This window comes from Vibrio sp. 5S239, from assembly GCF_041439575.1.
Taxonomy (GTDB): Bacteria; Pseudomonadota; Gammaproteobacteria; order Enterobacterales; family Vibrionaceae; genus Vibrio; species Vibrio kanaloae.
Genome location: NZ_JBGOOM010000005.1, coordinates 115,500 through 220,226, shown reverse-complemented (window position 1 = coordinate 220,226; position 104,727 = coordinate 115,500). Strand labels below are relative to the sequence as shown.

At 44.1% G+C, this 104,727-nt stretch carries 105 protein-coding genes (1 of these 105 cut by a window edge); 46 read left to right on the top strand and 59 right to left on the bottom strand.

The window, feature by feature from the left end; genetic code table 11:
- Positions 1-272: 272 nt before the first annotated feature.
- The 3 genes from ACED48_RS06575 to ACED48_RS06565 all read right to left on the bottom strand — a co-directional run bounded on the left by ACED48_RS06575 (position 273) and on the right by ACED48_RS06565 (position 2,978).
- Positions 273-1,406 carry a flagellin gene (locus tag ACED48_RS06575; RefSeq protein WP_017056360.1) on the bottom strand — a complete coding sequence of 378 codons (1,134 nt, stop codon included), beginning with the start codon at positions 1,404-1,406 and terminating at the stop codon, positions 273-275.
- A gap of 121 nt (positions 1,407-1,527) precedes the next feature.
- Complete coding sequence (locus tag ACED48_RS06570; protein ID WP_017056359.1) at positions 1,528-2,451, bottom strand: Dyp-type peroxidase; 924 nt, start codon at positions 2,449-2,451, stop codon at positions 1,528-1,530.
- A gap of 65 nt (positions 2,452-2,516) precedes the next feature.
- Complete coding sequence (locus tag ACED48_RS06565) at positions 2,517-2,978, bottom strand: DUF2919 domain-containing protein (RefSeq protein ID WP_017056358.1); 462 nt, start codon at positions 2,976-2,978, stop codon at positions 2,517-2,519.
- A 108-nt stretch (positions 2,979-3,086) separates the two neighbouring features.
- Here ACED48_RS06565 and ACED48_RS06560 point away from each other — a divergent pair, with 108 nt between their 5' ends.
- From ACED48_RS06560 to ACED48_RS06550, 3 genes are all read left to right on the top strand, one after another.
- Positions 3,087-3,431: a DUF2956 domain-containing protein gene (locus ACED48_RS06560; protein ID WP_017056357.1), complete on the top strand. Its 345-nt coding sequence runs from the start codon at positions 3,087-3,089 to the stop codon at positions 3,429-3,431.
- A gap of 12 nt (positions 3,432-3,443) precedes the next feature.
- Positions 3,444-3,776, top strand: a complete 333-nt coding sequence (locus ACED48_RS06555) for a DUF4156 domain-containing protein (RefSeq protein WP_017056356.1) — start codon at positions 3,444-3,446, stop codon at positions 3,774-3,776.
- Positions 3,777-3,916: 140 nt separating this feature from the next.
- Positions 3,917-4,783 carry a universal stress protein gene (locus ACED48_RS06550; RefSeq protein WP_017056355.1) on the top strand — a complete coding sequence of 289 codons (867 nt, stop codon included), beginning with the start codon at positions 3,917-3,919 and terminating at the stop codon, positions 4,781-4,783.
- A gap of 271 nt (positions 4,784-5,054) precedes the next feature.
- Here ACED48_RS06550 and ACED48_RS06545 read toward each other — a convergent pair whose 3' ends face one another.
- The 3 genes from ACED48_RS06545 to ACED48_RS06535 all read right to left on the bottom strand — a co-directional run bounded on the left by ACED48_RS06545 (position 5,055) and on the right by ACED48_RS06535 (position 7,690).
- Positions 5,055-6,038 (bottom strand): succinylglutamate desuccinylase/aspartoacylase family protein, encoded by a 984-nt coding sequence (locus tag ACED48_RS06545; protein WP_235588151.1) that lies wholly within the window; start codon positions 6,036-6,038, stop codon positions 5,055-5,057.
- Positions 6,039-6,091: 53 nt separating this feature from the next.
- Positions 6,092-6,997 carry a 30S ribosomal protein S6--L-glutamate ligase gene (gene rimK, locus ACED48_RS06540; RefSeq protein ID WP_017056353.1) on the bottom strand — a complete coding sequence of 302 codons (906 nt, stop codon included), beginning with the start codon at positions 6,995-6,997 and terminating at the stop codon, positions 6,092-6,094.
- Positions 6,998-7,402: 405 nt separating this feature from the next.
- Positions 7,403-7,690 carry a helix-turn-helix domain-containing protein gene (locus tag ACED48_RS06535; RefSeq protein ID WP_017056352.1) on the bottom strand — a complete coding sequence of 96 codons (288 nt, stop codon included), beginning with the start codon at positions 7,688-7,690 and terminating at the stop codon, positions 7,403-7,405.
- Between the two features lie 205 nt (positions 7,691-7,895).
- Between ACED48_RS06535 and ACED48_RS06530 the strand changes: the two genes are divergently transcribed.
- From ACED48_RS06530 to ACED48_RS06515, 4 genes are all read left to right on the top strand, one after another.
- On the top strand, positions 7,896-8,243 hold the full coding sequence (locus ACED48_RS06530) for an ArsC family reductase (protein WP_017056351.1): 348 nt from the start codon (positions 7,896-7,898) through the stop codon (positions 8,241-8,243).
- Positions 8,244-8,356: 113 nt separating this feature from the next.
- Entirely contained in the window at positions 8,357-9,493 is a 1,137-nt protein-coding gene (dapE, locus tag ACED48_RS06525; RefSeq protein WP_017056350.1) for a succinyl-diaminopimelate desuccinylase, read from the top strand.
- 45 nt (positions 9,494-9,538) lie between these two features.
- Positions 9,539-10,213: a M15 family metallopeptidase gene (locus tag ACED48_RS06520; protein WP_017056349.1), complete on the top strand. Its 675-nt coding sequence runs from the start codon at positions 9,539-9,541 to the stop codon at positions 10,211-10,213.
- Positions 10,214-10,221: 8 nt separating this feature from the next.
- On the top strand, positions 10,222-10,431 hold the full coding sequence (locus ACED48_RS06515; protein WP_017056348.1) for a DUF2897 family protein: 210 nt from the start codon (positions 10,222-10,224) through the stop codon (positions 10,429-10,431).
- Positions 10,432-10,566: 135 nt separating this feature from the next.
- On the opposite strand, the gene bamC is transcribed toward ACED48_RS06515, so the two are convergent.
- Together bamC and dapA are read right to left on the bottom strand one after the other, a co-directional pair.
- Positions 10,567-11,613, bottom strand: a complete 1,047-nt coding sequence (gene bamC / locus ACED48_RS06510) for an outer membrane protein assembly factor BamC (protein WP_017056347.1) — start codon at positions 11,611-11,613, stop codon at positions 10,567-10,569.
- Positions 11,614-11,661: 48 nt separating this feature from the next.
- Positions 11,662-12,540, bottom strand: coding sequence for a 4-hydroxy-tetrahydrodipicolinate synthase (gene dapA / locus ACED48_RS06505; RefSeq protein WP_017056346.1), 879 nt, complete (start codon positions 12,538-12,540; stop codon positions 11,662-11,664).
- A 373-nt stretch (positions 12,541-12,913) separates the two neighbouring features.
- On the opposite strand from dapA, the gene ACED48_RS06500 reads away from it, so the two are divergent.
- Together ACED48_RS06500 and bcp are read left to right on the top strand one after the other, a co-directional pair.
- On the top strand, positions 12,914-13,456 hold the full coding sequence (locus ACED48_RS06500) for a glycine cleavage system protein R (protein WP_017056344.1): 543 nt from the start codon (positions 12,914-12,916) through the stop codon (positions 13,454-13,456).
- A gap of 12 nt (positions 13,457-13,468) precedes the next feature.
- Positions 13,469-13,939: a thioredoxin-dependent thiol peroxidase gene (gene bcp / locus ACED48_RS06495; RefSeq protein ID WP_010436585.1), complete on the top strand. Its 471-nt coding sequence runs from the start codon at positions 13,469-13,471 to the stop codon at positions 13,937-13,939.
- Between the two features lie 146 nt (positions 13,940-14,085).
- On the opposite strand, the gene ACED48_RS06490 is transcribed toward bcp, so the two are convergent.
- Together ACED48_RS06490 and ACED48_RS06485 are read right to left on the bottom strand one after the other, a co-directional pair.
- Positions 14,086-15,162, bottom strand: coding sequence for an AI-2E family transporter (locus ACED48_RS06490; RefSeq protein ID WP_017056343.1), 1,077 nt, complete (start codon positions 15,160-15,162; stop codon positions 14,086-14,088).
- Entirely contained in the window at positions 15,155-15,394 is a 240-nt protein-coding gene (locus tag ACED48_RS06485; RefSeq protein ID WP_017056342.1) for a sulfurtransferase TusA family protein, read from the bottom strand. The genes ACED48_RS06490 and ACED48_RS06485 overlap by 8 nt, the downstream gene beginning before the upstream one ends.
- A gap of 178 nt (positions 15,395-15,572) precedes the next feature.
- Between ACED48_RS06485 and ACED48_RS06480 the strand changes: the two genes are divergently transcribed.
- The 4 genes from ACED48_RS06480 (at position 15,573) to ACED48_RS06465 (ending at position 18,532) form a co-directional block, all read left to right on the top strand.
- Entirely contained in the window at positions 15,573-17,027 is a 1,455-nt protein-coding gene (locus tag ACED48_RS06480; protein ID WP_017056341.1) for a M48 family metallopeptidase, read from the top strand.
- Positions 17,028-17,147: 120 nt separating this feature from the next.
- On the top strand, positions 17,148-17,498 hold the full coding sequence (gene arsC / locus ACED48_RS06475) for an arsenate reductase (glutaredoxin) (RefSeq protein ID WP_017056340.1): 351 nt from the start codon (positions 17,148-17,150) through the stop codon (positions 17,496-17,498).
- Between the two features lie 6 nt (positions 17,499-17,504).
- Positions 17,505-18,098 carry an NAD(P)H:quinone oxidoreductase gene (wrbA, locus tag ACED48_RS06470; protein ID WP_017056339.1) on the top strand — a complete coding sequence of 198 codons (594 nt, stop codon included), beginning with the start codon at positions 17,505-17,507 and terminating at the stop codon, positions 18,096-18,098.
- The gene (locus tag ACED48_RS06465; RefSeq protein ID WP_017056338.1) at positions 18,095-18,532 is read left to right on the top strand and encodes a DUF2069 domain-containing protein; all 438 of its coding nucleotides are present in this window, start codon (positions 18,095-18,097) and stop codon (positions 18,530-18,532) included. The genes wrbA and ACED48_RS06465 overlap by 4 nt, the downstream gene beginning before the upstream one ends.
- Before the next feature lie 110 nt (positions 18,533-18,642).
- Here ACED48_RS06465 and ACED48_RS06460 read toward each other — a convergent pair whose 3' ends face one another.
- On the bottom strand, positions 18,643-19,908 hold the full coding sequence (locus tag ACED48_RS06460; RefSeq protein WP_017056337.1) for a DUF2066 domain-containing protein: 1,266 nt from the start codon (positions 19,906-19,908) through the stop codon (positions 18,643-18,645).
- Positions 19,909-20,185: 277 nt separating this feature from the next.
- On the opposite strand from ACED48_RS06460, the gene ACED48_RS06455 reads away from it, so the two are divergent.
- A complete protein-coding gene (locus ACED48_RS06455) occupies positions 20,186-21,424 on the top strand; it encodes a uracil-xanthine permease family protein (RefSeq protein WP_017056336.1) in 1,239 nt (412 codons plus the stop codon).
- A gap of 141 nt (positions 21,425-21,565) precedes the next feature.
- Here ACED48_RS06455 and upp read toward each other — a convergent pair whose 3' ends face one another.
- Positions 21,566-22,192, bottom strand: a complete 627-nt coding sequence (gene upp / locus ACED48_RS06450; protein ID WP_017056335.1) for a uracil phosphoribosyltransferase — start codon at positions 22,190-22,192, stop codon at positions 21,566-21,568.
- Positions 22,193-22,361: 169 nt separating this feature from the next.
- Here upp and purM point away from each other — a divergent pair, with 169 nt between their 5' ends.
- Positions 22,362-23,402 carry a phosphoribosylformylglycinamidine cyclo-ligase gene (gene purM / locus ACED48_RS06445; protein WP_017056334.1) on the top strand — a complete coding sequence of 347 codons (1,041 nt, stop codon included), beginning with the start codon at positions 22,362-22,364 and terminating at the stop codon, positions 23,400-23,402.
- Between the two features lie 131 nt (positions 23,403-23,533).
- Positions 23,534-24,208 (top strand): phosphoribosylglycinamide formyltransferase, encoded by a 675-nt coding sequence (gene purN / locus ACED48_RS06440; RefSeq protein WP_029626976.1) that lies wholly within the window; start codon positions 23,534-23,536, stop codon positions 24,206-24,208.
- Positions 24,209-24,324: 116 nt separating this feature from the next.
- Here purN and ACED48_RS06435 read toward each other — a convergent pair whose 3' ends face one another.
- Positions 24,325-25,170 carry a class II glutamine amidotransferase gene (locus ACED48_RS06435; RefSeq protein ID WP_017056332.1) on the bottom strand — a complete coding sequence of 282 codons (846 nt, stop codon included), beginning with the start codon at positions 25,168-25,170 and terminating at the stop codon, positions 24,325-24,327.
- 63 nt (positions 25,171-25,233) lie between these two features.
- Positions 25,234-25,809 carry a D-sedoheptulose 7-phosphate isomerase gene (lpcA, locus tag ACED48_RS06430; RefSeq protein WP_017056331.1) on the bottom strand — a complete coding sequence of 192 codons (576 nt, stop codon included), beginning with the start codon at positions 25,807-25,809 and terminating at the stop codon, positions 25,234-25,236.
- Positions 25,810-26,138: 329 nt separating this feature from the next.
- Between lpcA and fadE the strand changes: the two genes are divergently transcribed.
- Positions 26,139-28,604, top strand: a complete 2,466-nt coding sequence (fadE, locus tag ACED48_RS06425) for an acyl-CoA dehydrogenase FadE (RefSeq protein WP_017056329.1) — start codon at positions 26,139-26,141, stop codon at positions 28,602-28,604.
- Positions 28,605-28,733: 129 nt separating this feature from the next.
- Here fadE and ACED48_RS06420 read toward each other — a convergent pair whose 3' ends face one another.
- On the bottom strand, positions 28,734-29,981 hold the full coding sequence (locus ACED48_RS06420) for a TIGR03503 family protein (RefSeq protein WP_017056328.1): 1,248 nt from the start codon (positions 29,979-29,981) through the stop codon (positions 28,734-28,736).
- Between the two features lie 9 nt (positions 29,982-29,990).
- Positions 29,991-30,779: a DNA polymerase III subunit epsilon gene (gene dnaQ / locus ACED48_RS06415; RefSeq protein WP_017056327.1), complete on the bottom strand. Its 789-nt coding sequence runs from the start codon at positions 30,777-30,779 to the stop codon at positions 29,991-29,993.
- A gap of 56 nt (positions 30,780-30,835) precedes the next feature.
- Between dnaQ and rnhA the strand changes: the two genes are divergently transcribed.
- Entirely contained in the window at positions 30,836-31,300 is a 465-nt protein-coding gene (gene rnhA / locus ACED48_RS06410; RefSeq protein ID WP_017056326.1) for a ribonuclease HI, read from the top strand.
- A gap of 71 nt (positions 31,301-31,371) precedes the next feature.
- Here the strand turns inward: rnhA and ACED48_RS06405 are convergent, their stop codons facing one another.
- On the bottom strand, positions 31,372-32,154 hold the full coding sequence (locus ACED48_RS06405) for a class I SAM-dependent methyltransferase (protein WP_017056325.1): 783 nt from the start codon (positions 32,152-32,154) through the stop codon (positions 31,372-31,374).
- A 53-nt stretch (positions 32,155-32,207) separates the two neighbouring features.
- Between ACED48_RS06405 and gloB the strand changes: the two genes are divergently transcribed.
- The 3 genes from gloB to ACED48_RS06390 all read left to right on the top strand — a co-directional run bounded on the left by gloB (position 32,208) and on the right by ACED48_RS06390 (position 35,291).
- Entirely contained in the window at positions 32,208-32,966 is a 759-nt protein-coding gene (gene gloB, locus ACED48_RS06400; protein WP_017056324.1) for a hydroxyacylglutathione hydrolase, read from the top strand.
- A 70-nt stretch (positions 32,967-33,036) separates the two neighbouring features.
- Positions 33,037-34,608 (top strand): LysM peptidoglycan-binding domain-containing protein, encoded by a 1,572-nt coding sequence (locus ACED48_RS06395; protein ID WP_017056323.1) that lies wholly within the window; start codon positions 33,037-33,039, stop codon positions 34,606-34,608.
- Complete coding sequence (locus ACED48_RS06390; RefSeq protein WP_017056322.1) at positions 34,605-35,291, top strand: YIP1 family protein; 687 nt, start codon at positions 34,605-34,607, stop codon at positions 35,289-35,291. Before ACED48_RS06395 ends, ACED48_RS06390 begins: the two co-directional genes overlap by 4 nt.
- Before the next feature lie 52 nt (positions 35,292-35,343).
- Here the strand turns inward: ACED48_RS06390 and ACED48_RS06385 are convergent, their stop codons facing one another.
- The 21 genes from ACED48_RS06385 to rpsB form a co-directional block, all read right to left on the bottom strand.
- On the bottom strand, positions 35,344-36,186 hold the full coding sequence (locus ACED48_RS06385; protein ID WP_017056321.1) for an endonuclease/exonuclease/phosphatase family protein: 843 nt from the start codon (positions 36,184-36,186) through the stop codon (positions 35,344-35,346).
- A gap of 61 nt (positions 36,187-36,247) precedes the next feature.
- On the bottom strand, positions 36,248-36,586 hold the full coding sequence (gene glnB, locus ACED48_RS06380) for a nitrogen regulatory protein P-II (RefSeq protein WP_004738609.1): 339 nt from the start codon (positions 36,584-36,586) through the stop codon (positions 36,248-36,250).
- Between the two features lie 130 nt (positions 36,587-36,716).
- Positions 36,717-37,028 (bottom strand): cytochrome c, encoded by a 312-nt coding sequence (locus ACED48_RS06375; RefSeq protein WP_017056320.1) that lies wholly within the window; start codon positions 37,026-37,028, stop codon positions 36,717-36,719.
- Positions 37,029-37,086: 58 nt separating this feature from the next.
- Entirely contained in the window at positions 37,087-38,421 is a 1,335-nt protein-coding gene (gene tilS / locus ACED48_RS06370) for a tRNA lysidine(34) synthetase TilS (RefSeq protein WP_029626975.1), read from the bottom strand.
- 124 nt (positions 38,422-38,545) lie between these two features.
- On the bottom strand, positions 38,546-39,505 hold the full coding sequence (gene accA, locus ACED48_RS06365; protein WP_017056318.1) for an acetyl-CoA carboxylase carboxyl transferase subunit alpha: 960 nt from the start codon (positions 39,503-39,505) through the stop codon (positions 38,546-38,548).
- Positions 39,506-39,550: 45 nt separating this feature from the next.
- A complete protein-coding gene (gene dnaE / locus ACED48_RS06360) occupies positions 39,551-43,030 on the bottom strand; it encodes a DNA polymerase III subunit alpha (protein ID WP_017056317.1) in 3,480 nt (1,159 codons plus the stop codon).
- A gap of 79 nt (positions 43,031-43,109) precedes the next feature.
- Positions 43,110-43,730: a ribonuclease HII gene (rnhB, locus tag ACED48_RS06355; protein WP_017056316.1), complete on the bottom strand. Its 621-nt coding sequence runs from the start codon at positions 43,728-43,730 to the stop codon at positions 43,110-43,112.
- Positions 43,731-43,784: 54 nt separating this feature from the next.
- Complete coding sequence (lpxB, locus tag ACED48_RS06350; protein ID WP_017056315.1) at positions 43,785-44,975, bottom strand: lipid-A-disaccharide synthase; 1,191 nt, start codon at positions 44,973-44,975, stop codon at positions 43,785-43,787.
- A gap of 82 nt (positions 44,976-45,057) precedes the next feature.
- Positions 45,058-45,846, bottom strand: coding sequence for an acyl-ACP--UDP-N-acetylglucosamine O-acyltransferase (gene lpxA, locus ACED48_RS06345; RefSeq protein WP_017056314.1), 789 nt, complete (start codon positions 45,844-45,846; stop codon positions 45,058-45,060).
- Position 45,847: 1 nt separating this feature from the next.
- Positions 45,848-46,300, bottom strand: a complete 453-nt coding sequence (fabZ, locus tag ACED48_RS06340; RefSeq protein ID WP_029626974.1) for a 3-hydroxyacyl-ACP dehydratase FabZ — start codon at positions 46,298-46,300, stop codon at positions 45,848-45,850.
- 93 nt (positions 46,301-46,393) lie between these two features.
- On the bottom strand, positions 46,394-47,425 hold the full coding sequence (gene lpxD / locus ACED48_RS06335) for a UDP-3-O-(3-hydroxymyristoyl)glucosamine N-acyltransferase (protein WP_017056312.1): 1,032 nt from the start codon (positions 47,423-47,425) through the stop codon (positions 46,394-46,396).
- A gap of 6 nt (positions 47,426-47,431) precedes the next feature.
- A complete protein-coding gene (locus tag ACED48_RS06330) occupies positions 47,432-47,932 on the bottom strand; it encodes an OmpH family outer membrane protein (RefSeq protein WP_017056311.1) in 501 nt (166 codons plus the stop codon).
- Positions 47,933-47,959: 27 nt separating this feature from the next.
- Positions 47,960-50,365, bottom strand: a complete 2,406-nt coding sequence (gene bamA / locus ACED48_RS06325; protein ID WP_017056310.1) for an outer membrane protein assembly factor BamA — start codon at positions 50,363-50,365, stop codon at positions 47,960-47,962.
- A 48-nt stretch (positions 50,366-50,413) separates the two neighbouring features.
- Positions 50,414-51,772 (bottom strand): sigma E protease regulator RseP, encoded by a 1,359-nt coding sequence (gene rseP, locus ACED48_RS06320; protein WP_017056309.1) that lies wholly within the window; start codon positions 51,770-51,772, stop codon positions 50,414-50,416.
- Positions 51,769-52,977, bottom strand: coding sequence for a 1-deoxy-D-xylulose-5-phosphate reductoisomerase (ispC, locus tag ACED48_RS06315; RefSeq protein ID WP_017056308.1), 1,209 nt, complete (start codon positions 52,975-52,977; stop codon positions 51,769-51,771). Before ispC ends, rseP begins: the two co-directional genes overlap by 4 nt.
- Positions 52,978-53,027: 50 nt before the next feature.
- Complete coding sequence (locus tag ACED48_RS06310; RefSeq protein ID WP_017056307.1) at positions 53,028-53,870, bottom strand: phosphatidate cytidylyltransferase; 843 nt, start codon at positions 53,868-53,870, stop codon at positions 53,028-53,030.
- A 15-nt stretch (positions 53,871-53,885) separates the two neighbouring features.
- Entirely contained in the window at positions 53,886-54,638 is a 753-nt protein-coding gene (locus ACED48_RS06305) for an isoprenyl transferase (RefSeq protein WP_017056306.1), read from the bottom strand.
- 98 nt (positions 54,639-54,736) lie between these two features.
- Positions 54,737-55,294 (bottom strand): ribosome recycling factor, encoded by a 558-nt coding sequence (gene frr, locus ACED48_RS06300; RefSeq protein ID WP_017056305.1) that lies wholly within the window; start codon positions 55,292-55,294, stop codon positions 54,737-54,739.
- A 98-nt stretch (positions 55,295-55,392) separates the two neighbouring features.
- The gene (gene pyrH, locus ACED48_RS06295; RefSeq protein ID WP_017056304.1) at positions 55,393-56,124 is read right to left on the bottom strand and encodes a UMP kinase; all 732 of its coding nucleotides are present in this window, start codon (positions 56,122-56,124) and stop codon (positions 55,393-55,395) included.
- Between the two features lie 149 nt (positions 56,125-56,273).
- Complete coding sequence (tsf, locus tag ACED48_RS06290; protein WP_017056303.1) at positions 56,274-57,119, bottom strand: translation elongation factor Ts; 846 nt, start codon at positions 57,117-57,119, stop codon at positions 56,274-56,276.
- A 138-nt stretch (positions 57,120-57,257) separates the two neighbouring features.
- On the bottom strand, positions 57,258-57,989 hold the full coding sequence (gene rpsB, locus ACED48_RS06285) for a 30S ribosomal protein S2 (RefSeq protein WP_032547899.1): 732 nt from the start codon (positions 57,987-57,989) through the stop codon (positions 57,258-57,260).
- Positions 57,990-58,445: 456 nt separating this feature from the next.
- Here rpsB and map point away from each other — a divergent pair, with 456 nt between their 5' ends.
- The 3 genes from map (at position 58,446) to ACED48_RS06270 (ending at position 62,671) form a co-directional block, all read left to right on the top strand.
- A complete protein-coding gene (map, locus tag ACED48_RS06280; RefSeq protein WP_017056301.1) occupies positions 58,446-59,324 on the top strand; it encodes a type I methionyl aminopeptidase in 879 nt (292 codons plus the stop codon).
- Between the two features lie 142 nt (positions 59,325-59,466).
- Positions 59,467-62,088, top strand: a complete 2,622-nt coding sequence (gene glnD / locus ACED48_RS06275) for a bifunctional uridylyltransferase/uridylyl-removing protein GlnD (RefSeq protein WP_017056300.1) — start codon at positions 59,467-59,469, stop codon at positions 62,086-62,088.
- A 199-nt stretch (positions 62,089-62,287) separates the two neighbouring features.
- Positions 62,288-62,671, top strand: coding sequence for a DUF3461 family protein (locus ACED48_RS06270; RefSeq protein WP_017056299.1), 384 nt, complete (start codon positions 62,288-62,290; stop codon positions 62,669-62,671).
- Positions 62,672-62,788: 117 nt separating this feature from the next.
- Here the strand turns inward: ACED48_RS06270 and truC are convergent, their stop codons facing one another.
- A complete protein-coding gene (gene truC / locus ACED48_RS06265; protein ID WP_084026663.1) occupies positions 62,789-63,535 on the bottom strand; it encodes a tRNA pseudouridine(65) synthase TruC in 747 nt (248 codons plus the stop codon).
- Positions 63,526-63,840: a YqcC family protein gene (locus tag ACED48_RS06260; protein ID WP_017056297.1), complete on the bottom strand. Its 315-nt coding sequence runs from the start codon at positions 63,838-63,840 to the stop codon at positions 63,526-63,528. The genes truC and ACED48_RS06260 overlap by 10 nt, the downstream gene beginning before the upstream one ends.
- Positions 63,841-63,927: 87 nt before the next feature.
- On the opposite strand from ACED48_RS06260, the gene ACED48_RS06255 reads away from it, so the two are divergent.
- From ACED48_RS06255 to ACED48_RS06240, 4 genes are all read left to right on the top strand, one after another.
- On the top strand, positions 63,928-64,968 hold the full coding sequence (locus ACED48_RS06255; RefSeq protein WP_017056296.1) for a DUF3549 family protein: 1,041 nt from the start codon (positions 63,928-63,930) through the stop codon (positions 64,966-64,968).
- A gap of 60 nt (positions 64,969-65,028) precedes the next feature.
- Entirely contained in the window at positions 65,029-65,337 is a 309-nt protein-coding gene (locus ACED48_RS06250) for a DUF3301 domain-containing protein (RefSeq protein WP_017056295.1), read from the top strand.
- Positions 65,338-66,032: 695 nt separating this feature from the next.
- On the top strand, positions 66,033-66,320 hold the full coding sequence (locus ACED48_RS06245; RefSeq protein ID WP_017056294.1) for a hypothetical protein: 288 nt from the start codon (positions 66,033-66,035) through the stop codon (positions 66,318-66,320).
- Between the two features lie 36 nt (positions 66,321-66,356).
- Positions 66,357-66,800 carry a YaiI/YqxD family protein gene (locus ACED48_RS06240; protein ID WP_017056293.1) on the top strand — a complete coding sequence of 148 codons (444 nt, stop codon included), beginning with the start codon at positions 66,357-66,359 and terminating at the stop codon, positions 66,798-66,800.
- 113 nt (positions 66,801-66,913) lie between these two features.
- Here the strand turns inward: ACED48_RS06240 and ACED48_RS06235 are convergent, their stop codons facing one another.
- The 3 genes from ACED48_RS06235 to ACED48_RS06225 all read right to left on the bottom strand — a co-directional run bounded on the left by ACED48_RS06235 (position 66,914) and on the right by ACED48_RS06225 (position 69,272).
- Positions 66,914-68,500 (bottom strand): AbgT family transporter, encoded by a 1,587-nt coding sequence (locus tag ACED48_RS06235; protein WP_017056292.1) that lies wholly within the window; start codon positions 68,498-68,500, stop codon positions 66,914-66,916.
- A gap of 385 nt (positions 68,501-68,885) precedes the next feature.
- Positions 68,886-69,011, bottom strand: a complete 126-nt coding sequence (ykgO, locus tag ACED48_RS06230; protein WP_017056291.1) for a type B 50S ribosomal protein L36 — start codon at positions 69,009-69,011, stop codon at positions 68,886-68,888.
- Entirely contained in the window at positions 69,012-69,272 is a 261-nt protein-coding gene (locus ACED48_RS06225; RefSeq protein ID WP_017056290.1) for a type B 50S ribosomal protein L31, read from the bottom strand.
- Positions 69,273-69,397: 125 nt separating this feature from the next.
- On the opposite strand from ACED48_RS06225, the gene tsaA reads away from it, so the two are divergent.
- The 6 genes from tsaA (at position 69,398) to ACED48_RS06195 (ending at position 73,950) form a co-directional block, all read left to right on the top strand.
- The gene (gene tsaA / locus ACED48_RS06220; protein ID WP_017056289.1) at positions 69,398-70,093 is read left to right on the top strand and encodes a tRNA (N6-threonylcarbamoyladenosine(37)-N6)-methyltransferase TrmO; all 696 of its coding nucleotides are present in this window, start codon (positions 69,398-69,400) and stop codon (positions 70,091-70,093) included.
- 101 nt (positions 70,094-70,194) lie between these two features.
- The gene (locus ACED48_RS06215; RefSeq protein WP_017056288.1) at positions 70,195-71,910 is read left to right on the top strand and encodes a proline--tRNA ligase; all 1,716 of its coding nucleotides are present in this window, start codon (positions 70,195-70,197) and stop codon (positions 71,908-71,910) included.
- Between the two features lie 224 nt (positions 71,911-72,134).
- Positions 72,135-72,830, top strand: coding sequence for a tellurite resistance TerB family protein (locus tag ACED48_RS06210; RefSeq protein WP_017056287.1), 696 nt, complete (start codon positions 72,135-72,137; stop codon positions 72,828-72,830).
- Positions 72,831-72,994: 164 nt separating this feature from the next.
- Positions 72,995-73,198: a YaeP family protein gene (locus ACED48_RS06205; RefSeq protein ID WP_017056286.1), complete on the top strand. Its 204-nt coding sequence runs from the start codon at positions 72,995-72,997 to the stop codon at positions 73,196-73,198.
- A gap of 1 nt (position 73,199) precedes the next feature.
- On the top strand, positions 73,200-73,391 hold the full coding sequence (locus ACED48_RS06200; protein WP_017056285.1) for a DUF4250 domain-containing protein: 192 nt from the start codon (positions 73,200-73,202) through the stop codon (positions 73,389-73,391).
- 232 nt (positions 73,392-73,623) lie between these two features.
- Entirely contained in the window at positions 73,624-73,950 is a 327-nt protein-coding gene (locus ACED48_RS06195) for a hypothetical protein (RefSeq protein ID WP_004736794.1), read from the top strand.
- A 241-nt stretch (positions 73,951-74,191) separates the two neighbouring features.
- On the opposite strand, the gene glyA is transcribed toward ACED48_RS06195, so the two are convergent.
- Positions 74,192-75,442: a serine hydroxymethyltransferase gene (glyA, locus tag ACED48_RS06190; protein WP_017056284.1), complete on the bottom strand. Its 1,251-nt coding sequence runs from the start codon at positions 75,440-75,442 to the stop codon at positions 74,192-74,194.
- Positions 75,443-75,789: 347 nt separating this feature from the next.
- On the opposite strand from glyA, the gene ACED48_RS06185 reads away from it, so the two are divergent.
- Positions 75,790-76,392, top strand: a complete 603-nt coding sequence (locus tag ACED48_RS06185; protein WP_017056283.1) for a YitT family protein — start codon at positions 75,790-75,792, stop codon at positions 76,390-76,392.
- 181 nt (positions 76,393-76,573) lie between these two features.
- Here the strand turns inward: ACED48_RS06185 and treC are convergent, their stop codons facing one another.
- From treC to gmhB, 5 genes are all read right to left on the bottom strand, one after another.
- Complete coding sequence (treC, locus tag ACED48_RS06180; RefSeq protein ID WP_029626971.1) at positions 76,574-78,259, bottom strand: alpha,alpha-phosphotrehalase; 1,686 nt, start codon at positions 78,257-78,259, stop codon at positions 76,574-76,576.
- A 141-nt stretch (positions 78,260-78,400) separates the two neighbouring features.
- The gene (gene treB / locus ACED48_RS06175; protein WP_017056281.1) at positions 78,401-79,825 is read right to left on the bottom strand and encodes a PTS trehalose transporter subunit IIBC; all 1,425 of its coding nucleotides are present in this window, start codon (positions 79,823-79,825) and stop codon (positions 78,401-78,403) included.
- Between the two features lie 205 nt (positions 79,826-80,030).
- A complete protein-coding gene (treR, locus tag ACED48_RS06170; RefSeq protein WP_017056280.1) occupies positions 80,031-80,975 on the bottom strand; it encodes a trehalose operon repressor TreR in 945 nt (314 codons plus the stop codon).
- Between the two features lie 91 nt (positions 80,976-81,066).
- Positions 81,067-81,402: an MliC family protein gene (locus ACED48_RS06165; RefSeq protein ID WP_017056279.1), complete on the bottom strand. Its 336-nt coding sequence runs from the start codon at positions 81,400-81,402 to the stop codon at positions 81,067-81,069.
- A 117-nt stretch (positions 81,403-81,519) separates the two neighbouring features.
- A complete protein-coding gene (gene gmhB, locus ACED48_RS06160) occupies positions 81,520-82,071 on the bottom strand; it encodes a D-glycero-beta-D-manno-heptose 1,7-bisphosphate 7-phosphatase (RefSeq protein WP_017056278.1) in 552 nt (183 codons plus the stop codon).
- A gap of 241 nt (positions 82,072-82,312) precedes the next feature.
- Between gmhB and metN the strand changes: the two genes are divergently transcribed.
- The 3 genes from metN (at position 82,313) to metQ (ending at position 84,912) form a co-directional block, all read left to right on the top strand.
- Complete coding sequence (gene metN / locus ACED48_RS06155; RefSeq protein ID WP_017056277.1) at positions 82,313-83,347, top strand: methionine ABC transporter ATP-binding protein MetN; 1,035 nt, start codon at positions 82,313-82,315, stop codon at positions 83,345-83,347.
- Positions 83,337-84,020, top strand: coding sequence for a methionine ABC transporter permease (locus tag ACED48_RS06150; protein WP_017056276.1), 684 nt, complete (start codon positions 83,337-83,339; stop codon positions 84,018-84,020). Before metN ends, ACED48_RS06150 begins: the two co-directional genes overlap by 11 nt.
- Positions 84,021-84,102: 82 nt before the next feature.
- Positions 84,103-84,912 (top strand): methionine ABC transporter substrate-binding lipoprotein MetQ, encoded by an 810-nt coding sequence (gene metQ / locus ACED48_RS06145; protein WP_017056275.1) that lies wholly within the window; start codon positions 84,103-84,105, stop codon positions 84,910-84,912.
- 96 nt (positions 84,913-85,008) lie between these two features.
- Here the strand turns inward: metQ and ACED48_RS06140 are convergent, their stop codons facing one another.
- The 3 genes from ACED48_RS06140 to syd all read right to left on the bottom strand — a co-directional run bounded on the left by ACED48_RS06140 (position 85,009) and on the right by syd (position 87,943).
- A complete protein-coding gene (locus tag ACED48_RS06140; protein ID WP_017056274.1) occupies positions 85,009-86,214 on the bottom strand; it encodes a carbohydrate porin in 1,206 nt (401 codons plus the stop codon).
- Between the two features lie 402 nt (positions 86,215-86,616).
- A complete protein-coding gene (locus ACED48_RS06135; protein WP_017056273.1) occupies positions 86,617-87,393 on the bottom strand; it encodes a Zn-ribbon-containing protein in 777 nt (258 codons plus the stop codon).
- A gap of 4 nt (positions 87,394-87,397) precedes the next feature.
- Positions 87,398-87,943, bottom strand: coding sequence for a SecY-interacting protein (syd, locus tag ACED48_RS06130; RefSeq protein WP_017056272.1), 546 nt, complete (start codon positions 87,941-87,943; stop codon positions 87,398-87,400).
- Between the two features lie 131 nt (positions 87,944-88,074).
- On the opposite strand from syd, the gene queF reads away from it, so the two are divergent.
- The 5 genes from queF to xni all read left to right on the top strand — a co-directional run bounded on the left by queF (position 88,075) and on the right by xni (position 95,466).
- Complete coding sequence (queF, locus tag ACED48_RS06125; RefSeq protein WP_017056271.1) at positions 88,075-88,920, top strand: NADPH-dependent 7-cyano-7-deazaguanine reductase QueF; 846 nt, start codon at positions 88,075-88,077, stop codon at positions 88,918-88,920.
- A gap of 58 nt (positions 88,921-88,978) precedes the next feature.
- Positions 88,979-91,237, top strand: a complete 2,259-nt coding sequence (locus ACED48_RS06120; RefSeq protein WP_017056270.1) for a lipopolysaccharide assembly protein LapB — start codon at positions 88,979-88,981, stop codon at positions 91,235-91,237.
- A gap of 117 nt (positions 91,238-91,354) precedes the next feature.
- Entirely contained in the window at positions 91,355-92,920 is a 1,566-nt protein-coding gene (locus ACED48_RS06115; RefSeq protein WP_017056269.1) for a GGDEF domain-containing protein, read from the top strand.
- Positions 92,921-93,208: 288 nt separating this feature from the next.
- Positions 93,209-94,576, top strand: coding sequence for a nucleotide 5'-monophosphate nucleosidase PpnN (ppnN, locus tag ACED48_RS06110; protein ID WP_017056268.1), 1,368 nt, complete (start codon positions 93,209-93,211; stop codon positions 94,574-94,576).
- A 116-nt stretch (positions 94,577-94,692) separates the two neighbouring features.
- The gene (gene xni / locus ACED48_RS06105; RefSeq protein WP_017056267.1) at positions 94,693-95,466 is read left to right on the top strand and encodes a flap endonuclease Xni; all 774 of its coding nucleotides are present in this window, start codon (positions 94,693-94,695) and stop codon (positions 95,464-95,466) included.
- 80 nt (positions 95,467-95,546) lie between these two features.
- Here xni and rlmM read toward each other — a convergent pair whose 3' ends face one another.
- The 7 genes from rlmM to pomA form a co-directional block, all read right to left on the bottom strand.
- Entirely contained in the window at positions 95,547-96,638 is a 1,092-nt protein-coding gene (gene rlmM / locus ACED48_RS06100) for a 23S rRNA (cytidine(2498)-2'-O)-methyltransferase RlmM (protein WP_017056266.1), read from the bottom strand.
- The gene (locus ACED48_RS06095; RefSeq protein ID WP_017056265.1) at positions 96,635-97,033 is read right to left on the bottom strand and encodes a DUF423 domain-containing protein; all 399 of its coding nucleotides are present in this window, start codon (positions 97,031-97,033) and stop codon (positions 96,635-96,637) included. Before ACED48_RS06095 ends, rlmM begins: the two co-directional genes overlap by 4 nt.
- Entirely contained in the window at positions 97,023-97,646 is a 624-nt protein-coding gene (locus tag ACED48_RS06090) for an alpha/beta fold hydrolase (protein ID WP_017056264.1), read from the bottom strand. Before ACED48_RS06090 ends, ACED48_RS06095 begins: the two co-directional genes overlap by 11 nt.
- Positions 97,639-98,547 (bottom strand): transcriptional regulator GcvA, encoded by a 909-nt coding sequence (locus ACED48_RS06085; protein ID WP_017056263.1) that lies wholly within the window; start codon positions 98,545-98,547, stop codon positions 97,639-97,641. The genes ACED48_RS06090 and ACED48_RS06085 overlap by 8 nt, the downstream gene beginning before the upstream one ends.
- A gap of 644 nt (positions 98,548-99,191) precedes the next feature.
- Positions 99,192-100,640, bottom strand: a complete 1,449-nt coding sequence (gene thiI, locus ACED48_RS06080; RefSeq protein ID WP_017056262.1) for a tRNA uracil 4-sulfurtransferase ThiI — start codon at positions 100,638-100,640, stop codon at positions 99,192-99,194.
- Positions 100,641-100,975: 335 nt separating this feature from the next.
- Complete coding sequence (locus ACED48_RS06075) at positions 100,976-101,923, bottom strand: flagellar motor protein MotB (protein ID WP_017056261.1); 948 nt, start codon at positions 101,921-101,923, stop codon at positions 100,976-100,978.
- 12 nt (positions 101,924-101,935) lie between these two features.
- Positions 101,936-102,700: a flagellar motor protein PomA gene (pomA, locus tag ACED48_RS06070; protein WP_017056260.1), complete on the bottom strand. Its 765-nt coding sequence runs from the start codon at positions 102,698-102,700 to the stop codon at positions 101,936-101,938.
- A 297-nt stretch (positions 102,701-102,997) separates the two neighbouring features.
- Between pomA and xseB the strand changes: the two genes are divergently transcribed.
- The 3 genes in view from xseB to dxs are tightly spaced (at most 21 nt apart) and all read left to right on the top strand, a layout consistent with a single transcriptional unit that may run on beyond the window.
- On the top strand, positions 102,998-103,240 hold the full coding sequence (gene xseB, locus ACED48_RS06065) for an exodeoxyribonuclease VII small subunit (RefSeq protein WP_029626968.1): 243 nt from the start codon (positions 102,998-103,000) through the stop codon (positions 103,238-103,240).
- Between the two features lie 20 nt (positions 103,241-103,260).
- Complete coding sequence (gene ispA, locus ACED48_RS06060) at positions 103,261-104,148, top strand: (2E,6E)-farnesyl diphosphate synthase (RefSeq protein WP_017056258.1); 888 nt, start codon at positions 103,261-103,263, stop codon at positions 104,146-104,148.
- Positions 104,149-104,169: 21 nt separating this feature from the next.
- Positions 104,170-104,727, top strand: the 5' portion of a protein-coding gene (gene dxs / locus ACED48_RS06055) for a 1-deoxy-D-xylulose-5-phosphate synthase (RefSeq protein ID WP_017056257.1). 1,326 nt of this gene lie beyond the right edge of the window; the window shows 558 of its 1,884 coding nt (coding positions 1-558); the start codon lies at positions 104,170-104,172; its stop codon lies off the right edge, out of view.

Here is a 104,727-nt window from a genome sequence, read left to right as displayed (position 1 = left end):
TATAGCGGTTTCCGACGTCTCGGAAAACCAAGTAGTTCTCTCAAAGTTACTTTTAGTAACGGCTCGAATGGTGAAACCTTTAGAAAAAAAACAATAAAATTAAAGAAATAGCATTAAAAGAGAAGAAAGCGTGACTGGTAGTAAAATTATCAAAAAAAGAGAAGGAAAACGCTAAAGTTACGGAAAAGTTGGACGAGTAAAAAGTTGAGCTGCTACTAGCTAAAATGACTGGTGTCCATCCGAAATTTCTTTATAAGATTAGAACGAATTTATTAACCTAATAACGTTAAGGCAAGGTTCGGCGCCTGCTTTGCTTGAGCCAGTATTGTGGTGCTCACCTGCTGCAGTATTTGCTGCTTAAGCATTTGAGTAGTTTCTTTAGCGTAGTCGGTATCTTTAATTCGACTGTTTGATGTCGCCAAGTTCTCATGGACATTTTCAAGGTTATTAATGGCATGATCAAAGCGGTTTTGCATTGCGCCGAGTTCGGAGCGATGACTGTCGACATACTTCATTGCTGTATCTAAGATAGAAACAGCGCGTTGAGCACCACCCACATCTGTTACATTGATGTCATCGACTGATTCATAATAACCCGCCGACATCGAAAGCTCACTTGCGAGCGAACCGGAAAAAGAAATCGTGCCTGCGGTATCTTCACCAGACATATAAATCTGAAGCTGCCCATCATCATTAACCGAAGCTGATACGAGATCCGTTTGACCATTGATGTAAGTAGCCAACTCTTCGATATCATCGCCCGTTTTCGCGTTAATGGTGATCTCCTGAGGCTGACCAAAACGATCGGTAAACGACATCGTCATATCATTCTGATTGGATTTCACTTCCCACGAGTCATTGGCCATGCCATTGGCGACATAACTAAAACCGCCCATGTTGATGTCATCCGTACGCATGCTTTTCAGGCCAATTTGCACTGCTTCACCAGAACTGCCACCAATCTGAAACGAAGAACTACCAAAGCTACCGTTAAGGAGTTTTTTACCACCAAATGAAGTGGTCTCTGCGATACGATTCAGCTCATCGTTTAAGGCAGTAATTTCTTCTTGAATCGCCGTTCTTTCCGATTGGCTATTCGAGCCGTTACTCGCTTGTAATGACAAATCTCGCATGCGTTGCATGATATTGGTGGTTTCATTCATCGCCCCTTCTGCGGTCTGCATAATGGAGATTCCGTCGTTAGCGTTTCGAACCGCGACATCAATACCGCTCATCTGCGCTTCCAATCGATTCGAGATTTGTAAGCCGGCCGCATCGTCTTTTGCGCTATTAATACGGCTCCCTGAAGCTAAGCGCTCCAAAGATTGGTTCAGCATGTTGTTGGCATTAGAGAGGTTTCTCTGGGCCACCAGCGCTGAGACATTTGTATTAACAGTTATAGCCATAGACCTTTACTTACAAAAAGATGAATAAAACTAACGATTGGTATTATATCGACCAGTTCATATAAAGCTTTAATAAAAAAGGAGCCCTGAGGCTCCTTTTGCTGACTATCTTTAAGACGATTTACTTAATCGTTAATGCACTCAACATGTCTGCTGAAGGAGCAAAATAGTAAGCGCCTGTCACTGCTTTAGTAAAGCGAAGTAGTTGGTCTGTTTTACCATCTGTCGCGCCGTACATGCTCTCCAGCATCGCATCAAAATTATGACGGATATTACAGTAAGCAATAAACAGTAAACCGTGGTCGCCCGTTGCTGTGCCGTAAGGCAGGCTATGACGAACAATTTTAAGGCCTTTGCCTTCTTCTTTGATATCCACACGACCAACGTGAGATGCAGCTGGAACATCATCTAACTCTATTGAATCTGGCTTAGTACGACCAATCACTTTCTCTTGTGCCGATACATTCAATCGATTCCAAGCTGGCAGGTTGTGCACAAAACGCTGCACCATCACATAACTACCACCAGCAAATACACCCTCAGGAACAATCGCGACTTCAGCTCGTTGTGCATCTTTCGGGTTTTCAGTGCCATCCACGAAATCAGTCATGTCACGAGAATCAAGGAAGCGGTAACCGTAAGTTTCATCCACAACTTCCACGTCCGCTGCCACTTCAGATAACAATTTACGTAGGATGAAGAAATGCAGATCATGTCGGTTTGAATGACAGTGAATCAGAACATCAGACAATGTGCTCGGAGCCGTGATATCACCCTCACCAAGCGCAGGAAAATCAATTAAGTCAGAAGGCGCTGCTTGCTCGAACTTATCCCAAAAAGCTTTTGAGAACGCAACCGACGCCGTTAGGTTTGCATCAGGTTGAGTTTGGTTTAGCTCATCGATTAGAGTCGGAAGCTTTTGAATTTCTGCTAGTACATTAGCAGTATTAGCGTTCACTTTAAGTTGAACGTAAAGCGCGAAAGGCCCAGCTTCAGGCAAAATAGCACTTTGAACGTTAGGCTGCTCATTTGAAACATTAAGCATAGATTATTCCTTCCAGTTTTAGCTTCTAAGTATAATTGTGAATGGGACAAATGTTTTGATGAGAATCAGTCTTCGAGCTCAACCACTTTAAAGCAATCCCTTGCAGCATGGCTATTGGTTAGATAAAGCGCTAACCACAGCAGCAACAATAGGGTGATGCCATTTGACCAACGGAACCATCCGTTATCCAAATAGATTAAATAAATCGTATGGGAGCCCTGTGCCAAGATAGCTATCATGGTAACCCAACGTCCCCATGACACGACTTTGTTAAGGCGCTTTCTATCTGGCGATCTTAGCCCAAATAACCACATCAGCAGCAAACTAGGCACACTCAACGCGATCCCGACATAAAACATCTGATGGTCTGGGTAGATTATCTCAAGAATATCGGTTCCCGATTCTCGGCTTGCGCCGGCAACGATGAAAACGACCAAAGCTTTCGCCAGAAACAGCCAACCTAACCATAATAGGATTGGGGCTCTTAAAAAGCCGTGCTTATCGTATTGTTCTATGGAGTACCGCACAAATCTCACTTTCACTTATTTTCAAACCAACACTTTAACGCAAATCATTCATACTTAACTAGCTTTGCGTTATCTTAGTAGCCAATCCGTTTAATTATCGAACTCAGTATGAAAAAGAAGACTAATACGCCGTCTGTTGAATCTCAACAAGAGGCCATGAAGATAGCCAAAGCGACTCAAAAGCCAGCTCAAACCAAAGAACAAACCAAGTTGATTGCTCAAGGTATCGAGAAAGGCATCGCACTTTACAAGAAACAGCAGAAAGAGCGCAGTCGCCAAGCCGACAAAGCAAAAAAGCGTGTCCAGAAAGAGAAGCAAACTCAACAGGCGAATCAAGACCAAGCACAGAATGTCGACACGAGTGTTGAAACCACATCAAATCTCGGCAGCAAATTACCGTGGCTACTACTGATCGCTAGCTGGATAGGCTTCGCGATTTATTTGATGAAATAACAAGGTAATCGTATGAAAAAGGAATTAATCGCTTTAGCTATGAGTGGTGCATTGCTAGGTTGCACGACACCAACATCACTACCTCATAGCGACGCTGACAAAGTGCAAATGGATTACCACGGTGTGATTAATATCGAGCAATGCGAGTACAAAGGGGAAGTCACAGGCAGCGAAGGGCATTGGTATAGTTACCTATTCTTCCAAAATGATACTCTGATTCAAGGCGCAATGAATGAGCTCAAGTCTAATGCTATTGAGTTAGGCGCAGACACCATCATATTTACCCTTCCCCAACACTTTAGTACTTCCGTCACTATGCTTGGCACAGCCTATCTGTGTCAGTAAGCAAAAAATCGCATATCGTTATGCTTTGATTTTATGATGCCCAAAAGAAAGCACCCAAACCTTGACTAAATCAATTTAACAGCTTGAATCAATGATATACATGGAGTTATTGGAACTCCTTATTTCAAATGGAAATGAAAATGGGTTCAACCAATCTACTAACTAAAGTTTGTGCTAAACCATCTAGACGAGTTTTGCTGAAGGCGATTCATTTTGCACATGCCTCTACTCAATCCTTAAACATATACGCAGAAGATTATCGTCGTAGTGAAGAGCACACTTTCTTAGAATACCTAATCACACCCAAAGAAAGCGGCGCCCGATACAATGACTTTTTCATGCAATGGTGTCGTTCAATATTAGAAACAATAGAAGAGATTCACTCTGAACTAGAACTACCTATGATAGAAGTTAACTTTAACCTACTAGCGGGCAATAGTTGGGAACATGAATTGACTAAAGAACATCAGAATAACACTGGTTTCTTTCTTATTGATTATTCTAAAGGAATTGTTGCACTCCAACTGCTTAGGGAGTTATCTCGTCAAGGCCGCGATATATTATTACTCACAGATATAAAATGGCCACAACCACTGAAAGTGGCTTCCGCCATCGATCCGCTTCACCGTAGCGATAAAAACGCAGAAATAGATAAGGAAATTATTGTTCGAAGCTTAGAGCTAAGTAAACGATTAAAAGCCAATATGTCACTCGTTTACTGTCAGTACGTTGCCCCATACTTATATCGATACTCTAAGGACATTCTGAAACACCAAAAACAATCGATGACCGTTTTTCTTGAGACTAACAAATTTAATCACCTACCACTTCGATTAATAAAAGCGAACCCAGAAGAAGGTCTGCCAGACATTGTTAAATCAATGGGAGCTTCGATTCTAGTGCTAGGAGCTTGCAAGCGGACGGCTCTATCTCGTTACTGGTCAGGAAGTACCGTAGATGTGCTATTAGCAAACCCACCTTGTGACCTCCTACTGGTTAGTAAGTAAACACACCAAAAATTTCAATACAGTTAACCTCTCGGCGTTAATTGTATTGAAGCTAGCGATGAAAACCTCAAACAACTTCTGGTTTGATCAGAGTTAGGAAGTCGACCAAATAACTCTCATTTTTATATTTATCATTGGCTCTCGTAATGCCCGCTTATTTGATTCGCGTATTATATTTATGGCTCCGCCAAAGTGCATATCAGTAACTCCCTACAAACTTGGACCGCAGAACACACCCAACTGCCATTAACTTTTATCGTCGTCACCACCATCACAAGTCATCTTTAATTTCTCTCGAGGCCACATCCTCAGATAACTTATCCATCTGCTGGGCTATCATTTCTTCATCTTCATCAAAATAAGCGATGTGGTACATAGCTTCGCCCTCCTGAATCAAAGGAATGTTTTGCTTCCCGATAATGACACCGGTACGAGGTGCTATAATCACAGCTAACTCTTCTCCATAAGCACTACTAATGGTGGCCAGTTGATCACCTTTCTTTACATAATCCCCCAGGTGATACTTATGTTTGACAATACCGCTGGCGCTTCCTCGCACCCATTGACTACCGCGGGCGATCACAGGTTCAGGCGCGTCCCGTCTCGGGCGGCGGCCTTTACTAATCATATTAAGATGACGCAAGACACGTATGACTCCTCTCGTGCCCATTCGAATGGATGCCTCATCAAAACGCAGCGCCTCACCTCCCTCGTACACAAGTACTTTCGTATTAGAGCTCGCTGCACAATCACGCAATGATCCATCAATCTCTTTCGAATGCAGTACCAAAGGTGCGCCAAAAGCCTTGGCCAGTTCTGCGGTTGCCTCATCCTCCACATTAGCCCGAATTTGAGGCAAGTTGGTTCGATGAATCGCTCCCGTATGCAAATCAATTCCGTACTGGCACTTTTCGATAATTTCGGTTCTAAAAATGTTAGCGACTCTTGCCGCCAGAGAGCCTTTAGGAGACCCTGGAAAACTGCGATTTAAGTCTCGGCGGTCTGGCAAATATCGACTTTGATGTATAACGCCATGAACGTTTACCATAGGAGCAAAGATAATTGACCCGCGAAGTACTTTAAAACGTTTCATGTTGATGATTCTGTGAACAATTTCGATACCATTCAGTTCATCGCCATGCACCGCGGCACTAATAAATATTGTAGGCCCATCTAGCTTCGCTCTCATAATGTAAACAGGCAGAGAAACCTCTCCATCTGTATATAACTTAGCTACAGGAAGCGCTATTTTCATTCGTTGACCAGGCAGTACACTGTAAGTGCCAATACACAAAGCTGACATCGTCGTTAACCCTTACCGCGCGTTTTATTTGCGTGTAACTTTGCATTTTTTTCAATAAAATCATAAACCTTACCAGCAATATCTAAGTTAGTAGCCATCTCTATACCTTCAAGGCCTGGGGAGGAGTTCACTTCCATCACCATTGGCCCACTGTTGGCTCGAAGTAAATCTACCCCACAGAAGTTTAATCCCATGATTTTTGCGGCACTTACGGCGGTTTCTCTTTCTTCTTTAGTTAAACGAATAATTTCAGCTGAACCTCCACGATGTAAATTAGAACGGAACTCTCCATCTGCCGCTTGTCGCTTCATAGCCGCAACAACTCGACCTCCAATAACAAGGCAACGAATGTCTGCTCCCCCTGATTCTTTTATGTATTCTTGAACCAATATGTTCGCTTGAAGCCCCATGAAAGCTTCAATGATGCTCTCTGCAGCTTTCGAAGTGTCAGCCAAAACAACACCAATACCTTGCGTACCTTCTAACAACTTAATAACGAGAGGAGCTCCCCCTACATTCTTGATTAAATCTTTAATGTTGTCCGGTTTACTTGCGAAGCCTGTTCTCGGTAGACCAATACCTTTGCGAGAAAGAAGCTGCAAAGAACGTAGCTTATCTCGGGATCGGCTAATCGCTACAGACTCATTGACGTTAAAAGTTCCCATCATTTCGAATTGTCTCGCTACTGCCGTACCGTAAAAAGTAATAGAGGAACCAATACGTGGTATCACAGCGTCGTAAAGAGGGAGCTCATTGCCTTTATAACGAACCGTAGGTCGACTACTCGTAATATCCATATAACAATGCAGCGTATCAATCACATCAACTTCATGTCCTCGTTCAACCCCTGCCTCCACTAAGCGAGTGGTTGAGTATAATTTTGAATTTCTCGATAAGATGGCGATTTTCATTCTTATTTACCTTGTAAAAAAAATGTAGTGCTCGTTATATAATAGATAGGATTCATCTTTTTCTTACACTTTGTTCGAGATAATTTGTAAAGCTAATGCATATTCAACTATTCAAAACCTTTGTCGTGTCTACCATATAAACGGCTCTCTGCACGTCGAATCGCCAATACTTGCACCTATCGCGCATGCGATACACTAGAATAGACAGGTAATAACCTCTCAAGTGGTTTCTATTTGAAGTTGAATGACCGAGCCTTACTGGTACACCTGTTCGATTATTTATTAATATTTCTAGCTACAAATACGGACCACTTATGGGGGCCTATCGTTGTTGCTAAGGTAAACCTACAAAGTATCATCCTACCTCGACGTTCCACCCAATAAAAAAAGCCAGCTTTCGCTGGCTTATGCACTAAATCCAAGGCTTATTTCTATATCGCCTTTACGCTCTAAAACCCACTGACTATCAAATGGTCCCCAGTCGGATAACTGGTAATAGCCATCATTATGACGTCGCCCATCTTGAACAAACATAAGTTCGATACCGATCCCCGGTAACGCCTTGAGTACATCTTGAATCGTACGACGAGGCCACCCCGTTTTTTCGATGAGTTTAGGCACATTTGGCCTATCAAGGCTTTCCACTAACAATGCTAAATATAGCCGCCTTGCAAAAACAGGACTCAACTCCATTGACACCTCCTATATATGTGCAACTCAATTATTTCTTTTTTTGCTGACAACATGTTGAGGTTGATCAATAACTCTCCAATAGTGACATTTTCTTACCGTTTTTTTTTACTCTGTGAAATATTCATCACTCTATTTTGTCTGAGTTGTCGCTTCCTGATAGGATTCAATTCATAACAATGAAATAAAATCACCCAAAGGAAGAATAATGACTATCACTATGTTTGGTATCCCAAATTGCGACACCATCAAAAAAGCAAAGAAATGGCTTGAAGCTGAAGGTATCGAGTTCGAATTTCACGATTATCGCAAACAAGGCGTCACCGAAGAGTTAGTAGCAAACTTCTGTTCAGAGCTTGGTTGGGAGCTTGTGCTAAACAAACGTGGTACGACTTATCGCCAACTTTCTCAAGAGCAAAAAGACACATTAACGGAAGAAAAAGCCGTCACTCTGCTTGTTGAACAACCAGCAATGATTAAGCGCCCGATCTTAAAAGTCGATGGCAAGCTTCATATTGCCTTCAAAGCTGACCAATACGCTGCTATTTTTGCGTAATCAGCAATTAGCGTAATAAGCAATTATTAGAACAGATAACAAAGCGTTGAACTTCCCCTGTTCAACGCCCGAAATTAATAACTAGACGTTTTATTTAAACAAGGAATTCAAGGATGACAGATAGCCCAACTTTGGCTCTGGCAAAAGACCTCATTAGCCGTCAATCGGTAACCCCTGAAGACGCAGGCTGCCAAGACTTAATGATTGAACGCTTAAAAGCGCTCGGCTTTGAAATCGAAGTGATGGTATTTGAAGATACGACGAACTTCTGGGCTCGTCGTGGTACCGAAGCGCCTCTGTTTGCCTTTGCTGGCCACACTGATGTGGTTCCTGCTGGCCCAATTGAACAGTGGAGCACTAAGCCATTCGAACCGACTATCGTCGACGGTTTCCTTCACGGCCGTGGCGCAGCAGACATGAAAGGTTCTCTGGCTTCAATGATCGTTGCCGTAGAACAATTCATAGCTAAGCACCCAGATCACACAGGCTCAATCGGGTTCCTGATCACTTCAGATGAAGAAGGTCCGTTCATCAACGGTACGGTACGAGTTGTTGAAGCGCTGATGGCGCGTGGTGAGAACATCGACATGTGTATTGTGGGTGAACCATCGAGCACAGAGTATGTGGGTGATGTTGTGAAGAACGGCCGCCGTGGCTCTATTACAGGCGACCTAACGATTAAAGGGACACAAGGGCATGTTGCCTACCCTCACCTAGCAAACAACCCAGTACACAGCTCTCTGCTTGCTATCAATGAGCTGGCAACAACTGAGTGGGACAAAGGTAACGATTACTTCCCGCCAACCAGTTTCCAAATTCCAAATGTAAGTGCAGGTACTGGCGCGTCAAACGTGATCCCTGGTGAGTTTAATGTTCAGTTTAACCTGCGTTTTAGTACCGAGTTAAGCAACGACATCATCGTTGAACGAATCACAACAACACTCGACAAGTATGATTTCGAATACGACCTTAAGTGGACATTCAATGGCGACCCGTTCTTAACAGACGCAGGTTCACTGCTTGATGCTATTGTCGATGCAGTAGGTCACGTCAATGATGTGAAACCAGCTCTTCTAACGACTGGTGGTACATCTGATGGTCGCTTTATTGCGCGCATGGGTGGACAAGTGGTAGAGCTAGGGCCAGTGAATGCAACGATTCACAAGGTTAATGAATGTGTGAAAGTGGCTGATTTAGAGAAACTAACCGACATGTACGAAAGAACATTAGTGAACCTGTTCGCTAAATAGTCTTTCATCAGCGATTCATAGCATCTAATTATTGAGAGGCACGTTATGACACCAGAGCAGCTTACCGGACAATCAGATTCTCATCTGGAACCCAACCTGATTGGCACCAAGACCTTCTTGGTTCACCGTAAGGTTAAGGATGATCTGAACAATTTGATTGAAGCTGCTCAGCTCGCTGGTTTTAAAATGGAGATTGCCAGTGGCTTTCGCGACTATGAAAGGCAATCTCTGATTTGGAACCGTAAGTTTTCTGGCGAAGCTCCGATATTAGATTCAGAAAGCCAACCTCTTGATGCTTCAACACTGACTGAACATCAAAAACTATCGGCTATCCTGAGGTGGTCTGCACTTCCCGGTGCGAGTCGTCATCATTGGGGTTGTGACTTCGATGTCTTTGCTCGCAACCACTTACCTGAAGACATACAGCTGCAATTAGAACCATGGGAATACCTTACTGGCCACCAGCAAGCGTTTTACCAATGGTTATCTGTTCATGCTGCGCAATTTGGGTTCTTCTTTCCTTACAGTAAAGACCTTGGTGGTGTGGCGATAGAGCCTTGGCATATTAGCCACCGTGAGGTTTCGGAGTCGTGTTTATCACAGTTATCTCCCACTTTACTTGGCAAGCAACTCCAATCTAAGCCAATATTAGGGTATAGGATTATTATGGAGCAGCTAGACGAGATCTACGCACGCTTCGTAACGAACATCAGCCATTAGGAGCGCTTATGTTGGAATGGCTTACAAACCCTTGGGTTATCATCATCATCGTGATTAGCGTCGTGGTGGGTAATATCGCAGCTCTAAAACAGACCGCCAATATGGACCTGACAGGTCGTGGTAAAACAGAGCGAGATTTAGATAAGCTCAATCACTTAGAAAAGCAGAATCAAGAGAAGGATCAAAAAGAAGAGTCATCGGATAACAAAGACGCTTAACCTGTGGCTCTGATGGCTTGATAATTTCGATAGCTTTGTGATTTGGGTGGCTTTGCCTGATTTTAGAATAAGCCGCTGACTTATAAACGAACATAAAAAAAGAGGACACAATGTGTCCTCTTTTTTATTAGCTAATCATTCAGCATTCGTCTCATTGTCATCTTTGGTTTGGTCAGCAACGTGTGCTAGTACCGGTACCATTGATTTAAGTAGCTCTTCTTCTACTGGCTTACCTGATGTATCCGTTACGTTGATCGACGTACGGTTACCAAGATCACCAAATAAGAAGGTGTAAGTACCTGGCGCTAAATCGACAGGTTGTAGGCCAATCTCTTCCCAGAATTCATCATCTGGCGCGGCGTACTTCGCCTTCACCGTACCTTGAGATTGGTTACGCTCTTCAAGCTCAAAGCCCATCGTAGGCAACAAACTAGGCAAACGCTGCCACAATACATTGTATGGTGTACGAGCAATGATCACAGGGAAGCCACTGCGGTCAGCACCCATTGAGATTGGAATACGCTTCACCAACTCTTGTGCTTTCAGCGCTGCTTCTGCACGAAGATTTTCATCGTATTTAGCCATGACCAAGTTGGTCAGGAACGCGTTATAGCGCTCTTTATTGGTTGCTGTTACCGGCTTCTCTTCAGTACCTTCACGCCAATCAATGAGGTTAATCTTGAAGCCATGGCGGTTGTTTGCTTGGAAACGAGAGATAGAGTAACGGCTGCCAATCTCTACTTCTTCATCTTCAGAAACCCAAGTTACCCAATCGGTCTCAATCTCATTCTCTGACTGCTCACGAATGCCAATCCCACGCTGAGCTAGCATGTCTACTGCCGTTTGCCACACTCGGTCTGCTTCTTCAGCACGAAGGAGCCATAGTGTTACTTCACCATTTTGACGCTCAGTACGAGCACCAGGTATCAGCTCAAGTACTTGTTGCGGTGGACGAATATCCACTTCACGACCTGTACCACCACTAAATTCGCCGCTTGGAATGTCAAAATTTGGGTAGAACTGAGGCTGAGCATCTTCTGGCAATTGCCATTGTGAAAACTCAGGTGTTTCTAAGTATTCGAAATCATCTTTGGCCTGCCGACGTTGAGTCGGACTGCCAGAACATGCTGTAAGAACAAAAACAGCCAGTGACCCAATCACTAGCTGGTGAGAATACTTCATTTATACTCCTAAATGCCGAAGGTTCGCTTCGGCATCACTTCATACGTTTTAGTAAATACACGCTTCAGTCATTGCTTGAGCAACAACAGGTTGAGCTGGTTCTGACAGTTCAGTCAGCGGTAGACGTAAGCCACCTTCAGCAATCAGACCCATTTTATGAACCGCCCATTTTACGGGAATAGGGTTAGACTCAACGAACAAATTCTTATGTAGAGGCATCAAACGTTCATTGATCGCTTCTGCTTCTTCAAACTTACCTTGTTTCGCTAGTTTGAACATGGTTGCCATATCAGCGGCTGCAACATTGTTGGTTACAGAGATCACGCCGTCGCCACCACGCTTCACAAATTCTAAACCTGTTAAGTCATCACCACTTAGTAAGATAAAGTCTTCGCCACAAAGTTCACGGTGAATTGCAATTCTGTCGAGATCACCCGTCGCATCTTTAAGTGCAACGATATTTTCGATCTCAGCGAGGCGAGCAACCGTTTCTGGTAACAAGTCAACGGCAGTTCGGCCTGGTACATTGTAAAGAATCTGAGGAACGTCACTGACTTCAGCAATCGCTTTGTAGTGCTGGTACAAACCTTCTTGAGTCGGTTTGTTGTAGTAAGGCGTCACACTCAAACAACCAGCAATGCCAGAACCATTTAATAAACGGCTGAATAGCACTGACTCGTGAGTTGCGTTTGCACCCGTACCAGCAATAACAGGAATACGACCATCAGCAAATTCAACGATCTTATTGACGACTTTGACATGCTCTTCAATTGTGAGTGTTGAAGACTCACCAGTTGTGCCAACCGCAACCAGACCATCACTACCTGCAGCAACATGGTGTTCAACTAACTTTTTAAGGCTGTCGAAATCCACTTCACCATCTGTATTAAATGGCGTAACTAGCGCAACGATACTTCCTGAAAACATGTCTATCTCCCTTAATTTATTCTTTTTGCATGTTACTGTAAGCCAATCAATAAACACAAGACATTAAAGTGGCTTAGCGGCAACATCTGCAGTAAATATTGTCGTATGTTTGAGGTAAAACGACTTCTAACGGCGTTATACCTGAAATTTGGGCAACCTGCGCTCAATCTATCGGAAAGCCTATCGCCGGATGTCAGTAGCAAGTAAGCTGTGCTCTCACTCTGCCATCTCAATTTTAACGCTCTCGATATTCCAATCATTTGTTGCCAGTAAGACACAAGATGCCTCATAAAAAGCCCCGCCCATACGCTTATTCCTCAGGCTAACTGTGCTAACATGCAAACATCAATGGAATATTTAGAGACGTGATTTTATGACTCAACATCTAGTAATCACAGCTGTGGGCACTGATCGCCCAGGTGTATGCAACCAAGTGGTTCATTTAGTCACCCAATCAGGCTGTAACATTATTGATAGCCGTATCGCTATGTTTGGCGAAGAATTTACGCTTATCATGCTACTGTCTGGAAAGGCAAACAACATTACCCGCGTTGAAACGACCCTGCCCTTGCTTGGCCAAGAGCACGACTTAATTACGATTATGAAGCGCACTTCTCCTCATGATATTATTGAGAACTCATACACGCTAGAGGTGTTCGTTGAGTCAGACGACAAGCTTGGACTTACCGAGCAGTTCACTCAATTCTTCGCGGACCGAAACATCGGCCTCGACTCGCTTAGCGCACAAACCATCAATAAATCCAAGGTTCAGTTCGATAGCGACCAGTTCCATATCTCAATTACTGCTTCTGTGCAGTCTGAATGTAATTTGATGCAGCTACAAGAAGAATTCAATTCGCTGTGTCAGAGCCTATCCGTACAAGGCTCGCTCAACTTTATCAAAAACAGTCTTTAAAAAGGAAATATCATGAATACGCTAACGGCTGGTGTTCCAGCACCTGCTTTTTCTCTTCCAGATCAAGATGGCAATATCGTATCTCTTGGTGACTTCAAAGGTAAAAAAGTACTTTTCTACTTTTACCCAAAAGCAATGACTCCAGGTTGTATTGTGCAAGCAGAAGGTCTGCGTGATATCAAAGCACAGCTTGATGACCTCAATGTCGTGGTTTTGGGTGTGAGTGTTGATCCAGTCAAACGCCTACCAAACTTCGTTGAGAAGAAATCTCTGAACTTCACTCTATTATCAGATGAAGACCACAGCGTTGCTGAACAGTTTGGCGTTTGGGGTGAGAAGAAATTCATGGGCAAAGTATACGATGGTCTGCACCGTATTAGCTTCCTAATTGATGAAGAAGGTCAAATTGAACATGTCTTCAACAAGTTCAAAACGAAGACTCACCACGAAGTGGTTTTAGATTACTTCAATCAAGAAGCTTAATGGCTGTTTCGGTTAAAAGCGCTAAGTTCAAATGAGCTTCTTAACCCAATGCACCGTAGCAAAAGAATAGATCAAAAAGGCCAAATCTCATTAAGATTTGGCTTTTTTTGTAATGGGTATTTGTAGTGTTTACACTAAGAACTTAGTTAGTGTGAGTGCTCAGGATCATCGTCCAACGCATGACTCGGTAAGGCATTCCAAACCGCTTTCACTAACGTTGCCAATGGAATAGCAAAGAACACACCCCAGAATCCCCATAAACCACCAAACACCAATACAGCAACAATAATCGCAACAGGGTGTAGGTTCACCGCTTCAGAGAACAGAACGGGTACTAACACGTTGCCATCTAGTGCCTGAATAATGCCGTAAGCCAGCAACAACCAGTAGAATTGAGGCTCAAGCCCCCATTGGAACAGGCCAACAATTGCTACGGGCACGGTTACCGCTGCCGCACCGATATACGGGATCAATACTGATAAGCCAACCGCTACGGCCAGCAGTGTTGAATAACGTAAATCTAGGATCGCAAAGGTGACGTAACTGACACCGCCGACGATTAAAATTTCAACTACTTTGCCACGAATATAGTTCGAAATCTGTTGGTTCATTTCTACCCAAACCTTGGTCGCTAAACGACGGTTTTTAGGTAGTACACCACTCGCCATACTAACCATCTCTTCTTTATCTTTTAGTAAGAAGAAGATAAGCAAAGGCACAAGAATCAAGTAAACCGCAAGCGTGGCTAGACTAACAAGAGAAGCAACAGAACCTTTAACAACGCTTTCCCCAAAGCCTAGTGCTTTATTCTTCGCATTCGACATGACGGATTCAACAATCTGCAAGTTTGCCAACTCAGGGTAACGTTCAGGAATCGTCGAGATGAACTTTTGTAAGCCGCCATACATACTTGGGATATCATTAATAAGGTTACCAACTTGCCCCCAAATGGTTGGCACTAGGCCAAATAGCGCAAGCAACATTAAACTAAAGAACATCAAGATCACCAGCATCACAGAAGGCGTTCGGGGAACCCCTAGTCTCTGAAGCTGAGTTACTGGCCACTCTAACAAGTAAGCCAACACAATCGCGACCAATAACGGAGCGATTAAATGACCAAAGAAGTAGATCGTAATAAAGCCGAATAGAATGATGGCAACCAAACTGACGGCATGGGGATCAGAGAAACGTCGTTTATACCAACGATTAACCATTTCAAGCATTTGATTGCAATTCCTTTTTAGTAACGAGGAGGTGATGGTAGCTAGAGCAAGCCTCAGTAATTACAACGTAGGTGTGCTGAGATAAAAACCTCACAATATCTTTCATCGAGCTGTTATCAGAGACGTAAATTGACAATGATTGTCCTACTTCTAACTTTACACTGTGACGCTTGGCTAATAATAACGCCATTGGACAGCGCTCTTGGCGTAAATCTAGAATATTAGGTGTCATTCTTGGACTCGATGCTTATTATAAGAGGCATATTGTAATCTGTTTTTAAAAACGTGCCATCATTGATTTATCTTCCTTCATGATAGCGCACGCGCTTGGTAAAGGTTAAATCGGATACAGAACCAATTTGCATTGCACTTGTCTTACTGTCAGAAGAAACGGAGTATTACTGACTAATATGTTTAAACGCGCTCGCTCAATTGCTTGCTTATGCATCGCAGCAACATTAGGTACCCCAACGTTGGCAAATACCAATAGTTTAGAGCTACCGGATATCGGCACTGCTGCTGGCGGTACACTCACAATCGATCAAGAACTTATCTATGGTGATGCCTACATGCGCATCATCAGAAGCAGCCAGCCTATCGTCAATGACCCTGTTCTAAACCAATACATTGATACACTGGGCCATCGCCTGGTCGCGAACGCTAATGATGTAAAAACACCTTTTCAATTCTTTATGATCCGTGATCGCAATATCAATGCCTTCGCATTCTTTGGTGGTTACGTTGCATTGCACTCTGGGTTATTCCTGCATGCACAGTCAGAAAGCGAACTTGCTTCGGTATTAGCGCACGAGATCGCACACGTTACCCAGCGCCACTTAGCACGCAGCATGGAAGGCCAAGCTCGTCGTACTCCAGCGACCATCGCAGCACTTGCCGCGTCTGTATTACTGGCTATTGCAGCACCCGAAGCAGGAATTGCTGCGTTAACCGCAACGACTGCGGGCAACATGCAAAGCCAAATCAACTACACCCGTAGCAATGAAAAAGAAGCCGATCGCTTTGGTATCAACACGCTAGCAAAAGCTGGTTTCGATGTGAATGCTATGCCACGTTTCTTTGGCCGTTTGGCTGATGAATACCGCTATGCCAGCACACCACCACCCATGTTGCTGACTCACCCATTACCTCAAGACCGAATTACAGATTCTCGTGCCCGAGCTCGCAGTTATCCACCGCTAAAACTGGCTCCATCATTAGATTACCATCTAGCGAGATCTCGCATTGTCGCGCGTTATGCGGGTATCAATAATGATGCGGCTCTAGATTGGTTTGAGCGCCAACTGAAAAAAGCACCTAAAGCTATAGTGCCGTCACTAGAGTATGGCCAAGCACTGGTTTACCTAGATTCGAAAAAGCTAGATAAAGCCGAGCCTATTCTGACAAAGCTAATGAATAGCGATCCGACTAACCTATTTTATTTAGATGCGATCTCGGATCTGCATATTGAACAGATGCAACCTGAGACTGCGATTAAAGAACTTAAATCTGCACTGGTTCGTCAGCCAAACAACCCAGTTCTAACCATTAACTACGCCAATGCATTGCTCGAGAATGAAGATCTACAAGAAGCTGTTCGTGTATTACAGCGTTACACACACGATAACCCGAACGACGCCAATGGCTGGCATCTGCTTTCAAAAGTAAGTACTAGCCTGGGTAATAGCGACGAAGAGCTCGCCGCTCGTGCAGAGATTTTGGCACTACGAGCCAACTGGAACAAAGCGATTCAGTACTATACGCAAGCAAGCCAAATCGCAGAACTCGGAAGTTTAAAGCAAGCACGTTACGATGCTCGAATTGACCAACTGATGATTCAGCGGGAACGCTTCTTGTCGCTGCAGTAAATTTTGATTTGCTAGCAAAGACTCGCTACCGAAATAAAAAGAAAGCTCAACAAATACAATGAAGCCGCTCGAGTGGCTTGTATCGACGAATTAAATCAAAAATAATAGTGAGGAAGAACAATGTCTGTCGTGATTTATCATAATCCACGTTGCTCAAAGAGCCGTCAAACTCTCGAACTGCTTGAAGCAAAAGGCGTACAGCCAGAGGTTATCAAGTACCTAGACACACCTTTAACTGTCGAGCAACTAAAAGTGCTTTTCACTCAGCTTGGTTTTGACAATGTTCGCGAGATGATGCGCACCAAAGAAGCGGATTACAAAGAAGCAAATCTTGGCGATGCATCGGTTACTGATGAAAACCTTTTCTCAGCAATGGCGACAAATCCAAAGCTATTTGAACGCCCAGTCGTTGTCGCGAACAACAAAGCAAAAATTGGTCGTCCACCAGAGCAAGTGCTAGAGATCCTGTAATCCAATATGAGCATTAATATTCTTGTTCTCTACTACAGTCGCCACGGCAACACACAAGCTCTAGCCAGGCAGATTGCGCGAGGGGTTGAATCTATCCCGAACTGCGAAGCCATGTTAAGAACGGTGAACGACGTGTACACGGTAGAAGAGCAGGCTGATTCGCGTTATCAACCAACCGATCCTATCGCAACGTTGCAAGAACTCCGTTCTTGTAATGGTTTAGCGCTAGGTAGTCCAGTTTGGTTTGGTAATATGGCCGGGCCTATGAAGCACTTTTGGGATAGCACCACATCATTATGGGTCAATGGTGACCTTATCGATAAGCCTGCTTGTGTGTTTACTTCGTCTTCGTCACTGCATGGCGGTCAAGAAACCACACAGCAAAGTATGATGTTGCCACTGCTTCACCATGGCATGCTGGTGGTGGGAATCCCCTACTCTGAACCTGCGCTGCATAACACTCGAACCGGTGGCACACCTTACGGTGCAAGCAGTACAGGAGAAGCGCCATCGTTAAGCAAAGAAGAGATTGAACTGGCTCAAAACCTAGGCAAGCGCTTAGCTCGCATCGCTGAAAACCAAAAGGGAATCTCTCAATGATGTATATGTCAGAGAAAGCTATGTCTCCCAAAACAAAGTTATGTCGTTACCTCGCTTTATCAGGCAACCTATTGCTTCTACTTTGGGTGGTGGCTTGGCAGATGACACTTTCACCTTACCCTCACCTAAGCAATATCACACTGGCTATTGCCTGGGCTATCCCGCTTTTATTACCTTTACCGGGTATTTTAGCAGGCAAACCTTATACGCATGCTTGGGCTAACTTTGTCTTAATGCTCTATTTCCTACATGCGTTAACCATACTGTATGTAGACGGTGGTGAACGCCTGTTAGCCGCGGTAGAACTGCTGCTAACGACGTTAGGTTTCGTGGGGAATATCTTATTTACTCGTTTTCGTGCCAAAGAGTTAGGCATCAAACTTAAGCGTCTTTCGGAAGTAGAAAAGAAAGAAAAAGCTAAGTTCGAGCAGTAATATTGATTGGATTTTATAAAATTGAAAACCCAATAAACAAAAAGCCCTGCGAGATTTCTCTCGCAGGGCTTTTTTCATGTTTTCACTTCAATCTGTCATGCGGTAGATGATTACGAGTGAGTCCATTCGTATACCAAGCTTGGCTTAGTGTGCACTGGAGCCATGATGATGAGTTCTTCTTCACCAGATTCGTCTAGCGTCGCATCAGTCGTGCTTGTTAGCTCAGCATCCGTAGAGAGCTCGCTGCCTTTAATCACTTGAACGCTTGAGTCAATCTCACTTCCCTCGCCTTCAGTATCAACAGCGCTTGCTGAATCATCACCTACAGACATAGAGTTGTCTTGCGTTTCAAATTCAGGGCTCACTTCAGGTTCAATATAAGACTCTTCAACCTTAGCGACTTGGCGAATGCTTTCCACTTCTTGTTCAAACTCTTGTTGAGTTGATAGTAAGTGTATTTGGAAAGTGACTTCATTGTTTTGAATTTTCAGGATATCTAGACTTGCCACTGAGTTTAGACGCTTAAGCGCATTCTCCAAATGGAAAAAATCCTGGGCGTTATTCAGGCTAATAAACTGCGTGAGAATAGACTCTGAAGATTCACTTGCTACGGTAACAGCACTTTTACCTACGTAGTAGTTACTAATTTGATCAACCAGCGTCTTAGAACCCGTAGCACTGTTACCCGATATCGAACCTGTCACAGGTGAAGCTGGCGCACTCGTCAACTGGCTTGGCTTTTGATCATACAAAGTCCAACGTAATCCAGAAGGTTGAGCCTTTACAACAAGCACAGCATCAACAGGGTAACGTTGACTCGCTTTACTGATTGGCGTAACAAAATTTCCCCATAGATCAGAGATCTCAATGCCCGTGATATCGTCAAAATCGCCAACAGGTAGCGTCAGGGGTAATCCACGTTCTTTTGCGTTTACTTGTAAGCCTGCAGCTAACTGTGAATTAGTATGCTCCCATACTATATTCTTGTCGTAGTTATCTTCTTCTATCAACCAAACTAGGATGTTTGAACGAGTATCAGGCCAATACGGCAATTGCGCTTGAGTTAGTAATGAACGGATTTGAGCAGCATTAAAACGCATGCGTAATGTTGATTGACCATTACTTTCGCCAAAACTCATTTGAGACATATACTGCGCACTCTTACGCATCGCCTTTTGAATAGTATCATTCGAAGCGACATCGGTTTGGCCAGTAGCACGTATCAATACCTGCTCCATGCCAGTATTTCTTGCCACTTGCTCTGACTGTTTACCTCTAGCGTCAATCGCAACCTCAACACTAAAGATATCTACTTGAGTTAAGGCATAGCTCGGAGAGGCTAATAATGCCATGAACAACAATGCTATGTAGCGCATACTGATCCTAATATTCAAATCTTGTGCCTTGATGATAAGCAACTATGGATTGAGGGGCAAGGTCGATAACCCCCACTGTGTTTAATAACTATAAAATATCACCTAACCATGATAAATCGTTCACTTGTAAAGCGAATTTTCCTTATTTGGATCGAGGTAAATATCACTAAGGTAAATAAATTTGATCTATCTAGTGTAGCAATCGTTTGCCAAGTGATAGAATCCTGCGAATTTTATTTTTCGACTTTCATATAACGACCATTTTTAAGGATTTAACATGAAAAATGCTTTGCAAGGTGCGCAAATGCTGTTTGTAGCTTTTGGTGCACTTGTATTAGTGCCGCTACTGACAGGGCTTGATCCTAACGTTGCACTTTTTGGCGCGGGTATCGGTACCCTTATATTCCAACTTATTACACGCCGTTCAGTGCCAATCTTCTTAGCGTCTTCTTTCGCCTTCATCGCACCTATCATGTTCGGAATTCAGACTTGGGGTGTAGGAGCAACCATGGGTGGCCTTATGGCGGCAGGAGTTGTGTATGTATTAATGGGAGCTTTGATAAAAGTACGAGGCGTTGCCTTCATTCATAAACTACTTCCACCCGTCGTTGTTGGCCCTGTCATCATGGTTATCGGTTTAGGTCTTGCGCCTGTTGCGGTAAACATGGCGCTAGGTAAAACAGGCGACGGTGCGGTTCAGCTTGTCGATGCAGATGCTGCACTGTGGATCTCTTCGATTTCACTGTTAGTGACGATTATCATCAGTGTGTTTTCAAAAGGCTTCCTTAAACTGCTGCCTATCTTCGGCGGTATTGTTGCGGGTTATATCACCAGCCTGATATATGGTGCAGTAGACTTCACACCCGTGGCTCAAGCGTCTTGGTTGGCACTACCAAACTTTACAACACCTGAGTTCAACATCAACGCTATCTTCTTTATGGTATTTGTCGCCATTGCACCGGCCGTTGAGCACGTTGGCGACATGCTTGCCATCTCTAACGTAACTGGCAAAGACTACCTTAAAAAACCAGGTTTACACCGCACTATCACTGGCGACGGTGTCGCTACGATTGCGGCTTCTATGCTGGGCGCACCACCAAATACAACGTACAGTGAAGTAACTGGTGCGGTAATGCTAACGAAAGCATTTAACCCAGTGATCATGACTTGGGCAGCCGTTACGGCCATTGTTTTAGCCTTGGTTGGTAAGCTAGGCGCACTACTTCAAACGATTCCAGTTCCAGTGATGGGCGGCATCATGATTCTGCTGTTTGGTTCAATCGCAACAGTTGGGCTCAATACCCTCATCAAGAACAATGTAGACCTGCATAAATCACGTAACCTTGTGATTGTGGGTATTACTTTAGTCTTTGGTATTGGCGGCATGGCCTTTGGTATCGGTGACTTCAGCCTACAAGGCGTAAGCTTGTGTGGTATCGTGGCGATTCTACTGAACCTAGTTCTTCCTGAAGAGCTAGGCGACAACACAGTAGTAGACAAAGCTCAAATCGATTAAGCAATCGGTAAAGCTAGATTTAAAAGAATCACAAGCCAACAAGATCAAGAAGGGAGAGCACCGAATGCTCTCCCTTCTTATTAATACGGCTAAATTCAGCGAGTTAAGAAACGGTATAGAGTAACTTAAGCTGAAACCGAATTACTTAGTACCGAAGATCTTATCACCAGCATCGCCAAGACCTGGAACGATGTAGCCCTTGTCGTTTAGCTTCTCATCAATTGCAGCAGTGTAAAGCTCTACGTCTGGGTGCGCTTTTTCTAGAGCTGCAATACCTTCAGGAGCCGCTACAAGTACAAGAATCTTAAAGTGCTTACAACCTTTCTCTTTCATTAAGTCAATCGTTGCGATCATAGAACCACCTGTCGCAAGCATTGGGTCTACCACAAGAGCAATACGCTCCTCGATATTAGATGCAAGCTTATTGAAGTATGGTACTGGTTCAAGTGTTTCTTCGTCACGGTAAACACCAACAACGCTAATACGAGCACTTGGAATGTGCTCTAGAACGCCGTCCATCATGCCTAGACCAGCACGTAGGATTGGCACTACTGTTACTTTTTTACCTTTAACTTGGTCAACTTCAACTGGACCGTTCCAACCATTAATAGTTACACGCTCAGTCTCAAAGTCTGATGTCGCTTCGTATGTTAGAAGGCTACCCACTTCTGTCGCTAGCTCACGAAAACGCTTAGTGCTAATCTCACCTTCACGCATCAGGCCAATTTTATGTTTTACTAGCGGGTGTTTCACTTCAACAACTTTCATTTCCAACTCCGGCAATATTTAAACAAACCTGTAGATTGTACACGAACTTTGTGGTTATTTCAGAATCTTTATTCTAATAAAAAAAACCGCGCAAACGTTTGCTCTTCATAAACAAGCCCTGTTAGAATAACGCCGTTTTCACATCCAACTTAAGTTCGAGGACTATCCCGTGAGTGGTAATACTTCTTCTCTAAGCTACAAAGACGCAGGCGTTGATATCGACGCAGGTAATGCACTAGTAGACCGTATTAAAGGTGCAGTTAAACGCACTCGTCGCCCTGAAGTAATGGGCGGTATTGGTGGCTTTGGCGCCCTATGTGAACTTCCAACGAAATACAAAGAGCCGGTACTTGTTTCAGGTACTGATGGTGTTGGTACTAAACTTCGCCTTGCTTTGGATCTGAAAAAACACGACACCATTGGTATCGACCTAGTGGCAATGTGTGTGAACGATCTAATCGTTCAAGGTGGTGAGCCGCTATTTTTCCTAGACTACTACGCAACAGGTAAGCTAGATGTAGATACAGCAGCAGACGTTGTTTCTGGTATTGCTGAAGGCTGTGTTCAAGCTGGTTGTGCACTAATCGGTGGTGAAACGGCTGAAATGCCAGGCATGTATGAGGGCGACGACTACGACGTAGCGGGCTTTTGTGTTGGTGTTGTAGAAAAAGCTGACATCATTGATGGCACTAAAGTAGCAGCAGGCGACGCACTTATCGCTGTTGGATCAAGTGGTCCACACTCAAACGGCTACTCTTTAATTCGTAAAGTTCTAGAAGTTTCTGGTGCTGATAAGAATGAAGAGCTAGAAGGTCGCACTATCGGTGAACACCTACTAGAACCCACTAAGATTTACATCAAATCAGCGCTTAAGATGATTGCCGAGCATGACATTCATGCTATCTCGCACATCACAGGTGGTGGTTTCTGGGAGAACATCCCACGCGTACTTCCTGAAGGTACTAAAGCAGTGATTGATGGTAAGAGCTGGGAATGGCCTGCTATCTTCAACTGGCTACAAGAGAAAGGTAATGTGGAGACATTCGAAATGTACCGCACTTTCAACTGTGGTGTTGGCCTAGTTGTTGCCCTACCTAAAGAGCAAGCAGACGCTGCTGTTGAACTACTGAAAACTGAAGGCGAAAACGCCTGGGTTATCGGTGAGATCGCAAACGCGGAAGCTGGTGAAGAGCAAGTTGAAATCAAATAAGTGATACGCTCACTTACTTAGTTAAGCAATGAGGACCAATGGTCCTCATTTTGCTATTTAGCCCGCAGAAAACCTTAGTTTATGTAGGTACATTGTAAACAGTTCCGTTAATCAATCGCATGACCCACTCTATGAAAAACAATCACTCAAATAAAACCAGCCACTCTCAGAAAAACATCGTTGTGTTAGTTTCAGGAAGCGGAAGTAACTTGCAAGCCATTTTGGATGCCTGTGATAACCATACGATTGACGCCTCCGTTAAGGCAGTTTTCTCAAACAAAGCAGAGGCTTTTGGTTTAGAGCGAGCGAAAACCGCGGGTGTTGACGCCCATTCAGTGAATCCAAAAGACTTTGGTTCACGTGAAGAGTTTGACCATGAATTGATGGTTCAGATCGATGCTTACCAGCCAGATTTAATCGTACTCGCTGGCTACATGCGAATCCTAAGTTCAGAGTTTGTTCGTCACTATGCTGGGAAGATGGTCAACATCCACCCTTCTCTGTTACCTAAATACCCGGGCTTACACACCCACCAGCGTGCCATTGACGCCCAAGACAAAGAACACGGTACCAGCGTTCACTTTGTTACTGAGGAACTTGATGGTGGCCCGGTGATCTTACAAGCTAAGGTTCCGGTATTTGAAGATGATGATGCTGACATGTTAGCTAGCCGTGTGCTTACTCAAGAACACAACATTTACCCTATGGCCTGCAAGTGGTTCATCGAAGATCGTTTATCAATGGTAAACGGACAAGCAGTCTTAGACGGCAAAGTGTTGGGCAAGCACGGTTACGCAGAAGAGTAATTCATCAGACGACTCTCACAAGTCAATGACTTAGAAACAAAAAGGCCGCTTACTGACTTATGAGTACAGTAAACGGCCTTTCTTTTGTGCGGATCAAATAACGCTATTAGGGACGGTTAGCTCAATGGTTCAGTTGGCGCTTGGCTCGCGACCTTTTTCGGTGCATAAGCAACATTTTCCAACACGTGATGATTGTTGCCAATCAGCTCACCAAAATGAAACAGTGCGTACTCGCCCGGCTTCATCCTAAACCACTCTTCGTTATCCGTAAGAGGTTGAGTTGCGACGACAGTCACCACATCATTCGGCGTGGTCTCTTCTTGGAAGTTAATCTCAACGTCTTCATCAATTAAGCTCGCTTTACCAAAAGGCGCACGTCTTGTTATCCAATACAAATGATTGGTACAGTAAGTCATGACGTACTCGCCATCACTTAACAGCATATTGAAAACGCCTTTCTCGCGTAACTTATCACAGCACTCAGCAAAGAAGCGGAACATACCTTCCATGTCTTGAGGCGGCTCAGGGAAACGCTCTTCAAGTTGTTTGAGTAGCCAACAGAAAGAGAGTTCACTGTCCGTTTCACCGACGGGTCTGAAACGCCCACTCACCAGATCATCGTAGTCCGTTAATTGGCCATTATGAGCAAAGGTCCAGTATCGTCCCCAAAGCTCACGGGTAAAAGGGTGAGTGTTCTCTAAATTGACACCACCGCGATTGGCTTGACGGATATGACTGACAACAGCTTGGCTTTTAATTGGGTAGTTTTGAACCAACTCAGCGATTTTGGATTCACAGCTTGGATTAGGATCTTTAAATGTACGAAAACCCTTTCCTTCATAGAAAGTAATACCCCAGCCATCACGGTGTGGGCCAGTATTGCCTCCACGTTGCATTAGACCAGTAAAGCTAAAACAAATATCTGTTGGTACATTCGCGCTCATGCCGAGCAATTCACACATGGTCTAATCTACTCCCTATTAAAACCAGCGAAGCCTATGCTAGGCTCCAATGTCTGTAAACTGTTATTCCATTTCTTTTTCAACAAGTTGAATCACAATGTGGATGATCTTAATGTGAACCTCTTGAATTCGGTCAGCATAACCAAAATGTGGCACTCGGATTTCGATATCGGCACAACCAGCCATTTTTCCGCCATCTTTACCGGTTAGCGCGATGGTTTTCATACCTTTCGCTTGAGCAGCTTCAATCGCTTTTAAAATATTGCTGGAATTACCCGAAGTCGACAAACCAAACAACACATCGCCTTTACGACCTACCGCCTCTACGTAACGAGAAAACACGTGATCGTAGCCAAAATCGTTACTCACACAAGATAAATGGCTAGGATCTGAAATCGCAATACCAGCGAAACCTGGGCGATTTTCACGGTATCTACCAGTAAGCTCTTCCGCGAAGTGCATCGCATCACAGTGTGAACCACCGTTCCCACAGGAAAGCACTTTCCCTTCTTGCTTGAATGAGTCAGCAATCATTTTTGCCGCAGCTTCAATTTGAGCGATGTTATGGTCATCACTCAAGAACTTGTTCAGAACGTCTGCCGCTTCGTTCAATTCACTTTTGATTAGGTCTTGGTACATAAGGCTTATCTCTTATATTTATTTACGCAGCTTAAAGTACGTGAAATGAGATCTGAGGGGGGTTTTCCCTCTTTTACCTGAGTTTACCCACAAACATGAAATTGTGTCGACACTTAAGCCCAAAGATTGCCACCTTTATTAACTTGTCTCTGTCAATTCGTCCAAACATTCACCACCGACCTCTCACAATTAGAATTTTAGCTCTATTAAGATCACTTTTTATCCACTTTGGAGTTTTACAAATATTTAATATTCTGTTTACACTTGACTGGTTAGACCTCTTACCTAAACTTAATAACAATAAGTGATCTCTGAAAAGGAAATCGTTCATGAACATATTGCTCTCCCTACTCGGCTTTACAGCCATCTTAGGTGTCTGCCTTTACCATAGAGTTAGTCTGGTACGTGCATTAATCGTCTTAACTGGCGCAATGATAGCATTAACATTGCTTGGTGGCGTCGCTGTCACTGGCTGGCTTTGCTATCTCTTAGCGGTTGCGATTTTTGCTGTCCCAACAATTCGCCAAACTCTAATCAGTCAAAAAGCGCTTTCTCTATTTAAGACCGTTCTACCAGCGATGTCTCAAACAGAAAAAGAAGCTCTAGAAGCTGGGACGGTATGGTGGGAAGCAGAGCTGTTCAAAGGCAAGCCTGAGTGGAAGAAACTTCAAAACATCGCCGATCCGAAACTCTCTGAAGCTGAGCAAGCATTTTTAGATGGCCCAGTAAATACCGTGTGTGAAATGGTCAACGATTACCAAGTGACACATGAACTCGCAGATTTGCCACCAGAAGTTTGGCAGTATCTGAAAGATCACAAATTCTTCGCCATGATCATTAAGAAAAAATACGGCGGCTTAGAGTTTTCAGCTTACGCTCAATCTCTGGTTCTACAAAAGCTCACGGGCGTTTCTAGTGTATTGTCATCAACCGTTGGCGTACCTAACTCATTAGGCCCTGGTGAACTATTGCAACACTATGGTACAGAAGAACAAAGAAACCACTACCTGCCGCGCCTAGCGGAAGGTAAAGAGATCCCTTGTTTTGCCCTAACTAGTCCAGAAGCCGGCTCAGATGCAGGTTCAATCCCTGATTACGGCGTGGTATGTAAAGGTGAATGGCAAGGCGAAGAAGTATTGGGCATGCGCCTAACTTGGAACAAGCGTTATATCACTCTCGCACCGGTTGCGACTGTGTTAGGTTTAGCTTTTAAATTGCGTGACCCGGATGGCCTGCTGGGTGACCAAAAAGATCTTGGTATCACGTGTGCACTTATCCCAACCGATTTAAAGGGTGTTGAGATTGGCAACCGCCACTTCCCACTAAACGTGCCTTTCCAAAATGGCCCTACTCAAGGCGACGATCTCTTCGTCCCTATCGATTTCATCATCGGTGGCCAGAAAATGGCAGGCCAAGGTTGGCGTATGCTGGTTGAATGCCTGTCGGTGGGTCGTGGAATCACACTGCCTTCAAACTCAACAGGTGGCATCAAGTCTGCAGCACTAGCAACCGGCGCTTACGCTCGTATTCGTCGTCAATTCAAACAGCCTATAGGTCGTATGGAAGGGGTTGAAGAGCCACTTGCACGCCTAGCGGGTAATGCTTACGTAATGGATGCAGCGAGTAACCTAACCGTTGCGGGTATCGACCTTGGCGAAAAGCCTTCTGTTGTATCAGCCATCGTGAAGTACCACTGTACGCACCGTGGCCAACGCAGCATCATCGACGCGATGGATATCGTCGGTGGTAAAGGTATTTGCTTAGGTCCGTCGAACTTCTTAGCTCGTGGTTACCAAGGTTCACCCATCGCAATAACGGTCGAAGGCGCAAACATTCTGACTCGTTCAATGATCATCTACGGTCAGGGAGCGATTCGTTGTCACCCTTATGTTCTAAGCGAAATGGAAGCGGCTTATTCTGAAAGCAGCGATGCACTGGATAAGTTTGATTCTGCGTTAGCTGGACACGTTAGCTTTACGCTCAGTAACCTCGTTCGCAGTTTGTGGTTTGGTTTAACCGATGGTCGTGGTTCTGATACGCCAACACCAGCGAATATAACCGACAAACAAACACAACGCTATTACCAAAAATTAAACCGCTACAGCGCTAACCTAGCACTACTGTCTGATATTTCAATGGCAGTACTAGGGGGCTCTTTGAAACGCAGAGAGCGTCTATCTGCAAGACTGGGCGACATCCTGAGTCAACTGTACTTAGGGTCTGCAACACTAAAGCGTTTTGAAAGTGAAGGCAGCCACGCCGAAGATCTACCGTTAGTACATTGGGGAATGCAAGATAGCTTACGTCAGACTGAAGTGGCGATTGATGAGTTCTTGGCGAACTTCCCTAACCCTGTGATTGGTCGTCTACTTCGTGTTGTGTTAATGCCATTTGGCCGTATCCGTCGCGCACCAAACGACAAACTGGATAGCCAAGTCGCGCACATCCTACAAACACCAAGCGAAACACGTTCACGCATCGGTCGTGGTCAATACTTGGCGGACACTCAATACAACCCTGTTGGTAAAATAGAGAAAGCACTAGAAGTGATTCTTCAAGCTGAGCCTCTGTTTGACAAAGTTTGTAAAGAGACGCATCAAAAACGTGCTTTCTTAAAACTCGACCTTGTCGCTCAACTAGGGCTTGAGAAAGGCATCTTAACGGAGAAAGAAGCTGCATTACTTGTCAGTGCGGAGGAACACAGACTGTACACGATTAATGTTGATGACTTCTCTCCAGAGGACCTTGCAGCAAAGCCACAATATCCAGGCCAATCGATTGATAACGTAGCCTAGGTTCTGCAATAGAAACGAAAACGGGACTCCTAGGAGTCCCGTTTTTTGTTCATAACATCGTTGTCACAAATTCTAATGCTTTATCTCTAGAGGCTTCTTCTCTCCAGACAACCTAATCATCTAAGCGAGTTACTTTGGCGCTTTAAGCTGCATCTCTGGTAACGCTTTTTTCTTTGCTTTGACCTTACGAACCACAAACCAAATCAATAAACCCAATAAAATTACGACCACATTACCCACCGCGATAATGATCATACTACGCTGCTTATCAGCTTCGCGCTTCTTCAATATCATTAATTCATTGGCGATACGCTTCTGTTCAGCGAGAGCTTCTTCTTGAAGGCGCCGAGACTCCGCTAAATCAAGATCTTCGACAACACTATAAGACTGCTCAGAGATTGGAAAGACGAGTGGACGTTGACTAGATGCGTCGGTGGCGTAAACCATTCCCGACCACTTATAAATCCCCAAGTCACTGTTGTATGGCATCTCTAAAGACACTTTCATCGCATCGATTTCAGATCGGCCTTGTCGGTAGATCACGTACTCATCAGGAGCCTTGTGCTCAACATGAGCCGCTAATGAACTCGGCGCAATCATGCCCTGTTCGCCAGACACCACGACAGTGTGAGGTAAACCCTCTTTACGGGACTGTATAAAGGTTGTGATGATTGGCGTTGGGTACACTAATACCTCTTGTTCTTGCGCTCTCAAAAACACACCATTGCCCGAGGTAATGCGAGCTCGATATTTACCAGGCTCAATATCAATCGGTAACGACACAGTGAACACGCCATCTCCGGATTTTTCGTCAAATTCATCCCCATCGTCAGAAAATTCGCCCATCACAACAGGCACAGGGCGTGCTTCTCTGACTAACGATTCTTCATTTTCGACAAACTTGGTAAAGGTCACCTTGAGTTTGACGCGATCGAGAAAATCACGCAGCACAAGAGGCTTGCCGTCTGAAGTCAAACGAGCAGTAAATTTGATGTGTTCGGTTTGATACAACTTGTCTGGAAACTCGTTAGCATCCAAAACAAGATGAGATAGGAGCTTGATGTTATTCTTCGGTGATACTTTACCTATCGCTTGCCAAGGGCCCGGCATCGGTTTGTCGATAGAGATAATGTCCATAGACGACTCTTCGTACCAACGGACATTATCAGCATTGCGCCACGAGTAGTATTTCTTGCCGTCAGGGCGAACCAACACGACAGGTTTAGAGTTATCGGCTCGATAAATCACAAAAGTGACTTGTTCAATACTGGGATCAACGCGAAAACGGTTGTCCAATAAACTCATTACGGATTCCGTTGCTGCATGCAAGCTAAAGCTTAACAGCAATAAGTAACCGATAGCCAATACCCTTAACATACTTTCTCCCTACTGACGCCAAAGGCAGCTTCCGCTTTTCTCGACGAGGTCTAAACGATTTTGATGCGCTTCTATTTCATCGGCCGTAGCTCGTAAAACCTTTAGGGATTTTCGACCACTTTCTACTCTTCGTATACTTTCCGCTTCGCCTTCTTGTTGACCAGCGTTAAATTGCAGCGACGTTTGGCCACCCGTCATCAATAAGTAGACGTCGGCTAGGATCTCCGCATCGAGTAATGCGCCATGGAGGGTACGGTGCGAGTTATCAATACCGTAACGGTCACATAAGATATCTAGGTTGTTTCTTTTACCCGGAAATATCTTTTTCGCCATCGCCAAGGTATCGATAACTTTACAGTAATCAGCCGTTTTACCTATCGCAGGGTTGAGCTTCTCAAACTCATAATCCATAAAGCCTGTATCGAAGGGCGCGTTATGAGCCACCAGCTCGGCGCCTTTGATAAAGTCGAGAAATTCTTTATGTATGTCTTGGTATTCTGGCTTATCAACCAAGAATTCATCGGTAATGCCGTGAACGCCAATCGCTTCTTCTTGAATCGCACGATCTGGCTTGATATAGACATGGAAGTGACGTCCTGTCGGCTTACGGTTGATGATTTCTACCGCACCGATTTCGACAATACGATGCCCTAAGTAGTGAGGGCCGCCTTCTGTATTCATACCGGTTGTTTCGGTATCGAGTACAATAATTCGCTTATTTTGTGCGTTCACGTCATTTTCTGTCATGGCGTTCGCTTCTGCGTCAACGCTTTGTTCTGGGGTGCTACTGGTATTCATAAGGATAACTGTGTCAGACTATGCCGATAATGTGCTTGAGGTAATAGTATCAAATCATGACGAAACAAGTTGAAATTTTCACTGATGGTTCTTGTTTAGGCAACCCCGGTCCTGGCGGCTACGGCATCGTACTTCGTTACAAAAAAGTCGAAAAGACACTAGCGGAAGGTTTTACCCTAACAACCAATAACCGGATGGAAATGCTCGCCGCTGTCGTGGCTCTACAAACCCTCAAGGAGCCTTGCTCTGTGATTTTAACGACAGACAGCCAGTACGTGCGTCAAGGCATTACACAGTGGATTCATAACTGGAAAAAACGAGATTGGAAAACTGCCGATAAGAAACCAGTTAAAAACGCCGATCTTTGGCAAAGGCTTGATAAAGAAACAGCTCGTCACACCGTGGATTGGCGCTGGGTAAAAGGACATGCGGGACACAGAGAAAACGAAATGTGTGATGATTTAGCACGGACCGCAGCTGAAAGTCCAACTCAAGAAGATACGGGGTATCAGCCAAGCTAACGACCTGCTTTAGTTAGTACACTGAGTTAGACACTCGCTTCAGAGCCATATTTAAAATGAGAAGCCGACTGCTAATCGGCTTTTTCTGTTTTTATCGGGTATGAAGTCTTAGCTGAACTCAACGTACGGCGACTGTGTGTTCTGAAGCTTGCTCCAACCGGAGAGAAACGTCGCTTGAGGTGCCAATGTGGCTTAATCGGTTTGAGTGGATAAGTACGCTTACGAGCGACAATAAAATATTGGCTTCCCGCAAATGATGCACAACCACCCAAACCGTTCTCCAACCACGTCCATATTGCTCGATATTTACTCATAGGAAACAGTGCGTAAGTATCACAATGAATCACTTCATAATTAAGTACACCTAGCCAGTCTTTTACTCGACTTGGTGTGTACATACGGCCACTCCAAGGCAAGCTTTTCTTACGCCAAGGCATCAAACTAGCAAGGCCTATTAGGCTGAACGGGTTAAAACCTGTGATGATGATATAGCCATCATCCATCATCACTCGGTCAACTTCTCTCAATAATCTATGTGGGTCATTGCTATAATCTAATTGATGACTAAACACCACAACGTCGAAGCTTTTCTCTAAAAAGGGCAAATTATAGCCATCCGCTATCACATTATGTAATGGGTTCTGGATATCTAGGTTTACTTGATGTTGAATGTTGCATGTGCAGCTAGAAATCTCACTGCTGAGGCCTCCAAGTTTGAGCATATGGTAACCAAATAACTTAGGGCACCACTCATCCAGTCGAGTTTGAATTGATTCTCTCGACCAGTCTCCATTGTGCAACTGTGCCCAAGTGTAGGGACGCTCAAACTTCTTTCTGCTACGCGCTGGCTTCATCAATAATCTGTCTCACTTATTCTGTCTCACTAAAAGTGACTGGAGAACCAATAATGTTATATATCAAAAGCATACCTGCATTTAATGACAATTACATCTGGCTGATTGAAAATAGCGATCGCCGTTGTGCTGTCGTCGACCCTGGTGATGCATCTCCAGTATTAGAGTACTTAGCACACCATGAGCTAACTTTAGATGCAATCTTGATTACACACCACCACCACGATCACATTGGTGGCGTTCCAGAACTGGTAAGACAATTTCCAGATGTGGATGTCGTTGGCCCAAGAAATGAACCGATTCCGACATTGACCCACCCTGTTGATGACGGTGACCAGTTAGAGCTGTTTGATGAAATCTTCCTTGTGCTTGGACTGAGTGGGCATACTGCTGGCCACATAGGGTACGTAGGTGACGCCAAGTTATTTTGTGGCGATGTGTTGTTTTCAGCAGGCTGTGGCCGAATCATGGAAGGCACACCACAGCAAATGTTTGATGCACTCAATAAGGTAACCGCTCTTCCTCAAGAAACAGAGGTTTACTGTGCACATGAGTACACAGCGGCCAATATCGCATTCGCGCTTGCGGTTGAGCCTGATAACCAACACCTTCAGCAATATCGAGATCAAGTTAACCGACTGCGAGCACAAAATAAACCGACCATCCCCACAAATTTACGCCAAGAGAAATTAGTTAACCCTTTCTTGCGCTATACCGAGCCAAGTGTCGTGAAATCAGTGTCTAATCGCACCGAACAGACTGATGCTTTATCAGTTTTTACCGCTTTACGTACATGGAAGAACGAATTTTAACAAATACAGACTTGTCACTTATAGGGAGTGACAAGTATTATCAGCAGCCGTTTATTAAAAAGGCTGTAACATGCGAGTTAAGTACAGCTGGGCTTTGGTATTACTACTTTCTGGTTGCCAATTAACTCAGTCAGAGAATCCAGACCAAGCTCCCGAGCAAACCAACACATCACAGACTAAAGAAGCTTCGCAAACGAACGTTTCATCAGAAGCGACCAAAGAAGAACCAAAAGTTGAAGCACCTGTTGTTACTCCAAAAACACAAGAAGATGTTTGGAAACGTATTGCGATGCAACTTGAAATGGAAGTACCCGACCAAAAGAAGGTCAATTACTACCGAACTTGGTATCTAAAGCACCCTAGTCACCTCAAAACCGTCTCACAACGTGCTGAACCTTTTCTTTATCTGATCACGACTAAAATTGAAGAAAAAGGCTTACCACTAGAATTAGCACTATTACCCGTTGTAGAGAGTTCTTTCGATGCGTTTGCCTACTCACATGGTAGCGCTGCAGGTCTATGGCAATTCATTTCTGGCACAGGTAAAGACTACGGGCTAGAACAGAACTTCTGGTACGACGGCCGTCGTGATGTCGCCGCTTCTACCGATGCTGCATTAAATTTCCTATCAGATCTCAACAGACGTTTCGATGGCGATTGGAACCATGCCATTGCTGCCTATAACAGTGGCGGTGGTCGAGTGAACAGAGCAATCCGTAAGAACAAGAAACTTGGCAAGCCAATCGACTTTTTCTCTTTGGATCTACCAAAAGAGACCAGTAGCTATGTACCTAAACTGCTTGCCTTGGCTGATGTCATTGCTAACCAAGAAAAGTATGGCATCGACATTCCAGCAATTCCTAACAAGCCAGTATTGACTCTAGTTAACCCAGATGAACAACTTGATTTAGCTATTGCGGCTAATTACGCAGGCATTCCGGTAAAAGAACTGCAAGGTTACAACCCGGCTTACAACCAATGGGCCACAGCACCAGAGAAACACCAACAGCTATTACTTCCTTTAACTACCATTGATAAATTCAATAAAGAATTGGCAGCCAACAAAGGTAAGGGTATGAAGTTGGTGCGCTACAAGGTTCAGTCTGGTGACAGCATCAGCGTACTGGCAAGCAAATATAACACCACCAGCAAAGTTATCCGCACTGCAAATGGTTTGAGCAACAACAATATTCGTATTGGCCAGCACCTGCTTATCCCAACATCAACCAAAGACGACAAGACCTACGCATTAAGCGCATCAAATCGCCTAGCAAGCACACAGTCGAAGAGTCGGGGCCAATATAAGCTCAGCCATACAGTAAAAAGTGGTGACAACTTATGGACAATTGCACGCGCGAATAAGGTATCACACCAATCACTGGCTAAGTGGAATGGCATGGGGCCACGTGACACACTTAGAGTTGGCCAAGAATTGGTCATCTGGAAAAATAGCTCAGACGGCTCAATTATTCGCACTATCTTCTATAAAGTAAGATCTGGTGACACAGTCAGCGGTATTGCATCAAAGTTCAAAGTAAAAAGTGCAGATGTTGTAAAATGGAACACTTTACAGAACAAAAAATACCTACAGCCAGGACAAAAACTGAAGCTGTATGTTGATGTAACTAAGGTAAGTGTATGAACCCGTCAAGTAACCCACTCGTGATGCTGCTGGATATATTCCGATCACCAACAGCTTGTTTCTTAGCGCTTTATCAGCGAAGTGCTTGGGGATGGCAACCCTACGTCGTATTAATACTCAGTCCCTTTTTATTTTGGGGTGCCTATTTTTCGAATGTAGATTTTGCATGGTTAAGCGCAGAGTTGTCACAGCAACTCGCTCAAACTAACCCTGACCAATTGGCGTTACTTGATAGCAACACCCTGCTTGCAAGCGAGATCATCAGCGACGTGTTTGGCCGAACGTTAACCATCGTTTTGTTAGCGTTCTGGTTTAACCTAGCAACCAAACCAAGCCAACATCAGCATAGCTTTTGGCGATGGTTTGCAGCGGCATCGGTAGTGATATTCCCTGCGGTTTTAGGTGACGTAGCGAGCTACGCAAGCCTAATCCTAAAGCACGGTCAGGTGATGAACTACGCGGCAGACTTGAACAGCTTAAACGGCTTGATCAAGTTACCGCTGACCAATGACTGGTCTCAATTTGCTAGCTCATTACCACTGCTGCTTCCATGGTACATTGTACTAGGTTATGCAGCTGTACTGACTTGGACTGAATTTGAACGTGGGCAAGCACTAGTGATTTCAGGCTTGCCATGGGTTGGCTATTACCTAATCTGGGCTATCTACATTCTAGTTTCGTAGATAACCCATTCAATCTAATTTCTTAGATAACCAAGTTAGTAAGAGCTCGCGGCTATTTCACCTTAAAGGTGACTAACATTGAATTATGATCAGAAGCGTTCGTAAAGGGCGCTTTTGCTTTTTCTACCTCTAACCCTCGATAGAACACGTGGTCAAGTACCAATCCTGTCATAAACTGCGTGCGGTTATCGGGGTCAAAATCCACCTCAGTCAAACCGACCTTTTCCAGCGCATCCTTCAACACCGTAAAGCGAGATTTACTCCAACTGTTAAAATCGCCCGCAAAAAGCACGGGCCCGCGATACTGCTGCAGTTTGTCAGTTAAACTATTGAGTTGCGATGCGTAATCTACGGTGCCAAACGTAAAGTTCACGGCATGGATATTGATAACTGCCAACTCTTCCCCATTACTCAGTAGGTAACGAGACCACAGTGCTGATTTTGGCAGTTGAAGCCAAGGCTCTTCATGAGTATAGGCACAAGCTTCGATCGGTAAGTGAGTCGCTAAATTGAGTACACCCGAACTTTGCTTAAATGCTTCAAAAGCGTTAACGCGAATACTGCCCCACTGGCTACTTGTGACCCACAATCGAAAATCATTAGTCACACGTGCTTCTTGCAGTAATACTAAATCACTTCCTGCCGAAAGTTTGTTCAATTCGCTCTGCCAATTACTGCGGTTCTGCTTGTAGATGTTCCACACAGTGATGCTCAATCCATCAGACACATCAATCGCTTTCGGTGTTGAATTCTGGTAGCAGCTATAGATATCGCTGCTGATACTTTGAGAGGAAGTGATCAGGTTAGGCTGACTCGGGATCACGAAGATAAGATGAAAACTAGCAACAGCAAATGTCACCAATAATGTGATGACAATGGTGATTTTCTTAAACATACAACACCCTACCTAAAATGAAAAAGGAGCGATAAACGCTCCTTTTAGGGTAATCGCTTTTTTATACGGCGTCTTCGTCTTCTTCGCCAGTACGAATACGTACCACACGTTCAACGTCAGTAATGAAGATCTTACCGTCGCCAATTTTACCCGTTTGCGCCGTTTCGATAATGGTATCAACACATTGGTCAGCCACTTCGTCGGTCACAACAATTTCTAACTTCACTTTAGGTAAAAAGTCGACCATGTACTCGGCGCCACGGTATAACTCAGTATGGCCCTTCTGGCGTCCAAAGCCTTTCACTTCAGATACTGTCATGCCCGTAATACCCACTTCTGCAAGTGCTTCACGTACATCATCAAGTTTGAATGGCTTGATAATGGCTTCAATCTTTTTCATGTTCATCCCTTAAACTGTATGAATGACTCATTATCGGTTAGCTATAGTAAACATTCAATGAAAAAAGCCAGAGCTTTAAAGCTCTGGCTCGAAATTTATCATCTTGTTTGATCAGCGCTTTTAGAACACTTTACTTAAGACTTGCGTAGTAAGCCGCTAGATTCGCGATATCTTCATCATTCAGCATTGATGCTTGAGCCTGCATAACAGCAGCCAAACCACCGTTACGCTGCTTTGTTTTGTACGCATTAATCGATGAAACAAGGTACTGCTCGTTTTGTCCTTTCAGGTTGGGATAACCTGGGATCACTGCGATACCATCTGCGCCATGACATGCCGCACAGATTGCTGCTTTAGCCTGACCCGCAGCAACATCCCCCGCCAGGGCGTTACCACTCAATAGTCCAAATCCAAGAACTAATCCTAGTGTAATTTTCTTCATTGCATATTCCATTAATTATTTTTATTAAAGTAACGTCGAATTGTGACACAAACTTTTTCTACTTGCTCCAAAGTGCTTCACAATCTTGACCTTGGTAATTTTTATCTACGAATAAGCCTAAAACAGCGATCACTCGATCACCATCCATTAATATTGGCGTTCTGCGCCGTAACCAGCTGGGAACTTGGTATTCCTGAAAGAGTTTTTTGAGCTTTCTACTGTGCCCACGCCCAATTGGATGAGCCGATAATCCTTCCGGGTTAAAGGTAATTCGTAGTACTCCACTTGTATCCTTCAAGCTGAAGTTTTGCGAATTACGACCATTCGATACTGCATCATTCGGTGACGACATTAACTGTAGCTTTCCTAAACTATCGGGCAACTCCAAGTTATCACCAAGCACAACATCAGCTTGCCAACACGACAAGTCTTTAGTCTCCTTCACTATGTACAGGTGATGATTAAAGCGTCTCACTTCGACATCGTTCAGTACTAGCTTAGGATTGGCATCCGCTTGAGCACATGCCACTTCATCCCAGATAAGCTTAAGCTGTTTTTTACTGGGCATCGATTGATTGCAATGGCTGAACCACATCCTTAACAAGCGTGCGCGTAATAGTTCGGAGTGCTGAGATAACGCCTCAATGCTTAATCTCTGGCTATCCCCTAAAGCTTGCTGGAAGTGTGACTCAAGCAACTCATCGAGCAATAACTCTTGCTCTGCACAGAGTTGGGCACTGCGACTGACCGACTCACGAAAGCTTGGCCAACGCTCGGTAAGAACTGGTGTCACTTGATGACGAATAAAGTTACGATCAAAGCGCACGTCCTGATTACTCTCATCTTCGACCCAAGTTAAGCCCATATAATGAGCAAACATTTCAATATCCGTTCGGGTCACTGACAACATAGGTCGAACAATAAAAGCGCCTGCAAACGGGCTCACTTGAGCCATAGAAGAGAGCCCTTTGGGGCCACTGCCTCGCTTTAACGCTAACAAGAACGTCTCCACTTGGTCGTCAATGTGCTGACCAGTAACAAGTAAGTCCCCCTGCCGAAGGTGCTTTTTAAAGACTTGGTATCTAGCATCTCGAGCGAGCTTTTCTACACTTTCTCCGCTGTTGAGATCCAACGACACTCGTTCTATAGCCAATGGAATAGACAAAGCATCACACCATGTTTGGCATTGTTCAGCCCAGAGATCAGCGTTCTTACTCAGACCATGATGTACATGTACCGCACAGCACTCAATGTGATGGGACCTAGCGTATTGCGCAGCCAACTCCAGCAAAACTCGTGAATCGACACCCCCACTGAAAGCGACGATCAATCGACAAGGCTTGAGCGCGCTTTCATTGAGTACAGATGTGAAGGTATCAATTAAGTGTGTCATGAGGCTAATAAACCAGAGATCGTGTGTGAAGGGATAATGTTTTAATAATAAAAAAGGGTTGGCACTGAGTCCAACCCTTTGATCAACTTGTTCGTATGGCTAGCTTTATCGCTAAGGTAATTTATCAGCAGTAGCCGTAGCTCATTAGACGCTGGTAACGACGCTCAAGCAACGTTTCATTATCAAACTGCTCTAGCTCTTCTAGCTGTTTAACTAACATGTCTTTCATGTTCTGAGCGGTTTGTGCAGGGTCGCGGTGCGCGCCACCTAGAGGCTCAGGAATGATTTCGTCGATAAGCTCAAGCTCTTTAAGACGAGGAGCAATCAGGCCCATCGCTTCAGCGGCTTGTGGTGCTTTATCCGAATCGCGCCATAGGATTGAAGCACAACCTTCTGGAGAGATTACTGAGTACGTAGAGTACTGAAGCATGTTCACGTAGTCACCAACACCAATCGCTAGTGCACCACCAGAACCGCCTTCACCCACAACGTTACAGATAACAGGAACTGAAAGTCCTGCCATCACTTTTAGGTTTTTAGCGATAGCTTCAGATTGACCACGCTCTTCAGCACCAACACCTGGATATGCGCCCGCTGTGTCGATGAAAGTAATAATAGGCATGTTGAAACGCTCAGCGGTTTCCATTAGACGTAGCGCCTTACGGTAACCTTCTGGCTTTGGCATACCAAAGTTACGGATCACTTTTTCTTTCGTCTCGCGACCTTTCTGATGACCAATAACCATAACAGGACGGCCATTTAGACGAGCCATACCACCCACAATAGCTTTGTCGTCAGCGTAAGCGCGATCGCCCGCCATCTCTTCAAACTCTGTGAATGCATGCTCCAGGTAATCTTTGGTATAAGGACGTTGAGGGTGGCGAGCAAGTTGAGCTACCTGCCACGCACCTAAGTCACTAAAGATTTTCTGTTTAAGCTCTAAGCTTTTTTTCTCTAGTTGTTCGATTTCTTTGTCTAGATCTACCGCTGCGTCACCACCGTGACGTGAAACGTCACGTAGCGCTTCGATTTTTGCTTCAAGTTCAGCGATAGGCTTTTCAAATTCTAGAAAGTTCAGGCTCATCTATGAATCCTTGTTGATTCAGCTTCATATGCACGAAGCTAAATTTTAGTTAAATTCGAGTTCTACTTGGCTATTTCCAAGCAGCTGTTTTAATTCGTCTAGCAATGTGTCACTTGGCGTCACACGCCATTCTGTGCCCAATGTTAACCGCGCTCTAGCGTCGGCACGTTGGTAGTATACATTGACTGGGACCGTTCCGGCTCTATAAGGTTCTAAGATTTGACCAAAGCGTTCAAAAAATTGATCATTAATCTGGGATTGGTCGATAGATATCGAGACCCCTCGAGCATATTTTTCACGGGCGCTTCCTAAGTCCATGACCTCGCGCGCGGACATTTTAAGCCCACCATTGAAGTCATCAAAGCTGACCTGTCCAGAAACGACCACAATTTTGTCTTTTTCGAGCAATTCAGCATAGCGATCGAGTGCATCAGAGAATAACATCACTTCCATTCGGCCCGATCGATCATCAAGTGTCATCAAACCAATTCGTGTACCACGTTTTGTGGTCATTACTCTCGCCGCAATCACCAAACCAGCAATCGTTAATGACTGGTCACGACGCGTTGGCGTGGCATCCTTCAAACGACAGCTGGTGTATTTCGCTAACTCTTTGATATAAGCATTAACGGGGTGACCCGTTAAATACAAACCAAGCGTTTCACGTTCACCCTCAAGCCAAACCTTCTCTGGCCACTTAGGCACTTGGGTATACTTATGTTCAACCTCTTCTGGAGCATCAGTCAACACACCAAACATATCAGATTGACCAAAAGACTCGGCGTGGTGATGTTGGCTCGCCGCTTTAACTGCATCTTTCAAAGATGCCATCATTGCTGCACGGTGAGGGCCTAATCTATCTAACGCACCGGATAGAATCAACTTTTCGATAACACGCTTGTTGACCTTTTTCAGATCAAGACGCGCGCAGAAGTCGAATAAATCTTTAAAATAACCGCCCTTATTGCGCGCTTCTATGATCGCTTCAATAGGGCCTTCACCTACCCCTTTAATCGCGCCAATGCCATAAACAATCGCGCCATCTTCATCAACATTAAAGCGATATAGGCCAGAGTTGATATCAGGCGGCAGCAGCTTGAGCTTCATACGGAAACACTCATCAACAAGGCCAATAACCTTCTCGGTGTTATCCATATCCGCCGTCATTACCGCCGCCATAAACTCAGCAGGATAATGTGTTTTCAGCCATAGCGTTTGATAGGAAACCAGTGCGTATGCCGCTGAATGAGATTTGTTAAATCCGTAACCTGCAAACTTCTCTACCAAGTCGAAGATTTTCATGGCCAGTTCGCCATCAATACCGTTAGCTTCCGCACCTTCTTTGAAAATACTACGCTGCTTTGCCATCTCTTCTGGCTTTTTCTTACCCATTGCACGACGCAACATGTCCGCTCCGCCAAGCGTATAGCCTGCGAGGATCTGTGCGATTTGCATAACCTGCTCTTGGTACAGGATGATGCCATACGTTGGTTCTAGCGTCTCTTTGAGTGAGTCATGTTGCCATGTTTCATCAGGGTACGATACCGCTTCTCGCCCGTGTTTACGGTCAATAAAGTTATCTACCATGCCCGATTGCAAAGGACCCGGACGGAACAGAGCTACCAATGCGATGATATCTTCAAAACAGTCGGGCTGTAGACGTTTGATCAAGTCTTTCATACCACGCGATTCCAGCTGGAATACCGCGGTAGTTTCAGAATTTTGTAATAGGTTAAACGACGCTTTATCATCAAGAGGTATCGACTCAATACGAACCGGCTCTTTGCCTTCTCTCTTCAAGCGAGGGTTGACTAGGCCTAACGCCCAATCAATGATGGTCAGTGTCCGTAAGCCCAAGAAGTCGAACTTAACCAAGCCAGCAGTTTCAACGTCATTCTTGTCGAACTGCGTTACTGGGAAGTGACCTTCCGCATCAGCATAAATGGGCGCAAAGTCGGTAATCGTGGTTGGTGAAATAACAACCCCCCCCGCGTGCTTACCGGCATTTCGCGTACAGCCTTCAAGGATACGACACTTATCAATCAGTTCGCGAACCTCTTCATCACCATCGTAAAGCTCTGGCAATGCAGGCTCAGCAAGGAAGGCTTTTTCTAGCGTCATGCCCGGATCTGGCGGCACAAGCTTAGAAATTCGGTCCACAAAACCAAACGGATGACCAAGCACACGGCCGACGTCACGGATTACCGCTTTTGCCGCCATGGTACCAAAAGTGATGATCTGAGAAACCGCATCACGACCGTACATTTCAGCAACGTGATCAATAACTTGGTCACGCTTATCCATACAGAAGTCAATATCGAAATCGGGCATGGATACACGTTCTGGGTTCAAGAAACGTTCGAACAGCAAGTCGTATTCGAGTGGATCGAGATCGGTGATATCCAATGCGTAAGCCACTAGAGAGCCGGCACCAGAACCACGACCCGGACCTACCGGCACATCGTTATCTTTTGACCACTGGATGAATTCCATTACGATCAAGAAGTAGCCAGGGAAACCCATGTTGTTGACAACTTCGAGCTCGATTTTGAGTCGTTCATCGTACTCAGGACGACGCTCTGCTCGAACCTTTTCATCTGGGAATAGGAACGCTAGACGTCGCTCAAGGCCTTCTTCAGATTTCTTGATCAGGAAATCTTCAATCGCCAAACCTTCCGTTGGGAAGTTAGGTAGGAAATATTCACCTAGACGAACGGTTACGTTACAGCGCTTAGCAATCTCAACACTGTTCTCAAGAGCTTCAGGAATATCAGAGAAAAGTTCACACATTTCCTCTTCGCTACGAAGATACTGTTGCGCGCTGTAGTTTTTAGGACGACGCGGATCGACCATGGTGTAGCCATCATGAATCGCAACTCGAATTTCATGAGCATCAAACAAGTCTTCAGTTAAGAACACAACTTCGTTGGTCGCTACAACGGGCAAGTCTGCTTGTTCAGCAAGTTCTAACGCAAAGTGTAAGTAAGACTCTTCGTCTGGACGTCCGGTACGAATCAGTTCCAGGTAAAAGCGGTCTGGGAAATACGTTTTGTAAAACTCGACATTACTTGCAACCAGTTCACGGTTACCTTTCAGTAGTGCCTTACCAATCTCGCCTTCTTTCGCGCCCGATAGGATGATCAGACCTTCAGCATGCTCAATTAACCACTCTTTATCAATAACAGGCTGATGCTGTATATGACCACGAAGGTAGGCTTTTGATATCAGCAGCGTTAGGTTGTTATAGCCTTTATTATCGGTTGCAATGACGGTGAGTTTCGTTAACTCATCACCGAAATCTGGAGACTGCATCAAGAAGTCAGCACCAATAATTGGCTTAACCCCGCATCCATGGGCAGTACCGTAGAACTTAACCAAACCACAAAGGTTGGTAAAGTCGGTAAGTGCTAGAGCAGGCATACCCATTTCAGCGACTTTTTTGACCAATGGCGGTACCTTAGATAGGCCATCCACCATCGAAAAGTCACTGTGTACGCGTAGGTGAACAAATTTTGGATCTGACATTATTTTCCCTGAATTCTAGGTTTTAGCCTAGGGTTACAACTGTGTGTATTCTATTTTTTTCTACCGCAAGTAAGCAACTTTAATCGATGCCAAGGATCCGCTTTACTGGCTTAAAGCTCTTACGGTAATGCTCGGTTACACCATGTTTTTCAATCGCTTCAAAGTGTGCTTTGGTCGGGTAACCTTTGTGCTTAGCAAAACCAAACTCTGGATGTAGCTTGTCGAGCTCTTCCATCTCTTGGTCACGAACCACTTTAGCGATAATAGACGCCGCACTGATCTCTGCCACTCGCAAGTCACCCTTCACAATAGCAAGACCGTCCATTGGCAAATCAGGAACGCGGTTACCATCGATCAGGGCCATATCAGGCTGGACGCTTAACCCTGCAATGGCACGCTGCATTGCGACCATGGTTGCTTGTAGAATATTTAACTCATCAATTTCTTTCGGAGAGCAACGACCAACCGACCATGCCAGTGCTTTCTCTTTTATCTCAGGAAGCAGTGCAAGACGTTTCTTCTCAGACAATTTTTTTGAGTCGTTTAAGCCTTCAATTGGGTTGTTTGGATCCAGAATAACCGCAGCTGTCACAACATCTCCCACTAACGGTCCACGCCCAACTTCATCCACGCCAGCAAACAACTGGTACCCTTGTGGGTACTCAAACGGAGGAAGCTCTTTTTTCTCTTTTACTGCCATGAAAATTCTCTTTGTAACCAATAAGTCAGTGCTTTATGGATCTGCACTTTATGATTAAATAAACTCTCGACCGATCAATTTCATCACCGCGTTAGCAGCTTGCTTATCAGCGCCTTTACGGATCCAATGATGCATCTCGGTAAAACGTTCGATCAAGCCATTGTTATCGGCAGACAGCATTTTATCGACAGATGGGAACAAGAAATCTGGATGGCACTCTTCAAGAATATGTTCTTTCACGATCTCTTCGCCCGCCAGAATATTCGGCAGTGATACAAACTCAGTGATAGCGAGCTTCTTGACAATGTAGCCCGTCAACTTATTCACTTTATAGCCAACAACCATTGGACGCTTTAGCAGCATACACTCAAGAGCAACAGTACCTGAAGCCAAAAGTACAGAATCAGCAGCAGTAATTACGTTTCTTGCAGTATCTTCCACTAACGTAAATTCAAGCTCTGGCGCTGTCGATTGCCAGATCTCAGTAAACTGTTCTTTACGCTGTTCATTAACGAGCGCAACAACAAAATTAATATCAGGGTATTTTTGCTTAATGCGCTGACAAGTCTCGATAAATGGTTGAGCAATCAACCCCATCTCACCACCACGACTGCCTGGTAATACAGCTAACCATTGCTTGTCTTGCTCTAAACCTAATAGCTCACGAGCGTCTTGTTTGCTTGGCTCCAAGGGAATTGCGTCTGCCAGTGTATGGCCAACAAACTCACAGGCAACGTTGTATTTATCGTAAAACGCTTTCTCGAATGGCAGAAACGCCAGTACCAAATCAGTTGCTTTATCGATTTTAAAGATACGCTTAGGACGCCATGCCCATACTGAAGGGCTCACGTAATGGACCGTTTTAATGCCTGCATTTTTAAGGTCTAGCTCAAGCCTCAGATTGAAATCGGGCGCATCGATACCAACAAATACATCGGGTGGGTTTTGAGTGAAATACTTCACCAGTTCCGCTTTCACTTTTAACAAGCGAGGTAAACGGCCAAGCACCTCAACTAAGCCCATAACAGCCAGCTCTTCCATCTCGAAAAGAGACTCACAGCCTAAAGCTTTCATTTTCGGCCCGCCTATGCCAACGAACTCAGCATTCGGGTATTGCAATTTAATCGCTTTGATAAAGCCTTCACCAAGCGTATCGCCAGACAGTTCGCCGACAACAATGCCTATGCGCAGTGGCTCATTCGAAATGAAGTCCGAACTATTAGTTGCTGCTTCTTGCTGTGCCATAGTTTTCCAATTCCCGTCTTGCCTAAAACAAAAAAGACCGCCTAACGAGTAGCGATCTTTTTTATACCAATCACACCAAGTATTAACGAATAATACCGCGCTCAGAGTTCTCTAGCATTTCTAGCATAGGGGCCACCGAAGTAAACTCTTTCGCCATTTCAACTAAAGCCGCTTTCGCTTCTTCAAGTGTTTTGCCTGAACGGTATAACTCTTTGTACGCTTTCTGTAGTGCTCGAATTTCTGGCTTCTCAAATCCGTTACGCTTCAAGCCCACTAGGTTAAGACCGAATGGAGCCGCGTGGTTACCCTGTGCAAGCACGTACGGCAGTACATCTTGAACAACTGCAGAACAGCCACCAATGTAAGCGTAAGAGCCAATCGAACAGAACGGGTGAATCGCAGAAAGTGCCATAACACCAGCGTAGTCGCCAACAGTCACGTGACCACCAAGGATAGCGTTGTTACCAATATGAGTATGATTACCAACAATAACATCGTGCGCTACGTGAGCATTAACACAAAGTAAGTTGTCATCACCAATCACTGTGGTTGCTTTGTCTTGAACCGTACCACGGTGGATTTGAACCGCTTCACGAATCACGTTACGATCACCGATCACAACGGTAGTCTCTTCGCCGCCGTATTTCTTGTCTTGGTTTTCTTCACCAATAACAGCGTGTGGGAAGATACGGTTTTCTTTACCAATGGTTGTGTGACCTTTGATCACAACATGCGACATCACTTCAGTGTCGTCACCAATAGTCACGTTACCAGCAATGTAAGTGAAAGGCCCAACCGTCACGTTAGCACCGATAGTTACATCACCTTCGATTACTGCTGCCGGGTGAATTTTCGCTGTTTCATGAATCATATTAAAACTCTCTACGAGCACATTTAAGTTCAGCTGAACATACAACTACGCCATCAACTTTAGCAACGCCGTTAAACGATGCGATACCACGACGCTCTTTTAAGAATTCAACTTCGATAACCAATTGATCACCTGGTACTACTGGCTTACGAAATTTAGCTTTATCTACGCTAGCAAAATAGTAAAGCTCATTACCTGAAGGTGAACCAAAAGATTTAAATGCAAGAAGACCTGTTGCTTGTGCCATTGCTTCTAAAATCAACACACCTGGGAATACTGGAAGCTTTGGAAAGTGGCCCGTAAACTGAGGTTCATTAACAGAAACATTCTTAATCGCGGTGAGTGTTTTTGCTTTTTCAAAGCTAGTCACACGATCAACCATTAAGAATGGGTAGCGATGAGGTAATAGTTCCTGAATTTCAGTAATGTTCATCGTTGTCTGTTCAGTAGTCAAAGTCGTATTCCTATGTATATTCTTTATTTAATTAGAAGGATTATAAACGAAAAAGACTCGCTGTACGCGAGCCTTTTATTAGAAATGCTGGAATTATGATTCCGCACTCTTCTCGATAAGTTTTTCAACGGTTTTCAGACGCTTGTTCATTTCATCAATACGATGTACACGCGTTGCCGTTTTACGCCAATCTTTATTTGGCTGTAAAGGAATACCCGAAGAGTACATGCCTTTCTCAGTGATGCTGCGCATTACCATCCCCATACCGGTGATTGTAACGCCGTCAACGATTTCAATATGACCATTAATCACACAACCGCCACCAATAATACAGTACTTACCTATCGTCGTGCTGCCAGCCACAATAGTACCACCAGCAAGAGCTGAACCATATCCGATGTGAACATTGTGAGCAATTTGAAGTTGGTTATCTAAGATAACGTTATCTTCAATCACTGTATCGTCCAAAGCACCACGGTCGATAGTAGTACACGCACCGATTTCTACTCGGTTACCAATACGAACTGAACCGACTTGCGGTATCTTAACCCACTCACCTTTCTCGTTCGCATAACCAAAGCCATCAGATCCGATGACCGTGCTTGATTGAATCAGACATGCTTCGCCAATCACAACTTCATGGTAAATGCTAACATTAGCCCACAGCTTAGTGCCGGTGCCAATTTTTGCGTTTTTACCAATGAAGCAGCCAGCACCGATGCTTACGTCATCACCAAGTACCACACCAGACTCAATCACAGCATTCGCACCAATAGACACATGTTGTCCAATGATCGCATCACCTGAAATTGAAGCTGAATCAGCAATAGCCGCAGCAGGTGCAGGAGTAGTATCAAGCGCTTGAGCCACTTTAGCAAAAGCAACATATGGGTCATTAACCACAATTACGTTAGTCTTACAAAGTTCACGCTCACTCTCTTTGACCATAATAGCGGATGCTTTACAGTCACCTAAGTGCTTGCTGTACTTCACGTTAGAAAGGAACGTAATGTTACCTTCTCGCGCTTTATCCATAGGAGCAACTGCTGAAACGGTAATAGTCCCGTCTCCATGTAGCTCTCCACCGGTAATTGTTGCCAATTCGGCTAAAGTCAGGTTCTTCATAAAAACTTATTTCAGTGCTTTAATTACTTTCTCAGAGATATTGTATTCTGGCTTGCCGTATTGCAAAGCTTGAATATCAACGATCATGTCGTAGCCTTCTTTCTCTGCAACTTTTGTTACAGCATCTTGAATCACTTTGAATAGCTTCTGTTTCTCTTGTGCTTCACGACGTTGGCTTGCTTTTTCTAGTGCTTGAGCTTTGATTTTGTACTTGCTGTCTAGTTGACCGACTTCGATACGAAGCTTCTCAACTTCGTCAGGACCTAGTAGCTCGCCATCACGCTTAAGCTTTTCAATCTTCGTTTTGGCTTCAGCTTGAATACTTTGTAGCTCAGCCGCTTTGTCTTTGAACTCTTCCTGCATTTTTTGAAGAACAACTTCGCGTTGAGGTAGAGCCTGGAATACTTGTGCAGTGTTTACATAACCCACTTTTTGCGCAGCTTCTGCCGCTGTTGCAAAGAAAGAAGAGCTAAGAACCACAAGGCCTAAACCTGCTGCTTTAATCATATTTTTCAAAATATTGTCCTTTAAATATTAGAAAGTTCTACCAATGGTGAATGAAAAGAATTCTTCGTCATCACCTTCGTAAATTTTAATTGGTTTCGCTAGAGAGAAAACCAGTGGGCCCATTGGTGACATCCATTGAAGCGCGGCACCATAAGATGAGCGGTAGTTTGTTGGATCAGAGTAGTCGTAGTAATACTGACGGCCACTATTAGGTGCGCCGCGATCTACGAATTCAGTATCCCATACACTTGCCATGTCAAAGAAGACACTGGTTCGGATCTGGCTACGAGCTTCGTCAGAAGCAAACGGTGTTGGTACGATTAACTCTAAACTTGCCAAAGCAACCGCGTTACCACCAACTGAATCATCGGTTGCAGAGCTATAAGTCGGGTTGTTCCCCGTACTGCTTCCGTAAACTGCTTTTGGGCCAGCTGAGTTAGAGCCAAAACCACGTAGGGTTGTAAAGCCACCCGCGTAGTAGTTCTCGTAGAATGGGAACAAATTATCGTTACCATCCGTTTGACCATAACCATTACCATAGCCTAATCGGCCGCGCATCAATAGTGTGAACTCATGCTTTTTGGTCAGCGGGATGTAATGTTTCACATCATACTGAGCTTTAAAGTACTTAGCATCAGAACCTGGTACTGTCATTTTAGCGAAAGCACGTTGGTGGTTACCCTCGGTAGGGAAGAAACCACGGTTAAGATTGTTACGAGTCCAAGAGATATTGATATCAAAGTCATCGGTTAAGATGTGTTCGTCACCATATTGATCAATACTTCGTGCAAACTGTTCAACCTGAATATAAGTCGGAACATTACCGATCTTGTTGTGCGTGTAGCCGACACCAAACTCAATACGGTTCAGCTCATCCATAGGGAAACCCCATGTTAGGCTTGTACCATAACTTTGGTTGGTATAATCGACAATACCCGCTTCAGATGCTTCAAATTCGTTATAGAAGACCTTACCACCTAAACTCACACCATCAAGGTTCCAGTATGGGTCACGGTAATCTAAGCTTATATTCTTTTGATAATCATTCATCATGGCGCTTACGCCAACGCGGTTACCTGAACCTGCAAAGTTGTCTTGTTGTAGGCCAACTTGGAAGCTCACACCTGACTCAGTACCATAACCGACACCAAAGTTAATACTGCCCGAGTTCGCTTCTTTAACGTTATAAACCAAATCGACTTGGTCTTCGCTGCCAGGAACACGAACCGTTTGTACATCTACGGTTTCAAAATAACCTAAACGGTTCAGGCGACTCTTACCGGTATCGATTGATTTCGAGTTGAGCCAGCTGCCTTCCATTTGACGCATTTCACGACGTAACACTTCATCTTTAGTTGAGTTGTTACCCGTAAAACGAATATCGCGCACGTAGATACGGCTACCCGCTTCTACATTGATAACGAGCGAAACTTCTTTCGTCTCGTCATTGAATTCTGGAATAGTACGAACTTGTGGGTAAGCATAACCAGACTCACCCAGAATACGCTTTACGCCTTCTTCTAGTGAAGTCACAGAGGAGCCGTTGTACGTATCGCCATCTTCAAATGGTACTAGAGCATCAAAATCCGCCTCGCGACCAATAAGCTCACCACGAAATGCGACATCTTTAACGGTGTAAGCTTCACCTTCATCAATACCCAGCGTGATATAAACGCCTTTCTTATCAGGGGAGATAGCAACCTGTGTTGAGTCCACTTTAAATTTAAGGTAACCACGATCAAGGTAGTACGACTTCAGCGCTTCTATATCGCCGGCTAAGACTTGCTTCTGGTACTTCTCATCCGCAAGGAAGTTCCACCATGAAACGTCTACATTGAGGTTGAAGCGGCTAAGCAAGTCAGCATCAGAGAAAACTTCATTACCGATAAAGTTGATTTGCTGAATCTTAGCGGACACACCTTCAGTAAACACAAACTTAAGGTCTGAACGGTTACGCGGCAAAGGCGTGACTACCGCTTTAACTGTCGCGTTATATTTACCAACACTGTAGTAAAAGTCTTCAAGACCTTTCTCTATATTACTCAGCGTTGTGCGGTCAAGCGCTTCACCTTCACGGACACCAGACGCATCAAGGTTCTGCTGAAGCTGCTCTTCTTTGATCGCTTTGTTACCAGAGAATGAAATACTTGCAATGGTTGGTCGTTCTTGAACTTGAACAATCAATACACCTTCATCACGAAGTACTTTAACGTCCTCAAAGTTACCTGATGCATACAATGCACGAATGATCTCAGATACGTCGCCTTCATCCACTTCATCGCCAATACGCACTGGCATTTTCAGTAGAGCAGCACCAAGTGCAACACGCTGTAAACCTTCGATCTTAATATCTTGAACTACAAAGTTTTGTGCTCCGTTCGCAGCCACACTAGTGGCCAATAGACTTGCGAACAGAATTTGCTTAATCGCCATACTTATTCTAATTATTCCTTGCTACTACCAATGCCTGTGAGAAACCATTCACAGACGAGTAAAATCGTTAAATATTGCCAGAGCCATCAAAGAGAAGAGGATCGCCCCTCCCACTCTGTATCCCATTTCCTGAACTCTCTCAGGTACCGGTTTACGAGTAACGGCCTCAATAGCGAAAAAGAGCAAATGTCCGCCATCAAGCATAGGCAGCGGAACTAAATTAATAATACCCAAGTTAACACTAATCAGAGCCAAAAAGCCTAAGAAGTAAACCAGACCGTAATCGGCGGTTGTACCTGCACCTTTAGCGATTGAAATAGGGCCACTCAAGTTATTTAAGCCAACATCGCCAACGATGAGCTTCTTAAGCATTGTCAGCGTCAAACCGATGATTTGACCTGTTTTATCAAATGCTTTTCCTACAGACTCAACTACACCAAATTGTAACTCAAAGCGATAATCTTCTGGCCATTCTGCGACTTCCGGAGCAATACCCGCATAGCCGATTGTAGAGCCGTCAGAAAGCTCTCGACTTTTTGGCGTCATAACTAATGACTTATCAATACCATTTCGCAACACCACCATGTCCAATGAGGTCACTGGGTTTGCACGAATAAGATCCACAACCGACTGCCACTGTTCAATAGATTGCCCGTTGATCTCAACAATTTTATCGCCGGCTTCTAGCCCTGCATTATATGCAGCACCATCATCAATTACTTGAGCAAGCACTGTCGATATCTCTGGAGAGTACGGTCTAAAACCAAGCGTTGTCATTGCAGATTCAGTTTCTGGGTTGAACGACCATTCTGAAATATCCAATGTCATTTGCTGTTCAAAGCCGATATCGTCTTGAGAAGCAACCGTTACTGTCATGGATTGATCACCTATATGAGATATCAACCCCATATTAACTGATTCCCAATCTGCGGTTTTGATTCCTGAAACAGATTTAAGTTCCATCCCAGTTTCAATTCCGGCTTGTGCGGCAATAGATTGTGGAGTCACTTCACCAATCACGGGCTTAACCGCTGGCACACCGATCAAAAATACCAACCAATATGCAAAAACAGCAAAGATAAAGTTAAATGCTGGACCTGCTCCTACAATCGCGGTTCGTTTCCAAAGTGGCTTTTTGTCAAAAGCGTACTGTTGTTGTCCTTCAGAGATATCATCAACACGGCCATCAAGCATTTTAACGTAGCCGCCCAGTGGGATCACTGACAGGCTATATTCAGTACCATCACGGCCAACTTTGCTCCAGATTGATTTACCAAAACCGATCGAGAATTTTTCAACTTTTACACCGCAACGACGAGCGACCCAGAAATGTCCAAATTCATGAACAGCAACCAGAATGCCAAGCGCTACAATAAAAGATGCGAAGTTCCACAGGATTCCACTCATGTTAGTTGCTCTTTAATAAATTGAATGGCTATTTGACGAGACATATTATCTAGCTCGAGAAGGCTTTCCAAGCTATCTAAGCTCTCAGAGTTATGTTGTTCACATACTTTGCTCATAACATGTTCGTTAATGACAGCAATATCGGTAAACTTCACTTGATTACTCAAGAAAGCGTCGACTGCAATTTCGTTTGCAGCGTTAATTGCCGTTGTTGCATGTTGCCCTAGATAGCAGGCTTCAATCGCTAACCTCAAACACGGATAACGACTAAAGTCTGGTTCTAAAAAGGTCAGCTCGCTCACTTTAGTGAAGTCCAAAGGCTTAACACCGGCTTCAGTTCGAGCAGGGTAAGACATCGTCAAGGCGATTGGTGTCGCCATATCGGGTTCGCCCATCTGAGCAAGCACAGAACCATCCTTATACTGGACCATAGAGTGAATCACAGACTGAGGATGAATGATGACCTTTAACTGCTCCTGAGAGGCATTGAATAACCATTTAGCTTCAATGTACTCTAAACCTTTGTTCATCATAGTCGCAGAGTCGACAGATATTTTAGGCCCCATAGACCAGTTGGGGTGTGCGATCGCTCTCTCTGGTGTCACAGACTCAAGCTCTTCAATATCGCTATAGCGGAAAGGACCGCCAGAGCCCGTCAAGAGAATATGGTTGATACCGTTCTCTTCCAAGTCACAACGACCTAGATTAGTTTGTACGTTTTGCGGCAGACATTGAAAGATAGCGTTGTGCTCACTATCGACAGGAAGAAGCTCAGCACCATACTTTTCTACAGCGTCAATGAACAGTTGCCCAGACATTACCAAGGCTTCTTTGTTAGCCAGTAAAATACGCTTACCCGCTTCAACCGCAGACATCGTAGGAAGTAATCCCGCCGCACCAACAATCGCAGCCATTACTGTATCCACTTCATCTAAGGAAGCGACCTTACACATGCCTTCAGCTCCTGAAAGCACTTGCACGTTCGGGTAATCCGCAGACAACATTTCAACCAACAGAGACGCTGCATCAGGGCAAGCCATAGCAACATAGCTTGGTTGCCACTTTTCAACTAGTGCCAGCATCTTTTTAACATTCGAGCCAGCAGCCAATGCCACAATCGAATAGAGGTCTGGGTTTTGCTCAACGACTTTTAGTGTACTTTCACCAATTGAGCCGGTAGCGCCAAGGATAGTTAGATTTCGCATCACATATGACCGTAGAAATGTAATAAAGGGCAGAATCACTGCCCTTTTTATTAGAATGCTAAATAAAGCAGAGCAAAGACAGGGAATGCAGCCGTTAAGCTATCTATTCTATCAAGTATACCACCATGACCAGGAATCAGATTACTGCTGTCTTTCACCCCAGAAACACGCTTAAACATGCTTTCAACAAGGTCACCAAGAACAGAGATAACGACGGTCACAAGAGTAATAACAATCATGTGGAAAGGGCTTGTAAACTGGATGTCAAACAAATCAGCAAAGATCCAAGCCACGATCACCGCAGTAATAATGCCACCAACCAGACCTTCAATCGTCTTATTCGGGCTTACCGCTGGCGCCATTTTACGCTTACCAAAACTCTTTCCTGCAAAATAAGCACCACTGTCTGCAGCCCACACCAGCAAGCAAACGAACATCACTAATTTTGCGCCATGGTAAGGATCAACATCGATACCGTTAGCACGCAAGATAACCACGCTCCAGAAGAAAGGAAGCAGAGTCAGGACACCAAACGCATGACGGAGTAGCAATGAATCTTTCCATGCAGGCATAGACTTAGGGTAAGTCACTGCCATACCACTCGCTATAACCCACCAAATCGATCCAATAGTTAGAATGGCGTAGTGAGCACTAGATAAGTTATTAAGGCTAAATGCATCAAAAGGAATAAAAGCAAAACTTGCAGCACTTATAACAACTGTTGGAATCAACGCTAAATAACGCGATTTACTTTCAACAAATTGAGTCCACTCCCAAAAACCCAACAGCGCAATGACTGATAGTGAAAGAATAAAAGTGGGAAGTGATAACTCAAAAATACCTAGAATAACTAGGGGAGCCAAAATCAACGCCGTAATAATTCGTTGTTTCAAACCAAAAAATCCTTATTAACTGTCCATCAGAGCTTTAATTTGCTCGCCGGTGCATCCAAAGCGACGCTCACGGTTTACAAACCAAGTCACAGCTTCAACTAAGCTGTCTTCATTAAAGTCTGGCCAGAATTGTTCAGTGAAATACATTTCAGCGTAAGCCAACTGCCAAAGCATAAAGTTGCTAATGCGGCACTCACCACTGGTGCGAATAAGTAGATCAACCTCAGGAATATCAGACATCGTAAGGTGTTGTGTAATCATAGCTTCATCAATGTCTTCTACATTAATATTGCCAGACTTTACCTTTTGAGCAATAGAGGTCATTGCTTGCTGAATATCCCACTTTCCGCCGTAGTTAGCCGCAATATTAATAACCATACCGGTATTAGTGCTAGTCAAAGCTTCCGCTTCTTCTATCTTCTTTTGTAGTCGATCATTAAAACGACTTTTATCACCAATAACACGAAGTTGTAGATTATTCTTATGAAGCTTTTTCACTTCGCTCGACAGCACTGAAATAAACAGTTCCATCAAGATTCCGACTTCTTCTTCAGGACGACGCCAGTTTTCACTACTAAATGCAAATAAAGTAACGGCTTTAATGCCAAGCCTGGCAGCAGAAGAGATGGTTTTACGAACAGCCTGAACGCCGTTTTTATGGCCAAAGACGCGAGGTTTGCCCTGAGCTTTTGCCCAGCGGCCATTGCCGTCCATGATGATAGCAATGTGTTTAGGAAGAGAGTCTGTGAACGCTTGAGAATTATGCATAAAAGAGTGAATCAAATTCTAATAGTCGAACAGAGTAGCATAAAAAAACGCTGAACAGTGAGTACAGCGTTTTTCCGGAAAGAAAAGAATATGGGAAGTTAAACTTCCATCAACTCTTTTTCTTTAGTGGCTAGAACTTCATCTACGTTCTTAACCGCAGCGTCAGTTAGCTTTTGAATTTCGTCTTGTGCTTTACGATCTTCGTCTTCAGAGATTTCTTTATCTTTAAGAAGCGCTTTTAGATCGCCATTCGCGTCACGACGGATATTACGGATAGCAACACGGCCACCTTCAGCTTCGCCACGAACAATTTTTACGAGGTCTTTACGACGCTCTTCCGTTAGCGGTGGAAGTGGAACACGAATAACTGTACCAGCTGACATAGGGTTTAAACCCAGGTCAGATGTCATGATCGCTTTTTCTACTAGAGGCGTCAGTGTTTTATCAAACACTGTAATTGCTAGTGTTCGCGCATCTTCAGCAATCACGTTCGCGACTTGAGTCAAAGGCGTTGGTGCACCGTAATACTCCACAGTAATGCCAGAAAGTAAGCTAGGGTGGGCACGACCCGTACGAATCTTTTGCAGGCTGTTTTTTAGTGCATCAACACTTTTTACCATGCGCTCTTGAGCGTCTTTTTTAATTTCGTTAATCACAATTTCACCTTGATTATGTTCTTTCTTCAAGAAAGCTTTTTATTTGGAGTGATAAGGATAAGCTTACTGAAGTAGAACACATCAGTAAGCCCGAAAAATTAGTCAGCGTCGCTGATTAATGTACCTTCAGTTTCACCCATAACCACGCGACGTAGTGCGCCTGGTTTATTCATGTTAAATACACGGATTGGCATTTTGTGATCACGTGCTAGCGTAAATGCAGCCAAATCCATTACTTTAAGTTCTTTATCAAGAACTGTATTGTAAGACAACGTATCATACAGCTCTGCTTCTGGGTTTGCTACAGGGTCAGCAGTAAATACACCATCTACCTTTGTCGCTTTTAGAACGACGTCAGCTTCGATTTCGATACCACGTAAACATGCAGCAGAATCCGTAGTAAAGAATGGGTTACCAGTACCAGCAGAGAAGATCACAACACGACCTTGACGTAGTTGACTGATTGCGTCTGCCCAATTGTAGTCGTCACACACACCTTTAAGAGGGATTGCTGACATTACACGTGCATTCACATAAGCACGGTGTAGAGCGTCACGCATTGCAAGGCCGTTCATTACCGTTGCAAGCATACCCATGTGGTCACCAACAACGCGATTCATACCGGCTTCAGCAAGACCAGCACCGCGGAAAAGGTTACCGCCACCGATAACAACACCGACTTGAACACCTAGTTCAACCAATTCTTTTACTTCTTGAGCCATACGATCCAAGATCGTCGGGTCAATACCAAAACCTTCTTCGCCTTGTAGTGCTTCACCGCTAAGTTTTAACAGAATACGTTGATACGCTGGTTTAGGGTTCGTAGTCATGGAGTTTACCTTCCAAAGAGTTGTGATTAACAGTCATGGATAAAAACTGAATAGCTCAGTTTGCATTCATAACAGCTAAAAAATAATTCACTATTCATAAAAAGACCGCAGCATTTGCCACGGTCTCTTTTCAAACAATACGCTAAGGATTAACCTTTTTGTACCGCTGCAACTTCGTCAGCAAAGCTCATTTCAGCTGCTTTCTCGATGCCTTCACCAACTTCTAGACGTACGAAGTTAGATACTGAAGCGCCTTTCTCTTTAAGGATAGCGCCAACAGTTTGCTTAGGCTCCATGATGAAAGCTTGACCAGTTAGAGAGATTTCGCCCGTGAATTTCTTCATGCGGCCAACAACCATTTTCTCTGCGATTTCAGCTGGCTTGCCTTCGTTCATAGCGATTTCAACTTGAACTGCTTTCTCTTTAGCAACTACGTCTGCAGGTACGTCTTCTGGGTTTAGGAACTCAGGACGTGATGCAGCAACGTGCATTGCAACGTGCTTAAGCGTTTCAGCTTCGCCTTCACCAGCAACAACAACACCGATTTTCTCGCCGTGACGGTAAGAAGCTAGAGCAACACCTTCAACGAATTGTACGCGACGGATGTTGATGTTTTCACCGATCTTAGTTACTAGTGCGATACGCGCTTCTTCAAATTTAGCTTGAAGATCAGCGATTTCTAGACGTTCTGCTAGAGCAACTTCAGCAACTTCGTTAGCGAATGCAAGGAAACCTGCATCTTTAGCTACGAAATCAGTTTGGCAGTTAACTTCAAGAAGAGCAGCTGCGCCGTTTGCTTCTTTGATGATGATTGCGCCTTCAGCAGCAACATTACCAGCTTTCTTAGCTGCTTTTGCTGCGCCAGATTTACGCATGTTTTCAATTGCTAGCTCGATGTCGCCTTCAGCAGCAACAAGCGCTTTTTTACATTCCATCATGCCCGCAGCTGTGCGTTCACGAAGTTCTTTAACTAGAGCTGCAGTTACAGTTGCCATTCTCTATTCCTCAGTAAATTCTAAAAAAGATAAAAAACAGGGGCCTCATTAATTGGCCCCTGATATTGACTGTATTCAGTTCCTCAAGCCATCTATTATGATTACTTAATGTGAACTAAATATGGCTCAGAGCCGCTATTATTCAGCTTCTACAAAACCGTCTTTTTCAGCAGCTACAGCAGCAACATCTTTGTTACGACCTTCTTTAACCGCGTCTGCAGCAGCATTTAGGTAAAGCTGTACTGCACGGATTGCATCATCGTTACCTGGGATAACGAAGTCAACGCCGTCTGGGTTAGAGTTAGTATCAACAATAGCGTAAACTGGGATACCTAGGTTGTTTGCTTCTTTAACTGCGATGTGTTCGTGATCAGCATCGATTACGAATAGAGCGTCTGGTAGGCCGCCCATGTTCTTGATACCACCAAGAGACTTCTCTAGCTTCTCCATTTCGCGAGTACGCATTAGAGCTTCTTTCTTAGTAAGCTTGTCGAAAGTACCGTCTTGAGCTTGCGCTTCAAGTTCTTTCAGACGCTTAATAGACTGACGAACAGTTTTGTAGTTCGTTAGCATACCGCCTAACCAGCGGTTGTTAACGTAGAACTGGTTGCTGTTGATAGCAGCTTCTTTAACAGCTTCAGATGCAGCGCGCTTAGTACCAACAAAAAGAACTTTACCTTTCTTCTCGCCAACTTTAGCGATTTCAGCTAGAGCGTCGTTGAACATTGGTACAGTTTTTTCTAGGTTGATGATATGTACTTTGTTACGAGCACCAAAGATGAATGGCTTCATTTTTGGGTTCCAGTAACGAGTTTGGTGACCGAAGTGAACACCAGCTTTAAGCATATCGCGCATTGATACAGTTGCCATTTTAAAATCCTCTATGGGGTTAGGCCTCCACATCCCCCATGAATCCGACCCCTAACAACTAACCACTTTTCAGCCGTTATCTGCGTTGTTGAGGCACCCCGGAACATGTGTCGGAATGTGTGTGATTTAAAGAAATAAGTTAGTGGACACAAGCTTGCTTCGCCAATTGGAGAAAACAGTCCTGACGTCCGGCGCGCTTTATACCATATTTTGTCTATCTGTGGCTAGCAAAAATTCTAAAAATGGCAACGACTATAATGAACGTTATCATCCGTTTTTACCTATAAATAGCGGCCTAAACCATTCACATCAACATCATCAAACAGAACGTTATTAACTTAGTTTGGAGTGTTTCCACCAGCATTGAATGGGTATGGGAATGTTGCGCTAAAATGCTGCACTGCTAGAATAGCCCAAATATGCACACTTAGGTGCTACCCAATTAAGAGATATGCAATGGCTGTAAAAATTAAAACTGCTGAAGAAATTCAAAAAATGCGCGTCGCTTGTAAGCTGGCTTCTGAAATTCTAGAGATGATCGAACCTCATATCCAAGTAGGTACAACGACAGAAGAGCTAAACCAAATCTGTCACGACTACGCAATGGAAAGAGGCGCATACTCAGCACCACTTGATTACCACGGTTTCCCTAAGTCAATCTGTACGTCCATCAACCACATTGTGTGTCACGGTATTCCAGCATCACAAGACGAGACGGGTAGCACGGGTCAATTCAAACCTGCGGTACTAAAAGATGGCGACATTCTGAACGTTGATATCACGGTAATCATACCTGATGACGAAAACGCAGACCTAAGCGTTCGTCCGCAAGGTTACCATGGTGACACATCTAAGATGTTCTTAGTTGGTGATGTATCACCGGCAAACAAACGCTTATGCATGGTTGCTCAAGAAGCCCTTTACGAAGGCATGCGTCAAGTTAAGCCTGGAGTTCAACTTGGTCAAATCGGTACTGCTATCGAGAAGTACATCAAAACAAACAATAAAAATAACCCACGCGCTAAGTTCTCGATCGTAAAAGATTACTGTGGCCACGGCATTGGTTCTGAGTTCCACGAAGATCCACAAGTGGTTCACTACAAAAACAACGACCGTACAGTACTAAGAGCGGGGATGTGTTTCACTATCGAGCCGATGATCAATGCGGGTAAGTTTGGTTGCCGCCTAGATGACGAAGACAGCTGGACAGTTTATACGGCAGACAGCAAGAACTCTGCTCAGTGGGAACACACTCTCGTTGTTACCGATACTGGCTGTGAAGTACTAACACTACGCAGCGATGATACCATTCCACGTATCATGAAAAACGCTTAGCTCATCAAACCGAGCGCACCAACCAGCCTTTTAAAAGTATCCTCGCGTTGTCGGGGATATTTTTTATCCGCTCAATTTCGATTTTCCATCAGCTTCTGTTAAATTGTTTACTATTCTCATTTGCTTGCACGGATAGCAGACTATGCCTTATCAATGCCCTCTTACGTTCAATGACGAACAAATTGAAATCTGCGAATTAAAAAATCAGCTCGAAATCTTCACGCAGTATCAAAAAAATGAATTTCTAAATCATCATCCAGTCACCGACTTAGTATTCTTACGATCCGAGTACATGGACTTGCTCCTTAATCGATTGTGGGAACATTTCGGATTCAATAAACTCCCACATATATCACTCGTAGCGGTAGGTGGCTATGGCCGTGGTGAACTACACCCTTTATCCGACATTGATATCTTAGTCGTTTCGCAAAAGACACTACCAAATGCATTTGGTGAAAAAGTCAGTCAATTCATCACCCTACTTTGGGATTTAAAACTCGAAGTCGGCCATGCAGTACGAACAGTTTCAGAGTGTATTGAGATTGGTATCGACGATTTAACGGTTGCAACCAATCTACAAGAGTCGCGTTTACTGTGTGGCAGTGAAGACACTTTTCAAGAACTGAAATTGAAGATTCATTCCGATTCTTTTTGGCCAAGTGAGAACTTTTATAAAGCCAAGATTCAAGAACAAAGAGAGCGCCATGCTCGCTACCATGACACCACTTACAATCTAGAACCTGATATTAAGTCGACCCCTGGAGGCTTGAGAGATATCCATACGCTAAGCTGGGTTGCGCGTCGACACTTTGGTGCAACTTCTTTATTAGAGATGAGTAAGTATGGCTTTCTTACCGATGCCGAATATCGTGAGTTAGTCGAGTGCCAAGATTTCTTGTGGCGCATTCGCTTTGCACTTCATATTGAATTACGCCGTTACGACAATCGCCTCACGTTTGCACATCAAGCTCAAGTCGCTGAACATCTAGGTTATACCGGTGAAGGAAACCGTGGTGTCGAGATGATGATGAAAGAGTTCTATCGAACCCTTCGCCGCGTAGCAGAGCTCAACAAGATGCTGCTTAAACTGTTCGATCAGGCAATAATCAATGGCGGTGAGACACAAGAAGCTGAGATTCTCGATAATGATTTCCAACGTCGAGGGACATTGATCGAAGCGCGCAAGCCCGCCCTATTCCAGGCTCGACCGGAAACGATTCTCGATATGTTCATCCATATCGCGAACGACTCTTCCATCGAAGGGGTTAGCCCACCGACATTGCGACAGCTACGTACTGCACGCCGTCGACTAAACCGTTTCTTGCACACCATTCCTGTAGCTCGTGAAAAGTTTATGTCGTTGGTTCGCCACCCTAACGCACTGCATAAAGCATTTAGCCTGATGCATAATTTAGGGGTGCTCTCGGCATACTTGCCGCAGTGGAGCCAAATCGTTGGTCAAATGCAGTTTGACCTTTTCCATGCTTACACCGTGGATGAACACAGTATTCGTCTTCTCAAGCACATCAACCGTTTCAGTCAAATTGAGAACCATGACAAACATCCTATTTGCTGCGAAGTGTATCCACGAGTTCAGAAGAAAGAGTTACTCATTCTTGCTGCTATCTTCCATGATATAGGTAAAGGGCGTGGCGGAGATCACTCAGAGATTGGTGCCGTCGAAGCTTACTCTTTCTGTATTGAGCATGGATTATCTAAACCAGAAGCCAAGCTAGTATCGTGGTTAGTACAAAACCACCTATTGATGTCTGTCACCGCTCAACGCCGTGATATTCAAGATCCTGACGTGATCACAGAGTTCGCCAAAAAAGTGCGCGATGAAGAGTCCTTAGAGCTGTTGGTTTGTCTAACCGTCGCAGACATTTGTGCAACGAATCCAGATCTATGGAACAGTTGGAAACGCACTTTATTGGCTGAATTATTTCATTCAACACAACGAGCACTACGCCGTGGTCTAGAAAACCCGGTCGATGTCAGAGACCGTATTCGTCACAATCAACAAATGGCTTCCGCATTGCTGCGTAAAGAAGGATTCACCGCTCGTGAAATTGAAGTACTTTGGCAGCGTTTCAAAGCCGACTACTTCTTACGTCATACGCACAATCAAATCGCTTGGCACTGTGAACACCTGCTTCGCCTCGAAGACCCAAGCCAACCCTTGGTGCTGATCAGCGAAAAAGCGACTCGTGGTGGTACTGAGGTGTTCGTTTACTGTAAAGACCAGGCAGCACTTTTTGCAACTGTGGTTACAGAACTCGATAGACGCAACTTTAATGTTCACGACGCGCAAGTCATGCTCAGCAAAGATGGTCACGTTTTGGATACCTTCGTTGTGTTAGATCAGCATGGTGAGGCCATTGATGAAGCAAGGCATAAAGCGGTCGCCAAACACTTAACCCATGTTCTATCTGATGGGCGTCCTACTAAGATAAAAACACGTCGTACACCACGTAACTTGCAGCACTTTGAGGTAAAAACTCGAGTTGAGTTCCTACCAACCAAAAGTAAAAAGCATTCCTTGATGGAACTGAAAGCATTAGACACTCCAGGGTTGTTGGCTCAAGTCGGTGCAACCTTTGCAGAATTAGACATTAACTTGCACGGTGCGAAAATCACCACGATAGGTGAGAGAGCAGAAGATTTGTTTATTCTAACCAGTGAAGCAGGAGGAAGACTTTCTGAAGAACAAGAACAAGCGCTAAGAGAAAGATTAACTGAACATGTTTCTGAACTCGCACCTTAGAAACTCAATTTAGCTCCAAAAATAAGCAATCCGAGAAATCAGATTCAATAACCTATTGAGTGTGGGTAAAGATAGAGAGCGATCTTGCCCACAACTTACAATCAATTCCCAGATATCAACTATCTAGCTTATCGTTAGGCTGCTACATTGATTAAGTCAATTACATAAAAGTACTACACTCATAAACTAGAGGTCACTTATGTATCCAAACCTCACTGGCTTAGGTATCCACGAACCTAAACAGATTGAACGTTACTCCCTTCGCCAAGAAGCTCATAAAGATATCCTGAAGATTTACTTTCGTAAGCAGAAAGGTGAACTGTTTGCGAAAAGCGTTAAGTTTAAGTACCCACGACAAGTAAAAAGTGTGCTTGTTAGCGGTGGCAATAATCAATACAAAGAAGTGACTGAGATTAACCGCAACCTCACTCTTGTGATTGATGAACTGAACAAGATCACCAAACCAACACCAACCACTGAGATGGATGTGAAGCAGAAAATTCTGACTGACTTACGCCACTTAGAGAAAGTGGTCTCGAGTAAGATCTCAGAGATCGAAGCCGATCTAGAAAAGCTAAAATGATCCCCGCAATGGCTGTTAGCCTATGACACTCAGGCTTCACCGTTCGATTGCACAGAAGTGAAAAAGGGTTGATATTCCTATCAACCCTTTATTTTTATTCGTCTTTGATTTGAACACTCAAGCTTGAGCATCTAATAACTTGATATCCCAATCAAAGGTTTCAAACAACCTTAGCCACGTTTCATCAAGGTTAGCCTTCATCACTAACTCTTCTTGGGTAAAAGGATGAATGAATCGCAACTCAGAAGCATGCAGTAACAAACGATGCGAATCGAGGTCATCACGAAACAGTCGGTTATGCTTACCATCACCATGGGAAGTATCACCAACAATTGGGTGCCTTAAGTGCGCCATATGACGGCGCAGTTGGTGCTTACGCCCTGTCTTTGGCAGCATCTTAACAAGACAATAGCGACTCGTTGGAAAACGCCCCGTTGAATATGGCACTTCTACTTTTGCTAACGGTTCATAGACCGTCACCGCCTCTTGCGCTTCTTTGTCTTCTTTCGCGAACTTATCCGCGATTTTATCCAATTCGACCTTGAGTGCATAATCGAGCGTGTCGCCTTCTTCTATCCAACCACGAACAATCGCATGATAGGTTTTTTGCATCTCATGGTTAGCGAACATCGGCATCACCTGTGAAGCAACCTCGCTCGACAACGCAAACACCAATACACCAGATGTTGGTCGGTCTAAACGGTGCAGAGGAAATACGTGCTGACCAATTTGATCACGCAGTGTTTGCATCACAAATTGAGTCTCATGCTTATCCAACCATGAACGATGCACTAGCATGCCCGCAGGTTTATTCACCGCGACAAAATACTCATCTTGATAAATGATCTCTAACATTACGCGCATACCTCATCAATTCTCTGAATCGTCACTAGCAATTCGGCCTTACCTGCTTCATTTTTCCACACTTCACCAAAGTAAGGATGAATCGCGAAGCCTTTTGGTAGACTCATTTGTGCATTCACCATTGCGTTGATCTTAACGATGAAGATCCACTGCAACCACTCTTCCGGTTGCAGAGAATCAATCGCGAAAGGCTCAACACTGGCTAGAGCTTCGTCCGAAGGTGGAACATCACTCCACAGCGAACATTGGCGCATTTGTTGTTCTAATTGTTGAAGTAAAATAGGTAACTTTGTGGCTGCTGTCATTTTTCACCAAGTTATTTATCTAGTGACCTTGAAATTGGGGCATAGAGTACCATCTATTGAGGAAAGAAAGTTAGGAGCTTTATTGCTATGGAAACAATTCACACGCTCACTCAGTTGCTTAAGAATAGCGGTTGCCAATACGATATCTACGACCTAGGTCGTCGCATTCAGAAGATCGACAACACCTTATTTTCTGATGTTGAGCAAGGGAAACAGCCGTACCCGTTTCCACTTCAAAAACAAGCTCACTTAGCCATTAGCTACTGGAACGAACACAAACAGCCATGGATTTGGTTTCTAAAATTCAAACTGGATGAAAGAGGCCTGTTGCATCAAGGTGATGTGGGTAATTTCCTGAAGTTTGTTATCGAAGCAATGGGCACACGTTTGAACGGCGAGATCAGCGAGGAGCAACAACAAAAGCTGTCAAACAACCCTTATACCTTTAAGCCTTCTGAAGACAAAATGGCCGTGTTCCATAGCCAAGTAAGAGCAGGTTTAGACCTCGCGACGAGCCAATATTACGAACACGCTCAGCATTACTTCACTGGTGAGCTAGGCTGGGATAACTGGAAAACGGTTGGCCTGCAAGGCATCACAGATATGTGTGCTCGCTTAGGTAGCCAGCAAAACGGTGTCGCGATTCGCAAAGCGCTCAATAAACTGCCATCAGAACCTCTATACGCCACACTGGGGGCACTTGAACATACGCAAATCAATGACAAGCTCGCGCAACGTTTGCAAGAAATGGCAGAGAGTGAGATCACAAGTAAAGAGCCGGACCTATTCTTGCTGTCTGCGTTGGTTCGTGCCCTTTCAGGTGCAGAACAAGGGATCACGAATAACATCATTAACCAAGTTCTGGCTAGCCCACGCTTGAGCCACCAAGAAGTATTAATTGGTTTAGCGGGTCGCAGCTGGCATGCGCTACAAGATCCTGCGATTGCTGAGCAATTCTTGTTACGTCTCGCACAAACGGGCAACCAAAACCTATTCAACCAATTATTTGCAGATTTAGTGATGATTCCGACGTTGAGAATGGTATTTTTACCTTTACTGAACTCAAACCCATCGCCTGAGCTTGCTAATGCCTTAGTTGAACTACAGCAAGCGGCAAAAGCTCAATAACTCGTAAAAACAAGATCAAATCACGATTGGAATAAAGAGATAAAAGGAAGTATGGATTAAATGATAGATAACTTATTGGCTATTTTAATACTGTGCTTCTTTTGCTTTTTATTTTGGCAACAGCGCAGGCAATCAGAGCTTGCGAAAACTGCCATTGCGAGAAAGTGTAAAGAGCTAGACTTACAGTTGCTAAGTGTCGCTTTCAGTGGTCATAAGCTTAAGATGCGCCATGAATTGACCACGATTTGGCGCTGGCACACCGTGTACCAATTTGAGTTTTCAGCGTTAGGTGATGACTGCTACAAAGGCAAACTGACCATGGTAGGATTCCGCTCGATGCGGTTTGAGATACAGCCTCATCGAATGTAACGTCACAATACGCTGTATAGCGATACTCAGAAAAAGAAAAGCCCCGACACCGAAGTGTCAGGGCTAGGGTCTTACTCGCAGCAGTCCGGCTACTAATTAATGCTCCATGCATCATCCATAATAGTGGCTGTAATCCTTCAGCTCTTTCCTTTACTTCGCCATCCTAGCGGTGTCCAATCATCCTGAAAGCTAACAATCCTAGTTAGCGCACATAACTTGTTCCCTGAGCGGTGTCCTTTACATCGTCCTGATGCGAATCCAACCCTTTAATCCCAAAGGTGTCCATTGTCATTCCGTTGCAGCTAACTTCCTGTCAACTGACTGTCTCCCTACAATGTCCTACGCTCCATGCTTGATCATTCAATCCTAAATGACCAAATCTTCATCCTGAAGATAACCAAATCCTTGGTGCTTTCCTGTTCCGTGTCAGCATCCTTCCGACAAGGTTTAATTTACGCGATTTACGATTTCGGACAATAGATTCTCATCACATTTCACATCTAACTGAGTTGTTAATTATATAAAACAAATAAAATTCAACAATTTACCTATATGCATATCAATCTCTCTAGAAATATATTCGTGTTATCTCACAGCGCTTGTAAGAGATCTCTCACACGCTATGAGCTGTTTTATGATTCGCTATCATCTGCTGGAGCGAGTAAAATGCACAAAGACTAAAAATGGAGGTCAACATGCTGACAAAAGATGTTTCTGAAGAGTTGAAATCGGTGCTTGAAGGACTGCAAGCACAAGGGAAAGAGCCAACCGTTGCTTTAGTTAAAGCTCGTATGAGCACATCCGTTCCTATGCCAGCTTTAATCACAACGATCAAAAGTTGGAAAAGCGCCAATCGTGTCCCTAAGGTTGAAGTGGCGACACAAAAAGAGCCGGAGCTTGATCGTGTGAGCCAACTGGAAAAACAAATCCTTGAACTTACCGCTCGCGTAGCCACGCTAGAAGCTAAGTTAACTGAGCAATAAGTTACAGATAATAGGCTAACAGAGAAATAGAACACTATGAAGATATGGGTTGATGCGGACGCTTGTCCTAAAGTTATCCGTGAAACAATCGTACGTGCAGCAGAGCGCACAGGTGTTGAATGCACCTTTGTGGCAAACCATTTAGTTCCCGTACCTAAGCGCAATAACATTCACTCAATTCAAGTGCCAAGCGGATTTGATATTGCAGATGATGAAATCGTAAAACGCACAGAGCCCGGTGACCTCGTGATTACATCAGACATTCCTTTAGCGGATGAAGTGATCACAAAGGGTGGTCAAGCACTCAGCTCTCGTGGTGAGCTTTACACCAAAGAGACCATTAAAGCGCGGCTCAACATTCGTGATTTTATGGATACCATGCGTTCAAGTGGCATCCAAACGGGCGGACCAAGCACCCTTTCTCAAACCGACCGTCGTGAGTTCGCGAACCACTTAGATAGAATTCTAGCCAAACGCTAGCAGGCTCATCCGAGCTTAACCTAGTTCTATCTCTCCATAAAAAAACAAAAAAACCTGCAAACAATGCAGGTTTTTTTAATATCAATTAAGAGAGGGTTTCCCCTGTTCTACAACTAAGGCGTGTAGTACGTCGCCGCACCTGGGCCAACAGGTAGGCCAAATACGAATACCCAGATATAGAACATTAAGCTCCAACCAACCAAGAATACGATTGAGTATGGAAGCATTGTAGCAATCAGGGTACCAATACCTAGGTTCTTCATGTAACGCGTTGCTACAGCAAGGATAAGACCGAAGTAGCTCATCATTGGTGTAATGATGTTCGTTGTTGAGTCACCGATACGGTAAGCCGCTTGAATCGTTTCAGGTGCGTAGCCTACTAGCATTAGCATTGGAACGAAGATAGGTGCTGTAACTGCCCACTGAGCAGAAGCCGAACCGATCATCAGGTTAATGAAACCACACATTAGGATGAATGCGAAGAACAACATTGGACCAGTTAGGCCGATATCTTGTAGGAAAGTCGCGCCTGCAACTGCAAATACTTGACCGAAGTTAGTCCACTTGAAAAAAGCAACAAACTGAGCAGCAAAGAATACAAGTACGATGTACATGCCCATAGAGGACATAGACTTCGACATTGCATTGATAACGTCACGGTCAGTTTTCATTGAGCCGGTAACTTTACCGTAAACAAAACCAGGAGCCGCGAAGAAGACAAAGATAAACGCTACGATACTTTTTAGGAATGGAGAACCTGAAACCGTACCAGCCGCTGAACGCAGAACACCATCAGCAGGAACAATCGTCCACGCAAGAAGAGCAGAAACGGCTAGCACAGCGATGCCCGCCAGCTTAAGGCCTTTCTTCTCAATTTCCGTTAGCTTGCCCATTGAATCGTTTGATAAATCTTCAGACGCTTCTTCGTCGTTGTATTTACCCAGTTTTGGTTCAACAATCTTCTCAGTTACAAATGCACCGGTAATTGCAATGAAGAAAGTAGAAACAAACATGAAATACCAGTTTGATTCAGGACCAACGCTGTAAGTCGGGTCGATCATTTGCGCTGCTGTTTGGGTAATACCAGAAAGCAGTGGATCAACCGTACCGATTAGAAGGTTTGCAGAGTAACCACCAGATACACCAGCAAATGCTGCCGCTAGACCCGCTAATGGGTGACGACCCAAAGAGTGGAAAAGCATTGCCGCAAGAGGGATAAGCACAACATAACCAAGCTCAGAAGCCGTGTTAGAAATAATACCGGCAAATACTACGGTTACTGTAACCATACGCTTAGATGCGCCCATTACCATGCCACGCATCGCCGCAGATAGTAGACCTGAGTGTTCAGCAATCGCAACACCTAGCATTGCAACCAGCACAGTACCTAGTGGTGCAAAGCCGACAAAGTTTTTAACGAGATTAGTGACGATGAGTTGTAAGCCTTCAGCGTTAAGTAAGCTTACAACGTGAATCATGCCGTCAGCAGCACGACCTGGCGCACCGTCTGGACGAGGATCCATAACAGACACCTCAAAATATCCAGCGATACCTGAAGTAACTAAAATTGCGACACAGAAGATTGCAAAAAGAGTAATTGGGTGGGGTAAAAGGTTCCCCAAATATTCAACGCCATCGAGAAAGCGGGTAAAAATAGGTTTCTTTGGCGAGTTGTTTTTTATTGAATCTGATGAACTCATCAGTTCCCTCCTTGTAGTGATTCCTGTGCAATTGTGACAAAAATGTTCAAATTGCCAGCGAAGGGTACGCGACAAAATTATCAATTAGAAATTCAAAATGTTACAAAATGTGTAATAATTGATTATTTTTAACTCTATTTGAACGTTTAACTAGCAAATAAATCCACACATGGGACTAAAACTAGATTTATAATTCAAAAGAACACATTCACTACAAATATAATTGACGATATAAGCCATTGATTAATTTAAAAACAAAGTTCGCCGTACTATAAAAAACACTTGATATTTAATAACCTTCCTCTCGAAGGAAAAGAAAAACTGACAAATGAATGAAGTTTGACTTTCCCCTCGTTTTTAAATCTGTGTCACGTCGTATGACTGACTATTTTTGAACCGCTTTGAATCTCGGGTTGGACTTACAGATGACATAGAGGCGACCTCTGCGCTTCACAACCTGACAATCTGGGTGACGACTTTTTGCACTCTTAAGAGATTTAACCACTTTCATCTACTTATTCCCTTTACCTAATTGACCAAAACGACGAGTGAAGTTCGCAACGCGTCCCTCTTTATGTAGCACTCTCTGTTTACCGGTATAGAAAGGGTGCGACTTTGACGACACTTCAATAGTGAAGTAAGGATAAGTATTGCCATCTTCCCATTCGATAATTCGATCTGTTTTCAGCGTAGAGCCTATTAAGAAGTACTCATCAACGCTGGTGTCATGGAATACCACTGTGCGGTAGTCCGGGTGGATATTCGGTTTCATTGTGTTTCCCTAAAATAATAAAATCGATATGTTATAACATACTAGATGATAATCATTATCAAAAGAAAGACAAGCGATTTTATGGTATTTTTCCGCCATAGATCGAAATTAGAGAGTGTCCGTCCATGTACTCCATTGAACCTATTGGCTTTATAGAGTCTCCTTATAAAGAGAAGTTCGCGGTACCAAGGCAACCTAGATTAGTACCAACATCCAGCTCAAGAATAAGACTCGTTGACTCAGCAAACTGCCTTGAGTCCGTCCGTAATATTGAGCAATTTAGCCATGTTTGGTTGTTGTTCATGTTCGACAAAAACCTCGAAGCAGGATGGAAACCAACTGTGAGGCCACCTCGCCTTGGCGGGAATGAACGTATTGGTGTATTCGCGTCACGTGCCACATTCAGACCAAATGGAATTGGCATGTCTGCGGTTGAACTAAAAGGTGTGTCTCAAGAGAAAGGACAGACTTGGTTGGATCTCGGCAGCGTCGACTTAGTAGACGGTACACCGATCATCGACATCAAGCCTTATATCCCCTATTCAGATTCGATTCCGGATGCATTGGGAGGGTTTGCCGCCGATGAACCAGAAGTGCTCGACGTTAACTTTTCACAGCAAGCCCAAGCGAAGCTGGTACAACACCCACAGGGGCACCACATCATTCAGGTAATCAAAGAAGTTCTTGGCCAAGATCCTCGCCCTGCCTATAAAAAAGGCAAACCAGACAGTAAAGAATATGCGGTAAATTTGTTCGATCTTAACGTGAAATTCGTTGTTGAAACGCTTTTCATCAATGTTACTGACATTGAGCGCTTTTGAGAACTCAAATAGGCTGATATTATATACGGCTATATCAGATTTGCTGACGCCACTAAGCTCGGCAAATTTTCTTTTATCAATGATGAAACGGATACCACAGAATGCGTACCAGTAACTACCTTCTTTCTACTCTGAAAGAGACTCCAAACGACGCAGAAGTAATCAGCCACCAGCTGATGCTACGTGCAGGTATGATCCGTAAGCTAGCTTCAGGTTTATATACTTGGCTACCTACTGGTCTACGTGTACTGCGTAAAGTCGAAAATATCGTTCGCCAAGAGATCGATAATGCAGGTGCCGTTGAAATCTTGATGCCCGTAGTTCAACCGTTTGAGCTTTGGGAAGAGACTGGCCGTTCTGAAAAGATGGGCCCTGAGCTACTTCGTTTCACAGACCGTCACTCTCGTCCGTTCGTTCTTAGCCCAACAGCTGAAGAAGTGGTGACGAGCCTAGTACGTAACGAGATTAGCTCTTACAAACAGCTTCCTCTAAACCTGTTCCAAATCCAGACTAAATTCCGTGATGAACGTCGCCCTCGTTTTGGCGTAATGCGTGCACGTGAATTCTCTATGATGGATGCGTACAGTTTTGATATCGACAAAGAAGGCTTAGAAAAGTCTTACCAAGCGATGCACGATGCTTACTGTAAAGCATTCGACCGCATGGGCCTTGAGTACCGTCCAGTATTGGCAGACTCTGGTGCAATCGGCGGTAGCGGCTCTCAAGAATTCCACGTTCTTGCTGAAAGCGGCGAAGATCTAATCGCATTCTCTTCTGAATCTGATTACGCAGCGAACATCGAGAAAGCAGAAGCACTAGCTCCTACAACTGAAGCGGCAGCGCCAACTCAAGAGATGGAACTGGTTGATACGCCAAACGCAAAAACAATTGCTGAGCTTGTAGAGCAACACGGTCTAGCAATCGAGAAGACCGTTAAGACTCTATTCGTTAAAGCGTCTGATGAAGTAGATGCAGACATCATTGCACTGATCATCCGTGGCGACCACGAACTGAACGAAGTGAAAGCAGAGAACCTTCCACAAGTTGCTTCTCCACTAGAAATGGCTTCTGAAGAAGAAATCCGTGCACTTGTTGGTGCAGGTCCTGGTTCACTTGGCCCTGTTGGCCTAGAGCTGCCATTCATCGTTGACCGCTCTGTTGCTGTAATGAGTGACTTTGGCGCTGGTGCAAACGTAGACGGTAAGCACTACTTCGGTATTAACTGGGGTCGTGACGTTGAGCTTGCTCAAGTTGAAGATCTACGTAACGTTGTTGAAGGCGACCTTAGCCCATGTGGTCAAGGTACTATCCAACTTAAGCGCGGTATCGAAGTTGGTCACATCTTCCAGCTAGGTAATACTTACTCTAAAGCAATGAACTGTAACGTGCTTGGTCCTGATGGTAAGAGCGTAATCCTAGAAATGGGTTGTTACGGTATCGGTGTTTCACGTGTTGTTGCATCGGCTATCGAGCAAAACCACGATAAATTCGGTATCACTTGGCCAGACGCACTCGCACCGTTCCAAGTTGCTATCGTACCAATGAACATGCACAAATCTGAGCGCGTTAAAGAAGCAGCTGAGAAGCTATACGCTGAATTAACAGCTATGGGTATCGAAGTACTATTTGATGACCGTAAAGAGCGCCCTGGTGTAATGTTTAAAGATATCGAACTAGTGGGTATTCCTCACACTATCGTTATCGGTGATCGCAGCATGGACGAAGGCAACTTCGAATACAAAAACCGTCGTACTGGTGATAAAGAAGTTATCGCAATGGACACGGTTATCGAGCACCTTAAAGCTCAACTAGCTTAGTAATTTAGTAACTGAATAAGTCTGTATTGACTAAATAATTAGTTACTCGCTAGATAAACATTGAAAGGCTGCCATTAGGTGGCCTTTTTTGTGCCTGTCGTTTCCCTTCAAACTCCCTTCTATTTATCAGTAGAGTTAATAACGTAAGTTAATCCCCTGTTCATCTTCAAATCCGTATATTGGTGTTATCAACTTTTTAGACATGCTCACCATTGGAGGTATCGATGGATATCAAAAGCTTACTTAACCAAGCACTTAATTCAGATCTCGTTAAACAAGGCACTCAGAAGCTTTCCCAAGGGTCTTCAAGTTTAAGCAGCCTCTCTCAAGGCAGTAGCAGCAATGACAAAGGTATCAACAAGAGCACACTTGGCGCTTTCGGTGCAGGCGCTGTTGGTGGTGGACTGTTAGGGACGTTAATGGGCTCTAAAAAGACCAAGAAAATGGGTAAGAAAGCAGCCGGCATTGGTGGCGCAGCAGCTCTTGGTGCTCTCGCTTATAAAGTCTACAACGACTACCAATCGAAACAAGGCCAGACACCCAATGTCGAACAGGCTCAATTTGATGAAAATGATGCTAATCACGGTGTTCTTATTCTACGATCTATGATAGCCGCGTCTAAAGCTGATGGTCATGTTGATAAAGAAGAGATGGCTAAGATAGAACAAGCAGTAGAAAACATGGGCGCTGATTATCAACTGACTAAGTTGGTATCTGAAGAACTGCACAAGCCACTCGACCCAAGTGAGATTGCGCAACTGGCCACTTCACCTCAGCAAGCGAGCGAGATCTACTTAGCCTCTTTGATTGTTGCCGACGAACAGAATTTCATGGAAAAGGCGTACCTGAAAGAGCTCGCGAAACAACTAAACCTTGCTGATGAAGTCACTTATCAACTTGAACAACAAGTATCTGGCTAATCGATAAATACCAAACGAGTCAGTAAAGAGAAGCCTAAGCCGCAGGCTAACTAAGTAATATATTGAGCAAAGACAAACTAACTCTGCTCTTGAGCAGATCCACTTTGTTTTTGCTTATCTCTATGTGTATATTGATATCAGTTATCATTTGGTTAGGTATAAAAATGAAAGTATACGATTGTTGTGATTTAGTGCGTGAACTGTATTCTCAAATTGGCAGTGGCGACCAAGGCTATATCCCTAAAGCGATCACCTGCGCAGTAAAAACATTGAACAACCTTGCTGCCGATGAATCCCTTGCTAAAGAAGCTCGTGAACGTGCAGCATTTGCCGCCGCGAACCTACTGATTTCAGATTTCGAGGACTAGTATGAATCTCGCTAACTTTGAAAAGATGGATCCAGTGATGTTGATGAGCATCGTCAATATGAAGCTTCGCGATGACTTCGGCGGTAATTTGGATCGAGTAGTCAACTTCTACGAAATTGACAAAGCTGCATTGATCGCTAAGCTCGCGTCTGCTGGTTTTGAGTATCTTCCAGAAGCCAAACAGTTTCGATAATGATTTAAAACGAGCTTCCTATTAATAGACCAACCTCTGTGTTGGTCTTTTTTGTTGGTGATACGTAATAAGTAAACATGCAACAAACCCGTTATAAATTATCTGTCTACATCTATACTTTTATATCTTAGAGTCAACGAACGCTCCTTGAACCGAAGCGTATTGTTGTATAGGCTACCTCAAATAGCATATAAAACTCATCACCCAATCTGATGATAGCGAAGGATTAACAATGAAAAGACTCGGACTTTTGGCAGTTTTCGCTGCAACACTGACTGCAGGTTGCGCTTCAAATACACAGCAAGACAACTTTCGTGAAGCCTCTTTTGAGCTGTGTAATACCGAAGTCGATATTTACTCAGTAAGCCATGATGAGCGAATTCGTATCGTCTGTTCTGATGGTTCTAAATTCGCTTTGAACAGTGAAGATACGCTAGAAGTAATGCGTGATATCAACATAGACTACTGCGATGGCGAAGGCTTAGGCAAATTCAACGAGAGTCGCAGCTACTACTCGTTTAGATGTAAGTCAGGAACTTTACTGAGCATCAAAAAGTAAAACCGATACCAACAAACAGCAAAGGGTTGATGTGCAAACATCAGCCCTTTTTAGGACCTGCCTTTCTGTATTCTCAGATAACCCAACTCTCATACCGACAAATACAAAAAAGGGACTCAATGAGCCCCTTTTAAAAGTATTTTTCAAAGTAGATGAGCGAAGTTCAAGGAGCTCACACGGAGTTTGCGCTAGCAAATGAGTATGTGCGACACAGAAATTCGTTCACTCTACGCAGAAAAAATTAAGCGTAAACCGGTAGACGCTTACATATGTTTAGTACTTTTGCTTTCGTTGCTTCGATAACAGACTCATCACCCATGTTATCTAGGATGTCACACATCCAACCTGCTAGCTCTTTCGCGTCTGCTTCTGAGAAACCGCGACGAGTGATAGAAGGAGAACCGATACGGATACCTGAAGTAACGAACGGGCTACGTGGATCATTTGGTACTGAGTTCTTGTTCACAGTGATGTTCGCTGCACCTAGTGCTGCATCGGCTTCTTTACCTGTGATGTCTTTGTCGATTAGGTCAACTAGGAACAGGTGGTTCTCTGTAGAACCTGAAACGATGTTGTAACCGCGTGCTAGGAATTCAGCTACCATTGCTTTTGCGTTAGCAACAACGCGAGCTTGGTATTCTTTGAACTCTGGCTCTAGAGCTTCTTTGAACGCTACTGCTTTACCAGCGATAACGTGCATTAGAGGACCACCTTGGCCGCCTGGGAATACTGCTGAGTTCAGCTTCTTGTAAAGATCTTCGCCTTCGTTAGAAAGGATAAGACCACCACGAGGGCCAGCAAGCGTTTTGTGCGTGGTTGTTGTAACAACGTGAGCGTGTGGAACTGGGTTCGGGTAGACACCTGCCGCGATTAGACCCGCAACGTGAGCCATATCTACGAAAAAGTAAGCACCTACTTTGTCAGCGATTTCACGCATGCGCTTCCAATCACAAACTTGAGAGTAAGCTGAGAAACCACCGATGATCATCTTAGGTTTGTGCTCGATAGCTAGCGCTTCCATCTCTTCGTAATCGATTTGACCTGCTTCATCGATACCGTAAGGAATGATGTTGTAAAGCTTACCAGAGAAGTTTACTGGAGAACCGTGAGTTAGGTGACCACCGTGCGCTAGGCTCATACCTAGAACAGTATCGCCAGCATTCAGTAGTGCCATGTATACAGCGTTGTTTGCTTGAGAACCTGAGTGAGGTTGTACGTTCGCGTATTGAGCGCCAAACAGCTCACATGCACGTTCGATTGCTAGAGTTTCAACTTTATCTACGTACTCACAACCACCGTAGTAACGCTTACCTGGGTAGCCTTCAGCGTATTTGTTTGTAAGTTGAGAACCTTGAGCTTCCATTACACGTGGGCTTGTGTAGTTTTCTGAAGCGATAAGTTCGATGTGCTCTTCCTGACGAAGAGTTTCTTCTTGGATAGCTGCGAATAGATCCGCATCGTAATCAGCAATGTTCATGTCACGCTTAAGCATCTGTATCTCCTGACTCAGATTGTACTGAAAGTTTCAAAAAAACCACACAACGACCGAAAGCAAACGTTTCCGTCACCGTTTTGATGTGACGCATTCTACATAATTTGATTTAGGTCATAAAGAGCTAATTGCAATTTTATCATGCAGTTTTTTCATAATCACAAATAAGGTTCATCATGGTTATAAAGCTTATCCAACCAAAGATGGTACTTACTGTCAATTTTACGCTTTACACCCTGTAAAACGCAGATTACATAGGTTTACCTTAATTTTCCCCCTCTAGCTACCGAAAGCTAAGGTTTTTCTCTACTATGCACGCCTTTATTGGTTAGGTAATTATAAAAACGATGGAAAAACACTCACGTAAAGAAGATTGGGTAGCGATCCTCACTGGTACGTTTTTAGTGGCATTAGGCGTCTTCTTTTTACAGTCAGCAAACCTGCTTACTGGTGGTACGACTGGCTTGGCACTGCTTTTGAGTCAATTTACACCAGTAACCTTTGGTATTTTGTACTTTATTGCCAACAGCCCATTCTACCTATTAGCATGGAAACGATTCGGCCGTCACTTTGCGATAAGCAGTGCCATTTCTGGCGCTTTAGTGTCTGTATTTGCCGATCATTTATACTTGGTGATTTCGTTAGACGTTCATAATGAAATTTACTGTGCGGTAGCTGGCGGCTTGTTAATGGGCTTAGGCATGCTAATCCTATTCCGTCACCGCTCAAGTCTGGGTGGTTTCAACGTACTGTGCTTGTTTATCCAAGACCGCTACGGTATCTCGGTAGGTAAAACACAAATGGGTATTGATGCGTGTATTCTTTTTGCATCGTTCTTCTTTGTGTCACCTTGGGTAATTGCCGTATCTGTATTAGGCACCGCAGTATTGAACATAGTATTGGCAATGAACCACAAACCAACTCGCTACTCGGTGAATTACGCGTCTTAGCGTTCATTACCTGCTCTGTCATTGCTGGCTACTCGATGCTCAAACTTCTCGCAAGTAGACTCGAGGCACGATATTCCAGACATCACTAAAACAAAAAGGCTTTGGGGAGCACTCCAAAGCCTTTGTAAAAGCCCAACCCTTTAAGGGGAATAAGAATCAGGCTTGTGAAAATGAAACAAGGTTAACCTTCAATCAAGAGAATACGAGTCTCATAAGGACGTAAGACTTGATGAAGTAATACTACTGAAGTGTTCGCTTCTTGATAGTTAGACAACAAACTCTTCGCCTTACTCATATCAAAACGTTCCGGTAAAACGCATTCCGCCTCTTCACCATAATAGTTGTTAATACACAACAAAGTTTGCCCTTCGCTCTCACGTGCATACGCAAAAATAGATGAGTGTTCAGGCAATAAATCTTGATAACTACCATGAGTAATCACAGGCACTTGTTTACGTAACTCAATCAAGCTCTTGTAGAAGTAAAAAACAGAATCTTTATCTTCCAGCGCTTGCTCAGCATTGATCTCAGTATAGTTATTCGCAACGTCTAGCCATGGCTGTTCTTGTGAAAAGCCTGCATATGCTTCACAGTTCCATTGCATCGGTGTACGAGAGTTATCGCGAGATTTCTGCGCTAAAATCGCCATCATATCTTGATGCTCCACACCATCACGGTTAACCATGATGTCGTACATGTTGGTGCTCTCTACATCACGATATTGGCTGATCTCAGTATAGCCTGGGTTAGTCATGCCAATTTCTTCACCTTGATAGATATACGGCGTGCCTTGCATCATATGTACAGACGCAGCCAGCATCTTAGCCGACTCAACACGATACTGCTGATCATCACCTAAACGGCTCACCACTCTTGGTTGGTCGTGATTACACCAAAATAGCGCGCCCCACCCTTTGCCGTTCAAGCCTGTTTGCCAGTGATTGAAGATCGACTTGAGCTGTAAGAAATCAAACGGCGCATTGGTCCACTTCTCACCATTGGTGTAATCGACCTTAAGGTGATGAAAATTAAACACCATAGATAGCTCACTGTTATCAATATTTGAGTATTGCTGACAATGTTCCAGTGTCGTTGAAGACATCTCGCCAACCGTCACGCTGCCGTATTTCTGGAATACTTCTTCACTGATCTCTTTCAGATATTCATGCACTCGTGGGCCATCAGTGTAAAAACGACGACCGTCACCAATATCATCGTTAGGAAAGTCTTGCTGCTTTGAAATTAAATTAATGACATCAAGGCGGAAACCATCAACGCCTTTTTCAGCCCAGAAGCTGATAACGTCTTTCACTTCACCACGTACAACCGGGTTCTCCCAGTTCAGGTCGGCCTGCTCTTTGGCGAATAGATGAAGGTAGTATTGACCTGTGGCTTCATCGAGAGCCCATGCATTACCGCCAAACTTAGATTGCCAGTTAGTGGGTGCTTGGCCGTTTACTGGGTCTTTCCAGATGTAGTAATCGCGGTACGGGCTGTTTTTGTCGCCCAAAGCAGATTGGAACCATGCATGCTCTGTCGAGGTGTGGTTTACCACTATATCCATCACGATACGGATACCACGTTGGTGCGCTTCAGACAGTAATAAGTCGAAATCTTCCATGGTGCCGAATTGAGGATTAATCGCGTAGTAGTCTGAAATATCGTAGCCGTTATCGATCATTGGTGATGCGTAAACTGGGGTTAACCAAATTGCATCCACACTCAAGTGTTTAAGATAATCCAGCTTTGAAATGATCCCTTTGATATCGCCAGTACCTTTACTGCCACTGTCACAAAAGCTCTTTGGGTAGATTTGATAGATGGTTGCGGTTTTCCACCAACTTTTATCATGCTCAGTCATCGCCATCTCTAACACTCACTTACCAGAAAATATAAATAAAAAATCACCATGTGAATCATGGTCGAATAGCCGTTATAACTAAAAGAAAAAGCTATAACTAAGAGAAAAAGCGATGGCTCACTTTGAAGTCATCGCTTATTTAATGCATTACGCGTTGGCGGTTTCTAGCTCGCCTTTCATCTGTGCTCGTTTATAGAAGAACAGTGTTAATGTGATTGGTAGTACAATCGCCACCAGCATCGCAATTAAGTAAACAGACCAATATTGCGGTTGAATCGATAAGATACCCGGCAAGCCACCGACACCTATTCCATTCGCCATCACACCTGCACTACCACAGATTGCAGCCGCTGCGGCACTGCCGATCATTGCGCTCAGCATTGGGAATTTGTATTTAAGGTTGATGCCATACATCGCTGGCTCTGTCACACCTAAGTAGGCAGAGATTGCAGCTGGAACCGAGATATCTCGTTCGCCTTCACGCTTGCTTAAGATGATGATGCCGACAACCGCTGAAGCTTGCGCAATATTTGATAAAGCAATCAAAGGCCAGATTGGCGTACCGCCTAAGTCTTGCATCAATTGTAGGTCGACTGCGTTGGTTGTGTGGTGAATACCTGTAATTACCAAAGGTGCGTATAGGAAGCCAAATACCACTGAACCAAGAATCGCAAAATCACCAGTCATTGCCGCTTTAGCCGCGAATGCCACACCATCGCCTAACATGCGGCCAAATGGACCAATGAAAGCGTGTGCTAGAATCACAGACAAAATAATCGATACAAATGGCACGACAACAAGGTACAGATAAGAAGGAACAATACGCTTGAGGTTAGTCTCAATAAATGCCAAAGCCACACCCGCTAGCATCGCTGGGATCACCTGTGCCTGATAACCAACTTTCTCAATCACGAACAAGCCAAAGTCCCACACCTCAGGTACCGATTTACCTATCATGTAAGCGTTCATCAATTGTGGGGAAACCAAGGTCACACCGAGCGTGATACCCAAAATAGGGGTTCCGCCGAGCTTCTTAACCGTCGCCCAACACACACCAACCGGTAGGAAGAAGAAAATCGCTTCGCCGATCAACCATAAGAAAGAGTGAACGGTTGCCCAGAACTGGCTGATCTCAACCAAGGTTTTGCCGTCGAACATGCGAATGTCGCCAATCACATTACGGAAACCAAGAATCAAACCACCCGTAATGATGGCAGGCAACAGTGGTACGAAAATTTCGGCTAAATGGGAGATACCACGCTCAAGGAAGTTCATGTTCTGACGAGCTGCAAGCTTAGACTCATCTTTTGATGACGCCTCTTTACCCGTTTGTTCAATCAGAAGTGCGTACACTTCATCAACCTCTGTGCCAATCACGACTTGGAATTGACCTGCGTTCGTAAAGCAGCCTTTTACCAACTTCAGCTTTTCTAGTTCTGCTTTGTTTGCTTGTTCCGTATCGTTCAATACAAAACGCAGTCGAGTCAAACAATGGCTGACACTCGCAATATTTTCTTTGCCACCGACTAACTCGATAAGACGCGCAACGTCTTGCTTCGCTATCTTACTCATACTACCCCACCCTGGTTTCATTCAATTACTCATCTAAACCATTCAGCGATAACCACTCAGGATTTAGATTAATGGGAACATTCCCAAAAACGATTATTATAATGCCCGTATGAATAATAAATTAAAATGGGAACAGTCCCATTAATTGAAAGAGATCACACTCTAATTTTAATCCAAGCGGTTCAATTTTGCTTAATTGAGTGGATTATAAAATCGGAGGTTGGGTGTGATGAGAGATCTCAGAGTTACCTAAAAGCTGGGAGATCAATAGATTAGCCGCTAATTTCCCTGCGGACTGATAGCCGGGGTCAATGCTGAATACACGAGGAAACAAAAAAGAGAGCAAAGTGTTGCCACCAACGCCTGTCACGACCACATCTTCGCGTTGTCGCTCTTGTAGACGTTTAATCACGCCAAGGGCCAAGGTATCACTGGCACAAACAATCGCTTGAGTTGCAGGAGTCAGTATCTCATCCACTAGCTGATAAGCACTTTTATGATGAAGTTGACCAGTACGATAATTCGCAATCACTCCGGTGCTTTCACACCAATCTAGATAAGCCTTAAGACGCAGTTCACCGGTTGATTTATCACTAGGATCAACACCAATAAAGCCGACATCTGAGATCCCTTGACCCGATAGATGCGCGAGAGCACGATCAATAACCTGTTGGTTATCATAGTTAATCGACGTCACATTCTCGGTATCCAGAGCAATAACCACAGCTTTGTGTTCCCATGTTTCGATCGCTGGGATATCACAGTCAGTAAAGCCAAACACAATGATGCCATCCACATTACGTCGCTTCAGAACTTGCAGGTGCTCATTGGCTTTTTCTCTGTCGAGCTGACTTTCCATAATCACCACATCGTAATCCGCTCGATACAACTCAGCCAACATGGTACTAACGGCTTTGTTTTCAGAGGGAGAATCTAAACGAGAGATGATCACGCCGATGACTTTTTGACTGCCACCACGCATTGATTGCGCAGACTTTGAAGGTGTGTACCCAGATTCTTGAATTACTCTTTCCACCCTTTCACGGGTCTCAGGTTTCACTTTAGGGTCGTTGGTCAGAACGCGAGATACGGTTGACTTACCAACACCGGACAGCTTAGCAATATCGAGAATAGTGAGTTTTTTGCTCATAAAAAGTCTAACGTTAAAAGGGAAGAGAGAAAAAGTGAGGGTAGATTCCCTCACTTAACTGTATGTAAATCCTAGTCGTTCTTACGATGACTTACTTTTGACAATTTCGATACACAACACGACCAAGTTCTAGACGTGCATTGTCACCTTTAGTACGCAAAGTGATGTTGTTAACTACCTCTGCAGTGCCATCATCTAGAATATATTTGGTTCCTGAACCTGCCGGTACCTGAGTCAGACGATATTCATCGTCAAGCAAACGTAAGACCGCTTTTTCATTATCAAGGTAAGCTACTTCAAACGAAACATCAGACTCACATTGATAAGTCATGAACTGATTATTCGATGCTTCACTATCAGGGACTGCTGACTTAGAGCACCCGATTAATGCTACCGTACATAGAGATGCTACTAACATAGCTTTCATACTTCGTTCCTCATCTTTATATAGACACGATACTTATCTTCTTAAACAGTATAAACCCTAGTAACAATTAGGTGCTTTTTAAGGATAGGTACATGACCTTAGTGCTCAATGAAACGCTTAACCTTTTAAGAAAGCGGGTACGTCTTTAATGCTATCAAGTACTACGCTAGCTAGCGCTTCACCCTTTTCAGTGATTGGCTTGCCGGTTCTCACCAATACTTTAGTGGCAACTCCTGCTGCCTCTGCAGCCATCATGTCTTCAGCTTTATCGCCGATCATGACTGAATTAGCCATATCAATTTTCAGAAAGTCACGAGCAGAAATGAACATGCCTGGCTTTGGTTTACGACATTCACAATCTTGCTTGTAGTCACCGATACCGTGTTCAGCGTGGTGAGGACAGTAATAGATGCCATCAAGCTCGACACCATTATCAACAAAGTTCCAATCCATCCACTGCGTCAGAGAAAGAAAACGGTCTTCGCTAAACATGCCACGAGCAATACCTGACTGGTTAGTCACTAGCACCAATAAATAACCCATATCTTTAAACGCTTTCGCCGCTTCAAACACACCGTCGATGTATTCAAAGTCATGCTCATCATGTACGTAGCCGTGATCAACGTTAATCACACCATCACGATCTAAAAAAACAGCAGGTTTAGACAAAATTCAGTTCTCTATCAACGCTCTATTAATCATTAATTATTACACGCTTTATTTGCTTCATCACTATCTATTTATTTCTGCACTTGTTAAAAAACGGTTTCCACCTTAAATAACACCACTTACGTTTAGCCGTCTAGACGTAAAAATATCTATTGACTTAGATCATAGAACACCATAGCATCGTCTGTAAATCGAGCGAGCTATCGACATATTATTCTGTTCTATCTGCACGGGTTTCTCTATGATTAAAGTGAATCAAGTCAATAAGGTTTTTTATCAAGGCACTAAAGAAATCAATGCCTTAATTGATATCAACCTCCACATACCTCAAGGTCAAATCTTCGGAGTCATCGGCTCTTCAGGTGCAGGTAAAAGCACCCTGATCCGTTGTGTAAACATGTTAGAAGCCCCGACTTCAGGTGAAGTGATTGTTGACGGTATCGACCTAACAAAACTCAGCAAGTCTGAACTAAGCGAAGCGCGCCGTAACATAGGTATGATCTTCCAGCACTTCAATCTGTTGTCTTCTCGTACTGTATTTAACAATGTAGCACTGCCTTTAGAGCTTGCCGGTAGAGATAAAGCGGCTATTGAAGCGAAAGTGAGTGAGTTACTCGATCTTGTTGGCCTTGCAGACAAACGCGATACTTATCCAGCGAATTTAAGTGGTGGTCAAAAGCAACGTGTCGCGATTGCTCGTGCATTAGCATCAGACCCAAAAGTACTGCTTTGTGATGAAGCAACCAGTGCTCTGGATCCAGCAACCACTCAATCGATTCTTGAGCTGCTACGAAAAATCAACCGTAAGCTAAGCATCACGATTCTATTGATTACTCACGAAATGGATGTGGTTAAAAACATCTGTCACGAAGTCGCCATCATTGGTGGCGGCGAGCTTGTAGAAAAAGGGACTGTGGGTGACATATTCGCACACCCTAAAACAGAACTGGCGCATCAATTTATTCGTTCAACGCTGGATCTGACGATTCCTGAAGATTACCAAGCGCGTTTGCAAGAGACTCGTGTAAACAGCAGCTATCCACTGGTACGCCTTGAGTTTACGGGCGCAACGGTTGATGCTCCGCTGATGACGCAGATTGCACGAAAATTTAATATCGATGTCAGTATATTAAGCTCTGATCTTGATTACGCTGGCGGTGTAAAATTTGGCATGATGGTTGCCGAGCTGTTCGGTAATGAAGCCGATGATAATGCTGCTATCCAATTCCTACGCGACAACAATGTAAAAGTAGAGGTGCTTGGTTATGTCCTTTAGTTTCAACGAGATTGCTGACTGGATCAGCTTGAACGGTAACCTTCTATTAGGCGCAACAGGCGAAACGCTGTACATGGTTGCTGTTGCTGGCATTGTTGGTTTTGCTGTCGGTATTCCATTAGGCGTGATTCTACACACAACCAAGAAAGGTGGTTTACTTGAGAACACCAAGCTAAACAAGACTCTAGGTGCAGTTGTCAACGTAGGTCGTTCAGTGCCTTTCTTAGTGCTGATGGTGGCGATTATCCCACTGACTAAGATGTTGATCGGTACCTTTATCGGGACAACAGCAGCAATTGTTCCATTAACAATTGGGGCTATCCCATTCGTAGCTCGACTTATCGAGAGTGCACTACTTGAAGTGCCAACAGGTCTAGTGGAAGCTGCTCAGTCAATGGGCGCAACACCAACACAAATAATCAATAAGGTTCTGCTTCCTGAAGCACTACCGACGATCATCAACTCAGTCACCATCACACTAGTAACGCTTGTGAGTTACTCAGCAATGGCAGGTACTGTGGGCGGCGGTGGCCTGGGTGATGTTGCCATTCGTTACGGATTCCACCGCTACGATGTCACCATCATGGCTGTGACGGTAGTGATGTTGATTGTGCTGGTACAAATTATTCAATCAATCGGTGATTCATTAGTTCGCCGCGTTGACCACAGATAAAGACTCAGCGTTTAAACGCAAACTATCTAAAACCAAGCGTCGTTTGAACCAAATTAAATAGATTTATTAAAAGGAGATTATTATGAAATTTAACCTTAAAGGTTTACTTACTATCGCAGCAGCAGCTTCAGCGCTAGTACTAGCAGGTTGTGGCGATAAAGAAGTCGACACTTCAAAAATCAAAGTCGGCGTAATTGCAGGGGCTGAAGCACAAGTTGCTGAAGTTGCAGCGAAAGTAGCGAAAGAGCAATACGGCTTGGATGTTGAGTTAGTGACTTTTACTGATTATGTAACACCAAACGCAGCGCTAGATGACGGTTCTATCGACATCAATGCATTTCAACACGCACCATACCTAGAACAACAAGTTGCCGATCGTGGTTACAAACTGACTATCGCTGGTAACACCTTTGTTTATCCAATTGCTGGCTACTCAAAAGAAGTGAAATCAGTAAACGACATTCAAGATGGTGCTCGTATCGCAGTACCAAACGATCCAACAAACCTAGGTCGCTCTCTCCTGCTTCTTGAGCAACAAGGTCTGCTTGAGCTTAGCGAAGATGCCGGTCTTCTCGCGACAGTGCGTGACATAGTTAGCAATCCTAAAAACCTAACGATTGTTGAACTAGACGCTGCGCAGCTACCGCGCTCTCTGGATGATGTAACTCTATCTATCATCAATACAACTTACGCAAGCTCAATCAACCTAACTCCACAAAAAGATGGTGTATTCGTTGAAGACAAAGATTCACCATACGTAAACCTAATTGTTTCTCGTGAAGAGAACTTAAATGCGGAAAATGTACAAAACTTCGTAAAGGCTTACCAAACTGAAGAAGTGTACAACGCTGCTTATGATATTTTCCAAGGTGGTTTAGTTAAAGGTTGGTAATTACCGACACTTAGCACCTCACTATAACAAAGACCCAAAAGGGCTGACTTAGCGTCAGCCCTTTTTATTAATGACAACTCACGAGAAAGACTCGGCTTACCACCAAGCTTCCACTTGCATACCGACACTCATTTCACTGTTTTTACCTTCACCGAAAGCATTGTCATTTTCAGCATCATTTAGGTAAGTCGCAAAGATACGGAATTCAGGACGTGACCAGAAACCCACTTGCGGTACCCAAGCCTGAGCCACTGTAAACTTGCCACCCGCGCCATCTTGGTTATCAATAGTTTCAACAAAACCGCCAATTTCAAGAATGGTACGCATACGCTTGTCCCACTTATAAAGCGGACGGATTACTGCACTGAACGACTCATCATCACTGTTATTTGCACCAACGCCCGTTGACGCCGCATAACGAACCGTGTGGCCAAACTCGATGTTCTCACCGATAGCAAGCACACCCCAGTTAATCAATCGGAAGCCATCCGCATCGTTGTTGTTTGCATCACGAACGATACCCTTACCTGTACCAAAGGTTGTCATCTGTTCGGCATAACCAGAGTTAGCAACTTGAAGAATGGTTTTGTTGAAGCCACCATTAAGGTTTTGATTCAAACTTGCCGTTAACATTACGCTGTCATCCGCGTCCACCGTTTGACCCTGCTTTTCATTGGCGAAGTTCATATCAATACCGACCTCAAGATCCGCATTGTTCCACAATGGAATACCCGCATAGCGTATATCAGCAATCATAGCTGTAGTCTCTTTGCCATCAAATACATCGCCTGTCACTGTATCTTGAATCAGAGCCACCGATAATTTACCTGGTCCCATATTGATGTGTTCAACACCCGCACCAATACCGCTTACATCCCAATAGTAGTTATCAACGATGTGTACATCATGGCGTTGGTAGTAGCGCTCACCCGCCCAAATACCAATGTCTTTATCTTCAAAAAGCCCTACCGCTTGAACATTCAGTTGAACTACATCCACGCTTTTATCCGCCGCGTTCTCATCTTGGCCTTGCCAGTACGACAACATGGAATCAACTAAAAATGAAACGTCGTCCTCGGCATACACCTCTTTTCTAAAACCAAACTCACCATACAGGTCATTTTCGTTGCCGAGTCGTCCAACTTTACTCACTTCCCATTTACTATTTGAACCACCTTCATTACTCAGGCCAACGCCGCCGCGCATGTAGCCATTAAACTCCAATGGCGTGGTTTCATCAGCGTATAAATTAGGTGTAAGTAAAGCAGTAGAGAGTGCAGCAGCAATAGGTAACAATTTCATCGTCCATTCCTTTCAGATCTAGAATTGTGTTATTCTCATAAATGGGAACATTCCCATGGGATCGATCCCATTTATATTGAGCAGAATATAAATTGAAAGAGAACTGATTGATTATTGTGATCAGGTTAACTATTGAGGTAACGAAAAATTGATGAGTGTTGGATTATTCCGGTGAATATTTGAGGGATACAGAAAGAGACATACAGCAAGGAATGAGCGCATTTAGATGCAAAAATAGGTTCGATAATATTGGCAAGCTAAATACTGATTAACGACCAATATAGAGAGTTAAAAAGAGCAACAAACGAGAAGCTAACAGGGAGAAAAATTGAGGGGCGATTCAAGGTATCGAAGTATTGACTAACACTTCGATACCTTGAATCGAAAATTAAGCTTTATAGATTACTTAAGATGATCCCAAGAGATGTTTGATACCAGACGGCAATCATCACACTTGAAATAGAAAACATCGTGGATCGGCGCATCTAGCAACCATTCACCACCACATTGCGGACATTTACGCTCTTTTTCAGCTTTTAAGCTGATGCCACCCACACGGTATAAGTAGTAGTAAGTTGGGATCTTAGTCAGATATTCGATGCGCCCTCTTAAGCCCCAACCACGTTTAAATAATACGCTTTTGGTATCACTGATCTCGGTCAGCGTTGCATGTTCAGCACGGCAACCCCCGCCCATTTGAACTTCATCACAGGCTTGCCATTCTGTCTGCCATTTCAATACCGCTTTATGGTCGCCATTGAATGTAGGTGGATTGCGATACAAAGGGATTGGTAGCAAGCTATCGCCACTACGCAACGGTGAACAGGTATGAACGAACGTCGTGTAAAGCACCTGCCAGCTAGGCGCTTCGTCTTCAGCCACTTCTTCAGAGTTAAGGTCTCGACCAAGCAAGCGCATTTTAGGCGTAAGCAAGCTCGCGTTAGACAAGCGCTCAAAACAGACTTTTACGAAGTCTGAATGGTTACGTGGGTGTAAACTATCTTGTTCTGGGCAGACAACACGAACATAAAATTCGCCATCACCCATCACGATAGGAAACTCACGACCCAACACTTGACCGTTGTAACGAAGTGCATCCATTAAGCCATTAACAGCCTTGTCGACAGCGCTTACCGTTGTGTTATCAAAACACTCAAATTGAAGTTCTAGTACGTACATCTATTTATACCGCTGGTTGTAACTTTGCTAAAAACGCTGCCAATGTCTCGGCTAATACATCACGATTTTTGGTGCCTAAGCGCTCTAGAATCACGTTGCCCGTTAGGTTGCAGATAGAGATAACATCCAGTTCAGCGTCGGTTGCTGCGATGAAAACCGTAGGCTTTAGCTTTAAGCGACGTTGAGTCACTAGGTGACCTAAGATGTTTTCTTGTAGGCATTCGAAGTCTTCATCACTCCAAATCTGTAATAAAGTCAGCTCATTACCGTCAAAGGTCGCATTCATATCCGCACTGTATTGCGAACCGTAGAAAGTTTTGATGTCTTCATGTAACGTCAATTCAATGCCGGTTTCAACGTTGGTGAAATCAGCGAACTGATCACGTGGATAGTGCTTCCACAACACGGCGTCGCCGCTCTTTTCTTCTACACATGGCGATACCACGTCCACCAGTTCCTCATTGCGAGGTAAACTTTGGTGTTGCTGTTGCCACGCGTCAACGTATCGCTGACTAAAAGAAAGTAGTGCGTCTTGAGCACGTTGAGTCATGAAAATCTCCTAAACACAAAATAATAAATAGAATCCGAACCCTTTCCGTGCCGATTAAGCGATGACTTAATGACAGGGTAATGGGGATTCAGTAAAATCGTCCCCATTCTAATCGAATTTGAAACGAAAGTATGAGCAAATATTCTGACGCAAAAGAGCTAACGGGTTTAACCCTAGGTGAAAAAACTGAGTACGCTAACCAATACGATGCAAGTTTATTGCAACCAGTACCTCGCAGCCTAAATCGTGATGATCTTGCGCTAAACGGTGAGTTGCCTTTTGTTGGTCATGATATTTGGACGATGTACGAACTTTCGTGGTTAAACAGCAATGGCCTACCACAAGTGGCCGTAGGTGAAGTTTTCATCCCAGCAACGAGTCCAAATTTAATTGAATCAAAATCTTTCAAGCTGTATCTAAACAGCTATAACCAGACTCAATTCGAAAACTGGAATCAAGTGACAGAGCGTCTAACTCAAGATTTGTCAGCATGTGCAGGCGAGACGGTGACTGTGAATGTAAACTCGGTCACCGACTACACTAACCAGCCTATCGTAACGATGAAAGGTGACTGTATCGACAACCAAGACATCAAGATCACCAGCTATGATTTTGACGCCTCATTGCTTGAAGGCGCTGCTGGCGAACAAGGCGTTGAAGAAACACTGCACAGCCACCTATTGAAGTCGAACTGTTTAATCACCAATCAGCCCGATTGGGGTAGCGTTGAGATCGAGTATTCAGGTAAGCAAATTAATCGTGAAGCACTGCTACGCTATTTAGTTTCTTTCCGTGAGCACAATGAATTCCACGAACAATGTGTTGAGCGTATATTTACTGATATTATGAAACACTGCGAACCCTCGAAGCTAACTGTGTTTGCACGTTACACACGTCGTGGCGGCCTAGATATCAACCCATATCGTTCAACTGAGCAAGATAGACCAAGTCACAATAAACGTATGGCACGCCAATAATCAGGCGTGAACCACCCACACTTACTTGAACCTAACTAATTATTAAAGGGACATTGAAATGCGTTGGTTATACGTTGTTAGTCTATTTATTTTAAGCTTAAGTACATCGGTTAATGCATCGATTTATTCGTCAGCGCTGCTCAATGAAGCCAATAACTTGGTCGAGATCGAGCCAAACCAAGCAAAAAAAATGGCTAACAGCTACCTAACACTGCGTGTCCTTTCAGATCAACGCGAAAAAAGCCCTTCGGCGATTTCTCGTGAAGAAACAGATTCTTCGATTAGAACACCAAATAGCAGTATCGATGCCTATAAGATCTTAGCAAAAGCAGAGTACAACCTTGGTAACAGTCGTACTGCGATTCAGCATATAGACAAGGCGTCTGGGCTCGCAAAAACCTATAAACTTGAGTACCTCAAACTGGATCTTCAAATCTTAAAAGTTAAGTTACTCTGGCTCAGTGATAGAGAATCAGCCAAAGCAAAAGCTGAACTTACTAGCATCGAAGCGAACCTAGAGTCGGAAAATAAAACGTTACTCTTAGCAGAAGGCATCACCTATCGTTTGATCATGTTGAAAGCCGATATCGCCTCGTACGACAACAAAATCGACGAAGCTGAGAAGTTCTACCAAGAAGCAAAAGCCTATCTAGATCAGCGCTATTCTGAAAAGGTTACCATCGACTATCACATCGCAGTCGGAGAGTTTTATCTAACTCACAAGGAATATAACCACGCACTATCAGAATTGCTGTATGGCTACTGGAAATCAATAGAAGGAAACCTAAGCGCACGCTTGGCCAAAGTAAACCGCCTACTTGCGCAACTTTTCTTTGAACGCCAAGTGCTAGACAAGGCATTAGAACACCTTTCTCAAGCCGCTGACTTCTATGACAACTTTGAAAACTCACCGGTGTTGGCACAAGTGCTTAATCAAATGGGAGATGTATACTTCTTGCAAGGTAAATATAACCTGGCTCTCGTGCATTTTTTTAATGTTCTTGATCACGAGAGTACCGAGCGAGATATCTACCAAGTCATTGATATTCGTCTAAGTTTATCGGCAACCTACTTACGTCTTTATAACTACCCTCTTGCAGAGCAGTACCTAACCCGTGCCCTTGAACTGTTAGAATACACCGACATTCCAAACCTGGAAGGTCGCGCTGCCCTACTCTCGGCTGGATTGGCTTACCACCTACAAGAGAGCGAAGATGTGATCAAACATGCAACGCGTGCACTTGAGATCTCGCGCCAAGTAGAGAACATGCACCTGTCACAACGCTCATACTACTTACTCTCTTTAGGTTATGAGCAAGCAGGTCACCCTCAACAAGCCTTAGCAAACCTCAAGCAATATAATAGTCTTGTCTCTTTAGAGCAGCAACAACTCAACCGTGTTGGTGAAGATGCATTCCGCCAACAGAAAGAGTTTGCAGAACAAACCCTTCACTATGCAGGCCAAGAGCAGGAGCTAGATAAATTCAAATTGGAGCATCGTAAGTTCCAGAAAATATCGTTTGCCCTCTTCTTGTTCAGTATTATTCTGTTCTTCTTTGTGCTTCGTAGAGGTTATCTTATCCAAACCTTAGCCAAGGAAGTGGACTCACTTCGTACAGACCTCTTTACGCACTCACGCTCGAAGCTTCCAAATTTAAGAATGCTCAATGCGAAACTGTCTAACGCCTTAGAACAAACCAGTCATACCTTCGAACAGTGGCAACTGGGTGAATTGATTTATGAACCACTGAACGATCGTTTACGCTTCGTGATGATTGATTTACCTTTCCTACGGAACATGTACACACAGAATGGTTATAAAGCAGGCTTAGAACTAGAAAATGCTTTCGGTGAGTTCCTTAAATCGAAGCTTGAAGGTCCGGCTCGCGTCTACCACTTTTCTGATTCAAACCTGCTTTATATTGAACCAAACTCAGACCGTGATTTATCACCAGAAGCAATATTCATCAAGATTCAATCTTGGGTTAATAACTTTGAGCCAGAACGTAACATCAATCGAATTGTCCGTATGGGCATCGCTGACTACCCGTTCTTACCACGCGCTTATACCGCGATAAATGACCAGGAACTGCTAGATGTACTATTAATGTCGACTAACCTAGCACGTGAAATCAGCTTAAAAGAGCGCAGTAGCCAATGGGTATACCTAAAAGCTATCGATAATGCTCCCGCAGCTAGCCTTGCAACTGGTAACATAAGAGAAGCGTGTAAACATGCGATAAATCAAGGGTTAATTAAAATACAATCGTCGTACCAGAATGAGGACAACATCAAAAAAATGCTAAAAGATGACTGATTTGCGAGCGGTTAATACTGGTAAGTCGTGACCTTATTTTTAGTTTTGTTATTATTGCTGCAATGGAACTTCACTACATGATCATGATCGATCTACGCGGCGCTAATTAATACATCTATGGGCATTCTTGAAAAAGACATTCAGGCGCAACTCCACCAACTGAAGTTTCAGTTAGAGCAAGTTCGTTTGACGCAAAGAGACACCTCGTTCAAGTTTATGAGAGAGCAGAAAGTTCTAAAGCGTATTGTCACATCTTTGAGTAAGGCGTGTGTTGGTAGTAACAGTCATTTAGATGAAAACCTCATTGCTCTTAGAGAAGAGTTAGAAAATCAAAAAGACATTAGCTCAATGATCCCAAAGTTGGCAGTCTTAGAGAGGATGCTTAAGCAGAAAACGTTGGCTATGGATAAACAGAACGGGTATCTAGACGATAGTATTAAGCACAGTGGTGAGACGTTACAACGTATAACTGGACTTCCCGCTCAGCTAAAACGCGACCTACGTAACTTACTGAGTTTCTCTGAATGCAATGGCAGCCAGAAAGTCGATCATGCCATGAAACTCCTCAGCATTTATGAACGTGCCATAAAGATTATGGCAAATAACTCACCGACTCATTTTGCCGAAGCTACACAAACGCCCGAGCAAGAATTACTTTCCGATTTATCGACAGAGTTACAACATCTGATTACTGAACTCGACTTCGAAGGTGAATCAGGCGATCTGCTTACCGATATTCGAGCGAAGTTGCTGCTTGGTGTTTCAGTACAAAACCTACTTGAACTAACACTTCAGATCCTCAAACAGGTTATCGAAGGCACCAACTTAGAACGAAAAAAATCTGAACAATTTATCGAGCAACTCAACACATCACTCGCTTCCAGTATCAAAACAGCAGACCAAAATGCAGACCAAAGCCAAAGCTACTTTGAACACCGCCAAGGTCTAAATTCTGAGTTAAACCATCTTGTAACTAAGAGCCTGAATTCTGTTGATAAAGCTACGGACATTGATAATTTAAAGCAGTCGATAAACCCTTTGCTTCGTGAAATCGCCTCCCTTTCAGAAAGGCTTAATCACGCAGAGCAGAAAGAACAAGCTCTGATAGAGAGAATGAGTTACGGAAAAACTCAGTTAGACTCTCTCTATGAGGTGACTCAGGATTACCGAAAACGTTTGGAAGATCAGGCTCAGCGAATGCTGCTTGACCCTCTGACTAAAGTCTACAATCGAACGGCCTTTACCGATCGCTTAGAGCTTGAATATCGCCGTTGGATTCGCGCGCAACATGCACTACAAGTGGTACTACTGGACATCGATAACTTCAAAGCCATTAACGATAGTTTTGGCTATACGGCTGGTGACAAAGCACTCAAGGTCATCGCAAGAACCATCACCAAAGAAACGGGGACTACCGATACCGTAGCTCGTTTTTCTGGTGAAGAGTTTATCTTATTGCTACCAGAGCAAACCGATGAATACTGCCATCAATTGATTCAAAATATCCAAACTCAAGTTAGCCGCCTACCATTTAAATTCCGAGACCAGCAGATCACTATTACTTTGTGTGCTGCAAGTACTCAATTTAAAGAGTCAGATACACCAGAAGAAGTATTAGAGAGACTAAATAAAACGTTAAATAAAGCAAAACAACGCGGTACAAACCAACTTGTTCGGTACTAATCCAGCTCCAAATTTAATTTATTTCATTTTTTCAAATACTTATCACATACTAATTTCCTCAATGTTTGCTAAGCTAATGATTACATTCGCTTAACAAACATTCTTGGCAAGCAATGCTGTATATACGCTCTCAAGCAAGTTTATATAATCCATTAAGCAACGCTGTCGTATCCGTTTCGTCTGGTTAACTCTCTCACCTTTAACCAAACACTTTCAACGTTTGCTTCTCACTCTCGAGCTAGAGGGTCACTTCAAAGTCGCCTCAGCTCTTTTCAGCAAGGAGGCATTATGATTACTCATATTAGCCCTACTGGTAGCATGGACTTACTTTCTCAACTTGAAGTTGAGCGCCTTAAGAAAACTGCATCTAGCGATCTGTACCAACTGTATCGTAACTGTACATTAGCCGTACTCAACTCAGGTAGCCACACCGACAACGCCAAGGAGTTGCTCGACAAATATCAATCGTTTGACGTTGAAGTACTGCGTCGAGAGCGTGGCATTAAACTCGAATTGAGCAACCCACCCGAGAATGCCTTCGTCGATGGCGCAATCATCAAGGGTATCCAAGAACACCTGTTTTCAGTGCTGCGTGACATTGTTTACGTCAATATGCATTTGGCCGACAACCAGCGACTCAACCTAACCAATGCCACCCACATCACTAACCTTGTATTTAGTATTTTGAGAAACGCGGGAGCTCTAACTCAAGGAATTGAACCGAACCTCATTGTTTGTTGGGGTGGTCACTCGATTAACGCGACTGAATATCAATACACTCGCGAAGTCGGCAATGAATTAGGTTTACGAGAACTGAACATTTGTACTGGTTGTGGACCGGGCGCTATGGAAGGCCCAATGAAAGGCGCTGCAATTGGCCACGCTAAGCAGCGTTATACTAACCATCGTTATTTAGGGCTTACCGAACCTTCAATCATTGCAGCCGAGCCACCAAATCCCATAGTAAACGAACTGGTGATCATGCCAGACATAGAGAAACGTCTCGAAGCCTTCGTTCGTATGGCACATGGTATCATTATTTTCCCTGGCGGCCCTGGTACTGCCGAAGAGCTGTTGTACATCTTAGGGATCATGATGCACCCAAATAATGCCGATCAACCTATGCCTATTGTTTTGACTGGCTCGAAAGAGAGCGAAGCTTACTTCCGTTCGATTGATAAGTTCATCAGTGAAACCTTAGGGGAAGAAGCACAGAAACACTACGAAATTGTGATTGATGACCCAGCGCGCGCCGCTAAGATCATGAAACAAGCCATGCCGAACGTACGTTCACACCGTAAAGAGACCGGCGATGCATACAGCTACAACTGGTCACTGCATATTGAACCAGAGTTCCAACTGCCATTCGCTCCTACTCATGAATCTATGGCAGCACTCGACCTTCACATGGACCAAAGAAAAGAAAGCCTTGCGGCTAATTTACGTAAAGCGTTCTCAGGAATTGTGGCTGGTAATGTCAAAGCCGAAAGTATTCGAGAGATAGAAAAATACGGTCCATTCCTCATTGATGGCGATAAAGAACTGATGACCAAAATGGATCTGCTGCTGAATGACTTTGTGGAACAACATAGGATGAAATTACCGGGCGACACGGACTACGTTCCTTGTTATAAAATTGCGCCAAATATCCGATAGCAAGCCATTCACCACAGACAAATTAACAAGTCATGACGTTTACGTCGCTAACGTTTCAACTCACGAAGTGATACGGTACTATAAGGGGCTAGCAACCCCTTATTTATTGGAAACTTATGTCTATCCATCTTGTTATTATCGATGCTTTAAACCTCATCCGACGCGTGCACTCAGTTCAGCCGGACCCAGCCGATATAGCAAGAACCATCACCACAACCACGCAAACTTTAAATCGAATTTTAAATGAGTCGCAGCCAACTCATATCATCGCAGTATTTGATCATCATGAGCAAGATCGAGGCTGGCGTGCTGAAATTCTGCCTACTTACAAGCAAAACCGTAAGCCGATGCCAGAGCCATTAATGAAAGGCCTCGATGCGATCCAGCAAGCATGGTGGGAACTAGGCATTGACTCTCTGCTATCCGATGGAGATGAGGCGGATGATTTGGTAGCAACCCTCGCCAAGAAAGTGGCTGATCATGGAGAAAAGGTCACTATAATCTCTACGGATAAGGGCTATTGCCAACTATTATCACCAACACTACAGATCCGTGATTACTTCCAACACCGCTGGTTGGACAAACCCTTCATTGAAGCTGAATTTGGTGTCAACCCTGAACAACTCGCTGATTATTGGGGATTAGCAGGAGTAAGCTCAAGTCAAGTTCCGGGGATCCCAGGTATTGGGCCAAAAGCAGCCAAAGAGATATTGACCACCTACCCGGATATCGAAACGGCATTCCAATCTGAAGAACTACCAAAGAAATATCGTAAAAAATTCGATGAACATATCGAATCCGCACGTACCTGCAAGTTGGTTTCAGCCTTAAAGACCGATATTGACTTAGGGTTTAACCTGCAAGATATTCGCTACGAAGCAAACGCTTAATTCCCTATTATGCACCGACTCAGAAACTAAAAATGCCCCTTAAAGGAGCATTTTCTTTATCACTGGCACTAACAATAATATTAGTGTGGTGAGATGTTTGAAAGTGATTGGATATGCACCGTGATCTCTTCGCGATCATGGTAAAGGTGCTTAGCTTGCATCTTGAACTTCACTTTGTTCTCAATAAGGAACACTTTTAGGTTCTCGATATCCTGCAGTACTTCATCGTAACGGCCTTTCATCGGCAGTTTAAGATTGAACAGTGCTTCTTTCGCCCAACCTTTGATGATCCATTCACCCATTAAGTGAGCAACACGAGCTGGCTTCTCAACCATGTCACAAATAATCCACGTTACGTTCTTACGGTCAGGTTCGAACTTAAAACCATCCACCATGTGGTGCTTAACCTGACCCGTTTGCATTAAGCTATCTGCCATCATGCCATTATCAACACAGTGAACGAACATCGAACGCTTAACCAATTGGTAAGTCCAACCACCTGGACACGCACCTAAATCCACACCCCACATCCCCGGAGCTAGACGTTCGTCCCACTCATCACGAGGGATGAATACGTGGAAGGCTTCTTCTAGCTTCAATGTAGAACGGCTTGGGGCATCTGATGGGAATTTCAAACGAGGAATGCCCATGAAGAACTGTGAGTTATTGGTTGGGTAAGAGTAACCAACAAAGCAATGGCCTGGTGCGATAAAACACAAGTGAAGCACTGGCTTTTTAGCGTTATCTTTCGCAGTCATCAAGCCTTTACCACGCATTGCTTGACGCATAGGCACAGTGAACTTACGGCAAAACTTCAAAAGCTCTTTAGCTTCGTTAGTATCTGGTGTTTCGATACGGATATCACCACATCGTGGAAAACCTTCTTGTTCAGAAAGCGCCTCAAGAATTGGAGAGATACGATCATTGATTGGCAGGTCTTTAATTTCTACAGCCACTGCCAGCATTTGGCGAGCAAAGATCAGCGTTTGGAAATCGATCTCTTTGATCAGCTTATCAGCTTCACCTGCTTGGTAACATTCAAACAATACAAAACCTGTATTGCTCTTTAAGCGAGGAAAACCAAACACTTCCAGTTGTGTTGCCTTGTCTTGAATTTCGCCAGCACATTCTTTTTCAAAACCAGAGCGACAATAAAGTAGTACGTGTTTCACTGAGTTACCTCTTTTATATTCAAAGCAGCGAAGGAGAAGACTCCCCAACCAATGATAAATAGTAGACCACCAAACGGAGTGATAGGGCCAAACCATTTTATTCCTGTCAGTGCTAACCCATAAAGGCTGCCACTAAAACAAAGGATGCCGATGATAAAGCAAATTGCCGCAATGAAAAAATATTTTTGTGATTTAGCGCCAAGTTTCATCTGTAGCAGAGCGCCACACGCCAATATCGCGAGCGTATGAATAAACTGGTACTGAACACCTGTCTCGAATACACCCAGCAGATACTCTGGCAGAGTCGCTTTTAAACCGTGCGCGGCAAATGCCCCAAGCATCACAGCTATCGCACCAGAAATACCTGCGAAAGTGAGTAAATACTTACTTTTCATTCAACACCTCTTTGATAAACGCGGATAGCTTTTCAACGGTTAAGGCAATGTTCTGCTGTTCTGTGTAACCAGAGCTTTTACGCGGCTTGAAGCTGTGGTCGCCATCAGGAATAAATTCGACTCGAATTGAACCAGATAGGTTGAAGTCAGCAAACTCTTCACGCTTACCAAAGGTATCGCGCTCGCCTTGTAAAATGAGACACGGCTTTGCTAACTCAGCGAGATGTTCGCCCTTGTATTTCTCAGGCTTACCCGGCGGATGGAAAGGGAACCCCAAACACGCCATCGCAGCCACTTTATCCAATTCAGATAAATGGCTCGCCATGCGTCCTCCCATCGACTTACCGCCAATCACAAGCTTATCAGCATCACACTGCTCGATAATTTCTTGGTAGGCTTCAAGCAGCTTAGGGGCTCTGTCTGGTGGACGACGCTTGCCATCTTCAGCACGCTTGATCATGTAAGGGAAATTAAAACGGATAACTCGTATCCCTTTAAAGGCTAACCCTTTTGCCACTGACTGCATGAACTCATGGTCCATACCTGCACCCGCACCATGGGCGAAGATAAAGGTGATAGGGTTAGTTTCACCATCAATAATGACGTTATTCATCCAGCAAATCCTCTTGTTCACTTTGTGCTTTAGCCAGCATCCAGTCGCGAAAGGTGGCGATACGTCCCATGTCGGCTTGTTTCTCATGACACACCACATAGAAAGCATTCTTGCTAACCAAGACTTCGTCAAATGGCGCGATCAAGCGACCAGCCTCAATTTCAGGTTGTGCTAAAACGTTATTGCCCAGTGCAATCCCTTGGCCATGGGCTGCCGCTTGTAGCACCATGGTTGAGTGACTGAAGATCGGACCGTGATTAACGTTGACACCTTCAATACTATTTTGCTTAGCGAACTGTTTCCAATCCTTTCGAGAGGTATCGTGCAGTAGCGTATGACATGCTAAGTCACTTAAGGACTCTAATGGTTTTGTGCCAAGTAACACTGAAGGAGAACAAAGAGGAATCAGATATTCTTGATAGAGCTTATCGGCTCTTAGCCCAGGCCAATTACCTCGGCCATAGTAAATTGCGACATCGACATCATCGGTCAGTGAGCCTTCATCCATATCCACGGCTTTGATTCGTACATCAATATCAGGTTCTTGCTGATTAAAATCGGCAAGCCTTGGCACTAACCACTGAATAGCAAAGCTTGGTGGTAAGCTGATAGTGAGAGCGCCCTTTTCACTTCGCTCAAGCACTTTATCCGTCGCTTCTGCTAATGATGTAAAAATATCTTTGATGTCTAAGAAGTAACTTTGACCTTCTTCAGTCAGCAACAAAGAACGGTTTCTTCGACGAAAAAGCTTCAAAGATAAGAACTCTTCAAGTGCTTTGATCTGGTGGCTTACCGCAGCTTGGGTAACAAACAACTCTTCTGCAGCACGCGTAAAACTCAAGTGCCTAGCTGCGGCTTCAAACACTCTCAATGAGTTTAATGGGGGTAATCGACGAGACATAGTTACTCTCTAAATAAGCATTAGTTTTTTTTATCTGAAACATTATAATTTGTCCATTGCCTAGCGGCCAGAGAAATTCTATATTTCATCCCGCAGTAGCTAGCCTGAACGGCTTGATTCTCTCCAGAATCAATTGGTTTAGCTCCTGCGATGTTGTGTTTGCAAACTCGTTCTTTTCGAGTTGGGTAGAGTTCTACCAAATGCTTTGTTGCAGTTCTATACTGAAACGAAGCATGTACTTCCTGTATTTATTTTGACCTGTCTGTCAAATTTGTTTACGCCGCCTTTATGGCGGTGTTTTTTTATGTTTAAAGAAAAATAACAACAAGTTTATCAATAGCTGTGCTAATTAATCTTTATTATTTTTCATCGTTAATCACAGAATCAGACATCCACTCAAATAATCAACTGAACACATACAAATAGCACTATTGAGTTGCATTAAAAAGTAACAGAATACTTCAAGATACTCACACTTTTTCAGCCACTCAGAAACCAGCTAAACCCATCACTTCAGAATAAAGCACACCAAACTCACTCCTGTTTCTGATGACTGTAAATCATTCATCATAGAAAACAAAAAAAAGCCGCTTACTTTTCAGTAAGCGGCTTTGCAAATATTTAACTATTCGGTTAACACCACACTAGGGGCGGTAAACCTTAACGTTATGGAAGCCTTGCTCTTGTAGGTAAAGCGCCTGTAGACGGCTCATTACACCACGATCACAGTACAGCAAGTATTCTTTCGCTTGGTCAAGGTCGCCAAACTGAGTCGACAGCTTGAAGAACGGGATGTGCTTAACTTCAACACCCTCAATCTCTAATGGGCTTTCGTCTTCTTCGTCAGGGCTACGGATATCAAGAACGATAGCGTGCTCAGCTACGGCTTCAACTTGTTCCACTTCAGGCGCTTGCTCTTGGCTCTCTTTCTCAATGTCACGGATATCCATAACACGAGCGTTCTCAATCACTTGATCCAGCACTTCAAAGTTAAACTTGGCTTCTTCTGCTTCAAGCTTGCCTTTCTTCGCTTTCACGGTTGGCTTCTTAGAGATAACACCACAGTACTCTGGCATTACTTTCGCGAAGTCTTCAGTACCAATAATACGAGAAAGATCGATGATGTCTTCTTTGTCCCAGTTAATAAGCGGACGAAGGATCAACGTATCTGTCACGTTATCGATGTGACGTAGATTGGTTAACGTTTGGCTAGAAACCTGACCAAGTGCTTCACCTGTGACTAGCGCTTCAATACCAAAACGCTCTGCAACCATACCACCAGCACGCATGAACATACGCTTAAGAACAACGCCCATTTGGCCGTCTTCTACATTCTCAAGGATCTCAGCAACAACTGGTTCGAAATCGACGGAGATGAACTTCACTTTTGCCGATGAACCGTATTTGTTCCATAGGTAGTGAGCCACTTGTTTAACGCCAATCTCGTGCGCAGGGCCACCAAGATTAAAGAAACAGTAGTGAACCTTAGAACCACGTTTGATGTGCAGGTAGCTAGAGACACCAGAGTCGAAGCCGCCAGAGATCAAGCTGAGTAGATCTTCTTGAGTACCAAGAGGGAAACCACCAAGGCCTTTATGACGAGCGAGTACTTGGTTAAGTTTGTCGTTAGACACTTCAACCTTAACGGTCACATCAGGGTTCTTAAGTCGAACTTTCGCTGACTCAACCGCTTGGTTTAAGCCACCGCCTACGTAGCGCTCTAGCTCTATAGACGTAAAGTCATGCTTACCACGACGCTTAGCACGCACAGAGAAAGTCTTGCCTTCAATGTCAGCACGGCTGCGTTCTAGTACTTGCTCATAAATATCGTGTAAGTCTTTAAATTCTGACTGTTGTACTTCTAGAGAATGATGAATACCCGGCGTGTGAGTCAATGCCTCTAACACTTCTGAGTAGTACTTATCACTTTCTGATGTTACTTCGATGTGGTCGCGACGGTTAAATACCGCAACTCCTTCACAGCGACGCTGAATTACGTTACGAATGTTGCACTCTAGAATCCTTGTGAAGCGCTTACGCACCGATTCACTTTTTACAAAAATTTCCGGATGGGGCTTAACAATAAATTTCATAGTACTTTCACAACATTAATGTTCAAAATTTTTAAAAGGCTCTAAATTAGACAATTTACACAGCACTTTAAGCAAGAGTAGATCATATCTAAATCTAAGGGCGCGAATTATACATGAGAAAGTGAAACAAGGAAAAGAGTGCTTGGCTTTGGCACCATTAATAAATACGCACCTTATTAAAAATAGCGCCTCTGTTTGCCATCAATAGTTTGATAGATGCACCAACCCGCAATCAGTCGATGACAAGCCAATAACACAAAGAAACTAAATGAATAGAAAGAAAAGCCCAACTTCATCATAAAGTTGGGCTTTCTGGTTCACTCAATCACTTGATACTACTCAGAAATAACGGGGACTTCTTCACTGTAAAGTGGTTCACCCTGCATGATACTGATCTCTACGCGGCGGTTTAGGCTGCGTTGCCATTCTGTATCATTGGGCTCTACGGGTTCGGTATCAGCCATGCCACGCACTCTCAAACGTTGATGAGAGAAACCGCGTACCTTTTCCATCTCTTGAGCGACAGAGACTGCTCGTTGTGATGATAAGTCCCAATTAGAGCGATAAAGGTCGGAATCAAGCCGTTGATTATCAGTATGCCCTGAGATTCGAACAATACCTGGAACATCTTTCACTAACTCTGCAACTTGTCTGACTAAAGGTCTAAACTTCGGCTGCAAAAATGCAGAACCTGATGGGAATGCGCCTTTTTCACGAATACGAATAACGATCTGTTGACCTAGGTTTTCCACCTCAATCGCACCTTGATCGATTTCCCGTTCTAGCGCCTTCTTGATACTCTCCATCAAGGTTTCCATCTCTTGCGATTGAGCTTCAGCTTGCTGTTGTTGCTGGTCCGATTCCGAGTTTTGATTATCGTGAGTGGAAACTTCTGGTGACTTCCCTCCCGTCATCTTGCCTTGGTCACGCATTGTACCGCCCGCTCGATCAGATTCACCTTCATGAAACTCTAGCGTCTGCTGCGTAATATCAATGGTCTGTTGCATGATCACATCAATCGGTGTCGGCTCTGGGCGGCCAGGACGAAACTCTTGGGCAATGATGCTGGTCCCTTTCGGGATATCTTTCACTTCCAAACGATTTTGTACACCAAACGCAAACTTCATCGATCCTGCAATTTGCTTGAACTTCAATACATCCATTTCTGAAAACGAAAGTAGCAGTACAAAGAAACACATTAGCAGTGACATCAAGTCAGCAAATGTCCCCATCCATTGAGGTAACCCCGGAGGAGGACATTTACATGGATTCTCTTCATCCATCTTCAATTCCTCTTACGCCGGTTCACCATCAATAGTACGTTTACCTTCATTTAGGTAGCTCTTCAGGTAACCATCGATCACTCGTGGGTTCTGACCATCTTGAATCGCTAATACACCATCCATAACCAGACGACGGTTCAGTGTTTCTTGGTCGCGACGCAGCGCAAGTTTATCTGCAATTGGAAAGAACACCATATTCGATAGGATTGCACCATAAAGCGTGGTTAAAAGTGCTACCGCCATCGCAGGACCGATCGCTTTTGGATCATCCATGTTCGAAAGCATCGCTACCAGACCAACCAGGGTTCCAATCATCCCCATTGCAGGCGCAACATCACCAAAGGCAGAGAATACTTTCGCGCCTTGCTCGTGACGCTCTGTGGTTAACGATATATCTTTTTGTAGTGCAGCACGAACCACATCACCATCGTGGCCATCCACCAACAAATCGATGCCCTTTTGCATGAAGCTGTTGCTAATTTCCATCTCTTCAAGCGCTAAGAAACCACCTTTACGTGCTGCATCAGCCATCTCTACCACTTTAGCGATCAGATCTTCAGGCTCATCGGCTTTAAACATAAATGCTTTACCAGCAATTTTAGCCGCACCAAAGAACTGCCCCATGGTGAACTTCATTAGAACAACAAAGGTTGAACCACCAATCACGATCAAAATGGATGTCGTGTCATAGAACATCCCGAGGCTACCACCTAGGATCATTGCCATGATTACAAAGGCAAATCCACCAATTAAACCTATTAGGGTTGCTAAATCCACTGAGCACTCCTCATGCTTTTTGTAGTTCTACGTCGACGATAATCTTCTTATCGGCCAGACTATAAGATCTTTTAGTCAATTCTTGGCCTAAGTATCACACTTTTCGTTTTTGAATCACAACTATTGGCTTACTTTACTCTTATCCATAGCGCATAAACTCGATAAAGCTAAGGTTATTCAACCAAAGTAAGTTCAAGCCTCTTAAAAACGAACTTTATAGCAAAATTTATTGGTTACATTTGACCATATCTGCGGCCTAGGGTAACGTTCGTTCATCTTTCCAAACGCAGATTTATTATGGCTACTAAGAAACCTGAAAATATGAGCTTTGAAGCGGCAATCGAAGAGCTTGATGGCTTGGTTGATCAACTAGAAAATGGTGATCTAGCTTTAGATGATGCGCTGAAAAAATTCGAACGAGGTATCTCCCTCGCTCGTGCTGGTCAAAGTAAACTAAACGATGCTGAACAGCGTGTCAGTATCCTACTGCAAAATGACGAAAATGCAGAACTTAGTGACTTTCACCCACTACCTGAATAACGAATTGTATGAGATCCCCTATGATCGAGACTTTATTATTGTCTTATCAAGCACGTAATAACGAGCAACTGAACCTTTGGCTTGATCGCCTGCCTCACCAAAATCAGAATCTTATCAACGCGATGCGTTATGGATTACTTTTAGGCGGCAAACGCGCACGTCCATTTCTTGTCTACATTACAGGGGAGATGCTCGGCTGCACCGCTGAAGAACTCGATACTCCAGCTTCTGCAATCGAATGTATTCATGCCTATTCTCTGATTCACGACGATCTTCCAGCAATGGACGATGACGACCTTCGTCGCGGCCATCAGACTTGCCATATCAAATACGATGAAGCGACAGCAATTTTAACTGGCGATGCGCTACAAACTCTCGCGTTTACTATACTTGCGGAAGGCACATTAAGTGCTGACGGGGAAAGCAACCGCGTTCGAATGATTCAACGCCTAGCTGAAGCCTCTGGTGCTCAAGGTATGTGCATTGGTCAGGCTCTTGATATTGAAGCAGAAAACCGCGCAGTCACACTAGAAGAGCTGGAAGAAGTTCACCGTAATAAAACGGGGGCTCTGATGAAAAGTGCAATTCGTTTAGGTGCACTTTCTGCTGGTGAGAAAGCGTTTGAAGTACTGCCTCAATTGGACAAGTATGCCGACGCCATCGGGTTAGCCTTCCAAGTTCAAGACGATATCTTAGATATCACTAGCGATACCGAAACTTTGGGTAAGCCACAGGGTTCTGACCAAAATTCAAACAAAAGCACCTACCCTTCTTTGTTAGGTTTAGAGGGTGCTCAAGAAAAAGCGCACACTCTGCTACAGGAAGCGCTTCAAGCTTTGGCTGCAATCCCATACAATACCCAGTTACTCGAAGAGTTCGCCCGATACGTCATCGAGCGCAAGAACTAAGACAATAAGCGCGCATTACCTATGACTCTTGATATATCAAAGTACCCAACTCTTGCTTTGGCTGATAAGCCAGAGGATTTGCGTCTTCTTCCGAAAGAGACGCTAACACAGCTTTGTGATGAATTACGCACCTATCTTCTTAACTCAGTGAGCCAGTCAAGTGGTCACTTAGCGTCAGGCTTAGGTACGGTAGAGCTAACAGTGGCTCTGCACTACGTGTACAACACACCTTTTGACCAATTAGTTTGGGATGTTGGCCACCAAGCATACCCGCACAAAATCCTTACTGGCCGTCGTAACCGCCTGTCGACTATTCGTCAAAAAGATGGACTGCACCCATTCCCATGGCGTCAAGAGAGCGAATACGACACGCTTTCTGTTGGTCACTCTTCAACGTCGATCAGTGCTGCTCTCGGCATGGCAATCAGTGCTAAGAAAGAAGGCAAGAATCGTAAAGTCGTGAGTGTGATTGGTGATGGCGCGATTACCGCAGGTATGGCATTCGAAGCGATGAACCACGCGGGCGATATTCACAATGACATGCTGGTTATCCTTAATGATAACGAGATGTCGATCTCT

Bases quoted from the DNA above. Each gene is read 5' to 3' on its own strand.
- ACED48_RS06575 (WP_017056360.1), bottom strand. From the start codon at position 1,406: ATGGCTATAACTGTTAATACAAATGTCTCAGCGCTGGTGGCCCAGAGA.
- ACED48_RS06570 (WP_017056359.1), bottom strand. From the start codon at position 2,451: ATGCTTAATGTTTCAAATGAGCAGCCTAACGTTCAAAGTGCTATTTTG.
- ACED48_RS06560 (WP_017056357.1), top strand. From the start codon at position 3,087: ATGAAAAAGAAGACTAATACGCCGTCTGTTGAATCTCAACAAGAGGCC.
- ACED48_RS06555 (WP_017056356.1), top strand. From the start codon at position 3,444: ATGAAAAAGGAATTAATCGCTTTAGCTATGAGTGGTGCATTGCTAGGT.
- ACED48_RS06550 (WP_017056355.1), top strand. From the start codon at position 3,917: ATGGGTTCAACCAATCTACTAACTAAAGTTTGTGCTAAACCATCTAGA.
- ACED48_RS06545 (WP_235588151.1), bottom strand. From the start codon at position 6,038: ATGAAAATAGCGCTTCCTGTAGCTAAGTTATATACAGATGGAGAGGTT.
- rimK (WP_017056353.1), bottom strand. From the start codon at position 6,997: ATGAAAATCGCCATCTTATCGAGAAATTCAAAATTATACTCAACCACT.
- ACED48_RS06535 (WP_017056352.1), bottom strand. From the start codon at position 7,690: ATGGAGTTGAGTCCTGTTTTTGCAAGGCGGCTATATTTAGCATTGTTA.
- ACED48_RS06530 (WP_017056351.1), top strand. From the start codon at position 7,896: ATGACTATCACTATGTTTGGTATCCCAAATTGCGACACCATCAAAAAA.
- dapE (WP_017056350.1), top strand. From the start codon at position 8,357: ATGACAGATAGCCCAACTTTGGCTCTGGCAAAAGACCTCATTAGCCGT.
- ACED48_RS06520 (WP_017056349.1), top strand. From the start codon at position 9,539: ATGACACCAGAGCAGCTTACCGGACAATCAGATTCTCATCTGGAACCC.
- ACED48_RS06515 (WP_017056348.1), top strand. From the start codon at position 10,222: ATGTTGGAATGGCTTACAAACCCTTGGGTTATCATCATCATCGTGATT.
- bamC (WP_017056347.1), bottom strand. From the start codon at position 11,613: ATGAAGTATTCTCACCAGCTAGTGATTGGGTCACTGGCTGTTTTTGTT.
- dapA (WP_017056346.1), bottom strand. From the start codon at position 12,540: ATGTTTTCAGGAAGTATCGTTGCGCTAGTTACGCCATTTAATACAGAT.
- ACED48_RS06500 (WP_017056344.1), top strand. From the start codon at position 12,914: ATGACTCAACATCTAGTAATCACAGCTGTGGGCACTGATCGCCCAGGT.
- bcp (WP_010436585.1), top strand. From the start codon at position 13,469: ATGAATACGCTAACGGCTGGTGTTCCAGCACCTGCTTTTTCTCTTCCA.
- ACED48_RS06490 (WP_017056343.1), bottom strand. From the start codon at position 15,162: ATGCTTGAAATGGTTAATCGTTGGTATAAACGACGTTTCTCTGATCCC.
- ACED48_RS06485 (WP_017056342.1), bottom strand. From the start codon at position 15,394: ATGACACCTAATATTCTAGATTTACGCCAAGAGCGCTGTCCAATGGCG.
- ACED48_RS06480 (WP_017056341.1), top strand. From the start codon at position 15,573: ATGTTTAAACGCGCTCGCTCAATTGCTTGCTTATGCATCGCAGCAACA.
- arsC (WP_017056340.1), top strand. From the start codon at position 17,148: ATGTCTGTCGTGATTTATCATAATCCACGTTGCTCAAAGAGCCGTCAA.
- wrbA (WP_017056339.1), top strand. From the start codon at position 17,505: ATGAGCATTAATATTCTTGTTCTCTACTACAGTCGCCACGGCAACACA.
- ACED48_RS06465 (WP_017056338.1), top strand. From the start codon at position 18,095: ATGATGTATATGTCAGAGAAAGCTATGTCTCCCAAAACAAAGTTATGT.
- ACED48_RS06460 (WP_017056337.1), bottom strand. From the start codon at position 19,908: ATGCGCTACATAGCATTGTTGTTCATGGCATTATTAGCCTCTCCGAGC.
- ACED48_RS06455 (WP_017056336.1), top strand. From the start codon at position 20,186: ATGAAAAATGCTTTGCAAGGTGCGCAAATGCTGTTTGTAGCTTTTGGT.
- upp (WP_017056335.1), bottom strand. From the start codon at position 22,192: ATGAAAGTTGTTGAAGTGAAACACCCGCTAGTAAAACATAAAATTGGC.
- purN (WP_029626976.1), top strand. From the start codon at position 23,534: ATGAAAAACAATCACTCAAATAAAACCAGCCACTCTCAGAAAAACATC.
- ACED48_RS06435 (WP_017056332.1), bottom strand. From the start codon at position 25,170: ATGTGTGAATTGCTCGGCATGAGCGCGAATGTACCAACAGATATTTGT.
- lpcA (WP_017056331.1), bottom strand. From the start codon at position 25,809: ATGTACCAAGACCTAATCAAAAGTGAATTGAACGAAGCGGCAGACGTT.
- fadE (WP_017056329.1), top strand. From the start codon at position 26,139: ATGAACATATTGCTCTCCCTACTCGGCTTTACAGCCATCTTAGGTGTC.
- ACED48_RS06420 (WP_017056328.1), bottom strand. From the start codon at position 29,981: ATGTTAAGGGTATTGGCTATCGGTTACTTATTGCTGTTAAGCTTTAGC.
- dnaQ (WP_017056327.1), bottom strand. From the start codon at position 30,779: ATGAATACCAGTAGCACCCCAGAACAAAGCGTTGACGCAGAAGCGAAC.
- rnhA (WP_017056326.1), top strand. From the start codon at position 30,836: ATGACGAAACAAGTTGAAATTTTCACTGATGGTTCTTGTTTAGGCAAC.
- ACED48_RS06405 (WP_017056325.1), bottom strand. From the start codon at position 32,154: ATGAAGCCAGCGCGTAGCAGAAAGAAGTTTGAGCGTCCCTACACTTGG.
- gloB (WP_017056324.1), top strand. From the start codon at position 32,208: ATGTTATATATCAAAAGCATACCTGCATTTAATGACAATTACATCTGG.
- ACED48_RS06395 (WP_017056323.1), top strand. From the start codon at position 33,037: ATGCGAGTTAAGTACAGCTGGGCTTTGGTATTACTACTTTCTGGTTGC.
- ACED48_RS06390 (WP_017056322.1), top strand. From the start codon at position 34,605: ATGAACCCGTCAAGTAACCCACTCGTGATGCTGCTGGATATATTCCGA.
- ACED48_RS06385 (WP_017056321.1), bottom strand. From the start codon at position 36,186: ATGTTTAAGAAAATCACCATTGTCATCACATTATTGGTGACATTTGCT.
- glnB (WP_004738609.1), bottom strand. From the start codon at position 36,586: ATGAAAAAGATTGAAGCCATTATCAAGCCATTCAAACTTGATGATGTA.
- ACED48_RS06375 (WP_017056320.1), bottom strand. From the start codon at position 37,028: ATGAAGAAAATTACACTAGGATTAGTTCTTGGATTTGGACTATTGAGT.
- tilS (WP_029626975.1), bottom strand. From the start codon at position 38,421: ATGACACACTTAATTGATACCTTCACATCTGTACTCAATGAAAGCGCG.
- accA (WP_017056318.1), bottom strand. From the start codon at position 39,505: ATGAGCCTGAACTTTCTAGAATTTGAAAAGCCTATCGCTGAACTTGAA.
- dnaE (WP_017056317.1), bottom strand. From the start codon at position 43,030: ATGTCAGATCCAAAATTTGTTCACCTACGCGTACACAGTGACTTTTCG.
- rnhB (WP_017056316.1), bottom strand. From the start codon at position 43,730: ATGGCAGTAAAAGAGAAAAAAGAGCTTCCTCCGTTTGAGTACCCACAA.
- lpxB (WP_017056315.1), bottom strand. From the start codon at position 44,975: ATGGCACAGCAAGAAGCAGCAACTAATAGTTCGGACTTCATTTCGAAT.
- lpxA (WP_017056314.1), bottom strand. From the start codon at position 45,846: ATGATTCATGAAACAGCGAAAATTCACCCGGCAGCAGTAATCGAAGGT.
- lpxD (WP_017056312.1), bottom strand. From the start codon at position 47,425: ATGAAGAACCTGACTTTAGCCGAATTGGCAACAATTACCGGTGGAGAG.
- ACED48_RS06330 (WP_017056311.1), bottom strand. From the start codon at position 47,932: ATGATTAAAGCAGCAGGTTTAGGCCTTGTGGTTCTTAGCTCTTCTTTC.
- bamA (WP_017056310.1), bottom strand. From the start codon at position 50,365: ATGGCGATTAAGCAAATTCTGTTCGCAAGTCTATTGGCCACTAGTGTG.
- rseP (WP_017056309.1), bottom strand. From the start codon at position 51,772: ATGAGTGGAATCCTGTGGAACTTCGCATCTTTTATTGTAGCGCTTGGC.
- ispC (WP_017056308.1), bottom strand. From the start codon at position 52,977: ATGCGAAATCTAACTATCCTTGGCGCTACCGGCTCAATTGGTGAAAGT.
- ACED48_RS06305 (WP_017056306.1), bottom strand. From the start codon at position 54,638: ATGCATAATTCTCAAGCGTTCACAGACTCTCTTCCTAAACACATTGCT.
- pyrH (WP_017056304.1), bottom strand. From the start codon at position 56,124: ATGACTACGAACCCTAAACCAGCGTATCAACGTATTCTGTTAAAACTT.
- tsf (WP_017056303.1), bottom strand. From the start codon at position 57,119: ATGGCAACTGTAACTGCAGCTCTAGTTAAAGAACTTCGTGAACGCACA.
- rpsB (WP_032547899.1), bottom strand. From the start codon at position 57,989: ATGGCAACTGTATCAATGCGCGATATGCTTAAAGCTGGTGTTCACTTC.
- map (WP_017056301.1), top strand. From the start codon at position 58,446: ATGGCTGTAAAAATTAAAACTGCTGAAGAAATTCAAAAAATGCGCGTC.
- glnD (WP_017056300.1), top strand. From the start codon at position 59,467: ATGCCTTATCAATGCCCTCTTACGTTCAATGACGAACAAATTGAAATC.
- ACED48_RS06270 (WP_017056299.1), top strand. From the start codon at position 62,288: ATGTATCCAAACCTCACTGGCTTAGGTATCCACGAACCTAAACAGATT.
- truC (WP_084026663.1), bottom strand. From the start codon at position 63,535: ATGCGCGTAATGTTAGAGATCATTTATCAAGATGAGTATTTTGTCGCG.
- ACED48_RS06260 (WP_017056297.1), bottom strand. From the start codon at position 63,840: ATGACAGCAGCCACAAAGTTACCTATTTTACTTCAACAATTAGAACAA.
- ACED48_RS06255 (WP_017056296.1), top strand. From the start codon at position 63,928: ATGGAAACAATTCACACGCTCACTCAGTTGCTTAAGAATAGCGGTTGC.
- ACED48_RS06250 (WP_017056295.1), top strand. From the start codon at position 65,029: ATGATAGATAACTTATTGGCTATTTTAATACTGTGCTTCTTTTGCTTT.
- ACED48_RS06245 (WP_017056294.1), top strand. From the start codon at position 66,033: ATGCTGACAAAAGATGTTTCTGAAGAGTTGAAATCGGTGCTTGAAGGA.
- ACED48_RS06240 (WP_017056293.1), top strand. From the start codon at position 66,357: ATGAAGATATGGGTTGATGCGGACGCTTGTCCTAAAGTTATCCGTGAA.
- ACED48_RS06235 (WP_017056292.1), bottom strand. From the start codon at position 68,500: ATGAGTTCATCAGATTCAATAAAAAACAACTCGCCAAAGAAACCTATT.
- ykgO (WP_017056291.1), bottom strand. From the start codon at position 69,011: ATGAAAGTGGTTAAATCTCTTAAGAGTGCAAAAAGTCGTCACCCAGAT.
- ACED48_RS06225 (WP_017056290.1), bottom strand. From the start codon at position 69,272: ATGAAACCGAATATCCACCCGGACTACCGCACAGTGGTATTCCATGAC.
- tsaA (WP_017056289.1), top strand. From the start codon at position 69,398: ATGTACTCCATTGAACCTATTGGCTTTATAGAGTCTCCTTATAAAGAG.
- ACED48_RS06215 (WP_017056288.1), top strand. From the start codon at position 70,195: ATGCGTACCAGTAACTACCTTCTTTCTACTCTGAAAGAGACTCCAAAC.
- ACED48_RS06210 (WP_017056287.1), top strand. From the start codon at position 72,135: ATGGATATCAAAAGCTTACTTAACCAAGCACTTAATTCAGATCTCGTT.
- ACED48_RS06205 (WP_017056286.1), top strand. From the start codon at position 72,995: ATGAAAGTATACGATTGTTGTGATTTAGTGCGTGAACTGTATTCTCAA.
- ACED48_RS06200 (WP_017056285.1), top strand. From the start codon at position 73,200: ATGAATCTCGCTAACTTTGAAAAGATGGATCCAGTGATGTTGATGAGC.
- ACED48_RS06195 (WP_004736794.1), top strand. From the start codon at position 73,624: ATGAAAAGACTCGGACTTTTGGCAGTTTTCGCTGCAACACTGACTGCA.
- glyA (WP_017056284.1), bottom strand. From the start codon at position 75,442: ATGCTTAAGCGTGACATGAACATTGCTGATTACGATGCGGATCTATTC.
- ACED48_RS06185 (WP_017056283.1), top strand. From the start codon at position 75,790: ATGGAAAAACACTCACGTAAAGAAGATTGGGTAGCGATCCTCACTGGT.
- treC (WP_029626971.1), bottom strand. From the start codon at position 78,259: ATGGCGATGACTGAGCATGATAAAAGTTGGTGGAAAACCGCAACCATC.
- treB (WP_017056281.1), bottom strand. From the start codon at position 79,825: ATGAGTAAGATAGCGAAGCAAGACGTTGCGCGTCTTATCGAGTTAGTC.
- treR (WP_017056280.1), bottom strand. From the start codon at position 80,975: ATGAGCAAAAAACTCACTATTCTCGATATTGCTAAGCTGTCCGGTGTT.
- ACED48_RS06165 (WP_017056279.1), bottom strand. From the start codon at position 81,402: ATGAAAGCTATGTTAGTAGCATCTCTATGTACGGTAGCATTAATCGGG.
- metN (WP_017056277.1), top strand. From the start codon at position 82,313: ATGATTAAAGTGAATCAAGTCAATAAGGTTTTTTATCAAGGCACTAAA.
- ACED48_RS06150 (WP_017056276.1), top strand. From the start codon at position 83,337: ATGTCCTTTAGTTTCAACGAGATTGCTGACTGGATCAGCTTGAACGGT.
- metQ (WP_017056275.1), top strand. From the start codon at position 84,103: ATGAAATTTAACCTTAAAGGTTTACTTACTATCGCAGCAGCAGCTTCA.
- ACED48_RS06140 (WP_017056274.1), bottom strand. From the start codon at position 86,214: ATGAAATTGTTACCTATTGCTGCTGCACTCTCTACTGCTTTACTTACA.
- ACED48_RS06135 (WP_017056273.1), bottom strand. From the start codon at position 87,393: ATGTACGTACTAGAACTTCAATTTGAGTGTTTTGATAACACAACGGTA.
- syd (WP_017056272.1), bottom strand. From the start codon at position 87,943: ATGACTCAACGTGCTCAAGACGCACTACTTTCTTTTAGTCAGCGATAC.
- queF (WP_017056271.1), top strand. From the start codon at position 88,075: ATGAGCAAATATTCTGACGCAAAAGAGCTAACGGGTTTAACCCTAGGT.
- ACED48_RS06120 (WP_017056270.1), top strand. From the start codon at position 88,979: ATGCGTTGGTTATACGTTGTTAGTCTATTTATTTTAAGCTTAAGTACA.
- ACED48_RS06115 (WP_017056269.1), top strand. From the start codon at position 91,355: ATGGGCATTCTTGAAAAAGACATTCAGGCGCAACTCCACCAACTGAAG.
- ppnN (WP_017056268.1), top strand. From the start codon at position 93,209: ATGATTACTCATATTAGCCCTACTGGTAGCATGGACTTACTTTCTCAA.
- xni (WP_017056267.1), top strand. From the start codon at position 94,693: ATGTCTATCCATCTTGTTATTATCGATGCTTTAAACCTCATCCGACGC.
- ACED48_RS06095 (WP_017056265.1), bottom strand. From the start codon at position 97,033: ATGAAAAGTAAGTATTTACTCACTTTCGCAGGTATTTCTGGTGCGATA.
- ACED48_RS06090 (WP_017056264.1), bottom strand. From the start codon at position 97,646: ATGAATAACGTCATTATTGATGGTGAAACTAACCCTATCACCTTTATC.
- ACED48_RS06085 (WP_017056263.1), bottom strand. From the start codon at position 98,547: ATGTCTCGTCGATTACCCCCATTAAACTCATTGAGAGTGTTTGAAGCC.
- thiI (WP_017056262.1), bottom strand. From the start codon at position 100,640: ATGAAATTTATTGTTAAGCCCCATCCGGAAATTTTTGTAAAAAGTGAA.
- ACED48_RS06075 (WP_017056261.1), bottom strand. From the start codon at position 101,923: ATGGATGAAGAGAATCCATGTAAATGTCCTCCTCCGGGGTTACCTCAA.
- xseB (WP_029626968.1), top strand. From the start codon at position 102,998: ATGGCTACTAAGAAACCTGAAAATATGAGCTTTGAAGCGGCAATCGAA.
- ispA (WP_017056258.1), top strand. From the start codon at position 103,261: ATGATCGAGACTTTATTATTGTCTTATCAAGCACGTAATAACGAGCAA.